General features: G+C 54.0%; 105 protein-coding genes, 1 tRNA gene and 1 pseudogene (1 of these 107 running past the window's edge). 61 read left to right on the top strand and 46 right to left on the bottom strand.

Going from position 1 to position 115,343, the window contains the following annotated elements:
• From FE845_RS16480 to FE845_RS16470, 3 genes are all read left to right on the top strand, one after another.
• Positions 1-1,332: the 3' portion of an AAA family ATPase gene (locus FE845_RS16480; protein WP_200367094.1), read on the top strand. 246 nt of this gene lie to the left of the window's left edge; the window shows 1,332 of its 1,578 coding nt (coding positions 247-1,578); its start codon lies off the left edge, out of view; it ends in the stop codon at positions 1,330-1,332.
• Between the two features lie 68 nt (positions 1,333-1,400).
• Entirely contained in the window at positions 1,401-1,757 is a 357-nt protein-coding gene (locus FE845_RS16475) for a pentapeptide repeat-containing protein (RefSeq protein WP_200367091.1), read from the top strand.
• Positions 1,754-2,140 carry a Rieske (2Fe-2S) protein gene (locus FE845_RS16470; protein ID WP_200367088.1) on the top strand — a complete coding sequence of 129 codons (387 nt, stop codon included), beginning with the start codon at positions 1,754-1,756 and terminating at the stop codon, positions 2,138-2,140. The genes FE845_RS16475 and FE845_RS16470 overlap by 4 nt, the downstream gene beginning before the upstream one ends.
• Here the strand turns inward: FE845_RS16470 and sfsA are convergent.
• The gene (gene sfsA / locus FE845_RS16465; RefSeq protein WP_200367079.1) at positions 2,124-2,855 is read right to left on the bottom strand and encodes a DNA/RNA nuclease SfsA; all 732 of its coding nucleotides are present in this window, start codon (positions 2,853-2,855) and stop codon (positions 2,124-2,126) included. The genes FE845_RS16470 and sfsA overlap by 17 nt on opposite strands.
• A 181-nt stretch (positions 2,856-3,036) precedes the next feature.
• On the opposite strand from sfsA, the gene dksA reads away from it, so the two are divergent.
• The 10 genes from dksA (at position 3,037) to pgi (ending at position 14,975) form a co-directional block, all read left to right on the top strand.
• A complete protein-coding gene (dksA, locus tag FE845_RS16460; protein WP_200367077.1) occupies positions 3,037-3,477 on the top strand; it encodes an RNA polymerase-binding protein DksA in 441 nt (146 codons plus the stop codon).
• Positions 3,478-3,540: 63 nt separating this feature from the next.
• Positions 3,541-4,416: a tRNA glutamyl-Q(34) synthetase GluQRS gene (gluQRS, locus tag FE845_RS16455; RefSeq protein ID WP_200367067.1), complete on the top strand. Its 876-nt coding sequence runs from the start codon at positions 3,541-3,543 to the stop codon at positions 4,414-4,416.
• Between the two features lie 50 nt (positions 4,417-4,466).
• The gene (locus FE845_RS16450) at positions 4,467-4,643 is read left to right on the top strand and encodes a hypothetical protein (protein ID WP_200367065.1); all 177 of its coding nucleotides are present in this window, start codon (positions 4,467-4,469) and stop codon (positions 4,641-4,643) included.
• Positions 4,633-7,596: a sensor histidine kinase gene (locus tag FE845_RS16445; protein ID WP_227714443.1), complete on the top strand. Its 2,964-nt coding sequence runs from the start codon at positions 4,633-4,635 to the stop codon at positions 7,594-7,596. The genes FE845_RS16450 and FE845_RS16445 overlap by 11 nt, the downstream gene beginning before the upstream one ends.
• A 7-nt stretch (positions 7,597-7,603) precedes the next feature.
• Entirely contained in the window at positions 7,604-9,001 is a 1,398-nt protein-coding gene (locus FE845_RS16440) for a sigma-54-dependent transcriptional regulator (protein ID WP_200367063.1), read from the top strand.
• Positions 9,002-9,757: 756 nt separating this feature from the next.
• Entirely contained in the window at positions 9,758-11,083 is a 1,326-nt protein-coding gene (pcnB, locus tag FE845_RS16435) for a polynucleotide adenylyltransferase PcnB (RefSeq protein WP_200367136.1), read from the top strand.
• On the top strand, positions 11,083-11,580 hold the full coding sequence (folK, locus tag FE845_RS16430; RefSeq protein WP_200367061.1) for a 2-amino-4-hydroxy-6-hydroxymethyldihydropteridine diphosphokinase: 498 nt from the start codon (positions 11,083-11,085) through the stop codon (positions 11,578-11,580). Before pcnB ends, folK (FE845_RS16430) begins: the two co-directional genes overlap by 1 nt.
• A 61-nt stretch (positions 11,581-11,641) precedes the next feature.
• A complete protein-coding gene (gene panB, locus FE845_RS16425) occupies positions 11,642-12,436 on the top strand; it encodes a 3-methyl-2-oxobutanoate hydroxymethyltransferase (RefSeq protein ID WP_200367059.1) in 795 nt (264 codons plus the stop codon).
• The gene (gene panC / locus FE845_RS16420) at positions 12,433-13,281 is read left to right on the top strand and encodes a pantoate--beta-alanine ligase (protein WP_200367057.1); all 849 of its coding nucleotides are present in this window, start codon (positions 12,433-12,435) and stop codon (positions 13,279-13,281) included. Before panB ends, panC begins: the two co-directional genes overlap by 4 nt.
• A 32-nt stretch (positions 13,282-13,313) precedes the next feature.
• Entirely contained in the window at positions 13,314-14,975 is a 1,662-nt protein-coding gene (gene pgi / locus FE845_RS16415) for a glucose-6-phosphate isomerase (RefSeq protein WP_200367055.1), read from the top strand.
• Here pgi and folK (FE845_RS16410) read toward each other — a convergent pair.
• Positions 14,958-15,482 (bottom strand): 2-amino-4-hydroxy-6-hydroxymethyldihydropteridine diphosphokinase, encoded by a 525-nt coding sequence (folK, locus tag FE845_RS16410; RefSeq protein ID WP_200367053.1) that lies wholly within the window; start codon positions 15,480-15,482, stop codon positions 14,958-14,960. The two genes, pgi and folK (FE845_RS16410), sit on opposite strands and share 18 nt — an antisense overlap.
• Positions 15,475-15,897: a dihydroneopterin aldolase gene (locus tag FE845_RS16405; protein WP_227714441.1), complete on the bottom strand. Its 423-nt coding sequence runs from the start codon at positions 15,895-15,897 to the stop codon at positions 15,475-15,477. Before FE845_RS16405 ends, folK (FE845_RS16410) begins: the two co-directional genes overlap by 8 nt.
• A 96-nt stretch (positions 15,898-15,993) precedes the next feature.
• Here FE845_RS16405 and plsY point away from each other — a divergent pair, with 96 nt between their 5' ends.
• Complete coding sequence (plsY, locus tag FE845_RS16400; protein ID WP_200367051.1) at positions 15,994-16,584, top strand: glycerol-3-phosphate 1-O-acyltransferase PlsY; 591 nt, start codon at positions 15,994-15,996, stop codon at positions 16,582-16,584.
• A 17-nt stretch (positions 16,585-16,601) separates the two neighbouring features.
• On the opposite strand, the gene tsaD is transcribed toward plsY, so the two are convergent.
• On the bottom strand, positions 16,602-17,660 hold the full coding sequence (tsaD, locus tag FE845_RS16395) for a tRNA (adenosine(37)-N6)-threonylcarbamoyltransferase complex transferase subunit TsaD (protein ID WP_200367132.1): 1,059 nt from the start codon (positions 17,658-17,660) through the stop codon (positions 16,602-16,604).
• 249 nt (positions 17,661-17,909) lie between these two features.
• On the opposite strand from tsaD, the gene rpsU reads away from it, so the two are divergent.
• From rpsU to FE845_RS16370, 5 genes are all read left to right on the top strand, one after another.
• Positions 17,910-18,125: a 30S ribosomal protein S21 gene (rpsU, locus tag FE845_RS16390; protein ID WP_072794797.1), complete on the top strand. Its 216-nt coding sequence runs from the start codon at positions 17,910-17,912 to the stop codon at positions 18,123-18,125.
• 150 nt (positions 18,126-18,275) lie between these two features.
• Positions 18,276-20,012, top strand: a complete 1,737-nt coding sequence (gene dnaG / locus FE845_RS16385) for a DNA primase (RefSeq protein WP_200367049.1) — start codon at positions 18,276-18,278, stop codon at positions 20,010-20,012.
• 104 nt (positions 20,013-20,116) lie between these two features.
• Positions 20,117-21,964: an RNA polymerase sigma factor RpoD gene (gene rpoD, locus FE845_RS16380; RefSeq protein WP_200367047.1), complete on the top strand. Its 1,848-nt coding sequence runs from the start codon at positions 20,117-20,119 to the stop codon at positions 21,962-21,964.
• Between the two features lie 94 nt (positions 21,965-22,058).
• Positions 22,059-22,135, top strand: a tRNA-Ile gene (locus tag FE845_RS16375).
• A 296-nt stretch (positions 22,136-22,431) separates the two neighbouring features.
• Entirely contained in the window at positions 22,432-23,034 is a 603-nt protein-coding gene (locus FE845_RS16370; RefSeq protein ID WP_200367045.1) for a GntR family transcriptional regulator, read from the top strand.
• On the opposite strand, the gene FE845_RS16365 is transcribed toward FE845_RS16370, so the two are convergent.
• Positions 22,986-23,426, bottom strand: a complete 441-nt coding sequence (locus tag FE845_RS16365; protein ID WP_200367043.1) for a hotdog fold domain-containing protein — start codon at positions 23,424-23,426, stop codon at positions 22,986-22,988. The genes FE845_RS16370 and FE845_RS16365 overlap by 49 nt on opposite strands.
• 147 nt (positions 23,427-23,573) lie before the next feature.
• Here FE845_RS16365 and FE845_RS16360 point away from each other — a divergent pair, with 147 nt between their 5' ends.
• The 11 genes and pseudogenes from FE845_RS16360 to FE845_RS16315 all read left to right on the top strand — a co-directional run bounded on the left by FE845_RS16360 (position 23,574) and on the right by FE845_RS16315 (position 35,963).
• Positions 23,574-24,188: a TetR/AcrR family transcriptional regulator gene (locus FE845_RS16360; protein ID WP_200367041.1), complete on the top strand. Its 615-nt coding sequence runs from the start codon at positions 23,574-23,576 to the stop codon at positions 24,186-24,188.
• Positions 24,189-24,252: 64 nt separating this feature from the next.
• Complete coding sequence (locus FE845_RS16355) at positions 24,253-24,462, top strand: hypothetical protein (protein ID WP_200367039.1); 210 nt, start codon at positions 24,253-24,255, stop codon at positions 24,460-24,462.
• Between the two features lie 341 nt (positions 24,463-24,803).
• On the top strand, positions 24,804-25,802 hold the full coding sequence (locus FE845_RS16350; protein WP_200367037.1) for a helix-turn-helix domain-containing protein: 999 nt from the start codon (positions 24,804-24,806) through the stop codon (positions 25,800-25,802).
• A gap of 86 nt (positions 25,803-25,888) precedes the next feature.
• Positions 25,889-25,963: pseudogene (locus tag FE845_RS19045) on the top strand (ESPR domain-containing protein); the annotation flags it as partial.
• A gap of 216 nt (positions 25,964-26,179) precedes the next feature.
• Positions 26,180-30,844, top strand: coding sequence for an autotransporter domain-containing protein (locus tag FE845_RS16345; protein WP_320159701.1), 4,665 nt, complete (start codon positions 26,180-26,182; stop codon positions 30,842-30,844).
• 17 nt (positions 30,845-30,861) lie between these two features.
• Entirely contained in the window at positions 30,862-31,032 is a 171-nt protein-coding gene (locus FE845_RS16340) for a hypothetical protein (protein ID WP_200367025.1), read from the top strand.
• A gap of 406 nt (positions 31,033-31,438) precedes the next feature.
• Complete coding sequence (locus tag FE845_RS16335) at positions 31,439-31,813, top strand: DUF4398 domain-containing protein (protein ID WP_200367023.1); 375 nt, start codon at positions 31,439-31,441, stop codon at positions 31,811-31,813.
• 27 nt (positions 31,814-31,840) lie between these two features.
• Complete coding sequence (locus tag FE845_RS16330) at positions 31,841-32,677, top strand: OmpA family protein (RefSeq protein WP_200367021.1); 837 nt, start codon at positions 31,841-31,843, stop codon at positions 32,675-32,677.
• Between the two features lie 84 nt (positions 32,678-32,761).
• Positions 32,762-33,019, top strand: coding sequence for a YdcH family protein (locus tag FE845_RS16325; RefSeq protein ID WP_200367019.1), 258 nt, complete (start codon positions 32,762-32,764; stop codon positions 33,017-33,019).
• 171 nt (positions 33,020-33,190) lie between these two features.
• A complete protein-coding gene (locus tag FE845_RS16320) occupies positions 33,191-35,539 on the top strand; it encodes a molybdopterin-dependent oxidoreductase (protein ID WP_200367017.1) in 2,349 nt (782 codons plus the stop codon).
• The gene (locus FE845_RS16315; protein ID WP_200367015.1) at positions 35,508-35,963 is read left to right on the top strand and encodes a DUF2489 domain-containing protein; all 456 of its coding nucleotides are present in this window, start codon (positions 35,508-35,510) and stop codon (positions 35,961-35,963) included. The genes FE845_RS16320 and FE845_RS16315 overlap by 32 nt, the downstream gene beginning before the upstream one ends.
• Positions 35,964-36,242: 279 nt before the next feature.
• On the opposite strand, the gene FE845_RS16310 is transcribed toward FE845_RS16315, so the two are convergent.
• The 3 genes from FE845_RS16310 to FE845_RS16300 form a co-directional block, all read right to left on the bottom strand.
• A complete protein-coding gene (locus FE845_RS16310) occupies positions 36,243-37,607 on the bottom strand; it encodes an aminoacyl-tRNA deacylase and HDOD domain-containing protein (protein ID WP_200367130.1) in 1,365 nt (454 codons plus the stop codon).
• 145 nt (positions 37,608-37,752) lie between these two features.
• Positions 37,753-39,828 carry an ATP-dependent DNA helicase RecG gene (gene recG / locus FE845_RS16305; RefSeq protein WP_200367013.1) on the bottom strand — a complete coding sequence of 692 codons (2,076 nt, stop codon included), beginning with the start codon at positions 39,826-39,828 and terminating at the stop codon, positions 37,753-37,755.
• An 8-nt stretch (positions 39,829-39,836) separates the two neighbouring features.
• Complete coding sequence (locus FE845_RS16300) at positions 39,837-40,796, bottom strand: hydrogen peroxide-inducible genes activator (protein ID WP_200367011.1); 960 nt, start codon at positions 40,794-40,796, stop codon at positions 39,837-39,839.
• A gap of 76 nt (positions 40,797-40,872) precedes the next feature.
• Here FE845_RS16300 and FE845_RS16295 point away from each other — a divergent pair, with 76 nt between their 5' ends.
• Entirely contained in the window at positions 40,873-41,739 is an 867-nt protein-coding gene (locus FE845_RS16295; protein WP_200367009.1) for an NAD-dependent epimerase/dehydratase family protein, read from the top strand.
• A 65-nt stretch (positions 41,740-41,804) separates the two neighbouring features.
• Here FE845_RS16295 and FE845_RS16290 read toward each other — a convergent pair whose 3' ends face one another.
• The 4 genes from FE845_RS16290 to gmk all read right to left on the bottom strand — a co-directional run bounded on the left by FE845_RS16290 (position 41,805) and on the right by gmk (position 45,389).
• Complete coding sequence (locus tag FE845_RS16290) at positions 41,805-42,191, bottom strand: RidA family protein (RefSeq protein ID WP_200367007.1); 387 nt, start codon at positions 42,189-42,191, stop codon at positions 41,805-41,807.
• An 89-nt stretch (positions 42,192-42,280) separates the two neighbouring features.
• Positions 42,281-44,422 carry a RelA/SpoT family protein gene (locus FE845_RS16285; RefSeq protein WP_200367005.1) on the bottom strand — a complete coding sequence of 714 codons (2,142 nt, stop codon included), beginning with the start codon at positions 44,420-44,422 and terminating at the stop codon, positions 42,281-42,283.
• Positions 44,423-44,443: 21 nt separating this feature from the next.
• A complete protein-coding gene (rpoZ, locus tag FE845_RS16280; protein WP_200366995.1) occupies positions 44,444-44,656 on the bottom strand; it encodes a DNA-directed RNA polymerase subunit omega in 213 nt (70 codons plus the stop codon).
• Positions 44,657-44,756: 100 nt separating this feature from the next.
• On the bottom strand, positions 44,757-45,389 hold the full coding sequence (gene gmk / locus FE845_RS16275) for a guanylate kinase (RefSeq protein WP_200366993.1): 633 nt from the start codon (positions 45,387-45,389) through the stop codon (positions 44,757-44,759).
• Between the two features lie 179 nt (positions 45,390-45,568).
• On the opposite strand from gmk, the gene FE845_RS16270 reads away from it, so the two are divergent.
• Positions 45,569-46,456 (top strand): universal stress protein, encoded by an 888-nt coding sequence (locus FE845_RS16270; protein ID WP_200366991.1) that lies wholly within the window; start codon positions 45,569-45,571, stop codon positions 46,454-46,456.
• Positions 46,456-47,271 carry an RluA family pseudouridine synthase gene (locus FE845_RS16265; protein ID WP_200366988.1) on the top strand — a complete coding sequence of 272 codons (816 nt, stop codon included), beginning with the start codon at positions 46,456-46,458 and terminating at the stop codon, positions 47,269-47,271. The genes FE845_RS16270 and FE845_RS16265 overlap by 1 nt, the downstream gene beginning before the upstream one ends.
• 395 nt (positions 47,272-47,666) lie before the next feature.
• On the opposite strand, the gene FE845_RS16260 is transcribed toward FE845_RS16265, so the two are convergent.
• Together FE845_RS16260 and FE845_RS16255 are read right to left on the bottom strand one after the other, a co-directional pair.
• Positions 47,667-48,533, bottom strand: coding sequence for a YicC/YloC family endoribonuclease (locus FE845_RS16260; RefSeq protein ID WP_200366986.1), 867 nt, complete (start codon positions 48,531-48,533; stop codon positions 47,667-47,669).
• A gap of 36 nt (positions 48,534-48,569) precedes the next feature.
• The gene (locus tag FE845_RS16255) at positions 48,570-48,731 is read right to left on the bottom strand and encodes a hypothetical protein (protein WP_200366984.1); all 162 of its coding nucleotides are present in this window, start codon (positions 48,729-48,731) and stop codon (positions 48,570-48,572) included.
• A gap of 20 nt (positions 48,732-48,751) precedes the next feature.
• Here FE845_RS16255 and rph point away from each other — a divergent pair, with 20 nt between their 5' ends.
• Positions 48,752-49,468 carry a ribonuclease PH gene (gene rph / locus FE845_RS16250; protein ID WP_200366982.1) on the top strand — a complete coding sequence of 239 codons (717 nt, stop codon included), beginning with the start codon at positions 48,752-48,754 and terminating at the stop codon, positions 49,466-49,468.
• 144 nt (positions 49,469-49,612) lie between these two features.
• Here rph and FE845_RS16245 read toward each other — a convergent pair whose 3' ends face one another.
• Entirely contained in the window at positions 49,613-50,419 is an 807-nt protein-coding gene (locus FE845_RS16245) for an exodeoxyribonuclease III (RefSeq protein ID WP_200366980.1), read from the bottom strand.
• 81 nt (positions 50,420-50,500) lie between these two features.
• On the opposite strand from FE845_RS16245, the gene pyrE reads away from it, so the two are divergent.
• Positions 50,501-51,139 carry an orotate phosphoribosyltransferase gene (gene pyrE / locus FE845_RS16240; RefSeq protein WP_200366978.1) on the top strand — a complete coding sequence of 213 codons (639 nt, stop codon included), beginning with the start codon at positions 50,501-50,503 and terminating at the stop codon, positions 51,137-51,139.
• A gap of 3 nt (positions 51,140-51,142) precedes the next feature.
• A complete protein-coding gene (locus FE845_RS16235; RefSeq protein WP_200366976.1) occupies positions 51,143-51,796 on the top strand; it encodes a DUF4124 domain-containing protein in 654 nt (217 codons plus the stop codon).
• 126 nt (positions 51,797-51,922) lie between these two features.
• On the opposite strand, the gene FE845_RS16230 is transcribed toward FE845_RS16235, so the two are convergent.
• Both FE845_RS16230 and FE845_RS16225 read right to left on the bottom strand, forming a co-directional pair.
• A complete protein-coding gene (locus FE845_RS16230; RefSeq protein ID WP_200366974.1) occupies positions 51,923-52,327 on the bottom strand; it encodes a hypothetical protein in 405 nt (134 codons plus the stop codon).
• Positions 52,328-52,543: 216 nt separating this feature from the next.
• Entirely contained in the window at positions 52,544-52,882 is a 339-nt protein-coding gene (locus FE845_RS16225; RefSeq protein ID WP_200366971.1) for a DUF2782 domain-containing protein, read from the bottom strand.
• An 87-nt stretch (positions 52,883-52,969) separates the two neighbouring features.
• Here FE845_RS16225 and polA point away from each other — a divergent pair, with 87 nt between their 5' ends.
• Positions 52,970-55,723 carry a DNA polymerase I gene (polA, locus tag FE845_RS16220; protein WP_200366969.1) on the top strand — a complete coding sequence of 918 codons (2,754 nt, stop codon included), beginning with the start codon at positions 52,970-52,972 and terminating at the stop codon, positions 55,721-55,723.
• Between the two features lie 72 nt (positions 55,724-55,795).
• Here the strand turns inward: polA and FE845_RS16215 are convergent, their stop codons facing one another.
• From FE845_RS16215 to FE845_RS16205, 3 genes are all read right to left on the bottom strand, one after another.
• Positions 55,796-57,217 (bottom strand): OmpP1/FadL family transporter, encoded by a 1,422-nt coding sequence (locus FE845_RS16215; protein ID WP_200366967.1) that lies wholly within the window; start codon positions 57,215-57,217, stop codon positions 55,796-55,798.
• 122 nt (positions 57,218-57,339) lie between these two features.
• Positions 57,340-58,461: a PilT/PilU family type 4a pilus ATPase gene (locus FE845_RS16210; protein ID WP_200366965.1), complete on the bottom strand. Its 1,122-nt coding sequence runs from the start codon at positions 58,459-58,461 to the stop codon at positions 57,340-57,342.
• Positions 58,462-58,634: 173 nt separating this feature from the next.
• Positions 58,635-59,669: a type IV pilus twitching motility protein PilT gene (locus FE845_RS16205; RefSeq protein ID WP_200366963.1), complete on the bottom strand. Its 1,035-nt coding sequence runs from the start codon at positions 59,667-59,669 to the stop codon at positions 58,635-58,637.
• 140 nt (positions 59,670-59,809) lie between these two features.
• Between FE845_RS16205 and FE845_RS16200 the strand changes: the two genes are divergently transcribed.
• From FE845_RS16200 to FE845_RS16155, 10 genes are all read left to right on the top strand, one after another.
• The gene (locus FE845_RS16200) at positions 59,810-60,514 is read left to right on the top strand and encodes a YggS family pyridoxal phosphate-dependent enzyme (RefSeq protein ID WP_200366961.1); all 705 of its coding nucleotides are present in this window, start codon (positions 59,810-59,812) and stop codon (positions 60,512-60,514) included.
• A gap of 62 nt (positions 60,515-60,576) precedes the next feature.
• Positions 60,577-61,410: a pyrroline-5-carboxylate reductase gene (proC, locus tag FE845_RS16195; RefSeq protein WP_200366958.1), complete on the top strand. Its 834-nt coding sequence runs from the start codon at positions 60,577-60,579 to the stop codon at positions 61,408-61,410.
• A gap of 30 nt (positions 61,411-61,440) precedes the next feature.
• On the top strand, positions 61,441-62,025 hold the full coding sequence (locus tag FE845_RS16190) for a YggT family protein (RefSeq protein ID WP_200366956.1): 585 nt from the start codon (positions 61,441-61,443) through the stop codon (positions 62,023-62,025).
• Between the two features lie 168 nt (positions 62,026-62,193).
• Positions 62,194-64,158, top strand: a complete 1,965-nt coding sequence (locus FE845_RS16185) for a dynamin family protein (protein ID WP_200366954.1) — start codon at positions 62,194-62,196, stop codon at positions 64,156-64,158.
• Positions 64,159-64,294: 136 nt separating this feature from the next.
• Positions 64,295-65,443 (top strand): homoserine O-succinyltransferase MetX, encoded by a 1,149-nt coding sequence (gene metX, locus FE845_RS16180; protein ID WP_200366952.1) that lies wholly within the window; start codon positions 64,295-64,297, stop codon positions 65,441-65,443.
• Positions 65,440-66,042 (top strand): methionine biosynthesis protein MetW, encoded by a 603-nt coding sequence (gene metW, locus FE845_RS16175; RefSeq protein ID WP_200366950.1) that lies wholly within the window; start codon positions 65,440-65,442, stop codon positions 66,040-66,042. Before metX ends, metW begins: the two co-directional genes overlap by 4 nt.
• A 2-nt stretch (positions 66,043-66,044) precedes the next feature.
• Complete coding sequence (locus FE845_RS16170) at positions 66,045-66,500, top strand: DUF4426 domain-containing protein (protein WP_200367128.1); 456 nt, start codon at positions 66,045-66,047, stop codon at positions 66,498-66,500.
• Positions 66,501-66,507: 7 nt separating this feature from the next.
• A complete protein-coding gene (rdgB, locus tag FE845_RS16165) occupies positions 66,508-67,107 on the top strand; it encodes an RdgB/HAM1 family non-canonical purine NTP pyrophosphatase (protein ID WP_200366947.1) in 600 nt (199 codons plus the stop codon).
• A gap of 5 nt (positions 67,108-67,112) precedes the next feature.
• Positions 67,113-68,261, top strand: a complete 1,149-nt coding sequence (gene hemW / locus FE845_RS16160) for a radical SAM family heme chaperone HemW (protein WP_320159700.1) — start codon at positions 67,113-67,115, stop codon at positions 68,259-68,261.
• The gene (locus FE845_RS16155) at positions 68,261-68,794 is read left to right on the top strand and encodes a hypothetical protein (protein ID WP_200366945.1); all 534 of its coding nucleotides are present in this window, start codon (positions 68,261-68,263) and stop codon (positions 68,792-68,794) included. Before hemW ends, FE845_RS16155 begins: the two co-directional genes overlap by 1 nt.
• Positions 68,795-68,817: 23 nt before the next feature.
• On the opposite strand, the gene trmB is transcribed toward FE845_RS16155, so the two are convergent.
• The 3 genes from trmB to FE845_RS16140 all read right to left on the bottom strand — a co-directional run bounded on the left by trmB (position 68,818) and on the right by FE845_RS16140 (position 71,513).
• Positions 68,818-69,570, bottom strand: coding sequence for a tRNA (guanosine(46)-N7)-methyltransferase TrmB (trmB, locus tag FE845_RS16150; RefSeq protein ID WP_200366943.1), 753 nt, complete (start codon positions 69,568-69,570; stop codon positions 68,818-68,820).
• A 71-nt stretch (positions 69,571-69,641) separates the two neighbouring features.
• Positions 69,642-71,168, bottom strand: coding sequence for a YifB family Mg chelatase-like AAA ATPase (locus FE845_RS16145; protein ID WP_200366941.1), 1,527 nt, complete (start codon positions 71,166-71,168; stop codon positions 69,642-69,644).
• Between the two features lie 90 nt (positions 71,169-71,258).
• A complete protein-coding gene (locus FE845_RS16140; RefSeq protein WP_200366939.1) occupies positions 71,259-71,513 on the bottom strand; it encodes an accessory factor UbiK family protein in 255 nt (84 codons plus the stop codon).
• A 390-nt stretch (positions 71,514-71,903) separates the two neighbouring features.
• On the opposite strand from FE845_RS16140, the gene glnK reads away from it, so the two are divergent.
• Together glnK and FE845_RS16130 are read left to right on the top strand one after the other, a co-directional pair.
• The gene (glnK, locus tag FE845_RS16135) at positions 71,904-72,242 is read left to right on the top strand and encodes a P-II family nitrogen regulator (RefSeq protein WP_071264623.1); all 339 of its coding nucleotides are present in this window, start codon (positions 71,904-71,906) and stop codon (positions 72,240-72,242) included.
• A 69-nt stretch (positions 72,243-72,311) separates the two neighbouring features.
• Complete coding sequence (locus FE845_RS16130; protein ID WP_200366937.1) at positions 72,312-73,580, top strand: ammonium transporter; 1,269 nt, start codon at positions 72,312-72,314, stop codon at positions 73,578-73,580.
• Between the two features lie 50 nt (positions 73,581-73,630).
• Here FE845_RS16130 and speE read toward each other — a convergent pair whose 3' ends face one another.
• The gene (gene speE, locus FE845_RS16125; RefSeq protein WP_200366935.1) at positions 73,631-74,512 is read right to left on the bottom strand and encodes a polyamine aminopropyltransferase; all 882 of its coding nucleotides are present in this window, start codon (positions 74,510-74,512) and stop codon (positions 73,631-73,633) included.
• Positions 74,513-74,716: 204 nt separating this feature from the next.
• Here speE and speA point away from each other — a divergent pair, with 204 nt between their 5' ends.
• The 3 genes from speA (at position 74,717) to FE845_RS16110 (ending at position 77,998) form a co-directional block, all read left to right on the top strand.
• Positions 74,717-76,627, top strand: a complete 1,911-nt coding sequence (gene speA / locus FE845_RS16120; RefSeq protein WP_200366932.1) for a biosynthetic arginine decarboxylase — start codon at positions 74,717-74,719, stop codon at positions 76,625-76,627.
• 136 nt (positions 76,628-76,763) lie between these two features.
• The gene (locus FE845_RS16115; protein WP_200366930.1) at positions 76,764-77,363 is read left to right on the top strand and encodes a sigma-70 family RNA polymerase sigma factor; all 600 of its coding nucleotides are present in this window, start codon (positions 76,764-76,766) and stop codon (positions 77,361-77,363) included.
• Positions 77,360-77,998 (top strand): ChrR family anti-sigma-E factor, encoded by a 639-nt coding sequence (locus tag FE845_RS16110; RefSeq protein ID WP_200366928.1) that lies wholly within the window; start codon positions 77,360-77,362, stop codon positions 77,996-77,998. The genes FE845_RS16115 and FE845_RS16110 overlap by 4 nt, the downstream gene beginning before the upstream one ends.
• 23 nt (positions 77,999-78,021) lie before the next feature.
• Here FE845_RS16110 and FE845_RS16105 read toward each other — a convergent pair whose 3' ends face one another.
• Positions 78,022-78,777, bottom strand: a complete 756-nt coding sequence (locus FE845_RS16105) for an SDR family NAD(P)-dependent oxidoreductase (RefSeq protein WP_200366926.1) — start codon at positions 78,775-78,777, stop codon at positions 78,022-78,024.
• Between the two features lie 228 nt (positions 78,778-79,005).
• Here FE845_RS16105 and FE845_RS16100 point away from each other — a divergent pair, with 228 nt between their 5' ends.
• From FE845_RS16100 to FE845_RS16090, 3 genes are all read left to right on the top strand, one after another.
• Positions 79,006-80,781 carry an acyl-CoA dehydrogenase C-terminal domain-containing protein gene (locus FE845_RS16100; protein WP_200366924.1) on the top strand — a complete coding sequence of 592 codons (1,776 nt, stop codon included), beginning with the start codon at positions 79,006-79,008 and terminating at the stop codon, positions 80,779-80,781.
• Positions 80,782-80,967: 186 nt separating this feature from the next.
• Entirely contained in the window at positions 80,968-81,759 is a 792-nt protein-coding gene (tcdA, locus tag FE845_RS16095) for a tRNA cyclic N6-threonylcarbamoyladenosine(37) synthase TcdA (RefSeq protein ID WP_200366922.1), read from the top strand.
• A gap of 21 nt (positions 81,760-81,780) precedes the next feature.
• Entirely contained in the window at positions 81,781-83,712 is a 1,932-nt protein-coding gene (locus FE845_RS16090) for a cation:proton antiporter (RefSeq protein WP_200366919.1), read from the top strand.
• 10 nt (positions 83,713-83,722) lie between these two features.
• Here the strand turns inward: FE845_RS16090 and FE845_RS16085 are convergent, their stop codons facing one another.
• The 4 genes from FE845_RS16085 to FE845_RS16070 all read right to left on the bottom strand — a co-directional run bounded on the left by FE845_RS16085 (position 83,723) and on the right by FE845_RS16070 (position 87,185).
• The gene (locus FE845_RS16085) at positions 83,723-84,706 is read right to left on the bottom strand and encodes an NADP-dependent oxidoreductase (protein WP_200366917.1); all 984 of its coding nucleotides are present in this window, start codon (positions 84,704-84,706) and stop codon (positions 83,723-83,725) included.
• A gap of 95 nt (positions 84,707-84,801) precedes the next feature.
• The gene (locus tag FE845_RS16080) at positions 84,802-85,266 is read right to left on the bottom strand and encodes an acyl-CoA thioesterase (RefSeq protein WP_200366915.1); all 465 of its coding nucleotides are present in this window, start codon (positions 85,264-85,266) and stop codon (positions 84,802-84,804) included.
• Positions 85,263-86,348 (bottom strand): SMP-30/gluconolactonase/LRE family protein, encoded by a 1,086-nt coding sequence (locus FE845_RS16075; RefSeq protein WP_200366913.1) that lies wholly within the window; start codon positions 86,346-86,348, stop codon positions 85,263-85,265. The genes FE845_RS16080 and FE845_RS16075 overlap by 4 nt, the downstream gene beginning before the upstream one ends.
• A 33-nt stretch (positions 86,349-86,381) precedes the next feature.
• Positions 86,382-87,185 carry an alpha/beta fold hydrolase gene (locus tag FE845_RS16070; protein WP_200366911.1) on the bottom strand — a complete coding sequence of 268 codons (804 nt, stop codon included), beginning with the start codon at positions 87,183-87,185 and terminating at the stop codon, positions 86,382-86,384.
• A gap of 400 nt (positions 87,186-87,585) precedes the next feature.
• Between FE845_RS16070 and FE845_RS16065 the strand changes: the two genes are divergently transcribed.
• The 3 genes from FE845_RS16065 to FE845_RS16055 all read left to right on the top strand — a co-directional run bounded on the left by FE845_RS16065 (position 87,586) and on the right by FE845_RS16055 (position 90,849).
• Complete coding sequence (locus tag FE845_RS16065; RefSeq protein WP_200366909.1) at positions 87,586-88,635, top strand: AraC family transcriptional regulator; 1,050 nt, start codon at positions 87,586-87,588, stop codon at positions 88,633-88,635.
• On the top strand, positions 88,635-90,065 hold the full coding sequence (cls, locus tag FE845_RS16060; protein ID WP_200366907.1) for a cardiolipin synthase: 1,431 nt from the start codon (positions 88,635-88,637) through the stop codon (positions 90,063-90,065). Before FE845_RS16065 ends, cls begins: the two co-directional genes overlap by 1 nt.
• Positions 90,066-90,165: 100 nt before the next feature.
• The gene (locus tag FE845_RS16055; RefSeq protein ID WP_200366905.1) at positions 90,166-90,849 is read left to right on the top strand and encodes a GntR family transcriptional regulator; all 684 of its coding nucleotides are present in this window, start codon (positions 90,166-90,168) and stop codon (positions 90,847-90,849) included.
• Here the strand turns inward: FE845_RS16055 and FE845_RS16050 are convergent.
• Together FE845_RS16050 and FE845_RS16045 are read right to left on the bottom strand one after the other, a co-directional pair.
• Positions 90,846-92,930, bottom strand: a complete 2,085-nt coding sequence (locus FE845_RS16050) for a patatin-like phospholipase family protein (protein ID WP_413785091.1) — start codon at positions 92,928-92,930, stop codon at positions 90,846-90,848. The two genes, FE845_RS16055 and FE845_RS16050, sit on opposite strands and share 4 nt — an antisense overlap.
• Before the next feature lie 169 nt (positions 92,931-93,099).
• Positions 93,100-93,693, bottom strand: a complete 594-nt coding sequence (locus tag FE845_RS16045) for a hypothetical protein (RefSeq protein WP_200366901.1) — start codon at positions 93,691-93,693, stop codon at positions 93,100-93,102.
• A 225-nt stretch (positions 93,694-93,918) separates the two neighbouring features.
• On the opposite strand from FE845_RS16045, the gene FE845_RS16040 reads away from it, so the two are divergent.
• Positions 93,919-94,284: a hypothetical protein gene (locus FE845_RS16040; protein ID WP_227714438.1), complete on the top strand. Its 366-nt coding sequence runs from the start codon at positions 93,919-93,921 to the stop codon at positions 94,282-94,284.
• Between the two features lie 41 nt (positions 94,285-94,325).
• On the opposite strand, the gene FE845_RS16035 is transcribed toward FE845_RS16040, so the two are convergent.
• The 8 genes from FE845_RS16035 to FE845_RS16000 all read right to left on the bottom strand — a co-directional run bounded on the left by FE845_RS16035 (position 94,326) and on the right by FE845_RS16000 (position 105,663).
• Positions 94,326-97,109, bottom strand: a complete 2,784-nt coding sequence (locus tag FE845_RS16035) for a transporter substrate-binding domain-containing protein (RefSeq protein ID WP_200366899.1) — start codon at positions 97,107-97,109, stop codon at positions 94,326-94,328.
• Positions 97,110-97,124: 15 nt separating this feature from the next.
• Positions 97,125-98,552 carry a GGDEF domain-containing protein gene (locus tag FE845_RS16030; protein ID WP_200366897.1) on the bottom strand — a complete coding sequence of 476 codons (1,428 nt, stop codon included), beginning with the start codon at positions 98,550-98,552 and terminating at the stop codon, positions 97,125-97,127.
• Positions 98,552-99,475, bottom strand: coding sequence for a tyrosine recombinase XerC (xerC, locus tag FE845_RS16025; protein ID WP_200366885.1), 924 nt, complete (start codon positions 99,473-99,475; stop codon positions 98,552-98,554). The genes FE845_RS16030 and xerC overlap by 1 nt, the downstream gene beginning before the upstream one ends.
• Before the next feature lie 52 nt (positions 99,476-99,527).
• Positions 99,528-100,274, bottom strand: a complete 747-nt coding sequence (locus FE845_RS16020; protein ID WP_200366882.1) for a DUF484 family protein — start codon at positions 100,272-100,274, stop codon at positions 99,528-99,530.
• A gap of 19 nt (positions 100,275-100,293) precedes the next feature.
• Complete coding sequence (dapF, locus tag FE845_RS16015; protein WP_265092064.1) at positions 100,294-101,229, bottom strand: diaminopimelate epimerase; 936 nt, start codon at positions 101,227-101,229, stop codon at positions 100,294-100,296.
• Complete coding sequence (lysA, locus tag FE845_RS16010; protein WP_200366880.1) at positions 101,226-102,476, bottom strand: diaminopimelate decarboxylase; 1,251 nt, start codon at positions 102,474-102,476, stop codon at positions 101,226-101,228. Before lysA ends, dapF begins: the two co-directional genes overlap by 4 nt.
• 40 nt (positions 102,477-102,516) lie before the next feature.
• Entirely contained in the window at positions 102,517-102,696 is a 180-nt protein-coding gene (lptM, locus tag FE845_RS16005) for an LPS translocon maturation chaperone LptM (RefSeq protein WP_200366878.1), read from the bottom strand.
• 96 nt (positions 102,697-102,792) lie between these two features.
• Entirely contained in the window at positions 102,793-105,663 is a 2,871-nt protein-coding gene (locus tag FE845_RS16000) for a class I adenylate cyclase (RefSeq protein ID WP_200366876.1), read from the bottom strand.
• Positions 105,664-105,781: 118 nt separating this feature from the next.
• On the opposite strand from FE845_RS16000, the gene FE845_RS18940 reads away from it, so the two are divergent.
• On the top strand, positions 105,782-108,259 hold the full coding sequence (locus tag FE845_RS18940) for an EAL domain-containing protein (RefSeq protein WP_200366874.1): 2,478 nt from the start codon (positions 105,782-105,784) through the stop codon (positions 108,257-108,259).
• 51 nt (positions 108,260-108,310) lie between these two features.
• Here FE845_RS18940 and argH read toward each other — a convergent pair whose 3' ends face one another.
• From argH to bla, 3 genes are all read right to left on the bottom strand, one after another.
• Positions 108,311-109,714, bottom strand: coding sequence for an argininosuccinate lyase (argH, locus tag FE845_RS15990; RefSeq protein ID WP_200366872.1), 1,404 nt, complete (start codon positions 109,712-109,714; stop codon positions 108,311-108,313).
• Between the two features lie 336 nt (positions 109,715-110,050).
• Positions 110,051-110,533, bottom strand: a complete 483-nt coding sequence (locus tag FE845_RS15985; RefSeq protein ID WP_200366870.1) for a hypothetical protein — start codon at positions 110,531-110,533, stop codon at positions 110,051-110,053.
• A gap of 78 nt (positions 110,534-110,611) precedes the next feature.
• Positions 110,612-111,496, bottom strand: a complete 885-nt coding sequence (gene bla / locus FE845_RS15980) for a class A beta-lactamase (protein WP_373296682.1) — start codon at positions 111,494-111,496, stop codon at positions 110,612-110,614.
• A 127-nt stretch (positions 111,497-111,623) separates the two neighbouring features.
• Here bla and FE845_RS15975 point away from each other — a divergent pair, with 127 nt between their 5' ends.
• Positions 111,624-112,925: an IS1380-like element ISMaq4 family transposase gene (locus FE845_RS15975; RefSeq protein ID WP_091812234.1), complete on the top strand. Its 1,302-nt coding sequence runs from the start codon at positions 111,624-111,626 to the stop codon at positions 112,923-112,925.
• 258 nt (positions 112,926-113,183) lie between these two features.
• Here FE845_RS15975 and dfrA1 read toward each other — a convergent pair whose 3' ends face one another.
• The 4 genes from dfrA1 to FE845_RS19040 all read right to left on the bottom strand — a co-directional run bounded on the left by dfrA1 (position 113,184) and on the right by FE845_RS19040 (position 115,335).
• Positions 113,184-113,657, bottom strand: coding sequence for a trimethoprim-resistant dihydrofolate reductase DfrA1 (dfrA1, locus tag FE845_RS15970; protein WP_045340211.1), 474 nt, complete (start codon positions 113,655-113,657; stop codon positions 113,184-113,186).
• Between the two features lie 159 nt (positions 113,658-113,816).
• Positions 113,817-114,473: a quinolone resistance pentapeptide repeat protein QnrVC1 gene (locus FE845_RS15965; RefSeq protein ID WP_000415714.1), complete on the bottom strand. Its 657-nt coding sequence runs from the start codon at positions 114,471-114,473 to the stop codon at positions 113,817-113,819.
• 264 nt (positions 114,474-114,737) lie between these two features.
• Entirely contained in the window at positions 114,738-115,154 is a 417-nt protein-coding gene (locus tag FE845_RS15960) for a hypothetical protein (RefSeq protein ID WP_200366868.1), read from the bottom strand.
• A gap of 100 nt (positions 115,155-115,254) precedes the next feature.
• Positions 115,255-115,335: a hypothetical protein gene (locus FE845_RS19040; RefSeq protein ID WP_413785088.1), complete on the bottom strand. Its 81-nt coding sequence runs from the start codon at positions 115,333-115,335 to the stop codon at positions 115,255-115,257.
• Positions 115,336-115,343 lie beyond the last annotated feature (8 nt).

Raw genomic sequence — 115,343 nt, 5'->3', positions numbered from 1 at the left:
CTTGAGGTACTCCCAATTACCGGAACGCCGGAAAAACCGGCCATCGGCGGTGATGGCGAGCCTTTTGAATACATGCTGAAAATGCGCCAGTTCCGCCAGAACCAGTTGTTTGACCAGCAGCAGGAATCCGGTGAGTTAAAACCAGAGCTGCTTTCCAGCCTCGCACAACAAGTAGCCCACTTCCACGACAGCTTAGAGCCGATAGCAAAGGACAAGCCGCTGGGCACACCAGAAGCCGTATTTGCGGCCATGCAGGAAAATTTTGACCAGATTCGGCCGCTGATCGACGACCCTGCCCTGATCAGCCAGCTCGACAACCTCGAGGTCTGGACCCAGACTACTTTCGAACGCCATAGAGATTTAATTGCACAACGCAGAAATGACGGTTTTGTCCGGGAGTGCCATGGCGACCTGCACTTAGCCAACATTACCGTGTATGACGGCAAGGTTACGGTTTTCGACTGCATCGAGTTCAATGAGCCTTTCCGCTGGATTGATGTGATAAACGATCTGGCGTTTTTGCTGATGGATCTGGAATCTCGAGGCGAATCAGCGCTAGCGAACCTCGTTCTGAATACGTATCTGGAATACAGGGACGACTTCAACGCCCTCCCTTTACTGCCTCTATACAAGACATACCGGGCACTTGTGCGGGCAAAGATTGCCTTGTTTACCATGGGCAACCCATCGCTGAATGCGCAGGAAAAAGAAGGCTTGATGCAGCATTACCGTGACTATGCCCAGCTAGCTGAAGACTACAGCAGCATACCCAATCGCTACCTGCTTGCCACCGTTGGCCTCTCGGCCAGCGGGAAAACTTGCGTCAGCGCAGCCATGTCTGCAGAACTGGGTCTTATTCGCCTGAGGTCCGACGTCGAACGCAAGCGGCTGCATGGGCTGGCGCCGTTGGCAAACAGCCGCTCCACCACCGGAGATGGCCTATACTCCGCGGAAGCTAACGAGAAAACCTATTTACGGTTAGCCACCTTGGCCAGTGACCTGCTCGCGGCGGGCTTGCCCGTTATCGTCGATGCCGCATGCCTGAAAGAGAAAGAGCGCGCTCTGTTTGCTGCCGTTGCAGAAAGCCAAGGCGTTCCTTTTGCCTTGATTCATTGCGAGGCACCCGAAGAGCTGCGTAAAGAATGGGTACGCAACCGCAAGGGCGATGCCTCTGAAGCGACAGAAGAACTTCTGGACGCCCAAAAAGGCTGGTTTGAACCTCTAACGGTCGAAGAAAAAACCCACACAGTTCATCTGCGTAGCGATCAGGAGCACGTAGCTGAAGCAGTGGCAGATCGCATAAGACAGCACTTTGGCTTAGCCTCGAAGTAGCCGTTGCAAACGGGTTTAGCAGGCTATACTTGCTCAAGAACCGGTTACAATTGCCATAAGGAAGAATCATGGAAACCGACGCCGTACGCCATATTAAAGACCCGCTCTACGAAACGCTTCGCAAGGAAGATGTAGCAGCGTTCAATAAGGAAAAGCTTGCACGCACCGACTTGCCGAGCTTTGCCCATGGGGACTTCCGAGGGCTGGATTTGCGAGGGCTAGACGCCAAAGGACTAGACCTCCGCCATGCTTACTTCCGGGGAGCGGACCTTCGGGGAATAGATTTCAGCCATACCCACATGGAAGGCGCCAGCATTGCCGGCGCCAAAATCTCAGGATGTTTTTTCCCCCACAGGCTGGAAGCGGACGAAATTGTAATGTCTTTGAACCACGGTACGCGGATGCGTTATAGCGCCGGTAAATGACAAGCAAGCAAATAAACCCGTGGCAGTCAGTATGCGATAAAGCGGAGTTACAACCGGGCCAGTTTGTGGAGTTCGCACTGGCCCATGCCGAAACCGGCACCGCAAAGAGCACTGACACATTGCCACTCACCGGCTTCGTATTTCTCGACGGCGCCACCCCCAGAGCTTACTTGAACCAGTGCCCCCATATGGGGGTTGAACTGAACTGGAAGCCCGGCTGCTTTATGGATGTCGACAACCTGTTTCTGCAGTGCTCCACCCACGGCGCTTTATTCAAACCTCGAGACGGAGAGTGCATTGCCGGGCCTTGTCAGGGGGACGCTCTCACGGAGCTGGACCTGAGGGAGACTGAAGGGGTTCTGGAAATTAGACTTCCAGAATAACCGGCACGGCCTCAGTCAGAGTTAAGTTGCCGGATGGATTGCCGTCTTCGTTAACCAAAGACGCGCGATAGGCAATCACCTCCACACCGGCATCACACGCCTGACGTAACAGCTGGCCGTAATGATGATCGATATGATCGGCAGGCCGCACCGTTTCAATACCGGTATGATTCACCACAAAGAACAGCACAGCCCTCTCCCCCAGAGCTACCTGAGCCATGAGTTCACGCAGGTGTTTTTGCCCGCGGGTCGTTACCGCGTCGGGAAAAAAGCCCTGCCCGTTTTCCTCAAGGGTTACGTTTTTCACCTCTACCCATGCGTCTGGCTCCGACTCATGGCCCGACAGCAGCAAATCAATCCGGCTTTTTTCCTCGCCGTACCTAACTTCTGACCGGCAATGGCTATAACCACTGAGCTCGCTAATGCGGCCCGCTTCAATGGCTTCCCGCGCTTGCGCATTTGGCCTTGCGGTATTTACACACGCCAACACCGCCGGTGCCGTTTCAACAAGCTCCCAGGTATACGCCAATTTTCGTGCGGGGTTATCACTGCGGCTTAACCACACACGGGCATCCGGTGGCTGGCAACCCAGCATGGAGCCGGTATTCGGGCAATGGGCCGTTACCTCCGTGCCGTCTGGCAAGCGCACGTCGGCCAAGAAGCGTTTATAACGACGAATTAAGCGCCCTTTAATCAAGGGCTCGGGGAATTTCATAAGCTCTCCAAGTGAGAAGTAGGCTTCACAGGGCTGGCACCTCTGTGACTAATCTGCTATTTTCCGCAAAATCCCGTTTTAGGACGACTGCTTCATCCAAGTGATAACCGCGCCGCGGCGGGGGCTGGCGCGCAGGGAAGCACTGCGTTCTTGTGAGGTATATAAAAAGAGGCCGGGTCATATGGCAACCACAGCAGACCAATCACGCGAGCGTTTCACCAACTTCACCCCTTACGAAATGAAGAAGGGTGAAGAGTACATGAGTGCCGACATGGGAGAGCACTTCAAGAAGCTCCTGCTCCAATGGAAGCAAGAGCTCATGGAAGAAGTGGATCGCACCATGCACCACATGCAGGAAGATGCAGCAAATTACGCGGATCCCAGCGACCGCGCAACTCAGGAAGAAGAGTTCAGTCTGGAACTGCGTACCCGCGATCGCGAGCGCAAGCTGATCAAGAAAATTGATCAGACCATTGATCGCATCGACAAAGACGACTACGGTTTTTGCGACCAATGCGGTGTAGAAATCGGGATTCGTCGCCTTGAGGCACGCCCGACAGCAACACTATGCATTGACTGCAAAACTCTTGCCGAAATCCGTGAGCGCCAAACTGGCATTTAAAACGGCATCCCCGAACTGGCCGGCGCAGTCTACTATGGCACTGCTGGCCAGTCTGTTTTCCCGATGACCAAGCTGCATCAATACCGGGGTCGATTTGCGCCCTCACCCACAGGCCCTCTGCATTTCGGGTCGCTGGTGACAGCTCTGGCAAGTTATTTGGAAGCCAAGTCCGTTAATGGGCAATGGTTAGTTCGAATCGAGGATCTTGATCCACTTCGAGAACCTCCCGAAGCAACCGGGGAAATCCTGAGCAGCCTTGATGCTCACGGCCTGATTCCGGACGAACCTGTACGCTTTCAATCCCGCCGCCACACCGCCTACCAAGCAGCAATTGAGCAATTGCTTAAAACGGGCATAGCCTATCCTTGCAGCTGCTCACGCAAGCAACTTCAGGCCCACCAAGGCAGGCATCCGCAACACTGCAGAGACGGCGGTCGTGCAACCAAAAACCAACCGTTCGCCGTACGCTTTGCACTGAGTGACGAACTCTGCCAATGGCAGGATCTGTTACTTGGGCGACAGCAGCAGCTGGTACAAGCCGAAATAGACGATCCTGTGATTTTGCGCAAAGAGGGCTTCTTTGCCTATCAACTTGCAGTGGTGGTGGACGACATTGATCAGGGCATTACCGATGTGGTGAGGGGTTCAGACTTGCTGGATATGACGGCACAACAACTACAGATTTACCGCGCTCTGAGCGCACCTCCACCGCGTTGGCTTCATATTCCCGTGATTGTGAATAAACAAGGGCAAAAGCTATCTAAGCAAAACCATGCCCCGGCTCTGGACAACCGCAGCCCGGTGGAAAACCTGTTTGCCGCCTTGAGCGCTCTCAACCAGCAGCCACCGCAATCATTGCTTCGCAAATCTGTAGACAACCTCTTAGATTGGGGCTGCACTCATTGGAACCGCCGGGCCGTTCACCTGACATCCCAATGACTGTCGTGGTATAAAGCCTTTCACAATCTTCAGAGCGGATCGCATGCCGGATGTATATTTATCGCCTGGTTTTTTTGCTGGTTCTGGCCATCTATATTTTCTCCCCCAATATTCTTGACTGGTGGACGTCTCCAGATAATGCCTGGTACAGCCCCTTCGTGATTTGGGCGGGCCTTATTGCCATCGGCTTCTGGCTTGAGTGGCGGCGGGATCCGAATGAGTTTTAGTGCATCTGGCCTGCTGTTCGCCAGCCTTCTTTATCTTATCCTCCTATTTGGAATTGCCTGGGTTACCGAGCGTGGAGTGATACCCCGCCACTGGGTGCGCCACCCTCTGGTTTATACACTGAGCTTGGGCGTATACGCGGGTATCTGGGCCGTGTATGCAGCCGTTGGGTTGGCAGCGGAATCCGGGTATGGCTTTCTAGCCTATTACTTGGGAATCAGCGGTGCTTTTTTGCTGGCTCCGGTTCTACTCAATCCCATAATGCGTATAGGTCGCGCCTACCAACTCACCTCCCTTGCCGACCTTTTCGCTTACCGTTATCGCAGCCAATGGGCGGGGACTCTTGTAACCCTGTGCTCCGGTGGCGCAATCCTGTCGCTGCTGAGCATGCAAATACAAGCGGTGTCCACCTCCGCCAGCATTCTTGCGCCGGACACCTCACCCCATCTGATCAGCGTAATGTTCAGCCTGATTGTTGTTCTCTTTGCCATGCTGTTTGGTGCGAGGCGCAACCGCGAAGTAGAGAATCATCCCGGGCTTGTCTTGGCTATTGCTTTTGACTCAGTAATAAAGCTAGTCGCCTTGCTGGTCATTGGCGGCGTGGTGCTTTTTAGCGTTTTCGATGGCATGAACGGTCTCGAAACCTGGCTGGCTGGCAACACCACACCAGCAACCACCATGTCCCTGAGCATCGACGATGGCAGTTGGCGTGCGTTGATGCTCATGTCTTTTGCCGGAGCGCTCGTTCTGCCCCACATGTATCACATGACATTCGCCGAAAACCCTTCGCCAAAAGCCTTGGCTAAAGCTAGCTGGGGTCTTCCACTGTACCTTTTGCTGCTTGGTATTCCTGTCCCACTTATTCTGTGGGGCGGGCAGGAACTGGCGGTTGCAACTGGTCCAAATTTTTACACACTGGGCATAGCACAAGCTCTCGAAAGCCCGGCTCTCACGCTGTTCATGTACATCGCGGGGCTATCAGCCGCCAGCGGCCTCATGATCGTAAGCACTCTGGCTTTGGCTGGCATGGTACTCAACCATGTGGTTCTTCCTCTGAGAACCCCGAAGGATCAAGGCGATATCTACCGTTGGCTGCAGTGGGTCAAGCGCTTGCTGATCGCGGCAATCATCTTTTTGGCCCTGCTGTTCCATGAAACACTTGGCAAGAATCTGGACCTGTCAATTCTCGGAGCCATATCCCTCGCCGGAACACTGCAACTGCTGCCTGGCGCACTGGGTGTTATATATTGGCCCGAAGGTAACAGGCGTGGGCTGATTGCCGGGCTAATTACCGGGCTGGTCATCTGGCTAATCACTCTGGTTTTGCCTTTCTCCCACACGGCCAACTTGCTAGGCTGGCTCAACGCACCGATTGTTCCGGATTACAGCAACTGGCACATATTCACGTTTGTCAGCCTGAGCGCAAACGTAACCGTGTTTGCCGTTATCTCCATTCTGAGCACCAGCACTAACGAAGAAACCAGCGCGGCTCAGGCTTGCTCTATGGGCGCCCTATCCCGCCCACAGCGCCGCGAACTGTTGGCTGGCTCCTCAGTGGACTTTGCACGCCAGCTAGCCGAACCGCTTGGCCAAGATGTTGCCAAGCGTGAAGTTGAGCGCGCACTAGAACAACTTAAACTCCCCAACGTTGAATACCGCCCTTATCAACTGCGGCGTCTGCGCGATCAGGTTGAGGTCAACCTGTCCGGATTACTTGGCCCTTCGGTTGCGCGAGATATGGTAAAGCGCCATCTAGGGTTCAAACCCATGGCGCGGGGCGGCACCGCTCAAGATATACGTTATGTGGAACGCGCATTAGGTGATTACCAAAACCGGCTCACAGGGCTGGCTGGAGAGCTGGACAACCTGCGAAGGCACTACCGGCAAACTCTTCAAAACCTGCCCATCCCTGCTTGTTCCGTAGGCGAAGACGGCGAGATCTTGATGTGGAACCAAGCCATTGAGGAATTGACCGGTATCACTGCAGACGACGTTGTGGGCGCCCGACTCATGGCCTTACCTGATCACTGGCACCATTTGCTGGACGACTTCAACAGCGGCGAAGACCTGCACCGCTATAAGCACCGGCTGGATCTCCGGGGCCGCCCCCATTGGCTGAACTTGCACAAAGCGGCGTTAAGCGGCCCCGACCACCCTGAAGGTGGCAGTGTCATTCTGGTCGAAGACCAAACCGAAACACGGCTACTGGAAGACGAATTGATGCACAGTGAACGGCTGGCGTCGGTAGGGCGTCTGGCTGCAGGCGTTGCCCATGAAATCGGCAACCCGGTTACGGGCATTTCCTCGTTGGCACAGAACCTTAAACTAGAGACAGATAACCCAGATATCTTGGAAACCGCCAGTCAGATCCAACAACAAACACGCCGCATATCAACCATCCTCCAATCACTGATGAACTTTGCACGCACAGGCAACCACGCGCAAGCAAACCGCTACGAGCCCGTGAGCCTCCGCCGCTGCGTAGAGGAATCCAGCAACCTTCTTTCTCTAAGTAACGAAGGAATGGGCATCCATTACATCAACGATTGCCCTGACACGCTTCAGATTTTGGGTGACGAGCAACGGCTTGTGCAGGTTTTCGTAAACCTGTTGGCCAACGCCCGGGATGCCTCACCGGAAGGCGGGTCTATACGGGTGGCTGGTAAGAAAGATGGCTACTCGGCTATCATCGAGGTCATTGACGAGGGCTCTGGCATACCCGCAGATCAGCTTGATCACGTATTCGAGCCCTTCTACACCACCAAGGCATCCAATAAAGGAACGGGCCTTGGATTGTCATTGGTTTATAGCATTATCGAAGAGCACTACGGAAACATTCAGGTTGAAAGCCCTGCCGACCCTCAAACCGGTTTAGGCACCTGCGTACGATTGAAATTACCAGCTTACGAGCCGGAGACAGACACCTCCGCAATCCGCCCGAACGAAAGGTTCTAAGACTGCTATGCCCCGTATTTTGATCGTGGAAGATGAAGATATTATTCGCTCCGCTGTTCGCAAACTGCTGTTACATGCAGGCTACGACGTTGAAGACGTCGGCTCGGTGGAGGAGGCCGAGCAAAACCACGATCCCGACCAGTTTGACCTGATTATTTCAGACCTTCGCCTACCCGGCGCCGCTGGCACGGAACTGATCAACCGGGCACCGAACACGCCGGTTTTAATCATGACCAGCTACGCCAGCCTGCGCTCAGCGGTAGACTCCATGAAAATGGGGGCGGTGGAGTATATTGCCAAGCCTTTTGACCATGATGAGATGCTAGCTGCCGTGGAGGGTATTCTCGCGCGCACTGCGTCCCCGGCGCAGGAGCGTCAGGCAGACAACCCGGCAGCATCGGAAAACGGTGACCCAGCCAGTATTATGTACGGCCAGTGCGAGCCCATGCAGCGGGTATTCACACTCATTCGAAAGGTCGCACCAACAGAAACAACGGTACTGGTGCAAGGAGAGTCTGGCACAGGTAAAGAGCTGGTTGCCCGCGCGCTGCACCTGCTGAGCCCGCGTGCTGCCAAACCACTGATCTCGGTAAACTGCGCAGCTATTCCGGAAAGCCTCATTGAATCCGAACTGTTTGGTCATGAAAAAGGCGCTTTCACTGGTGCAGTCTCCGCGAGAACCGGGTTGATCGAAGCCGCCGACGGCGGAAGCCTGTTTTTGGACGAAATTGGCGAACTCCCCGCGGAGGCCCAAGCTCGTTTACTGCGTGTTCTTCAGGAAAGCGAAATTCGCAAAGTGGGCTCAACCCAGAGCCGAAAAGTGAATGTGCGCATGATCGCAGCCACCCACCGCAACCTAAAAGCCATGACCCGCACCGGCGAGTTCCGGGAAGACCTTTACTACCGGCTTAACGTAATGCAAATACGGATTCCCCCCCTGCGTGAACGCCAGAGCGATATTCTCGGGCTAGCCCGGCGCTTTCTTACTGTTCAAGGCAATAAGGTAGGCAGACCCAACCTGAACCTTAGCCCCGAAGCCATGCGGGCGCTTGAACGGCACCGCTGGCCGGGTAACGTGAGAGAGTTGGAAAATGCCATCGAGCGCGCCAGCATCCTATGCGATGGCGACATCATAACGCCGTCGTTGCTGGACCTCGATAGTGAAGGGGGCGAGGAATATATCCCTGAAACCTTGGTGGAGGGAAACAACGAACAGGTCCACACGCGAGATGCAGACGGCACTAATGATCTTTCTCTGGAGGACTACTTTCAGCACTTTGTGCTGGAGAACCAGGATCGCATGAGCGAAACCGAGCTGGCCCAAAAGCTAGGCATTAGCCGAAAATCCCTTTGGGAGCGCCGGCAGCGTCTGGGCATTCCTCGCAAAAAAACATCGGGAAACTGACTGGTTGCAAGAATTCACCCATTCAATCACTCGCGCAAAATATGAACGCGCAGTCAGATGTTACCGCCTGTTCCCGCCGGTAACACTTTGCGAGAAAAACAGGTGTTTCGGGTAACACTTATAGGGAGTACGGAGTAACACTTATACGCCAAAAAAACCTAACCCACTGTTAATAAAGCACATTCAAAAGCTGGCACGCCAACTGCAACCTCTTTAGCGCACAACAACAAAAACAATAGTGACAAAGCAGCGTCAAAACAAAAATAAAAAGCTGCAGGAAGACGTTCAGTAACAAAAACAAAAATAGAGCGCGAGCGAACTGAGTGTTTTGGGTACTTTGCTTTTTTGGTAGTCCCTTGGCGTGTACGAGTTGTAGAGATGCAAAGAAGAATCACCCTTGAGGTGGCGCAGCACCTACGAATGACTTGTTCGATGTCTTTGACTGCTCATTGTGTTCAAAGCTTTCCGTTTGTACTGCTGAGAAGCCCCCATTTTGGGGTTAAACGGTGGGGTAAAAAAATTAAGAAGAATCCCGGCAAAAAATAAGAATAATGCAGATCGTCAATATTTTGAGGGCGGATTCGCGTAGGCGGATCCGCCTTTTGATTATGTGGGGCATGCAGATTCCAAGGCAAACGTGTGCAAATCCTGCTCAAACCGTTAAACTCTCGGTTTTGCTCAACGCAACCACGGATTTCAATGCCAAAAACACTTTCCTCCATTTTCGAGCAATCCGTCGACAAGCTCCGCTCCTTCATGCCCGGTAACGGGAAGAAAAAGGCTCGGGTCTACCAGCGACGGGAAGTTCCCAGAGACCAGCACAACGTCTCGCGCTCTGTCATAAGCGAGCCAGCCAAAAAGGTGCTCAGCCGACTCAACAACGCCGGTTACGAGGCATACCTTGTAGGCGGCGGCGTACGCGATATTCTGCTGGGGAAACGGCCCAAAGATTTCGACATAGCCACCAACGCCACTCCGGAAGAAGTGCACGACCTGTTCCGTAACTCACGCTTAATCGGTCGGCGCTTTCGAATCGTTCACGTTGTGTTCGGGCGCGAAGTCATTGAAGTAACCACCTTCCGTGGGAACGCGGTGGAAGCCGACAACGACAACACCGACGATGATCGCAAAACCAGCGAGCACGGCCTGTTATTGCGCGACAATGTTTACGGCAACCAAGAAGAAGATGCCCTGCGCCGAGACTTCACGGTTAATGCGTTGTATTACTGCATCCGGGACTTCACTGTTGTCGACTTTGCGAACGGTATTGAAGATCTCCGCAACCAGCAACTTCGCCTAATCGGCGACCCGGAAACCCGCTACCGGGAAGATCCGGTGCGCATGCTTCGCGCCATCCGCTTTGCAGCCAAGCTTGGCTTTGACATAGAGCCCGAGACCGAAGCCCCTATTCGGGAGCTGTCGCAGTTACTAACTCATATTCCACCGGCGCGATTGTTTGAAGAGGTACTCAAGCTGTTTTCTGCTGGGTACGGCGAAGCGACCTACAATCTGCTAACCCGTTACAATTTGCTGGCCCCATTATTCCCTGAAACCGTCAGGGCTATCGAGGCTGGCGAGTCGGATGAGTTAATCCGCCAAGCCTTGCGCAATACCGACGCCCGCATCGCTCAAGGTAAATCCGTTACACCCTATTTCTTATTTGCAGCCATGCTTTGGCCCGCTCTGCAGAAAGAGTGGCGCCAGCGCCAAGATAACGGCGATCCGGTACAGCCAGCCCTGCACGGTGCTATTGGTAAGGTTATTGGCAGACAAGTACAGGCTACGTCTATACCTAAACGCTTCTCTGGCCCCATGAAGGAAATTTGGGAGCTCCAGATGCGCTTGCCTCGCCGCCAAGGCAAGCGAGCCTTTGTAACCATGAGCCACCCAAGATTTCGTGCCGCCTACGACTTCTTGCTGGTTCGGGAAGGCTGCGGTGAAATCGAACCCGGCCTTGGTGATTGGTGGACAGAATTCCAGCGCTTAGACGAGCGCGGACAAGAGCGCATGCTTTCAGAGCTCAGTAGCGACGCGCCAAAAAAGCGGCGACGCCGCAAACCGGTTAAACGGCCAGCACCCTGATGAAAACGGATGCCTTTATAGGTCTGGGCAGCAATCTGAAAGAGCCCGCTGCCCAACTGGCACGCGCTGTGGCTGAATTGGCTGCGCTACCAAAAACGACGCTGGTCGCACAGTCGCCTTTTTACACCAGCAGCCCTGTGGGCCCGCAGGACCAGCCAGACTTTGTGAATGGCGCGGCATGGATTTCTACAGAGCTTGGGCCCCACGCCTTGCTAGACCAGCTTCAGGCCATCGAACAAGCGCATGGGCGGGAGCGACTTCAGCACTGGGGGCCGCGCACTCTTGATCTTGATCTGCTGATATTCGGCAATCATAAGCTAGACGACGAGCGGCTTACTGTTCCCCATCGAGAGCTCCATAATAGAGACTTTGCCCTTCAGCCATTATTAGATCTAAAACCTGATCTAACACTACCGGGTGGTGCGGAAATCGCCATCCTAAGGGCACAATGCCCTGACAACCGGTTGCGCAAGCTTCCACCTCCGGATTACCCTTAGCAACTGAACGCCGGACATCCCGGCACGGTCTTGGCCCACCTACCCAAAAGGCAAGGATTTTATGGCTGTTACCATCAATACCCTGCGGGAATACAAGGAGAAGGGCGAAGCCTTCTCCGCCCTAACCTCTTATGATGCCACCTTTGCTCAGGTAGTCAGCGAAGCCGGGGTGGACGTTATTCTGATTGGCGACTCGCTAGGCATGGTGCTTCAGGGCCACGACAGCACCTTACCTGTCACCATGGATCAGATCGTGTATCACGTTAGCTGCGTTGCCAAAGGCAATCGTGGCTCACTCATTATGGCCGACATGCCCTTCATGAGTTATGGCACCGTAGATGCCGCATTGGAGAATGCCGCAGAACTGATGCGTGCAGGCGCGCACATGGTGAAATTGGAAGGCACAGACTGGATGAAAGACACCATCAGCGCTCTAACAGAGCGCGCTGTGCCCGTATGTGCACATCTGGGCCTGACCCCTCAGTTCGTCAATAAGTTTGGGGGCTACAAGGTTCAGGGCCGGGATGAAAAATCGGCAGAACTGATGATCAATCATGCCTGCGAGTTGGTTGCGGCGGGCGCAGACATTATCTTGCTAGAATGCGTACCAGCGCCGCTGGCTGCCAGAATCACCCAAGCGGTGAAGGTTCCGGTTATCGGAATTGGCGCAGGCGCGGATACCGATGGTCAGATTTTGGTACTACACGATATGTTAGGCATTACCACCGGCCGTAAGCCACGGTTTGTGAAAAACTTTTTGGCAGAGACAAACTCCATTCCGGAGGCCATCGCCGCCTACGCAAAAGCCGTAAGTGAGCGCACTTTCCCCGCCGAGGAGCATACGTTCAAGGCATGAGAACCGTCCATTCGCTAAAAGAATTGCGCGCCATACTCCGCGGTTACCGCCAGCAGGAGAAAACCATTGGTTTGGTGCCCACTATGGGCAACCTGCACGAGGGGCACATTTCATTGGTTCGCAAAGCGGCTGAGGCGGCCGACATTGTGGTCACCAGTATTTTCGTGAACCCAATGCAATTTGGCGCCAACGAGGACCTTGATACCTACCCGCGGACACTGCTTGACGACCAAAACAAACTTGGCGAAGCGGGAAACACTCTGGTCTTTGCCCCTACGGCAGACGAAGTTTATCCGGACGGCCTTGCGCGCCACACCCGCGTCGTCGTGCCGGAAGTCAGTGCCGGGCATTGCGGCGACAGCCGCCCGGGGCATTTTGAAGGTGTTGCAACGGTTGTTTCTGTTCTTTTCAACATGATTCAGCCGGACTTTGCGGTGTTCGGCGAAAAAGACTTCCAGCAACTGGCCGTGATTCGCAAAATGGTGCGCGATCTAATGATTCCGGTTGAAGTTATTGGTGCTGCAACCGTTCGCGAGGACGATGGCTTAGCGAAAAGCTCGCGCAACGGCTACCTATCCGAAGAAGAGCGCGCAATCGCTCCGGTGATTTACCAGACGCTTCAAGCCACCGCTGCGAAAATTACCGATGGTCACAGTGACTTTCAAGTTCTGGCCAAAGAAGCTGGCGACAGCCTGAGTGCTGCGGGGCTACGCCTGGATTACTTCAATATAGCCAACAGCCTCACCTTGAAGCCCGCCACACCCGAGGACAGCGACATTACCCTGCTGGCTGCGGCATTCCTTGGTAGCACTCGGCTCATTGACAATATCTCAATCACCCGCTGAAGCATTACGACCCATCAGGAAAGGACTCTCGGATGCCCTCGTCGCACTCAGGATTGACCGCTTCACCCGAATGGCAGGCTTTACTGGCTCACCGGGATAGTCTGCAAAACCGCCCCATGAAGGCACTCTTTGCAGACGACCCGGACAGGGCCAACCGGTATTTTATCAATGGCGCGGGCCTATCTCTGGATTTCTCCAGAAACCGGCTTACCGATGACGTGCTCGCGGCGTTGATGGATCTAGCTCGCAGCCGCAAGCTGGAAGAACGCAGAGCAGCCCTATTGCGCGGTGACAAGGTGAACATTACCGAAGGTCGCCCCGCCCTGCACACTGCCCTTCGCAACCCCGGAACAGACACCCTAGTGGTTGACGGCCAAAACGTGACAGCGGAAGTCAGTGCAACGCTGGCGAGTATGGAAGCCTTTGTTCGGGACGTGCTGGGCCAGACACGCACGGGATTTACCGGAAAAGCCTTTTCGGACGTTGTCAGCATTGGCATCGGCGGCTCGTTTCTCGGCCCAAAGCTGGTAACCGAAGCTCTCCAGCCTTATCGGGCGTCCGGGCTCCGCTGCCATTACGTGGCGAATATTGACGGCACGGAAATCTGCGAAACTCTGGCAAAAATAGATCCTGAAACCACGCTCTTTTTGGTTCAATCCAAATCCTTCAGCACGCGCGAAACACTGGAAAACAGCAAGGTCGCCCGACAGTGGTTTATAGAGCATGGTGGGAATGATCAGGCTGTCGCCAGCCATTTTATGGCCGTGACCGCAAACAAGGCTGCGGCACAGAAATTTGGCATCGACCCCAACAACGTATTTCCAATGTGGGATTGGGTAGGTGGGCGCTATTCTCTTTGGTCTGCTATCGGGCTACCTGTAGCACTGACCATTGGTATGGATAACTTTCGGCGACTGCTCGCCGGTGCCCGCGCTATGGACACTCACTTCTGTGAGACACCGCTGGAAAAGAACCTGCCCGTTGTCATGGCTATGCTAGGCATTTGGTACAGCAATTTTTGGGGCGCCGAAACGCACGCCATACTGCCTTACGACCACTACCTACGTAACCTGCCAGACCACTTGCAACAACTCGACATGGAAAGCAGCGGTAAGCGCGTGGATCAGCAGGGTAAGCCATTGGCATATCACTCAGGGCCGGTAATTTGGGGCGGAGTAGGCGCTAACGGTCAGCACGCCTACCATCAACTTATCCATCAGGGAACACGACTGGTCCCAGCCGACTTCATCATACCACTGCAAACCCACAACCCTGTTGCCACACATCACGCTGATTTATTTGCCAACTGCTTGGGCCAGTCCCGCGCAATGATGATTGGTAAAACACTTGAGGAAGCCAAAGCGGAGCTGGCAAGCAGCGGCATGGCGGATGCAGATATAGACCGGTTGGCGCCACACAAGGTGATACCCGGAAACCAGCCCAGCAATACACTAATGATGAGGAAGGTAACTCCGGAAACCGTAGGTGCTCTGATTGCATTGTACGAACACCGCACCTATGTTCAGGGCGTAATTTGGGATCTGGATTCGTTCGACCAATGGGGAGTTGAACTGGGTAAAAAACTGGGCGAAAACATTCTGCCAAGATTGTTGAACCCTAAAGACTCTGGCGAAACAAGTGACAGCGCTACCGACAACCTGATTGCACTGTTCCGCTCAGCAAACGGCCTTTGAAATCACCCGACCCTGCCAGCTGAAGTTTACCGGCCAGAGCTTCTGATCAGTGTTGTACATCTGCCAAAGTTCAAGGTAAGTCTTCCGGCAAACCGGGTGCTTAACTGCCGGAGCGACATCCGACAAAGGCCTCAACACAAACGCGTTTTTTAAAATTTCAGCTCTGGGCAATTCGACTCCGTCCAACCGGCCCACCGCTTCTCCATAGGTGAGAATGTCGAGATCCAGCGTTCTGGCGCTGAATTTAGGCGCCTCTTTTCTGCGGCCATTCTCGGCTTCTAACAGTTTAAAGTGCTGTGAAAGCTCGCCTACAGACAGGTTAGTCTTTACCCCCACAACCAGATTCAGAAACGGTGAGCCGTCAAACCCTACGGCTTCACTCTCGTACACTGGCGAAATATCCAATTCACCAAACCAACCTACCAGTGCGTCCAAAGCCGCAACCACATAACGCTCTCTATCAATATTGCTGCCAATGCTGATATAAACCGGAACTTGATCAGGCATTACCGGGCTCTCCTTTCAAAGCAGTCCTTTCGATGCAAACACCCACCGACCGGGCAGCGGGCACGGCCCCGGGCTTACGCAGCACCAGTCGAAGCCAGCCAACGCCAAATTCACGCTGCAGAACACCCGCCAGAACCTCTGCACCATGTTCTAGCAGCTTCGGCTTGAGATCTTTCAGGCAGCGATCAACGCGTTCGCTGACCGATGCGTAATCGAGCGCATCTTTTACATCATCAGAGGCGCCCGGAATACGGTTGTCCCACGCCATCTCCAAGTCCACAACGAGCGACTGGGTTACTTCACGCTCCCAGTCATATACACCCACCACGGTCTCTACAACCAAGCCTTCGATCAATACGCTGTCTGCCAAGAAGGGCTCCCGGGGCATTTTCACGCTCTGCTGATTGAATAACATACAAACTGCGGCTACTGTAAACGCGCCAGCTCGCAAATTGAGGGCGGGCATTTTCGCACACATCACCCTGACACGTCTTCGTCTCTGAGACCGCAAATGCACCTGAGTGATCCGGTAACAACTGTTTTGCTGTGCGCGGCGGCCTATCTTGGCGGCTCAGTGTTGTTTGCACTGCCAGTCTGCAAACTTTGGGGGCTACCGGACCCCCGGGCGCAAGGTTCTGGAAACCCTGGTGCCACCAATGTTTACCGCACCGGCGGCTGGCGCCCTGCTGCCATGACTCTGGCTTTGGATGCTGCAAAAGGCTGGCTACCAGTTTGGCTCGCATACAGCGCTGGGCTATCCGTTTTAGCCCAAGCTATGGTGGCGCTCTTTGCTGTTACCGGGCATATGGTCCCAGCCTTCTACCGATTCAAAGGCGGCAAAGGGGTCGCAACCGCTCTGGGAGCCGGTCTCGCTTTAGCCCCCATCACCACAACGGTCATGGCCACCATCTGGCTGTTGATATTATGGCGCTGGCGCATTTCTGCGCTGGCCTCCGTCATAGCGATTGTGAGTGGGCCATTGATCAGCGCATTCATTGAACCAGAAAACCTTCCGTTGTTCGGCTTACTCGCGCTTTTGGTGGTTGTGCGTCACCGCAACAACCTCATACGGCTGGCCCAAGGACGGGAAATCGGCCTCTAGTGTCGCGGTTGGCCAACTCAATCAACAAGCCCGGTCGAGCGAGCTTCATCCAGTGCTGGCAACGTATTCATCGGCCATCTGGGCACCGCTACAATTCGCTCTCCATCACGCTGCCCTGCCTTTAAGCGCTGGGCACCCGCATAGGCGATCATTGCCCCGTTATCGGTGCAGAATTCAGGACGCGCGTAGAATACATGGGCGCGTAACTTTGCAGCCATCTTTTCCAAGCCTGCCCGCAACCGCTTGTTGGCACTCACTCCGCCAGCAATCACAAGCCTGTCACAGCTTGTTTGCTCTAGGGCCCGCCGGCATTTAATCACCAGAGTCTCGACGGCAGCAGTCTCAAACGCCAGAGCAATATCGGCGCGAACCTGATCGCTCAGACCCTCCACAGATTTTTTTTCCGCATTGACTGTATTAAGAGTGAAGGTTTTAAGGCCACTGAAACTGAAGTCCAAACCCGGCCGATCCGTCATTGGCCGAGGAAAACGGTAACGGCCGACGGTACCTTTTTCAGCCAACGCAGCCACCCGTGGGCCGCCGGGGTAGTCTAAACCCAGCATTTTGGCAGTTTTATCGAAAGCTTCGCCTGCTGCGTCATCTACAGACTCACCAAGCATTTGATATTGTCCAATGCCATCCACCCGCACCAACTGGGTGTGCCCGCCCGAAACGAGCAGAGCAACAAACGGAAAAGCTGGCGGATTGTCTTCCAACATGGGTGCCAGCAAGTGACCTTCCATATGGTGCACTCCTAGTACCGGTATGCCTAAGGCAAACCCCAGCGCGTGGGCAACCGAACCTCCCACCATAAGCGCCCCAATCAAGCCCGGCCCGGCGGTGTAGGCAATGCCATCAATATCTTCCCGGGTAAGTTTGGCCTCAGTTAACACCTGATCACATAAAGGTAAAAGTTTACGAACGTGATCGCGGGATGCCAGCTCGGGCACCACTCCGCCGTAGTCGGCATGCATGTCGATCTGGCTGAACAGCGCATGACTAAGCAAGCCCTTTTCGGTGTCGTAAAGCGCGACGCCGGTCTCATCACAGGAAGTCTCAATACCCAGAATCAGCATATAATCTGGCCACATCGGTTGTTGTTAATGGATAAACGGGGCGCATTTTAGCAGAAACCCGAAACTCACAGGCAGTTTCATCGAACAAACATTGACCTTGCCACGATCCAAGCGCTATCATTGCCGCCCTAAATTACGAACTGGTCGAGTTTTAGCCAATCTGACCAGTGATCGAGAGAATCGAGCCAGTCTGGCAACGCCAGATGCGCATCTAAATGAAACCGAATCTATCAGGTAGGTGATTGTCGAATGCCAGCTGTTAAAGTGAAAGAGAATGAACCGTTTGACGTAGCACTGCGTCGCTTCAAGCGTTCTTGCGAGAAAGCCGGTGTACTTTCAGAAGTACGTCGTCGTGAGCACTACGAAAAGCCGACTTCCGTTCGCAAGCGTAAAGCAGCCGCTGCCGTTAAGCGTCATCTCAAGAAGCTTCAGCGGGAACAGCGCAAGTTCGAGCGTCTGTACTGAGTTACCGCAGACGCCGCTTGACTGCAAAGCACTGATTGCCTGTACAGCCACAGGCTGCACAGAGCGACCAAAAAATGCCGCCGGGGCCTGGCTTCGGCGGCATTTTTGGCTATTGGCCCTTGCGTGTAACGGGCCGGATGTGGAGCCATTATGAGCGGACTGATCCCCCAACGCTTTGTGGAAGACCTGCTCGACCGGGTAGATCTGGCAGAGCTGATCGGCTCGCGCATCACACTCAAGAAAGCCGGTGCCAACTTTAAGGCATGCTGTCCGTTTCATGATGAAAAAACGCCGTCATTCAATGTAAGGCCAGATAAAGGCTTCTACCATTGTTTTGGATGTGGCGCCCACGGCGACGCCATCAGTTTTGTACGCGAATTTGAAGGTCTGGGCTTTACCGATGCCGTTGAAGAATTGGCACGCAGAGCCGGGCTTGAAGTGCCCTATGATCAGGCCGCCAAGCAAGAAATCCAGCAGGCGCGAACGCTAACCGACGCGCTGGACTTTGCCAGCCGCTTTTACCATTCAGCGCTTCACGGCCCGCAAGGCAGCTTCGCACGCGATTATTTAAAGCAGCGCGGGTTAGACAGCAGCATTATTCAGCAGTATCAGGTGGGTTATGCGCCTGCTGCGGGAACTGCACTGTTTGATGCCGCAAGCAAAGATCTGCAGGGACCGCTGATCGAAACCGGCACAGTGTCTGACAAGTACGGCAGACCGAGGGACCTTTTTCGTAACCGGGTCATGTTTCCTATCCGCAACAGCCGGGGCAAAACCATCGCCTTTGGCGGACGGACGCTCGGCGACGACAAAGCAAAATACATCAACTCACCCGAGTCGGATGTATTTCACAAAAGCCGGGAAATATACGGCCTGTACGAAGCAAAACAGGCGCTTAAGCAGCTCGATAAGCTGCTTGTGGTAGAAGGCTACATGGACGTGATTGCGCTGGCCCAGCATGGCATCCATTACGCCGTCGCGACGTTGGGCACAGCAACAAACCAAGATAGCCTCACTGCTTTATTGAGGCAGGTTCGGCATATCGTTTTTTGCTTTGATGGTGATCAGGCCGGGTTCAGAGCCGCAGACCGAGCCATGGATAACGCTCTGGAACTTATGGCTGATGGGCTGCACTTGCAGTTTTTGATGCTACCGGAAGGTGAAGACCCGGACACATTGATACGTAAAGAAGGGGCAGAAGCGTTTCAGAAACGCATCGAGGGCGCGACCCCCTTCTCCAGATACTTGTTTGACCGTCAGAGCGAAGGTCTGGACCTGCAACTGCCGGAGAACCGGGGCGAACTGAGAGCCAGAGCTGAACCGCTTCTGAACAAAATGCCCAGAAGCACCCTCCGGGATGCCATGTGGCATGAAATGCTCCGCCTTTGCGGGGGCCGAAACCAATGGCAAGGCCGCAAGCCACAGCAGTGGGGAAACTGGAAAGGCGAGCGCAGGGATCGCGTTGCAGAAGAACGCATTGACGTAAAACTGAGCAAAGACAGCATCCTGTGCCTCGCACTACTGGAAGCACCGGATCTGGCCAGTGAAGTCACCGAACTTGCCAGCGGCTCCCGGCAGTACAATCAGGCCAAGGCCTTTGCCAAGTTTATTCTGGAGCGGGAAATTCGTTACAGGAAATCACTTATAACTGCCTTGGCGCTGGACAGCCAAGCACGTGAAGGGTTCTACCATCTATTCGACGGTATAGAGCACATACCGTCACGGGAAAGCACTCTGGCCGCAGCTCGAGAGTTGCTAAACCCGAACGAGGAAGCAGCAAGACAGCAAAAACTGGCTACACTTTTACGCAACTTCGCAAACCTTACCGCCGAGGAACGGCAAGAGCTGCGAGAGCTGAGCGGGGGAACTCCCGAGAACAGCACTTGAAACTTGGCGCATTGATCACCATCTAACCATTCGGTGGCAGTGCATTAGAGCGACAGCTATAATGGCTGTTTCATTTTTTATTTAAGCGAGTTCACAGGGTGTCTATGTCAGGCAATTCGCAGAAATCACGATTGAAAGACCTCATCGCACGAGGCAAGGAACAAGGCTACCTGACTTACGCCGAGGTAAACGACCACCTCCCGGAAGACATTGCCGACCCGGATCAGGTCGAAGACATCATTCGCATGATCAACGACATGGGCATTCAGGTATCCGAGGTAGCACCGGATGCCGATACTCTGCTGATGACCGATGGCGATTCCACTGCTGACGAAGCCGCTGCCGCTGAAGCCGCCGCCGCTCTTGCCGCTGTGGAATCTGATGCTGGGCGCACCACAGACCCGGTCCGCATGTACATGCGCGAGATGGGTACCGTTGAGCTGTTAACCCGTGAAGGCGAGATTGTTATCGCCAAGCGCATCGAAGAAGGCATTCGCGATGTTATGGCAGCGGTTGCCCACTTCCCGGGTACTGTAGGCACCGTTATTCAAGCCTACGATCGCATCATTGAAAACGAAGGTCGTATCACCGACATCATCACCGGTTTTCTCGACCCAGACGGCGCGGAGCCGTTTATGCCGGAACCGCCTCCGAAGCCTGAGACCTCAGACGAAGACCAGTCTGACGAGGATGCGGACGACGATGCAGAGGAAGAAGAACCAGAGAGCGGTCCAGACCCGGAAGAAACCCGCTTGCGTTTCGAGCTGCTCCGGGAAAAGCTTGACGAAGCCGAAAAGCTACTGGCTAAGCATGGCCGTGCGGATAAGAAAACTCAGGTTGCATTGAACGATTTGGGACAGATTTTCGCACCCTTCAAACTTGGCAACAAAGCGTTTGACGAACTGGTCAACGTCGTTCGCTCTACCAATGATCTGATTCGCGAGAACGAGCGCGCCATCCTCAAAATCTGTGTGCGCGAGTGCAAAATGCCGCGTAAAGATTTCATCAAATCATTCCCGGGCAATGAAGCCAACCCGGAATGGGGCGAGAAAATCGGTAAAAGCAAAAAGCCTTACGCTGCCGCCATTACCGAGCGACTGGATGAAATTGTCCGTCTTCAGAAGCGCATCATGAATGTGCAGACTGAAGTGGACCTTGACGTTGTAGACATCAAAGAAATCAACCGCCGCGTCTCGATTGGCGAAGCACGAGCCCGCCGCGCCAAGAAAGAAATGGTTGAGGCCAACCTACGACTGGTTATTTCTATCGCGAAGAAGTACACCAACCGTGGCCTTCAGTTCCTCGACCTGATTCAGGAAGGCAACATCGGCCTGATGAAAGCCGTTGATAAATTTGAGTACCGCCGTGGGTACAAGTTCTCTACCTACGCCACTTGGTGGATTCGTCAGGCCATTACCCGCTCAATTGCGGATCAGGCGCGCACCATTCGTATTCCAGTGCACATGATTGAAACCATCAACAAGCTCAACCGGATTTCCCGCCAGATGCTGCAGGAAATGGGCCGTGAGCCCACCCCGGAAGAACTGGGTGAGCGCATGGAGATGCCGGAAGACAAAATTCGTAAAGTGCTGAAGATTGCGAAAGAGCCAATCTCCATGGAGACGCCGATTGGTGACGATGAAGACAGCCATCTGGGCGACTTCATTGAAGATATTCAAGCGCTCTCGCCTGTGGACTCGGCAACGGCAGAAGGCCTACGCGAAGCCACCCGTTCGGTTTTGGCTGGCCTTACCGCCCGCGAATCCAAGGTGCTTCGCATGCGCTTTGGCATCGAGATGAACACGGACCACACTCTGGAAGAAGTCGGCAAACAGTTCGACGTAACCCGTGAGCGTATCCGTCAAATCGAAGCAAAAGCACTGCGTAAACTGCGTCATCCTTCCCGCTCCGACCATTTGCGCGGATTTATTGACGATCAAGGCAACGGATAAGCATCACAACAGTAGCGGGCGCCCCACCTCCTCGGTATAATGGCGCCCGCTTTGTTCCCTCAGGGGAACACCCTCCAGACAGCGTTCGCTGAATGGGCCTATAGCTCAGTTGGTTAGAGCAGAGGACTCATAATCCTTTGGTCCCTGGTTCGAGTCCAGGTGGGCCCACCAATACTCGAAAAAACCTTTAGTTCCTGTTCTTGGCACCATATTTAGGCCATCTCGGCCAGGTTATGGCGACATAATCCTTAGTCGTGGCCGCCGCTCTTAAACAAAGCGAACATTCGCGTTAGGCTTTCCCGCAAACCCTGAAAATTCCAAGCTAGTCATGGACTTTCACTTAGCATGGTTGGCGGAACCCATTTCAAATGTCAATTAATTCCGCGCGAAAGCTTCCGGTATTTGTCACAACTGTGTCACGTTTTTGGTCTATTTTGGCCGGTTTGGTTAGGCTAAGGAGCCACAATATGCAGGAGCGGGTCGACGAGAAAAGCGTTTCGCCTCTTTATCTGAGAGTTCGAGATCACTTGGCTGCCCAGATCGCAAAAGGGCTTTTAACGCCGAGTACTCGGTTGCCCTCGGAACGTATTCTCGCGGAGGAGCACGATACTACTCGGGTGACGACCCGCTTGGCGTTGGCTCAGTTAGAAGCGGAAGGCCGTATCTACCGCTCGAACCGGCGAGGCTGGTTTGTGTCTCCGCCAAGACTGATTTACAAACCCACACATGACTACAGCTTCTCAGAGAATGTGACAGCGCAAGGCCGTGTCCCTGCAACAGAGACGCTTGATGTAACGTCCACGCATACTAACAGCTGGTTGGCCACCCGGACTGGTATGGCGATTGGTGACCCGATTGTCTGGCTTCGGCGCCGCCGGCAGATTGATGGTCGGCCGGTATTGGTCGAGAACATTTACCTAAACCCCAAGCGTCTGCCAGAGGGGGGAAATTGCGCCAAACAGGCTGTATTGGCCAAGATGCCGGGCATGTGGATTAACCCTCAGCCAGGAATCCTTAGGTATCAGTTCAGTTTCACGTTCATGGTGATTTCAGCGGTGAAGACCCGTTGACCATCCTCATCAAACACTTCTACGGGGACCGTTTTCTCACCAGAGGTGTCCCAGTCAACTTTCTCCCCGCTTGCAACGGCACGTAAGGCGGTTTTTGCCTTGGCCAGATACTTGACCGACATGGCTTGTGGAATCCACTTACCATCGCTTGGTATCGACGCATCCGTCATCAGCCCTGCTACCAGCTCTGCGGCGTTGCACATGGCGATTGCGTGTACGGTACCCAGGTGGTTGGTGATTTCTTTTCGGAATGGCACCCGTGCTTCGGCATACTCCGGTTTCAGGTCAACCAGTTCCGGCTGGATGGTGCTGAAATAGGGGGCCTGTTGGCAGACCATGTTCCCAAAGGCTTCGGCGCCGAATGCGTTGACTGCTGCCAGTGCTTGACTCATCTCTAAGTTCTCCATGTGTCTGAAAGGGGGCACGAAACAAACAAAACAGAATAATATTCTTCAACAGAAGAGTATTCTGTTTATGCCGAAGCTGTCAAACGGTAGAATGTAGGCTGTGGCGAGTTCAAACAGGCGAATATCCATTTAATGAACCAATCCAATATTTTAGAGAACCGGTTTCCGGGCCGCAGAGCTGCGCTGAAAAGAGAGATTCTGGAACAGGCACTGTATTGCTTTAATGAGCTGGGGGTGGAAGCCACCACCATCGATGCCATCAAAGCCCGCTGCGACACCAGTGTGGGCGCGATTTATCATCATTTCGGGAACAAAGAGGGTATATTGAGTGCGCTCTTTTTTGCAGCTCAGGATGACCAGCGACATCGCCTGGAGCAGGAACTGGCCGGGGCAAACAGTCTTCGCGAGGCCGTGTATTCCATCATATGGAGTTATCTAGACTGGGTTGTCGACAACCCAGAATGGGCCAGATTCCTTTATCAGGCGCGCTCTCCAGTGGCCAAGGGTCCCTTTCAGGAGGAACTGACGAATCGAAATATCCAGAATTACCGGAAACTGAAAGAGCGGTTGATAAGTTTCGGCAATGACGATATCAAAATTGTTCAACCATTCGAGATGCTCTTCTCTCTCATTATAGGTCCGTCGGAAAACTATTGCAGAGCCTGGCTGTCTGGCCGTGTAAAGACATCACCTCAGGAGTACCGAAAAGAATTTGCGGAGTCCGTATGGCGCTCGTTGCAGAGCTGACCCATCTAGCCATATCGAACCAAGCGGTAATACTAGACAATTCTTCCGCTTCGCGGCTATAAAATTGCAGAAAATCTTTGCATTCTGCCCCAACCTGAATGTTGCGCTTTGCGACCGGGCCCGCGAGCTGGCGGTGTTCGACATGGCGATTGATTGCAAACTCCGATCCTGCGATATGGTCAAGCTCTTGGCTCGATATATTTCCAGTACAGTGCGATACCTTGGTGTCGAGGTGAACGATGCTCTGGATATAGCTGAGAGTATTGAGATCTGATTGGTGTACCGTGGTTCTTAATCCCGGATGGCTGGGAATCGATGTGGCTCTCGGAGTCAGGCGATGATCATATTTCGGGCTTTATCACCCCTTCAATTATTAAACGAAAGCGAACATTAGTATCCCTTTTTTAAAGATCCATGCTTCCATTGCCCTGTCCATTTTAGTTTTCGAAGCCCGTGTTTCATGGGCTTTTTTCGTTGCACCAAGTCCATAAAAGTGAGCGGAAATCATAAAAAAGCCTGCTTGAGGCCCGCAGGACCTGCCGTTAATCTACATGAACTCAATTACAACAACACGCTCTGACTGATGCGCGAACTACTCGGTGAAGATATTTAATCATGGCACCTGACAGGCAACCGAGTTCTCACCTTGTAGCCGACGCCTCCGCACAGGCCGACGCCCAGCCCTGGCTGGACCTGGAGATGCATCAGCTCAGCGTGGGCGACTATCGGGGCCAGTGCACCTCCCTGACCCTGGACGGCATGCACCTGGTGCATGAACAGCAGAACCAGCTGGTCCATAAAAGCGGGGTCACCCGGGGCAACCTGTGCGCCATCTCCATCGCCAGAACCATGAACCCGGGGATGCGTTTTTCCCATTTTTTAAGCCCGCAGGACTTCTGGCTCTATTTCCTTCCCAGCGATGCCGAACTCGACCTCAATGTGGCCGGCGGCAGTGACACCTTCTACCTGTGCCTGGACCAGGATCGACTGCTTGCCGACATGCACACCCTCAGCGAACGGGACTGGTCCGGGGTGACCGGTGCTCCCCAGGCCTTCAGCAGCGCAGACACCGACAGGGTGGCGCGGGCCTTCAGTCGCGTACTTCACGGCCCGGCTGTGGACGGTCCGGCCCTGTCGGCCAACGGTATTGAAATGTTGCGGGACAGTGTATTGCTGGCACTCAATGGGGCGACAGAGCTTGATACCGGCGGCAGTCGGCCTTTTCGCTCTGGCTGGCGAACCCAGCGGCTGGTGTCCACCGCGAGGGAATTCATGGATGCCTGCCTTCAGGTCGGCAGGGTGCCAAGTGTTGCCGACCTCTGTGTGGTAACGGGCGTGTCGGAGCGAACGCTCCAGTACGCCTTTCGCAGCGCCATGCAGCTCACCCCGGTGGCCTACTTGCGTACCTTGCGTCTCAACCGGGTGCGTGTAGACCTGCTTAGGGCAATACCGTCGCAGACCACGGTCACCAGGAGCGCCATGCAATGGGGGTTTGTACACCTGGGTGAGTTCGCCAGGGACTACCAGCGCCTGTTCGGCGAACTGCCCTCGCACACCCTGGCCCGGCGCGGTACCGGGGCGGCAAGCCGGGCGTTGTTTGCGGAAATCCGATAGCCCCCCCGTCACAGCCCCTTCATACTCGTTGCCAAAAAGGCTGACGCCGGATTGTCGGCCAACACACCTTGCAGAGAGCAGTAACCATGAATCATGTCTATCGCGTCGTCTGGAACGAAGCACTCAACGTCTGGATGGCGGTTGCCGAGATCAGCCGCCGCAAGGGAAAAACCAAAGCCTCTGTGCTGCTCAGCGGCCTGTTGCTGGGGGCATCGCCTGCCGGGGCGGTGGACGAAACCTTTACGGCGTCTTCCGGGAACTGGTCGGTTAATGGTAACTGGATGGATGATACGGCGCCGGTTTCCGACGATGAGTTGCAGTTGAGTTTCGATCGTAGCGACGGATACCGCTCGACTCATGATCTCGGCGATTTCACCGTGAACAGGCTGGACTTTTCCACCCCTTATACGGGCAACTCGTCCATTATTATCTATCCCAATAGTAGTACAGACACGCTCGCTTTCGATGGGACGGACCCGAGGGTTTATTTGTCCTCGCCTTCGAATGTTGGTTCTTTTGATGTATTTATAAGAACTCAAATAAAACTCATTGAAACCCTTACGATTGACGCCAGTGATCCGGCATCGGCCAATTACGTCTATTTTCAGGGTGGCATATCAGGAACCGGAGGACTCACGGTTACAGAGGGGGTGGCGGTTTATCTGGAGGATAGTGGCGGCGGGCTCTATACCGGCGACACCACAATAGAGACTGGCGCGGTTTTGGTGAATAGTATGCAAATGCCAAACAGTCTCAGCGCCGCATCCCGCCACATTGTCCATGGCGAACTTCGAATGCGCGCCTCCGGCGCCATCGGCAGCCTTGAGGGCAGTGGCCGAGTGGTGATAAGCAACGGTAAAAGCCTGGAAGTCGGTGCCCTGGATACCAGCACGCTTTTTTCTGGGGTAATAAGCAACACGTACCCACACTTACCCGGTAGTCTTATTAAAACCGGCACCGGCACCCTGACCCTGACCGGGGCCAACACCTACACCGGCGGCACCACCATCAGTGGCGGCGCGCTGCAGATCGGCGACGGCGGCACGTCCGGGTCGATTGCCGGCAATGTGATCAACAACAGCTCACTGGTGTTCAACCGTTCCGATGATTCCACCTTTGCCGGCGATATCAGCGGCAGTGGCACGGTTGCCAAGCAGGGCACCGGCACCCTGACCCTGACCGGTGCCAACACCTACACGGGCGAGACCCGCATCTCCGACGGCACCCTGTCAGTCCGGGATGGGGGCAGTATCAGTCAGGGTGCGGCGCGGCTGTATGTAGGTGATACCGCCAGCCAGACCGGCACCCTGGAGATCGGGGCGGAAAGTTCGGTGACCAGTGAGCGGTCCTATGTCGGCTCAGGCGGTACCGGGGTGGTTCGCGTTGATGGCAGTGGCGCGCAATGGCAGCTGACAGAGTTCCTCTATGTGGGAGGGACAAGCGAGGGAACTCTGGAACTCCACGATGGTGGTGTAGTGGATGTTGCCGGAGCGCTGGAGATGGGCTATAGCTCAGGTGTAACTGGCCGAATAACCGTGGATGGTTCCGGGTCGGAGCTCAGGGCGTTACAACTGATCCTAGGGGTGGACGGAAACGGCACCCTAACCCTGTCGAACGGAGGTGCGGTTTCGGTCGATGGGGGCGGTGGTGAGGTTCTTCTGGGGCAAGATTCCGGTAGCCATGGCACCCTGAACTTTGGCACCTACGACCTTGCGAATGCGACCACTGCGGGCGTGCTCGAGGCTGACCGTCTCCAAATCGACCTTTTATATTCGGGAAGTACGGGCACCATCAATTTTAACCAGACCGACACCCTGACTCTGGCGGCTGATATCGTACAGGGCGTAGGAACGTCCAGCGTGAACCAGCGTGGCACCGGCACCACCATCCTCACGGGGGCCAATTCCTATTCCGGTGACACCACCATCTCCGATGGCACCCTGCTGGTCAATGGTTCGATAGCGAACTCCCATATCCTGGTCAATGGCGGCTCTCTGGGAGGCAGCGGGTCGGTGGGTAATGTGACGGTCAATAGCGGTACCGTCACCCCGGGCAACTCCATCGGCTCGCTCAGCACCGACGATGTGACAGCCAACACAGGTTCCACCTTGCAGTTTGAAGTGGATAGCACCGGTGCTTCCGATACTTTGATAGCGACGGGGGGCGTTACCCTGAACGATGGTGTAGTTATAGACGTCATCGCTCTGGATGCGCTAGACAGCCTGCCAATCCATAGTCGGTACACCCTGATTGACAATGATGGGGCAGATCCCATCGCTGGCACCTTTACTCCGGGTGCTGGTAGCCTTGGCAGTGACGGTGAACTGTTTTCTGTTATTTCCAAGACAGGCGGGGATGGCAACGACCTGACGGCTGACAGCTACCGTACTGGCCTGACGCTCGCCGATGGCGCAACCTTCAGTGATCACCTGACCTTCCCGGATCACTTCCCCGGTTTTACTTTTACTGTTGAGGGCACAGACAGTGCCACCTTTAGCGGCATTCTGGGAGAAGGCTCCACGCCAGTATCTCTGAGCAAAGAGGGTTCCGGTACCCTGACCCTCACCGGCACCCACACCTACACCGGCGAAACCCGTATCGCCAACGGCACCCTGGCCGTGCGCGATGGCGGCCGCATCAGCCATGGTGCAGCGCGGCTGTATGTAGGTGATACCGCCAGCCAGACAGGCACCCTGGAGATCGGGGCAGGCAGTTCGGTGATCAGTGAACGGTCCCATGTCGGCGACGGCGGTACCGGGGTGGTTCGCGTTGATGGCAGCGGCGCGCAATGGCAAGTGACAGAGCAGCTCTACGTTGGAGATAGTAGCCAGGGCACCCTTGAGGTCCTTGATGGCGGTGAAGTGGATGTCGCCGGTGGTCTGCACGTGGGCAATAGCTCTGGTGTGGCTGGTCGGGTAACGGTGGATGGTTCCGAGGCGGCGCTCAGGGCGTTAGCCCTGAACCTGGGAGGGGCCGGAAATGGCACCTTGACCCTGGCAAACGGAGGCACGGTTTCAGTTGGTGGGGGCGCTGGAACCGTTGTGTTCGGAGAGAGACGCGATGGCCAGGGCGTCCTGAACTTTGGCGCCTACGACCTTGCTGACCCGACCACTGCGGGAGTGCTTGAAGCCGACAAACTCCTAATCGGCCCGTTCGGGACGGGAAGTACGGGCACCATCAACTTCAACCAAACCGACACTCTGACTCTGGCGGTCGATATCCAGCAAGACGATGGAGCGGGCAGCGTCAACCAGCGCGGCACCGGCACCACCATCCTCACGGGGGCCAATTCCTATTCCGGTGACACCACCATCTCCGATGGCACCCTGCTGGTCAATGGTTCGATAGCGAACTCCCATATCCTGGTCAATGGCGGCTCTCTGGGAGGCAGCGGGTCGGTGGGTAATGTGACGGTCAATAGCGGTACCGTCACCCCGGGCAACTCCATCGGCACGCTCACGGTGGGCGGCGACTGGACTCTGGGGGCTGGGACCACCTACGAGGTGGAGCTGACGGGCGGCGGCACCACCGCCGGCACCCACAACGACCTGGTGGATGTGGCCGGTAGTGCCACCATCGAGGACGGCGCGCTGGTCCATGTGACACCGGAGAACGGCACCGACAATGGCTCGACCAACTATGCCGACGGCGCCCGCTACACCGTGGTACAGGCTGCTGGTGGCCTGACCGTTAACGGCAACCAGACCGTGACCGATGACTACGCCTATCTGGATTTCCGTACCGACGATGACGGCAATGCCTATTACCTGATCAGTGACCTCACCGTGGTGACGCCGCCACCGGTGCCTGATCCGGAACCGGAGCCCGAACCGGAGCCCGAACCGGAACCCGAACCGGAACCCGAACCGGAACCCGAACCGGAACCAGAGCCCGAGCCCGAGCCTGAACCAGAGCCTGAACCAGAGCCTGAACCAGAGCCTGAACCAGAGCCTGAACCAGAGCCTGAACCGGAACCCGAAACGCCCATTGAGACCTTCGCCCTGGCGGGCATGAGCCACAACCAGACGGTAACGGCGGATGCGGCCTTCACCCTGGGCGCCGGCCACGGCGTGTACGACCGGGTGCTGAACATGAGCGAGGCCCAGGCCTTTGCTGCCATGAGCCGGCTGTCCGGAGAAATCCACACCGGCACCCGCAGCCACCAGATCAGCGGTGCCGAGCAGGTGCGCCATGCCGCCCTGCAGCGGATGAACGGGGCACAGGACCCGTCCCGGGGCCTGTGGTTCTCGGTTCTGGGGCAGAAACGTGAGCTGGACGGCGACGACCATGCCGATCTGGACAGCGAGGATTATGGCCTGCTGATCGGGGTGGATGGTCAGTTGGGCAACGGCTGGCGCCTGGGCCTGTTCGGCGGTGGCAGTACCGGCGAAGTGAGCCTGGACGGCCAGGACGCCACCAGCGACAGCGAAACCCTCTACCTGGGGGCTTACGCCAGCCAGCAGTGGAGCGCACTGCGGCTGAACCTGGGGCTGAGCTACGGCTGGGGCGAGGCCGAGACCGAGCGCCGTCAGGTGCTGGGGCAGACCCTGCGTGCTGACTACGACGTCAGCAGCCTGCTGGCATTCTCGGAACTGGGTTACCGGTTGGCATTCGGGGGCCACTGGCTGGAGCCCTATGGCGGCGTGTCCTGGGTCACAGTAAGCAACGATAGCGCCCGGGAGCAGGGCGGCAGTGCGGCGTTACGAATCGACAGCCAGGACAGCGATACCGGCTTCAGCACCCTGGGCCTGCGTGGTGGTACCGAGGTGGCTGTGGGCGAGAGCCAGGTGAACCTCCACGGTGGCGTGGGCTGGAAGTACGCCTTTGGCGATCGCCAGCCGGAAAGTCGCCAGACTTTTGTGGACGGCGGTAGCCGCTTTACCATCCAGGGCGCACCGCTGGCTCGCCATACGGCTGAGGTAGAGGTGGGTGTGTCGGTGCAGGTGGCATCGGATTCGACCCTGGGGCTCAGCTATCAGGGCGAGATGTCCCGTGATGCTGACAGTCAGGGTGTAAGCCTGGACTGGGCGCTTCGTTTCTGAGGCTCGTCTGTCTCCACATGGCAGTAGCCGACGGCATTGGAGGCCACTTTCACGGGTATGGCCTTTTGTTTACCCTCACGAACAAGCTGAACATTAATGGCTCGGGTCACTTTGCGACGCGCTCTTCCACTGCTGGTATTTTCCAAATTCTGAATGCTCGCTTTGCAAGCTTTGCGGGCATTTCATGATATCAATCTCTGACCATGACATGGTGGTAGGACCAACTCCATTTAGCCCTTCGTGCCCAGTACATCCCACGCCGCTACTTACATGTACCTCCTTTTGTCATGCCTACTTTGTGACAGGTACTTCACCCCTAACCTACCCCCAAAAAATCGATACTTTCCGAATGGTTACGCCCGCTTTGCGCAGACAAACCACATCCGTATCCTGTCCATCACGCTATGTTTATTGCGAACAAGTCATGGTTGATTACCAACCGGCTGCTAAACTAGCAAGCAAGGTGCTTTTGGCGCCCTGCATTTTACGGTTCATCTCGCCGTTCACAAGAGTCCGTCAAATCTGATGGTAGGAACGTTTCGTACAACCAACACTGTCCTGCCTTGCAGTTATATCGCCGAAAGGAGATCGTGCATGATTAAGCATAAGTCGAAGTTATACACCGCCGGTATTGCCGGTATAGCGCTTACCTTGAGCGGCTGCGCCAGCCCCGGCAAGCCACCAACAGCAGAGCTTCAGTCGGCAGAGAACTCACTCCAGCAGGCCGTTGCTGCAGACGCTCGGGAATTTGAGCCAATTCTGCTCAACGATGCCCAGAATAAAGTCGCCGATGCGAAGAACCTAATTGATCAAGAAAAGTACACACAGGCGGAAAGGCTGCTGGAGCAAGCCGAAGTTGATGCCCAACTGGCGGCTGCGCGCGCGGACACAGCAAAAGCGAAACAGGCTGTAGAAGAGATCAATCGAAATATTGAGTCCATGCGCAAGCAAATCAACCAAAGCCAGTAATTGCCATATCTTAGGAAGGAGACTGTTATGAAAAAACGCAACATAACACTGGGCGTGGCTGTGGGCTTGTCAGTAATGATTTCAGGCTGTGCCACAACGCCGCCTGAAAATGCGATGGTAACTGAAGCCCGCGCATCCTACGCCAAGATTCAGAACGATCCCGATGTTGCCCGCAGTGGCAATCGCCAGCTCCGCAGCGCCAGAGATGAATTGCAACGGGCTGAGTATTTGCTGGAGGAAGGTAAAGACACTGTTCGTATTGAGCACGCAGCCTATCTGGCCAACCGCCACGCTCAAATCGCTAACGAGCAAGGACAACGCGCAAGGCTTCAAAAGCAAATTGACTCAGCCGAAGAGCGCCGCCGTGCGTTGATGCTAGAGCAGCGCTCAAGCGAAGCCCAAAGAGCTCAGATGGAGGCCGAGCAGGCCCGCCGGGAAGCCGAAATGCTGCGCAAGCAAATGGAAGCGCTGCAAGCCGAGCGTACCGATCGCGGCATGGTTCTAACACTCGGCGATGTGCTTTTTGATCTGAACAAAGCAGATCTGAAATCTTCGGGAGAGCAAACGATTGCGCGTCTTGCCCAGTTCATGAAAGAGTATGAAGAGCGCAGAGTCCGCGTAGAAGGTTATACCGACAGCACCGGCGACGAGTCGTACAACCAGCAGTTGTCTGAGCGCCGCGCACAAGCGGTTCGTGATGAGCTGGTCTCCCAAGGTATTGACCGCCGCCGGGTTGAAGTCCGTGGCTATGGAGAACAGTACCCTGTTGCCAGTAACGACTCCGATGCGGGTAGGCAGCAAAACCGGCGCGTAGAAATCGTTATCTCGGACGAAAACGGCAACATCGAAACTCGTGGAAACTGAGCTAGGTCAGATACGCCTGAAGCAAACGCGCTAAGCTGGAAGCTGGTTTGATACAACACGCTGAACAACTTGGAGTACGAACGAATGCCACTTGAAAAACACGATCTTGCACACGACTTTCCGGAGTCTAAAGACGCCATTCATACCCTGAAGACAACCGATAGCCACTTTGCGAAGCTTTTCGAAGCCTATCAAGACATTGATCACGAAGTGTATCGCATCGAACAAGGGGTTGAGACCACCTCCGATGAGTATCTGGAAGAGCAGAAAAAGAAGCGAATAAGCTTGAAAGACCAGCTCTATGGCATGATTCGTGATTATGAGGCGTCAATGGCAAGCTAAATCCGCCAAGCCCTCGCAAACCCTGCAATAGCTGTAGGGTTTGCGCCTTCATTTACCTCCGCTAAAAATTCTTGATCTCCCCACCCTGTTTCCCTCCACCGGTACTTTCCTGCTAATCTGGTTGCACGACGAAACTCAACCTGAATAACAAAAATATCGGGAGAACCCCTCATGCAAAACGGCACCCATTACCGCACCTGTCACCTATGCGAAGCTATGTGCGGCGTTGCCATTGAGGTAAAAGCAGGCAAAATCGCGTCTATTCGCGGGGATAATAAAGACCCTCTAAGCCGGGGCCACATTTGCCCTAAAGCAGTGGCTCTGCAAGACCTGCACGAAGACCCTGAACGCTTACGCAAGCCGGTTCGCAAAACGCCTACAGGTTGGCAGGAGATCGAGTGGGATGAGGCGTTTGCGACTGTTGCCGAAAAGCTTCACAGTACCCGCTCAGCCCATGGCCGAAACAGTATTGGCGTATATCTTGGTAACCCGAACGTGCACAACCACGGCTCGTTAATCGCTACCATGCCGTTCCTTCGGGCCATCGGCTCCCAGAACCGCTTTTCGGCAACATCTAACGACCAGCTTCCGCATATGCTGGCGAGCTTGGAGATGTTTGGCCATCAGGTTCTGTTTCCTATCCCGGATATCGATAACACGGATTTGTTTATCTGCATTGGCGGCAACCCCATGGCCTCCAATGGCAGTTTGATGACGGTACCGGATTTTCGCGGCAGGCTAAAAGCGCTCAAACAGCGCGGCGGCAAGATGATTGTGGTGGATCCACGGCGCACAGAAACCGCACAACTGGCCGAAGAGTTTCATTTTATTCGCCCGGGTACGGATGCATTCCTGTTAATGGCCATGGTGAACACCTTGTTTTCGGACGGTTTGGTTCATCCAGGGCCAGCAGAGCAGTTCATAAAAGATCTAGACCTACTTCGCTTGGCCGCCCTGCCCTTCACCCCAGAAGCTGCCGCTGAAAAAACCGGAATCGCCGCAACCAGCATACGTAATCTGGCGCACCAGCTTGCCAACACACCCAAAGCGGCGCTTTATACCCGCATGGGGACCAGTACCCAAACCTTCGGGAGTATTGCGACTTGGCTCGCTTATTGTTTAAACATCCTTACCGGAAAGCTGGATAGCGTTGGCGGCGTTATGTTCACTCAGCCCGCTATTGATCTTATTGCTCTGGGGGCCATGTCCGGACAGCGAGGGCACTTTGGCAAGCGGCACAGCCGGGTGAAAGGGTTGCCGGAGTTTGCTGGCGAATACCCTGCAAGCACTATGGCTGACGAAATCCTCACCCCGGGCGAGGGACAAATTCGGGCATTCGTAACCGTAGCAGGTAACCCGGTGCTTTCAAGCCCCAATGGGCAGCGGCTGGACGAAGCACTGAGCGGGCTGGACTTTATGGTGTCGGTGGATTACTACATCAACGAAACCACACGCCACGCGGATATTATTCTGCCCCCTACTGCTGCGCTTGAGCGCAGCCATTACGACATCGTGTTCAACATGCTGGCGGTTCGTAACGTGTCCAAATACAGCGAAGCACTTTTTGATGCAGGCCCGGACAGCCGCCATGATTGGCAAATTCTGTTGGAACTTGCTCACCGACTGGAGAAACTGCGCAAAGGCAACAAACTGCCTCTACGTTCAGAGCTAGGCTGGCAGGCATTCAAACGAGTCGGCCCGGATCCGCTCGTTGACTTGCTTCTGCGTACTGGCCCCTATGGCGCAGATACCAGCCGGGTGCGCGGAATTCTGGAGCCTGCCACACGTTTGATTCTAGATTTACTGCCCAAACAACACCCATTGAAAAGTTTGGCTAAGCTAAGCTCTCTCAATCCACAGTGGAAGGAGTTACCCAAAGGCCTTTCCCTCAAGCGCTTGAAAGAAAACCCCAGCGGGATTGATCTAGGCGCTTTGCGACCGGCATTAGCGAACCGTCTATTCACCCGGGATGGAAAAATCAATCTAGCCCCGCGGCGCTATTTAAAAGATGTAGAGCGCCTGCACCAGCATCTCTCTGCGCCCGCTTCACCCGGCGAACTCCTGCTGATTGGCAGGCGCCATGTGCGCAGTAACAACTCATGGATGCATAACAGCCACCGGCTGGTTAAAGGCAAAGATCGCTGCACGCTGTTGGTAAACCTGGATGATGCAAGCAAGTTGGGACTCCAAGCCGGATGCACCGCAGAGATCCGTGCCGAAAATCGCTGTATTCTCTTGCCTGTAGAAATTACGAGCGACATGATGCCCGGCGTTGTTTCTATTCCCCACGGCTGGGGTCATAACCGCGACGGAACACACCAAACCACGGCATCGGCCCATGCTGGCGCAAGTATTAACGATGTGTTGAGTGATCAACATACCGATCCGGTAGCGGGTACGTCCGTATTGAACGGACAGCCGGTAACTGTCAAAGTCTTGCACTCAAAAAAGCCGTCTACATCCGCCAGAACCAAACAGGGAGAACAGCATGCCTCAGTGGCTACAGTGGAGCCTGATTAGTGCCGGAGCTATCGCCATCATTGTCTTGCTGGGGTTTATACGGCGGCAAATGACAATGCTGGCTGAAAACCGCAGGCGCTTGCAGAAGGCTGAGGCATTCAAGGCGAAGCGGCGTCAAGATATGGTCGACAGCATTAAGGTTATCGCCATGGCGATAGAGGAAGATCAGGTTGAGTACTCCGAAGCCTGTTTGCGCATAAAGGGCTTGCTCGACCATGTTGAGCCTGAGTTGATGGAGAAATCACCCTTCCGTGTATTTATGGAGGTGCATGAAAAACTCCGCCATATGCCGACCCACCAAGCTCGTCAGGATACCGAGGTCCGTTTTGTAGAAAAAATGGACAAAGAACGATTTGAAGTAGAAAAGCGCTACGCAGATGAAATCCGCCGCGCCGCAACAGCGATACGAAACCACAACTTTTAACTTTGTTTACATTTGTGTCATTTTGTAACGCGAAAAAGCGACAGTGCTTTTTTATTGCTTGGATATCATAAGCTTGCTTAGCTTAAAAAAATGACGGGGCGATCAGCTTCTTGCTTAGTAAGGCAAGGGCTTTTCTTTTTTCAGATTTTGTCTAACTTTAACAGTGACAGAGCGTTAAATTGTTGCACGGGTGGTTGCTCTGCGTTGTTTCTCCTGTTTTCGTTCGGACGACTCTGCCATGAGCAGAAGCCTTGCCGGCCCTCTAGGCCGGCTTTTTTGTTACTGATTCATCATGCCTGCCATAGCCATAACATTGTCTTTACTGGCCACCAACTCATCAAACTGCGCCTCTACCAGCTTAGAATCCAACCCCAGTTCGTCATAAATCTCTTGCCCAATAGGCTCACAAGCACCCAACTGAACACCCCGTGCCGTTAGCAGTTGGCGCCCCAACCACAAAAGCCGGGCGTACACGCTGTGTGTGCCCCGGTAACTAGGATTTTTCTGATACCTTAGGGCCAAGGTTACCTCATCTGGCATGCCCCAGTTTTCCATAAGCTGTGCCGCTATTTGCTCGCGGGTAATACCCAAAAGATAATGCTCGGTTACCGAGGAATCGATATTGGAGTTTACCTCTAACGAGCGGCAAACCAGCTTAAAGTGGGGAGGAAAAACCTGAGCCAGCAGAAGATAGCCAAAGTTGTGCAGTAGGCCAGCGAGATAAGCCAAGCCAAACACCGGGCGCTCACCGCGAGGCATCATGCTCGCCAGAACGCCCGCCGACTGGGCTTGCCAGATGGCTTGCTGCCAATAATCTACATACCCGTCCGGATGATCCTGCGGCTGTTTCAGCGCTCGGCCCAAAGACAAGCCCATGGCCAAGTTCATCACCATATCAAAGCCAAGCACTCTTGATACTGCATCGTGTACAGAGCGCACTTGCCCAGCGGCGGCATAAAAAGAGGACGACGCCCAACTTACAACCTGAGCGGCCAAGCTGGGGTCACTTTCTACAATATCTACTAAGTCTCCCATGACCGCATTCGGGTTTACTCGCAGATGAATAATACGCTGAGCCGTTTCTGGCAGTGGCGGAAGCTCCAACGTATCTTCTAGGCGCTGCTGAATGCGCAGGCTGGTAAATTTTTTGAGCGCAAAGGTCAGTTGGTTTAGATCGTTAGCCGGGTCATCAAGATTTACGGCTATGTTTTCAGAGGCCACGGTAAACGAGCGAAGATCTGCGTTTTTCGTCAGTGCACGAAATTCGTCAGCGGGCATAACCATGGCCAAGTTTTGCTCCCCTAGCTCCAAAGCAACACAAGGCAAATCATTAACACGCCGATCCACAACGGTGGGCCAGCCTGTTAAAGAAGGCAGTGCCGGTAGTTCCCGAAGCCCTGCGCGCTCTTTAACACGCACTTGCTCACGGGGCTTCATAAGACGGAAATCCCGCCCCAGCTGTTTGTTCAGCTGTTCAAGGTCAATTAAGTCGTCTTTGCAGCAGATGGCTTGAAGGTTTTCCTTGCCGTCGTGAAGCAGCACCATTCGCAATAACTCGTGGCGGTTAGCCTGACGCGTATCTCTAAGCGAAACACCTTTTACGGATTCACCAAGAGCCTGTTGTACCGTGACAGGTAATTCCATCATATTCTCCCGAGTATCGCTGCTTGCAGTCTGGCCATAACGTCTGCCGTTGGATCTTTAGTATAGGGCATGACTTAGCAATAAATGTTGATATAGAACCAGTTCATACGGATGCACTCCTAGTTGGCGCGAACACAAAACCGGTTTAAACATCTCCATAACGTGTTTTTTCTCCCAGCCAGCGTCGGATTAGAGCCTGTACTAGCTGAGGATGCTTCATAAGCCCCGGTGCCACCTCCCGCACTGGTTCAATCCAGCCTTTGTCACGCTCAAAGTCTGCCAGCCGAAACTGCATCATGCCAGTCTGGCGAGTGCCTAACACCTCTCCCGGCCCACGAATTTCCAAATCTTTCTCGGCGATAACAAAGCCATCCTGACTCTCACGCAAGGCTTGTAGCCTTGCTTTGCCGTTGGCTGACAAAGGAGGATGGTACATGAGAACGCAGAAGCTGGCCTGTTCACCTCTGCCCACCCTTCCCCGAAGCTGGTGTAGCTGGGCTAGCCCCAAACGCTCCGGGTTTTCAATGATGATGAGAGAGGCATTGGGCACATCCACTCCCACCTCAATCACCGTGGTGGCAACCAGTAGGTCAAGCTCTCCCTGTTTGAAGCGGTTCATCACTTCGGCCTTTTCTGCCGACTTCAGGCGGCCGTGGACCAGCCCAACCTTTAATCCCGACAGCCGCTCAGCCAGCTCCTGCGCGGTTACCTCAGCAGCTTGGCACTGAAGAGCTTCCGATTCTTCAATCAGGGTACAGACCCAGTAAGCCTGACGACCCTCTGTGCAGGCACCGCGTACACGCTCAATGACATCTTCCCGGCGGCCATCAGGAATAACGATGGTTTCAACTGGCTTGCGGCCCGGGGGTAATTCATCAATCACTGAGGTATCCAAATCGGCGTAGGCACTCATGGCCAAGGTACGGGGAATTGGGGTAGCGGTCATGATTAACTGGTGCGGCGCCAGCGTTCCACCAACGCCTTTTTCCCGCAAAGCCAAGCGCTGGTGCACACCAAACCGATGCTGCTCATCCACAATCACCAGTGCCAAGCGGTGAAACAGCACATCTTCCTGAAACAGTGCATGGGTGCCTATAACAACACTGGCGTCCCCTGAGTGAACTGCCTCCAGCGTCTCTTTTCGGGCTTTGCCTTTGATCTTGCCGGTCAGCCACGCCAGTTGAATGCCGAGAGGCTCCAACCAATCACAAAAATTCTGATAATGCTGCTCAGCCAATATTTCGGTAGGCGCCATAAGCGCAACCTGAGCGCCCGCACCAATGGTCTGTATCGCAGCCAGCGCAGCCACCACGGTTTTACCCGAACCAACATCTCCCTGCACCAAACGCAGCATGGGCAGTGGCTGGCTGAGATCTTGCCGAATCTCACTCAAAACCTGACGCTGGGCGCCCGTAAGCGCAAAAGGCAACGCATCCAGAAATCGTTCGGGCAAGTTGCCGGTTGGAAGTAAGGGCAATGCTTGCCGGGCCTGAATCTGTTCCCGAACCTGCAACATGCTTAATTGATGGGCCAGCAACTCTTCCATAACCAGACGCTGCTGTGCCGGGTGGCGCCCCTCCATGAGTAGGTGAACCGGCGCATTTGCGGGGGGGGAATGCACCAATTGGACGGCTTCGGTAATTCCCGGTAACTGATAGCTTGCCAACAGCTCAGCGGGCAGCCAGTCGTGTATGGGATGCCGCTGAAGGTATCCCAAAGCCTGCTGACACAAGCCTCTCACTCTGGGCTGCTGTATGCCTTCGGTCAGTGGATAAACCGGCGTAAGCGTTGCTTGCTCCCCCGTGGGCATCGCGGGGGGATTGGTTTGATACTCCGGGTGGTAAAACTCATATCCGGCGCGCCCCGGCCGTACTTCGCCGAAGCAACGAACCCGGGCGCCTTCTGACAGTTGGTTTTTCTGGGCGGCGTTGAAGTGGAAAAACCGCAGCACCAGAAAGCCACTGCTATCTTTCAGGGTAACCTGCAGGCTGCGGCGACGCCCCATCACCAAATCCGACTTCATCACCTCGCCCTCTACAACCGCCACATCGCCTACTCTCAAGCTGCCCATGGGTATGATTCTTGTGCGGTCTTCGTAGCGATGGGGGAGGTGGAATAGCAAGTCTTGCAGCGAAGCGATACCCAGCCGCCCAAGTTTTTCAGCAAGGGCGCTTCCTACGCCCTTGAGCTCGGTGACGGGGATATCATCCAGTGATGCCATGGTTCAAATCAGTCCGTTGCGGCTGCAACCGGTGTGTCTTCCTTCGCCTTTTCAATCACCCGGCACTGGCCTGCCGCAAGCGAGAGCACATCAATAGCTTTCGGCCGCGGAAAGGTGACTCGCCAAGCCAGCGCGACAGTGCGGGATGGCACAGGCGGAGCAAAAGGCCGGGTTACGAGTACATCTTTTTGGTATTGCATGCCGGTGGCTGCAGACAGCGGAAGCACGGTAATTCCCAAGCCGGAGGCAACCATGTGGCGTATGGTTTCCAATGAGCTGCCCTCGGTCACCAAGGATGGCGCGCCATCGTCAGCTCGACGTGTAACTGCCTCCACCAGAGGCGGGCAGGACTCAAGTATCTGGTCCCGAAAGCAGTGCCCCGGCCCGAGTAGCAACAGTTGTTCGCGGGCAAGTTCTGCTCCGGTGATCTGCTTTTTGTCTGCCAGCGGGTGATCTGCCGGTAGCAGTACAACAAAGGGCTCATCGTATAGAGGCAAGGTCAGTACTTCTGCCTCTTCAAACGGCAACGCAATGATAATGGCGTCAAGCTCGGATTGGCGCAGCTTCTGTCGCAGGTTGGCGGTGTAGTTCTCTTCTATATAAAGCGGCATTTCCGGCGCTGCCCGGCGCAACTCGGGTAACAAGTGCGGAAATAAATAAGGCCCAATCGTGTAAATAGCACCAACCTTGAGCGGCGAGCTCAACTGGTTTTTACCATCCTGAGCCATATCGCGGATTACACCTACCTGATCCAAAACCCGCTGAGCTTGCGCAACAATGCGCTGGCCGGTTTCGGTCACACGAATGCTGCTTTTGCTGCGTTCGAACAAGGGCACGCCCAATTCGTCTTCCAGCTTTTTGACCGCAACGCTGAGTGTCGGCTGGCTGACGTGGCAACGCTCGGCAGCGCGGCCAAAATGCCTTTCACGGGCAAGCGTAACGACGTATCGTAACTCGGTAAGCGTCATGGTGATCTCCGGTCAAAAGGATACGGGGCGAAGTTTCACTTATTTATGGGTTAGAGGATAAGGATTGATATTGTCTATGGCAATCGCTGATCGCAATAGTAAGTCAGGAATTCTTATTGCCGGCTGTGGCAAACTCGGGGGCGCCATCGCCAGCATGCTAAAAGAGTCGGCACAGGTTTATGGATTACGCCGCAACCCTACCAAAGTGCCTGAAGGTGTTGAGGGTATAGGCGCAGACTTAACTCGCCCGGAAACTCTAGCTGGCAAGCTACCAGACAATCTGGATACGATTATCTACTGCCTAACGCCCTCCAGTTACGACGAGAAAGGTTATCGCGATGCCTATGTTAACGGGCTGTCCAATCTGCTGGAGGCGCTGGGCAACAAACCCTTAAAACGGCTATTTTTTATTAGCAGCACCAGTGTTTATGCTCAGGATGATGACAGTTTGGTCGATGAAACCAGTACCGCCTCTCCTACCCGTGTAACAGGCCAGCAAATTCTTGCCGGTGAACGAACAGCACTGGATAGCGGCCACCCCGCCACCATTGTTCGCTTCAGCGGCATTTACGGGCCATCACGACGGCGCTTTCTGGAGGAGGTCATTGAAGGCCGCATGAACCCGGTGAGGCCTGCTCCGTTCAGCAACCGCATTCATGAAGAAGATGCCGCAGCGGCCGTCGTTCATCTCAATGAGTTGGCACTTGCAGGCAAACCTCTGGATAGCTGCTATGTGGCCAGTGATTGTGAGCCCGTTCGTCTTGATGAAGTGGTCGATTGGGTGCGCAAGCAGGTGCCCTGCGCCGAGCCTGTAGCTGAAGCCAGAAAGGGCGGTCGCGCTGGTAGCAAGCGTTGCAACAACAGGCGGCTGCTACAGACCGGATTTACATTCCGTTACCCGGACTTTCGCGCGGGGTACCGCGAAATGATTGATAAAGGTTAGTCTTGGAACGAACAAAGGCGGCCGAGGCCGCCTTTGCTCTAATCATCTTACCAATAGGCGCTGAATTAACTCAGCACCATCACAGCCTCTACCTCTACCGGAACGCCTTTCGGTAACGCAGAAACCTGTACCGCTGCCCGGGCGGGGTATGGCTCCGGAAAATACGTCGCCATGATTTCGTTAACCGTGGCGAAGTTTGCCAGATCGGTTACGTAGATGTTCACTTTAACGATATCTTTCAATGCACCGCCAGCGGCTTCACAAACCGCTTTGAGGTTATCAAACACTTGCCGGGTTTTTGCCGAAAAATCCCCTGCCACAACTTCCATGGTTTCGGGGTCCAGCGGAATTTGACCAGAAATATACACCGTGTCGCCTGCCTTTACAGCCTGAGAGTAAGGCCCAATTGCCTGCGGTGCGTTTTCAGTCTGGATGATCGATTTGTTGGTCATACTGTTTGCTTTCCTTTCGTCTAAAACACCAATCGTCGCTGTTCCACACGCGAGCTGTCAACCAGAGAGACGGGCAAGCTCCTTCAGGATCAGTATTTCACTCGGTTGATCGACGTAACCGCTTTGATGTTGCGTACCCGGCGCATTACCCGGGCCAAATGCTTACGGCCATGCACTTTAACAACAAGGCTAACAACGCTGAAGCGCGCGTTCTGCTCGTCGACATTTATCCGTTCGATATTACCGTCTGCCATTGCAACCGCATTGGCCACCTCCGCAATTACCCCACGCTGGCGCTCCAACTCAACTCGCAGCTCAACAGAAAACTCGTCGGTGATGTCTTTGGCCCAGGTGAGGTGGGTCAGGCGTGACCGGCCTTCATCATCTTCCGGTAAACGGGAACAGGTGTCGGAGTGGATAACCATGCCACTGCCGGAATCCATTACCCCAACCACGGGGTCTCCAGGTATCGGCTTGCAGCAGGCAGCAAAGTGAACCAGCATGCCCTCGGTTCCCTGTATGGTGACCGGCGTATCACTGCCACCCTTAATATCCTTAATCGCCTCGTCTGGCTCTTCGCTTTCAGCACCACTCACCAACTGACGCGCTACCAAATACGCCATGCGGTTCCCCAAGCCAATATCACTGATCAGCTCATCGAAGCTGTTTACCTGATTGTGGTTCACAACGACCTGCTTCTGAGCATCATCAATATCAGCTAGGCGCGCACCAAAACCATTGAGGGACTTTTTCAGTAGCGCACGGCCCAATTCCATCGACTCCGCCAGCTTCTGGCTGTTCAGGGTATGGCGAATACTGCTGCGCGCCTTGCCCGTTACCACGAAACTGAGCCAAGCAGGGTTCGGGCGGGCACCCGGGGCAGTAATGATCTCAACTGTTTGGCCACTCTGAAGTGGCTTACTCAGAGACCCGAGATTGCGATTGATGCGACAGGCAACCGTGGCGTTACCTATGTCTGTGTGGATAGCATAAGCAAAGTCTACCGGTGTTGCGCCCCGGGGCAACTCCATAATTTTACCCCTCGGGGTGAACACATAGATCTCATCCGGGAAGAGATCCACTTTTACGTGTTCAATAAACTCGAGCGAGTCGTCCGCGCGCTCGCGCATTTCCATCAAGCCCTTAACCCAGCGGTCCACTCGCGTCTGGTTGACACTTGTAGCGCTGGTCGGCTCGTTTTTATACATCCAATGGGCCGCAATGCCATCGTTGGCAATGTGTTCCATTTCCTCGGTGCGAATCTGAATCTCGATATTGACGTGCATACCGAAAAGCGTGGTGTGCAACGACTGGTAACCATTGGCTTTGGGCATGGCAATATAGTCTTTGAACCTGCCCGGCATTGGCTTATAAAGGCTGTGAACAGCGCCCAGAATCCTGTAACAGTCGTCTTCAGTATCGGTAATGATGCGGAAGGCGTACACGTCCATGATTTCGTAGAACGACTTCTGCTTGAGCTTCATCTTGTTGTAGATGCTGTTCAGGTGCTTTTCGCGACCAAGTATCCTGCCCGGCAAACCACGCTCTTCCAATTTTTCCTGCAACCGGCCGCGTATTTCTTCAATGATTTCACGGTGGCTGCCTCGTGCCTTGTCCACGGCCTTGGAGATATAGCGGGAACGCATCGGGTGCAGCGCTGCGAAGCCAAGATCTTCAAGCTCTGTGGAAACGGCATGCATGCCAAGGCGATTGGCAATGGGGGCGTATATATCGAGGGTTTCTGTGGCAATGCGCTGTCGCTTTTCGTAGGGCATGGGCCCCAGAGTGCGCATGTTGTGCAAACGGTCAGCAAGCTTAACCAGAATAACCCGGATGTCCCGGGCCATGGCCAAGGTCATTTTCTGGAAGTTTTCTGCCTGAGCTTCGGCACGGGAGCGGAATTCTATTTGGGTCAGCTTGCTGACACCATCCACCAGTTCCGCCACATCCTCGCCGAACTGTTCAGCAAGGGCGTCTTTGGGGATACCCGTATCTTCTATAACATCGTGAAGCATTGCAGCCATCAAGCTCTGATGATCGAGCTTGAGGCCTGCAAGAATGTGAGCAACTGCGAGAGGGTGGGTTATGTAGCGGTCGCCGCTTTTTCGCATCTGGCCCTCATGGGCCTGCTCGGCGTAATAGTACGCCCGTCGCACCTGATTAATGCGACTGGTATCAAGATAGGTACTGAGCTCGACCGCTAGCCCTTCTACCGTAGCCTCATGCGACACCGCAATCTATCCGCAACCGCCTTAGTCTTCTTCGATTTCGGTCAGCAGATCGCGGCTAACCAAGCCAGCGGCGATTTCGCGCAGGGCGATTACCGTGGGTTTGTCGTTTTCTTCCGCAACCATCGGCTCGGCGCCTTTGGTGGCAATCTGGCGGGAACGCTTGGTCGCCAGCATGACCAACTGGAAGCGGTTATCCACATGTTCGAGACAATCTTCAACGGTAACTCGTGCCATAACATCCCCGACAAAATTAAAATGACTGATTTAGCAGACCGCGTAGTTTACTGCTCGCGGCACAAATTGTATACAGCAAAACCCCCTATCTGGCCTTGCTCTAACTTGCCCCAATGAGCCCAGAGAGCAAAGCGCTGTGTCGGGCCTGCTGATTTGCAATACGTAAACGCTGGCTACGTGCAATAGCCAAGAGGTCGGTTAGCGCGTCCTGAAAGCCATCATTCACTACTAAGTAGTCAAATTCCCCGACATGCTCACATTCTTTTCTGGCTTCGGATAAACGCCGCTCCATTACTTCCGTTGCGTCCGTACCTCGGCCTACCAGACGATCCCGCAAGATTTCATAAGAGGGAGGTACAATAAATATGCTAACGCACTCTGGAATAAGCCGACGCACTTGGGCAGCGCCCTGCCAGTCAATTTCAAGAATCACGTCTCGGCCACTGGCCACCATTTCCCGAACCCATACCTGCGACGTGCCGTAGTAGTTACCGAAAACGTCTGCATGCTCCAGAAAGTCGCCACGGCCTATCATAGCCTCAAATTCATCACGGCTTACAAAATGGTAGTTAATGCCGTCTTTCTCGCCTTCGCGCATGGGGCGCGTGGTATGGGATACAGATACTCCCAGCTTTTGATCCGCATGCAACATTTCTGCTACAAGACTGGTCTTGCCAGCACCCGATGGCGCAGAAATAACAAACAGCGTACCCGTTTCACCGGACTGGCTCATGATTCGACAACTCCTGAACTGGACTTGGCCACCATTACTGGCGACCTGCAAAGCGATTAATTATACGACCTTTGACCAAACACCGCATCCCGGATACCGCGACAACTGGTAACATCAGAGTATGTAGCAGCTAAACACGAAGCACCAAACTCAAGCTCAGCAAACGACGGAAAGGCAACATGGATAAACTTCTGATTGTCATGGACCCGGCCCACAAGCACCAGAAAGCTCTGGCCCGGGGAATCGAACTGGCAAGCGCAACGGGCGCCCATCTGGAAATCGTGGCCTTCACCCATGAACACCTTGGCGCTCTACCCTCGGATCCTGCCGTGCAGCAACGCGCCCGAGATGCCCTAATTGAACTTCGCCAACGCTGGCTGGATCAAATGCTGGCTCTTTCAGAGTGCGGCGATCTGCAGGTCTCCACACATACGGTGTGGGAAAAAAACATACACCAGTGGATAATCGAACACTGCCACCCAAATCGTTTCAAGGCTGTCATCAAAACCGGTAGCCGCTCCGAGACTTGGCGGTATACGCCAACCGATTGGCACCTGATCCGTGAGTGCCCGGTACCTGTCATGCTGGTTGCAGAGCAGAAGTGGAACCACGCTCACCCGATTCTGGCAGCGGTGGACTTAAGCTCTACCAAGCCCGTTAAAAAGGCCCTCAATACAAAGATCATTGAGCAAGCCAGCGCTCTGGCAAAAGCCTTTGGCAGCGAGGTGCATTTGGTTCATGCACTGCATATTTCCGAAGTGTTGGCAGACCTCGAGATCATCAATGTAGCCGAGCATGAACAAAAACGCAGAGCCGCATTGGAGCCCGCCATTACGCACCTGTGTAACACCTGGCACTTGAGCCGGGAGCAAGTCCACATGGCTGTTGGCCCCGCACACAAGGTTATCCCCAGTGTGGCCAGCAAATTGAAAGCCGACATGGTGGTCATTGGCACAAGCGGAAAAACCGGCCTGAGAGCCCGAGTTATTGGCAACACCGCCGAGAAGGTGCTCACTCACCTGAGAACCGACTTGCTTGCAATCAAGCCCGGAGATGCCGCCCAGTAATGCGCAGAAAATTCGACGTTACAACTGAGCAGCCAGAAACCGCCAGTGACGCCCTGAGCCAGGCATCGGGGCTACCCCGCCAGCGCATCAAAGACGCCATGAACAAGGGGGCCTGCTGGTGGACGCTCAAAGGCAAAACGGTGCGGCTCCGGCGGGCGACTAAGGAGCTCAAAGCCGGCACCCGGCTGCAACTCTATTATGATGAGAAGGTTCTGAGCCGCAAACCAGAAGCCGCAACTCTAATAGAAGACAAAAGCCGCTACAGTGTTTGGTTCAAACCCCATGGATTGCTGGCTCAGGGCTCGCAGTGGGGGGACCACTGCAGCCTGCTACGCCACGCAGAGCTTGAATTAAAGCGCCCCTGCTTCCTTATCCACCGGTTGGATGGGGATGCTGCCGGGCTCATGCTGATTGCCCACGACTCGAAAGCCGCTGGCGCGCTCTCCCAATGCTTTGCCGGGCGCACCATGGCCAAACGCTATCTGGCCAGAGTCACCGGTATTATTAATACTCAAAACCAGCTAATCGACACACCGGTTGACGGCAAAGCCGCCATCAGTCGCGCAACCACGCTACGCACCGATGAAGCCGCTGAAACCAGCCTTCTGCAAGTGATTATCGAGACAGGCCGAAAACACCAAATCCGCAAACACTTGCAGGGCATTGGTCATCCCATTATTGGCGACCGGCTGTACGGCAAGCCTGCCCGAGTTCCACTGCAATTACTCGCTGCCGGCCTTGAGTTTGACTGCCCTCTTAGCCGCCAGCGGTTAAGGCTGGAATTGCCGGAGGAGTTCAGCCGTCTAGGCACGTAAGCTCCTTTTGTCGCTATTAGCTAACTGAGACCTGCACCCCTGTGGTGATATCTGGCCGGGCGACTCCAAACAAAGTTTGTAACTGACACCTTTGTGCTTCGCGGCCACGCTGCACCAATCGATGCCTATCCCCTGACACAAGTCGATGGCCAGCACACCAAATAGTATTAAGCGGCGAAAACAGAGGCGGGACGTCTAGACTGGGCATAAAATTATGAAGACTGAGGTCGGTTACCGTGTCCGCCTCCTTGATAGGCTCGCACAAGCACTTGAGAACAAGCGCTACCGGCAGCTTGTTAATGGAACTGGCCCCCACCGCAGAGCAATTAATTCACCGGGTTACGGCAGGCCAGCAGTGAAAGAGCTATTGCTCAACACCATCCTTCCAAATTTGGTCACTCGATATTCTGCACCTGCTCACGAACCTGCTCTATCAGCACCTTCAGATCAACCGCCGCACGGGTTACACCAGCATCAATGCTTTTGCTGCTTAGGGTGTTGGCTTCCCGGTTCAGCTCCTGCATCAGAAAATCCAGCCGGCGGCCAATGGCCTCATCGCGCTTGAGGGTGTCTGCCACCTCATTGATATGTGCGTCAAGCCGGTCTAACTCTTCTGCCACATCGCATTTTTGTGCCAGCATGATCATTTCCTGGGCCACCCGCTCTGGGTCCAACTCCACTCTGGCCTTTTGAAAGCGCTCACGAATGTGTTCTTCCTGTGCTTTTAATAACCCGGGCATCCCCTCGCGAACGGTCGCTACCAAGGCTTTCATCTGTGCTAGCCGCTCGTCAAATAATGGGCGCAAACGCTCGCCTTCCCGCTCACGAACAACGGTCAACTCCGCAACCGTTTGCTTGAACAGGCTCAGGCCAGCTTCCCGCGCCGAGCTGTAGTCTTGTTCTGGCACCGACAGGACGCCGGGCCAACGCAGAATATCTAAGGCATTGATATGCGCCGGGTTGTCCAACATCCGATTAACATGGTTTGCAGCCTCGTTGACTGCATGGGCTACATCCTCGTTAATCTCAAAGCCTGAAACACCCGACTCAGCAGACTGCAAACGAATCGACACATCCACCTTGCCTCGCTTCAACTGCTTTCGGAGCTCTTCCCGAAACGGGTTTTCAAGCTCTCGCAAGGCGTCTGGCAACCGAAAGGAGGGTTCCAGATACCGGTGATTGACGGTACGAATCTCGCAGGTCAAGGTTACCTGATTATCTTGAACATCCTTGCGGGCAAAGGCCGTCATACTTTTAATCATAGGGAGCTCCAGCTTTTGTTAGTGGGCGCGATCATTCTATGCATAGCCCGAGTCTAACAGGCCGCGATCACTTGCCGCGACCACCACCGCAAACAACACACCCGCCGTTACCGGCTCACCGGTACCTGCGCCCAACGTGTTACACTTCGCGGCTTCCAAACGCCAATCCGACCGGGAGCCACGCACCCGGACACTCATATAATCGATCAGGAATCACTATGCGTCCAAGCGGCAGAACGCCAGAACAGCCTAGAGACATTCGCATTACCCGAAACTACACGCGCCACGCCGAAGGCTCCGTGCTGGTGGAATTCGGGGACACCAAAGTCATCTGCACTGCTTCTGTGGAAAACAAAGTACCTCCTTTCCTACGCGGTGAAGGTCAGGGCTGGATTACCGCAGAATACGGAATGCTGCCCCGTTCAACCGGCAGCCGCATGGGCCGCGAAGCCGCACGTGGTAAACAAGGCGGCCGCACCGTCGAAATCCAACGCTTGATCGGCCGCTCCCTGCGAGCTGCTGTCGACATGAAAGCTCTGGGTGAACACACGATCACCATAGATTGTGACGTGATTCAGGCCGACGGCGGCACCCGCACCGCAGCCATCACTGGCGGTTGCGTGGCTTTGGTAGACGCCCTAAACCACTTGGTTGAAACAAAACGCCTCAAGAAGTCACCCCTGAAGCAAATGATTGCAGCCGTATCTGTCGGCATTTACAAAGGAACGCCAGTGGTTGATCTTGACTACCCGGAAGACTCCGAAGCTGAAACCGACATGAACGTGATCATGACCGATCAGGGTGGCTTCATCGAAATCCAAGGAACGGCTGAAGCTGCGCCGTTTGTTCAGGAAGAACTGGATAGCATGCTGGCTCTGGCCAAACAGGGCATTGAGAAGCTGTTTGTACTGCAGAAAGAAGCACTGGAGGGCTAGGAAAGGCAACTCCCAAGTCTGGGCGCCTGAGCAACGGCACCTCCCCAGACTGTTGGAGGCCAAGGATGGCCGGAAACAAGCGTACAAGGATGTACTCGCAGCGTGTCTGGGGAGGTGCCGTTGCTCAGGCGCTTCCCCAGATAATTACAAACCAATCTCTATATCGTAATCCATAATCACCGGAGCGTGATCCGAAAAACGGGTAGTGCTATCAATCCAGCCATCTTTGATGGTCTTGCGAATACCCGGTGTCATCAACTGATAATCCACCCGAATCCCCGCCTTCTTTCGCGAACCCTCAGTCTGCTCCGGCCACCAAGTGAATTGATTGCTCTGCTTATTGATATCACGAAACGCATCCACGCAGCCCATTTCATCAAATAAGCGATCCAACCAGGCACGCTCGTGAGGCAAAAACCCTGAAAAATCAAACTTGTGATAAAGCGGGCTCGCATCCGTCACATGATGGGCCGACTGCAGGTTCGCCCCAAAAATAAACTGGCGACGCTTACGAAGGGTTTTCTGCATATGCAGACCAAAAGCATCCATAAAGTCATCTTTATGGTCGAGCACCGTCAAGTCATCCTCGCTGATCAACTCCTCCTCACGCCCAAGAGCGCAGGGAGCCAATACCGAGGCAACCGAAACCTTGTCAAAATCGGCCTGAATGAAACGCCCTTCACGATCCGCCGACTCATTCGCAAACCCGTACATAATGGCTTTAGGGAAATGCCGTGTGTAAATTCCTACACCGCCGTCCTCATTTTTTTCGCCATCAATGAAATAGGCTTCATACCCTTCTGGGATGAGATTGTTATCTTCAATCTCATAGGCACGCATACGGTGATCCTGAACACAGACAACGTCTGCATCCTGCTCGGCCAGCCAGTCGAAGAAACCTTTCTCAACAGCCTGAGCAAGACCGTTGACGCTGATTGATACTACCCGCATACGTGTTCCCTGATTCGGTTTGTGTGTATGATACCGTTTTTACGCGTTATTAAAAGATCCACACCCGCCAGAAGCCTTGCCATGCACGACTATCAGCAAAAATTTATCGAATTCGCCATCCGTCGCAATGTACTTCGTTTTGGTGACTTTACACTCAAATCCGGTCGCACTAGCCCATACTTCTTCAATGCCGGGCTTTTTAACGCCGGAGACGACCTATTGCAGCTCAGCCAAGCCTACGCGGCCGCCATCGACCGCAGCGGTCTCGATTATGACATTATATTCGGACCTGCCTATAAGGGCATTCCGCTGGCAACCGTGACAGCTATGGCGCTAGCCAAAGAGGGCAACAGCAAGCCATTTGCCTTTAACCGCAAAGAAAAGAAAGATCACGGTGAAGGCGGTAATATTGTTGGTGCCCCGTTGCAAGGTAAAGTGCTAATCGTTGATGATGTCATTACAGCAGGCACAGCCATTCGCGAATCCATCGACCTTATTCGCGCCTCGGGTGCCGAGCCTGCCGGTGTATTGATCGCTCTGGACAGACAGGAGCGAGGCAATGGCGAGCTTTCCGCAATACAGGAAGTAGAAAGCGAATTTGGCATTCCGGTGGTCAGTATTATCCGCCTGGAACAGGTTTTAGACTATCTTAAAACCAACCCGGAGTTTTCTGGCCATGCCGCCAAGGTTGCCAGCTACCGGGAACGCTACGGAGTCTGACTGATGCACAAGCGCCTTACCGTATTTTCAGCTGCTGCCACTGCACTCTCGCTTTCGCTGGGCATAACAACCCAAGCAGAGGCTGGCATGTACCGCTACACGGACGAAGAAGGCCGAGTCGTAATCAGCAATACCATCCCTCAACCAGCGACGAAACGCGGCTACGACATCCTCAATTCAAACGGGCGCGTGGTTGAAGTCATTCCCCCAGCACCAACAGACGAAGAAATTGCCGCGCGCGAGGCCGAAAAGCAACGTCAGGAAGAGCTTGCTATTCAGCGCGAAAAAGACACGCGGCTTTTGAAACGCTTCAGTCATCCGGATCAAGCCATCAAGGCCATGCACCGCAAACTGGGCGAACTGCAAGGGCTGATTCAACTCAAGCGGGGCAATATCTCTGTTATATCCAGCCAACTGGATAGCGAGCAAAGCCGTGCAGCGAATATGGAACGCACGGGCCAGAAAATACCGGATGCAACCCTAGAAAAAATACGCCGTCTTGAATCCCAAATTCGCGATATTGAGCGGGAGATTTCGTGGCAAGCTCAAGAAATTGAGTCTCTGAAACAGACGTACGAGAAAGACATCAAACGTCTGGAAGAGGTCACCGGAGAGACCCGCACACTATCACTGGAACCCGCCAACCCTTCTGAGTAATACGCTGCAATCAGAACCGTCAGAGGTACAGCTCTCAAACAAAAAAGGGCACCAAATCCAAACTTGGCACCCCCTTGCTTCAGCGCCGGCACAAGCTCTGTGCCGGGCTCACCACTTCAGCTTAAATTAGGCTGATGCAGTTGTTTTCTTCTTTGCAGCGGACTTGCTAGCTGCTGGCTTCTTAGCTGTTACAGACTTCTTTGCATCTTGAGCTGCTTCAGACACGTCGTCTGCTGCTTCGGAAACGGCATCTGCACCTTCAGCCGCTTCTTTCTCAAGCTTGGCTACAAGATCGCCAGCAAAGTTGCCGAAACGGCTGTTCAGAGTGCGCAACTGACCAAAAAGGCTGTCGCTGTAACCGTTGTAACGCTTGCGCAGAGTCTTGACGCTGTACTCACGAGCTTCAGACTCGATTTTTTCTGCGTAGTCGAACGGCTTGGCCGCAAGCTTCTTCTGCTGCTCTTCAGCTGCGTTGATGCCCTTTTCTACGATTTCCTGAAGCTGCTGCTGATAAGTTTTAAGTTTACCCATGTCAATTCTCCTTGGTTTACGGAAGTTGTTTCAGACCTTCCCCTCACTGCTACTGATCGCGGTTTGGCCTGCTTAATCAGCGCGAAGGTAAACGCCTCTCTCTGATTCTGTATCCAAGGTTACGGAGAAAAATTAGAATGTTCATACTAAAAGCGAAAAGCACCCGCACTCTACATATAGACAATTCTGCGGCTCAGCCCAAGCACTGACTTACACTCACCAACGAAACAAAATCCAGCTCGGAACCAGCATGTCGGAATCGGTCTCACGTATCCAGCCGCCGCCATCTGCAGGTACCAGATAGTATTCAAGCCCCACTTCCGGCACCACTTTAATCTCCACAAGTTGCCCGTTCACCCGATACTCGTAGAACACTTCATCGTCGCCCGGCCGAATAACAATCTGTGGGCCAGCACTGGAAGGCTGGTAGTCAGACACCACAACCGGCTCTTTAGGCGTTTCAACAACAGCCTCATCTAGAGCGCCGCTACCCTGTGCCATTGCAGGGCCAATGCCGTAGACAAGCAGAAATGCGGAGCAGGCGATTCGTTTCATTTTCGTGATACCCTTTTGATCATCAAATTAAGTACAGAGTTGCATAAGCCAACCCTAGCTTCAATCACAATCCGGACTCCTGCTGACATGACTGAACAAAAGACCCCACCCGTGGTGCTTGTGGACGGATCGTCCTATTTATTCCGTGCTTATCATGCACTTCCGCCGTTAACCACCAGCAAAAACCATCCCACTGGCGCCATCAAGGGCGTTATCGCAATGATCCGGCGCTTGGAACAGGATTTTCCCGGTTCCAAACTGGTAGTGGTGTTCGATGCCAAGGGCAAAACCTTCCGCCACGATTTGTACGAAGACTATAAAGCTAACCGGCCGCCTATGCCGGAAGATCTCGCCATACAGATTGAGCCAATCCATCAGATGGTAAAAGCTATGGGCTTGCCCCTGCTGATTGTGGAAGGCGTGGAGGCAGACGATGTTATTGGCACGCTGGCCAACGAAGCCACCAGCAAGGGCATTGATGTAGTGGTTTCAACTGGCGATAAGGATATGGCTCAGTTGGTTAGCGACCATGTAACCTTGATCAACACCATGACTGAAACCCACATGGACTGGGATGGCGTGGTCGAAAAGTTTGGTGTTCGCCCCGACCAGATCATTGATTATTTGGCATTGGTTGGGGACAAGGTGGACAACATTCCGGGCGTCAATAAATGCGGTCCCAAAACCGCAGTAAAGTGGCTGGAAGCCTACGACAGTCTAGACGGGGTAATGGAACACGCTGGCGAGATCAAAGGCAAGATTGGCGAGTACCTACGAGAAGCCATAGAGAGCCTGCCGCTGAGCCGCGAATTGGCCACCATCAAAATGGATGTTGAACTGGATTTCGGCCTGGAAGACCTGCAAGAGAGACAACAGAATGACGAGGATCTATTGGCGCTTTTCCGGGAATATGAACTGCGTGGCTGGACGGCTGAGCTAGAAGCCAAAGCTTCGGAAGCCGCCACAGAAAACAAGCATGAAAACTCAGACAACCAAAGCGACACAGCGGCACCGGCACCAGCCCCCAAAGAGAAGCGCTACAGCGTAATCACCGACCAGAAAGAGCTGGATGAGTGGGTCGCAAGACTTGAACAATCCGATTTATTCGCCTTTGACACGGAAACAACAAGCCTGCGCTATATGAGTGCCGAAGTGGTTGGCGTCTCTTTTGCCATTGAAGCGGGCGAAGCCGCTTATGTGCCTTTTGGTCATGACTATATGGGCGCACCGGAGCAACTTGATCGCGACGACGTTCTGGCCCAGCTCAAGCCCCTGCTGGAAGACGCGAATCTAAAGAAAGTTGGCCAAAACCTTAAGTACGACAAAAACGTGCTGGCAAACCACGATATCTGCCTGGAAGGCATCGCTGAAGACACCATGGTGGAGTCTTATGTACTGAACTCGGTATCGTCCCGCCATGACATGGACACTCTCGCCCGAAACTATCTGGGAGTGGAAACCATCACGTTTGAATCCATTGCCGGTAAAGGTGCCAAACAACTTACCTTCAACCAGTTGGATCTTGAGAAAGCCGGCCCTTACGCGGCCGAAGATGCCGACATTACCTTACGCCTGCATCAGGTTCTGCGCCCGCAACTGGCAGAGGTTGGCAAACTGCAATCAGTTTATGAAGACATAGACCTGCCTTTGGTGCCGGTATTGTCCCGCATGGAGCAGCGCGGTACGTTAATCAATGCAAGCACTCTACGCCAGCACAGTCAGGAACTGGCAGAGCGCATGGCCGAGCTGGAAAAAGAGGCTCATCAAGTAGCTGGCGAGAACTTCAACCTTGGTTCGCCCAAGCAACTACAGGTCATTTTTTACGAAAAGATGGGGCTGCCGGTCATCAAGAAAACGCCCAAGGGGGCACCGTCTACTGCGGAGCCAGTGTTGCAGGAACTGGCTCATGAACACGAGCTACCCAGACTGATTCTGGAACACCGGAGCCTGAGCAAGCTCAAGTCCACTTACACCGACACCCTGCCAGAGCTTATCCACCATCGCACTGGCCGCGTGCATACCTCTTACCACCAAGCCGTAACCGCCACCGGCCGGTTAAGCTCCTCTGAGCCCAATCTACAAAATATACCTATCCGCACCGAGCAGGGCCGCCGCATTCGTCAGGCATTCATTGCCGAGAAAGGTTACAAGCTCTTGGCGGCAGACTATTCCCAGATTGAACTCCGAATCATGGCGCACTTATCTGGGGATAAGGGTCTACTAACGGCTTTTGAAAAAGGTGAAGACATCCATAAAGCAACAGCAGCGGAAGTATTCGGTGTCACCTTAAGCGAGGTGAGCAGTGATCAGCGTCGCAGTGCCAAGGCAATTAACTTCGGTTTGATTTACGGCATGTCAGCCTTCGGGCTTGCCCGCCAACTGGATGTTGAGCGCAAGGTCGCGCAACAGTACATAGACCGATATTTCGAGCGCTATCCCGGCGTATTACGCTATATGGACAACATCCGAAAACAGGCCCATGACGATGGTTTTGTTGAAACCCTTTTTGGCCGCCGCCTTTACCTGCCCGAAATCAACGCGCGCAACAAGCAACTGCAGCAGGCCGCCGAGCGCACAGCCATCAACGCACCCATGCAAGGCACGGCCGCCGACATTATCAAGTTGGCGATGATTGAGGTGGAGAACTGGCTGCTTGCAGACCATGCAAATACAGCCCGCATGACTATGCAAGTACACGATGAATTGATTCTTGAAGTCAAAGAAGACGCCGTAGACGAAATTCGCGAGGGGCTAATTAAACGCATGTCCGGCGCAGCGCAGCTTGCTGTGCCGCTTCTGGTAGAAGCGGGCGTCGGCGACAACTGGGATCAAGCCCACTAAATAGAAAGCGCCCGGTGAGGGACCTCAGCCGGGCGCTTTATTAATAGCTAAACCAACGTCAACACCGAAGGTTTAGAAGGCTTTGCTGACTTGCAGCGAAGCGCTCCAGGCACTTAACTCGTACTCGCCTTTATAGTTGGACGCACCAGCCGATGGATCCTTCTGGCTTGGTGCAGCATGAAGGTAAGAGTATTCATCAACCTTAGGGTCATCTGTAAACAGCAATGTGCCAACAGCGGCATCAACCGCCCAGCCGTTATTGGCGCTCTTCCACTGGCCACCCAAAGTCAGCCAGTGACGATCACTCGATGGAATACGTGCAGTCACGTAATTATCCACAGGCGACTCGTCCCATGCATAACCGGCCTTCAACGCCCATTCCGGGGTTACCTGCCAGATCGAGCCAACATTAAACTGCCAAGTGTTTTTCCACTTTTCCGTGATGTGCGTAATGATTTCGCTGCCAGTTACGCTGGAAACCTGGCCTGCTCCGCCTTCACGGCTAATAATATCCAGCTCCTCAAAGCGACTCCATCTGGAATAGCTGGCACCGGCAAGAAGCGTGAATGAATCATTCAACTGGTGCCGCGCACCCAGCGTTATGCTCTCGGGGATTGCCAGAGGCACACGCACATCTTCCGTCAGGGTTGTCGGAGCTATGCCAATTGGTGATTGGGCACTAGGAGCAGGGAAATTGCTGATTTCGACATCCCCTTTCAGCTCAAACTCAGTACCTGTCTGGGCTGTCAGACCAAACTGAGTTCTTGGGGACAACTCATATAGGAAGCCTGCGCGGAAAGTTACGGCAATATCGTCCCCTTCTATATCCGCGTATGGGGCTCCGAATTGCGCTTCATACGCATCCGCCAACGGGCCTGCCTGTGCTGGGCCAACTTGTTGCACCAACGCACCGCGAATATCCTGATATTTGGTCAAACGTCCTTCAGCGTACATCACGTTCAAGCCAATACCCATGGAGAGACCCTGTCCGTTATTCACAGAAACTGCCGGTGAAAACGAAATAACTGTCAACTCGGTTTTATCCGCGAAATAGCGACCTACGAAATCATTCTCATAGTCTGCAGCCAAACCATAAGGCGCATGAATGCCAAGGCCGACGTCTATAGAATCGTTAACTTGATGGGTCAGATACAGATTGGGAAGAAAAGCTGGATCTGCAATATCACCGCCAGTTCCCCCACTTACGGGACCACCTAGTGTATTCGTAGCACTGGCGCTTTTAGCCTCAGCCTTAATGTCCAGAACAGCCGCACCAAACGAGATATTTGTACCCTTGAGCTGACTCATTCCAGCCGGGTTGAACATTACGGTGGTCGCGTTTTCCGGGTTTGCAACAGCTCCGGCGTTCGCAACGCCCATAGCACTTGCACTTTGCTCATTCAGAGAAAAACCGCCAGCAAAAACGCTGGCTGGTGCAGCTACTGCAGCCAAGGTGGCCAGCCGGATAGCACGGGTAAGCAGTGAGGATCTCATAAAAGCAGTGTCTCCTATTAGGTTGATGGCGGGAGTATACGCAGCAGCGGTCAACAGCCTCAAATGCTAAACCTATTATTTTCAAATACTAATCGTTCATAACCTGAGGCGACTCTGGGCTGTCAGTCATCTTGAATGGTCAGCTTGTCCACCGAAGACGACAGCCTATCTGCCCCCTGAGCATCCGTTCCCAATTTGATCATCAAGCGCAGGTCATTAGCCGAGTCGGCGTGTGCCAGTGCATCTTCGTATGTGATGGAGCCTTCGGCATATAGTTCGTAGAGTGCTTGGTCGAACGTCCGCATACCGGATTCGGTAGACTTGGTCATCAGCTCTTTGAGCTTGTGCACTTCGCCCTTGCGAATCAGGTCCGCAACCAACGGGGTGTTAATCAGAACCTCAATAACAGCCTTCCGACCTTTGCCATCGGGCGTAGGAATCAACTGCTGCGCTACGATAGCCTTCAGGTTGAGAGAGAGGTCCATCCAGATTTGGTTGTGCTGTTCTGGCGGGAAAAACTGGATAATCCGGTCCAGTGCTTGGTTAGCATTATTGGCGTGCAGCGTTGCAAGGCACAGGTGGCCAGTTTCGGCAAACTGAACTGAATACTCCATGGTTTGCCGTGTACGAACCTCACCAATCAAAATAACGTCGGGGGCTTGGCGTAAGGTGTTTTTCAACGCTACTTCAAAGCTCTCTGTATCGATCCCCACTTCTCGCTGCGTAACAATACAGCCTTGGTGTTGATGTACAAACTCAATGGGGTCTTCAATGGAAATAATATGACCGCGACTGTTGCGGTTGCGGTGCCCCAGCATGGCAGCCAACGACGTTGATTTACCGGTGCCCGTGGCCCCGACAAATATGATGAGACCGCGTTTGGTCATCGCCAGTTCTTTGGTAATCTCAGGAAGCGCCAAATCGTCAATTTGGGGGATTTTCACTTCAATCCGCCGCAGCACCATGCCACACAGGTTACGTTGAAAGAAGGCACTCACCCGAAAGCGCCCAATGCCTCGAGCACTGATCGCAAAGTTACACTCATGGGTTTCTTCAAACTCGGCCCGCTGTTTTTCAGACATCGCGCCGTATACAAACTCCCTCGTCTGCTCCGGTGTTAGGGCATTTTTGGTGACCGGCAATACTTTACCGTTCACTTTCATGCTGGGCGGAACACCGGCCGTAATAAAGAGATCTGAACCTCCTTTTTCAACCATCAGACGAAGCAGTTTTTCGAATTCCATTTTATTTACCTATGATCTTTCTATGTGAAGCATCGGCTCAAGCTGAAGGGAGAGGGGTGGTAAGGTGTGCAGGGACTGTCGGCAGCATGGATGCTGCCGTCAAGCCTACAAGGACGCACTTACGGCGTGTCCCTGCACACCTTGCCAGCCCTCTCCTTTCCCAAAGCTCGATATCAAAAATTGTCCGGCATTTTCGCCTTGAGTCGTGCAGCGTCCCGAGAAATCAGGCCCTTCTGCAGCAAACGCTCAAGACACTGATCCAGAGTCTGCATGCCCAGCGAACCACCCGTTTGAATGGACGAGTACATCTGGGCAATTTTGTCCTCACGGATCAGGTTACGGATCGCAGACGTCCCAATCATGATCTCGTGTGCGGCAATTCGCCCGCCACCCATTTTCTTCATCAGAGTCTGGGAAATGACCGCCTGCAACGACTCGGAAAGCATGGACCGCACCATGGACTTCTCCTGCGCCGGGAATACGTCCACAACCCTGTCGATGGTTTTTGCTGCCGAGGTAGTGTGCAGGGTCCCGAAGACCAAGTGCCCCGTTTCTGCCGCAGTGAGCGCCAGGCGAATGGTTTCCAGATCTCGCAACTCACCTACCAGAATAATGTCGGGGTCTTCCCGTAGCGCGGAGCGCAGCGCCTCATTAAAGCCCAGCGTATCGCGATGCACTTCCCGCTGGTTCACGAGGCACTTCTTGGAGTCGTGCACAAATTCGATCGGGTCTTCTACCGTCAGAATATGCTCATAGCGAGTATCGTTGATGTAATCCACCATCGCAGCCAGCGTGGTGGACTTACCGGAACCGGTTGGCCCGGTTACAAGAACAAGACCACGTGGCACCGACGCAATATCCTTGAACACCTGGCCCATGCCAAGGTCGTCCATTGTCAGCACTTTCGAGGGGATCGTCCGAAAAACAGCACCAGCGCCCCGGTTCTGGTTAAACGCGTTCACACGGAAGCGGGCGACACCAGGCACTTCGAAAGAAAAGTCGGTTTCCAGAAATTCCTCGTAGTCCTTGCGCTGCTTGTCGTTCATGATGTCGTAGATCAGCCCATGAACTTCTTTATGCTCCAGGGGCGGAAGATTGATTCGGCGAACATCGCCATCAACACGGATCATCGGGGGCAGGCCGGCGGAGAGGTGCAAGTCAGACGCACCCTGTTTCGCCGAGAAGGCAAGCAGTTCAGTAATATCCATAGAAGTCCTCGGAAGGCTTTATTCTTTTATACAGGTAGCGCCTATCTGGCATAACCATACTCTGATCACTTGGCATTTCAGTGACCTGCGAGTAACGTGTCGCCATAGAATGGGCAGACCAAACGCGACTATTTCATACTATGAGCAGCATAGCAGACAACCTCGGGAGCGTAACCCGACGCATACAAAAAGCAACATTGCAGGCAGGCCGTGAACCCGGCTCTGTGAGCCTTCTAGCTGTCAGTAAAACCCGCTCGGCTGAAGAGCTAAGGGAGGCAGTGGCTGCAGGCCAGCGAGCATTTGGGGAAAACTACCTGCAAGAGGCTCTGGGAAAAATTGAGACACTTAGCGATCTTACGGAAATCGACTGGCACTTTATTGGCCCGATTCAATCCAATAAAACCCGGCAAATCGCCTCGGCTTTCTCTTGGGTTCACAGCGTTGATCGTCTAAAAGTAGCTCGACGCTTGAGTGAGCAAAGAGAAACCGGCTTGCCCCCATTGAATATTTGCCTTCAGGTCAATATTAACAATGAACAGAGCAAATCCGGGTGCCAGCCAGATGAACTGCCAACGCTGATCGAGGAAATAAGCCAGCTACCCGGGCTCACGCTCAGAGGGCTTATGGCAATACCCGATCCGGAGCAAGCAGAGTCGGCCCTGAGGGAAAGCTTTCGCAAGCTTGCCAATGCACTGAAAAAGCTCAGGCAGGATTATCCGCAGGCCGGTCCTTTAGACACCTTATCGATGGGCATGTCCGGCGACCTCGAAATGGCCATTGCAGAGGGCGCCACCTGGGTCCGCATTGGCACGGCCGTTTTTGGTGAGCGCTCGCCTAAGAGCTGAACAGACCGGTACCTGCTATTATCTGTGCCGGACGTATAACCGAACAACCGTTGGAGCAAACCTTGAGCAAATCACCAACCATTTCGTTTATCGGTGCCGGTAACATGGCCAGCGCCATCATCGGCGGCATGCTGGACAGCGGTTTTAAAGCCAGCAGCATTTGGGCCAGCGCGCCAGACGACAGCCACCTGCAATCTATCCGCAAACGTTTTGGGATCAGCGTAACAACAGACAACCGCTATTGCGCTCAACAAGCCGACATGGTTGTTCTGGCAGTAAAGCCTCAGGCAATGGCGGACGTATGTCGCGACATAGCTCCTATCGCCCAAAATACCCGCCCGTTGATGGTGTCCATTGCCGCAGGGCTTGGCGCTGACACGCTTGATGACTGGCTTGGTGGTGGCTTACCAATTGTACGGGTAATGCCCAACACACCGTCTTTAGTTGGCAAGGGCGCCGCCGGATTATTTGCCAGCGAGAGCGTGACCAGCGCCCAGAAAAAAATGGTGCAATCCGTTTTCGAAGGTATCGGGATGGCTGTTTGGGTGGAAGATGAAGCTCTGCTGCATGGTGTTACTGCGCTTTCCGGCAGCGGCCCGGCCTATTTCTTTTTGATGCTTGAAGCACTTGAAGCCGCAGCCACGGATGCAGGCGTAAACCCCGCAACCGCCCGACAACTAGCCATTCAAACCATGGCGGGCGCCGCCGAGATGGCTGCCAAAAGTGAACATAACCCAGCGCATCTGAAAAAGAATGTTATGTCTCCGGGTGGCACAACAGAACAGGCAGTGAATACCTTTGAAGAAGGCGGAATGCGCGAACTGGTGAAAAAAGCCTATAACGCAGCCTACAAACGCTCGGAAGAAATGGCCAAAGAACTGGCAGGTAAAGAGTAAAACAGTCACTGACAACGGAGAATTGGCTACATGCTGGCAGACATACTGATTACGATCCTGCTGATCGTGTCCACGTTTTACATGACCATAATACTGTTGCGTTTTTTGCTGCAATTGGCCCGGGCAGACTTTTACAACCCGATTTCCCAGTTCGCGGTCAAAGCAACAAACCCTCTATTAAGGCCTTTACGACGGGTTATTCCCGGCTGGGGTGGAATTGACGGTGCCGCTCTGGTGCTTGCAGTTATTATTCAAGCCATCACCTTCTTTTTGATTCTCGTAGCCTTAAACGGCGGCATTCCTTCGTTCAATCCGCTCACCCTGCTGGTATGGGCTGTACTGAACGTTCTGGACTTGATCGTAAAGATCTACTTCTGGTCTGTTATCGCAGTGGTCGTGGTTAGCTGGATTGCTCCCGGTAGCGGACACCCGGCGATTCAGCTGGTCGCGCAGATTACGGAGCCGGTGATGCGCCCGGTGCGCAAATTGATGCCGTCCATGGGAGGGTTAGACCTGTCACCCATTATCGTTTTCCTTATTTTGAATGTTATTTCCGTTGTGATTGAGCACATGAAAGTGGCTGTTGGCCTTGGCGCTATTGGGCTAGGAATGTAAATCAGGTCTCAATTAGACAATTTGTAACAGTTTTCCACAAAAAGCCGGAACAAGAGGCCGCAAAAAAATCGGGAACGGGTTAGTATTAACAGTAATTAATTCGTCCGTCGTGCGAATCCCGGGCTAATTGCCCGGGAAATGCCGGAAGTCGTGCAAAAGGAAAACCCGATGAGTCTTCAGGGAAACTTGACCCAGCAGGTAGAGGCCTACCACAACTGGAAAAAAGAGCTGATTCGCCAAATCGGTCGTTACCGGCTGTGGCTTCAGGATAACAATCTATTCTCTGACGACATAAGTGCGCGCATCCGCCACGGGCTTGAGCTTCTTATCGAAGATGAGCTCACCATTGCGTTTGTCGGTGAATATTCCCGTGGCAAAACGGAACTCATCAACGCTTTATTCTTCTCTGATTTCGGCCAGCGCATGCTGCCTTCTCAGGCTGGGCGCACAACCATGTGCCCCACGGAACTGTTTTTTGACCGCAGTGCCAACGAAAACTACCTCCTATTGCTCCCCATCGAAACCCGTACCGGAGATTTGTCGCTGCAGGAGCTACGCAAACAACCGCAACGCTGGGTAAAGCACGAGCTGGACGAGCGCGACCCTGAAGTCATGCGCGAGGTTTTGGGTGAAGTCGCACGGGTGAAAAGTGTTTCCCCGGCAGAAGCCCGTGCTCTGGGCTTTGATCAAAACATGCTGGAGCATGACCGTAATAACCCCAGTCAGGTTCTAATCCCGGCTTGGCGTAATGCCCAGATTAGCATTCGCCATCCACTTTTTGAGCGCGGCCTGAGAATTCTCGATACGCCGGGGTTGAATGCTCTCGGTTCCGAGCCTGAGCTGACCATCAGCATGTTGCCACAGGCCCATGCCATTATTTTTGTGCTTAGTGCGGACACTGGCGTTACAGCCAGCGATATGACTATTTGGAAAGACTATATCGATATTGAGCACGCCGACCACCGCGCAGGCCGATTTGCGGTACTGAACAAAATTGACGTGCTTTGGGGTGACCTACAAGGCGAAAAGCATACGAACGAAGCCATTGAGCGAGTGCGAGGCTATACCGCTGACCACCTTGGCATTCGCCAACAAGATGTTATCCCGCTGTCTGCCAAACAAGGGCTGGTAGCAAGAGTTCGAAAAGATCAGGACCTGTTCGCCCGATCCAACATCGGCAATCTTGAACAGCTGATTATTCAGCGCATTCTGATGCACAAAGAGCAGTTGATCACCCAAAGCCTGATCAACGATCTACTCGGCATGCTGCAGAACAGTCAGGCGGCCATGCAAACCCGGCTGGAATCTCTTGAAGAAGAGTTTAGCGCCTGCTCCGGCAGCACCATGGACAAAGCAGCGCTTACCCGATTGGCAGACCGCTCCCAAAAAGACTACGACTTCTACTACAAAAAGCTGATTACACTGCGCTCAAGTCGCAGACTGATGGATTCGCAGGGCGAAATACTGAAAAAGCTGGTGGATGAAGCGAGATTTGAGGCTCATGCCGAAGAAATTCGCAAAAACATGACGAAAAGCTGGACGACATCGGGCATGAACAGTGCCATGGAACAGTTTTTCGAGTTGCTTGAGAGTGATTTCACCAACCTGCTCAGTGAGGGGCGTCTTGCCGAAAAAATGGTGGGAGCCATTTATCGACGTTACAACGAAGATACCCGCGCCCGGCACCTTGAGCCTATTCCGCTGCGTGCCGGCCGTCATGTAATCGCCGTAAGGGAGTTGCGCAAAAAAGCCCGACGTTTCCGCGCCAACCCTAAAAACCTGCTTACCGAGCAGTCTGTGCTGGTTCAACGCTTTTTCAATGTGATGGTTAGCGAAGCCAGAACCCTGCACACCCGCGTGCGTCAGGATGTAGAGCGCTGGCCCTCTGAAGCGCTTCTACCCATCATGCAGTATTCCATGGAACAGAAGCAGCTGCTGGAGCACCAGATTCGGCGCCTCCGAGATATGGTAAGAAATGATCGCGACAGCCGTGTCGAGCGTGAGCGACTGGCCAACAGCATCTCTGACCTGCGCCGACAACTGGAACTGGCGGATGCTATGCAAAGACAAATCCGCAAGCCGGCTCCGACCATGATTCAGCAAAAAGTGGTCAATATCTCCGGTGTAATCTAGCCGCCCGTTAAGCCATCATACAGCCTGTCGGTTGCAGCTATGATAGCCCGCCTTTAAACTGCTTTGCTGGTATAGGCTTTTTGCCCTGACCAGCCAAGCTGTTACCAACGGATCGAACCAGGAACCTGTCGCGCCGATGCCCGATTCCCTGCCTGTGGATTCTGTCGGGGTAGTCACCCCGCAGACGTATCATTTTGAAACACCCATCGAACTCGCGTGTGGACAAGCACTTGAGCGCTATGATTTGGTGGTTGAAACCTATGGCGAACTCAACACTGATCGCAGCAACGCCGTACTCATCTGTCACGCGCTGAGTGGTCATCATCACGCAGCCGGTTACCATTCCATGGACGACCGAAAGCCAGGCTGGTGGGACACATGCATCGGCCCTGGCAAGCCTGTTGATACAAATCGTTTTTTCGTGGTTTGTCTTAACAATCTGGGAGGTTGTCACGGCAGCACTGGCCCCAGCTCAACCAACCCTGCCACCGGCACACCATACGGCCCGGACTTTCCTGTAGTGACGGTTAGCGACTGGGTAAAAAGTCAGGCGCTGCTGGCAGATCGCCTCGGCATCGAATGCTGGGCTGCCGTTGTGGGTGGATCTCTAGGCGGGATGCAGGCCTTACAGTGGAGCCTGGACTACCCGGAACGCCTGAGGCACTCGGTCGCCATAGCCTCCAGCCCCCGGCTAACGGCTCAGAACATCGCCTTCAATGAAGTGGCACGACAGGCCATCACCTCCGACCGGGAGTTCCACGATGGCCGATACTATGATTTTGATACCCTACCCCGTCGCGGCCTCATGCTGGCGCGAATGGTCGGCCATATCACCTATCTTTCAGACGCATCCATGGGTGAGAAGTTTGGCCGGGAACTAAGGGATCAAGCCTACAAGTTTGGTTACGATGCTGAGTTCCAAGTTGAAAGCTACCTGCGCTACCAAGGCGAGCGTTTCTCTGAAGTTTTCGATGCCAATACTTACCTGCTGATGACACGTGCACTGGACTATTTCGACCCGGCTTATGAATTTGGCGGCGATCTCTCCAAGGCCCTTGCCAAAGCCAGTTGCGAGTTTTTGGTACTGTCGTTCAGCACGGACTGGCGCTTTACACCAGCCCGCTCTGAGGAGATGGTGAACGCCATGATCGCAGCGCGCAGAAAAGTGAGCTATGCGGAAATTGATGCGCCTTGGGGGCACGATGCGTTTCTGATTCCCACCCCGCGGTATACTGATATCTTTACCGCATACATGGACCGTGTTGCCAGAGAGGTGGGCGCATGAGGGCGGATCTTGAAATCATCCAGCAGTGGGTAAAACCGGGGCATCATGTGCTCGACCTTGGCTGCGGCGACGGCACTCTCCTCGATTTTCTCAAGCGTGAGCGCAATGCCAGCGGGTTTGGTTTGGAAATTAATCCCGACCACATAACCACCTGCATGAATCGCGGGGTCTCGGTGATCGAGCAGAATCTCGATACTCAAGGACTGGACAACTTTGAAGACAACAGCTTCGACATTGTGCTGATGACACAAGCGCTGCAGGCGGTACGTCGGCCAGACAAAGTGCTCGACGAAATGCTGAGGCTCGGGGCAGAAGGCATAGTTACCTTCCCCAACTTCGCACACTGGCGCTTGCGTTGGGGCCTCGCGCTTAGCGGCCGCATGCCCGAATCTGACTCCTTGCCGTATAAATGGTACAACACGCCCAATATAAGGCTGTGTACCTTTAAGGATTTCGAAGCTTTGTGCCGACAAAAAGGTATTCGCATCAAAAGCCGTCGTGTCGTAGACGGTCAGCACCAAAATAATTGGCTGGCCCGCCTCTGGCCAAACCTATTGGGCGAGATCGCAATCTATCGCATCACTCGGGAGAACACGTAATGATGAACAAAGCCCTAAACAACCTGTTTGTAATGGCTGCAGCTGCCTTGTTTGCTGTCCTAGCAAGCCTTCCTGCCCATGCTGGCTCCGAGGACTTCGGTGACTATCAGGTACAATGGAGCGTATTCCCCAGCACATTCTTGACCGCCGACATTGCAAAAGCCAATAACCTCCAGCGCAGCAAAGGCATTGGCATCGTCAATATTTCCGTGATGCAAGAAGATGAAAACGGCGTGATAAAGCCTGTAGCGGGTCAAGTGGAAGGTCAGGTTTCCAACGACATACAGCAGGTGAAATTTCTAGCCTTTCGCAGAATACAGGAAGGCGATTCCGTCTACTTTATTGCGCAATACCAATACGCGTCTGGTGAACTGATGACCTTCAATGTTACGGCTCGCCCTACCGGGCACCGGGAAGAACTGCCGGTTCGGTTCGTCCACACTCTTTTCAGTGACTGAGCGGACTATGCCCGAACAACTTGTTATTGCCAGCAACAACAAAGGCAAAATTAGCGAATTTACCCAACTTCTTGCGCCACTGAACCTTGTTCCTGTGCCGCAAGGCGATCTGGGTGTTGGCGAAGCCGAAGAGCCAGCGGTCACCTTTGTAGAGAATGCCATCCTAAAAGCGCGCCACGCGGCTCGGGAAACCGGCTTGCCAGCATTGGCTGACGACAGCGGTCTGGCCGTCGACGCGCTAAACGGTGCTCCCGGGGTTCGCTCGGCAAGATACGCTGGGGCTGGCGCGTCCGACCTTGATAACCTGAACGCGCTTTTGGAAGCCATGGCAGATGTGCCTGACGGACAACGCAGCGCTCAATTTCACTGTGTGTTGGTGTATCTACGCCACGCCGAGGATCCAACTCCCATTATTTGCCACGGGCGCTGGCCGGGCACAATTCTCCGGGCACCACAAGGCGATGGCGGGTTTGGCTATGATCCAATCTTTCTCTGCCCCGAAAAGAACTGCAGCGCCTCTGAGCTGACCCGAAACGAAAAAAACCAGATCAGCCACCGGGGCCGAGCCTTGGCACTGCTTATGGATCAGCTCAAGGCAGAGGCCTAAACCCTGTGATTAACCGCACACCAGAGCCGGTTAAGCCGCCTCTGAGCTTGTATATCCATGTACCTTGGTGCGTGCGCAAATGTCCGTACTGCGATTTTAATTCCCACGCCCTCGAGAACGACATCCCCGAACCCGCTTATCTGAGCGCTCTGCTCGAAGATATGGATCAGGATCTGGCGCTTGCATCCGGGCGCACCGTTGAAACAGTGTTTATTGGTGGTGGAACCCCGTCACTGATGAGCGGCGACTTTTACCACAAGCTCTTTCGAGGCCTTAGGGAACGGCTAGCGTTTGCAGACGATGCGGAAATCACTCTGGAGGCCAATCCCGGCACTTTGGAAGAAGGCCGATTTGAAGCCTTCCGAAACGCTGGCATCAACCGCTTGTCTATTGGTGTGCAGAGTTTTAATCCAGCCCACTTGAAAGCACTCGGCCGCATTCACGACAGCGCAGCCGCACACAGGGCTATTGAGAGCGCCAAAAAAGCGGGCTTTGATAATTTCAATCTGGATTTAATGCACGGCCTTCCCGGCCAGACCCCCGACCAGGCCCTTGAGGATCTAACGACGGCAATGAGCCACAAACCGCCGCACTTGTCGTGGTACCAGTTGACTCTGGAGCCCAACACTGAGTTTTACAGCAGGCCACCAGACTTGCCAGAAGACGAGTTGCTTTGGGATATTGCCCAGCAAGGTAGCGACTATCTGCACCAACACGGCTTCACTGACTATGAGGTATCTGCGTGGTGCCAAGAGGGCAAGGCCTCAAGACACAACCTTAATTACTGGACGTTTGGAGATTATTTGGCGCTAGGAGCGGGTGGTCATGGAAAAGTCAGCCTTCCTGCTGGCGAAATCAAACGCTACTGGAAAACACGGCAGCCAGAGGCCTACCTCAACCGCATTGGTAGCCGGACCGCCGGTAGCGCTAGTATTGATGCAAAAGAACTCCCTCTGGAGTTCCTAATGAACGTATTACGGCTAAGAAAAGGGGTGGCTGAAAGCCTTTTTTACGAACGCACGGGTTTACCCCTGTCATCCGTTGCGGTACAACTTGAGAGTCTGCGTGACGATAAACTCTTGGTCAGTGACCGCCTCCAGGCAACCGCACTGGGGCAAAGGTTCCTGAACAGCCTGTTGGAGCGTTTTCTGTAATGGACACGGAAAAAGGACTACCGGCTTTTCCCAAAAGCCTGAAAGCCTGCCTCATTGCAACGGTGGTGTTACTGGCAGCGTTGGTGTTGATTAACCAGCCGCTAAAAACGGCAGCAGCGAATCAAGGAATCGTTAGTTTCCAACTGGCGGGAAGCGCAGAGCAATCACTTGCTATCGTACAAAGTTGGAGTAGCGAAGGCTTGTACTGGGCTAAGCTCTCCCTGTGGCTGGATTTCCTGTTTATTCCGGTTTACTGCCTCACCCTGATACTGCTCACCCGGCACTGTACCGTTGACCGGCCCGGCGTTCGTGAGCGCACGGCAGCACGCTGGGTTCGCACGCTGTTTATCGCCGCCGCTGCGGCCGATATAACGGAAAACCTATTGTTGCTGAACAATCTGGAAACGCCCACTGATACCCTAAGCCTTGCGGCCGCCATCAGCGCGCTGGCCAAGTTTACCGCCCTGACACTCGGCATTGCAGGTTTGGTGATTATACGGGCAGCCCGGCGCCATCCACTGGCACCGGGGTGATCATCACAATGGCGTGAAGACGCTTAGTTAGTGCGGTGAAACAATAAATCCCACACTCCGTGGCCAAGATTTTCGCCACGTTTTTCAAACTTGGTAATCGGACGATAATCAGGCCGTGGTGAGTATTCGCCCGGTTGTTGAGTGTTGGCAAACCCTTCAGCCTCGCCCATTACCTCCATCATGTGCTCTGCGTAGTTTTCCCAGTCTGTGGCCAGGTGCAGAATACCCCCTACCCTCAGTTTATGGCGAATACGCTGAACAAACTCTGGCTGCACCAGCCGGCGCTTGTGATGCTTCTTTTTGTGCCAAGGGTCCGGAAAGAAAACCATCACCTGATCCAAGCAGGCATCTGGCAGGCACAAATCAATCACATCGTTCGCATCTATGTTGTACACGCGAACGTTCTCCAGTCCACGCTCCTCAATGTCTTTCAGTAAGGCCCCTACGCCAGGTAGGTGCACTTCCACACCGATAAAATCCTGCTCCGGCGCAGCTTCTGCCATCTCCGCCAGCGAGCGACCCATGCCGAAACCGATCTCAAGGTTAAGCATGGCATCCCGGCCAAACACCTGCCGCGGATCAATCATGCCGTCTTCACGGCTAAGACCAAACTTCGGCCAACTACGCTCAAAGGCTTTTTTCTGGCCCTCGGTCATGCGCCCTTGGCGAAGCACAAAGCTACGAACGCCACGGCGCGTGGTAATGGGCGAATCGCTGTCGCTTTGCTTCGATTGGTTTTCATCACCAAGATCGTGCGGTTCTTTCTGGTCAGTCATCTGCAATCCTTAACCCCGGCCTGCGGGTCTTGTTAACGGAGTTTGCAGACAGTTTACCAGAGTAAAATGAATCAGGCGGATACCACCGAACTCTTACCTGTTTGGCGATCAAACTGTCGGTACCCGAGCGCCTCCATCAAATGCGGCTGTGTAACCACTTCAGACCCATCAAGATCTGCCAGAGTGCGAGCAACGCGCAGTATTCGATGTAGCGCACGGGCTGAAAGCCCTAACTTTTCCATCGCACCAGAAAGCAGCTTTTCGCTGGAGCGCTCAAGGCTGCAGGCTTCCTGTAACTCGCGGCCTGATAAAATGGCATTAACACATCCGCGCCGGGCCTGACGTTCTCTGGCACGCGCTACGCGTTCCCTCACCACTGCGCTGGGTTCACCATCATCACCAGAGCGCATCAACACATCGCCGCTTTGGACCGGCACTTCCACATGCAAATCGAACCTATCCAGCAGCGGGCCAGAAATTTTCGAGCGGTAGCGCATCACCTGCTGGGGCGTGCACTGGCATTCAATGGTTGGGTGCCCGCTGTAACCGCAGGGGCAGGGATTCATAGCCCCGATAACCTGAAATCGTGCTGGAAAAGTGACCTGTCGGGCAGCCCGGCTGATCGAAATTTCGCCAGTTTCCATAGGCTCACGCAGTACTTCTAGAACTCGGCGCTCAAACTCGGGTAGCTCATCAAGAAAAAGTACACCGCGGTGGGCCAGCGAGATCTCGCCTGGCCTTGGGCTACTACCCCCACCTACCAGTGCCACAGCAGAAGCCGTGTGATGGGGAGATCTAAAGGGAGGTTGGCGCCAACCACCTTCTCCTACCCGCAACCCGGCGACCGAATGCACACTGGCCACTTCCATGGCATGGTCGTCACTCAAATCCGGTAAGATCCCCGGTAACCGGCTGGCCAGCATGCTTTTCCCGGTACCTGGAGGGCCGAAAAATAGCAAATTATGAACTCCGGCCGCTGCTACCTCCAATGCGCGCCGAGGCACGCTCTGCCCACGCACGTCTGCAAGATCTGGCACGCCTTTGGTCGCTGCTGGCTTAGGCTTTGTACGAGCCACGGGCACCAGCCGCGCCCGCCTGCAAAGATGCTCACAAACGGCCAATATATGGCCTGCCGCGAGCACATCATCCTGACTCGCCAGCGCTGCCTCTTCCGCATTTTCAGTGGGTACCAGCAGGTGACGCCCCGCGTTGCGTGCAGCCAGCACGGCGGGCAACACGCCTTTTAACGGGCGCAACGCGCCATCGAGGGAGAGTTCGCCAAGGAATTCACAGGAGACAAGGCTTTCCGCAGGGATTTGCCCGGAGGCTGCAAGAATACCCAGGGCAATGGGCAAATCGAATCGACCGCCCTCTTTGGGCAAGTCCGCAGGCGCAAGATTTATGGTTATCCGGCGGGCAGGAAACTCAAAGCCCGCATTCAACAACGCGCTTCGTACCCGTTCACGGCTCTCGCGCACTCCGGTTTCTGCCAAGCCAACAATCGTTAGAGCAGGTAGTCCTCCGGAGAGGTGAACCTCAACGGTAACTTCGGGGGCGGAAACGCCAATACTGGCGCGGGAATGGACAACGGCAAGCATAATAACCTTCCATGGTTTTTGAATGGCTGCGGCAAGCCGAAACACATCGGCAAGCCGGACTCCGGCATCCTGCCGGTGAATGTCTCTGCTTTACTGGGCTTTCGTAGCTTTCTCCAGCTCAGCAACTCTTTTCTCCAATGCTTCTACCTTTTCGCGGGTTTTCATAAGCACCGCTTGTTGGGCATCAAACTCATCGCGGGTTACTAATTCCAGGCGGGACAAAACCGACATAACGGTCGCGCGGGCCTGAGTTTCAAAATCATCCCGGGCCGCTCTGGCCATATCCGGAACAAATTGCCCAAACTGACCTTGTAGCTGTGCGAAAATATCCTGTGGACCTTTCACTCATCACCTCATTGATTAAAATAATGTGCGGTTTCGGCCAAAAGACACGTGCCGTGACCGGTTTGCAGGAGTGTATCACACCGCTAGCCCTGCCATACTAGGCGCGGTGAGCATCATTGTGACCCTCATAGCCTTTCGGTCTGCTCCGATGTGGCTCAAGGGGCTGCATGGCGCCCTATCTTGGTGCACGAACCGGCTCTCCGCTTTATGCAAAGCCAAAGCCGAACCCAACCAAGATATTGATTTTTAGATATTTTTTTGCGTTGGCATACTCGGTGCTATAGCTCTCGTACGCAATCCGCACAATTGACGTGCGAAGCGGCAGCACCCCGAACTCAACAATTGGCCGGTGGGCTCTCATGTTGGGACGGTTTTACCAAGGAGAAAGCAATGAAACTTGTGACAGCGATCATTAAGCCTTTCAAGTTGGATGATGTCCGCGAGGCACTATCCGAGATTGGCGTACAAGGCGTAACCGTCACTGAGGTCAAAGGCTTCGGTCGGCAGAAAGGCCATACAGAACTCTATCGTGGCGCGGAATATGTGGTGGATTTTCTGCCAAAGGTAAAAGTAGAAGTGGCCATTGGCGACAACCTACTGGATCAGGTTATCGAGTCCATTACCAAAGCTGCCAACACCGGCAAGATTGGCGACGGCAAAATTTTTGTAACAGAGCTACAACAAGCCATCCGAATCCGGACGGGCGAGACCGGCGAAGAAGCGGTCTGATTCAGCTCTGATCCATTAACAACCAACGCAAAAAAATCACTCTGAAGTGCCTTGTGCGGAGGGCTTCCTATGGAAAGCAATGTTTTTCACTTGCAATATGCAATAGATACCTTTTATTTTTTGATGTGCGGCGCATTAGTTATGTGGATGGCCGCGGGATTTGCCATGCTCGAATCCGGGCTGGTAAGAGCTAAAAACACCACCGAAATCCTCACCAAAAACGTCGCACTTTATGCCATAGCCTGCACCATGTATTTGGTATGCGGCTACGCCATCATGTACGACGGAACCCTTCTACTAAGTGGCATTGAGCAGACGGATGCTACGGCCGTTCTTGGGGAGTTTGCGGCCCGAGAAGATGGCTTTGAAGGGGGCTCGATCTATTCCGCCGCGTCAGACTTCTTCTTTCAAGTAGTGTTTGTAGCGACAGCCATGTCGATCGTATCCGGCGCTGTTGCTGAACGCATGAAGCTCTGGGCATTCCTCGCCTTCGCCGTCGTAATGACCGGTGTCATCTACCCGCTCGAAGGTTCGTGGACCTGGGGCGGAAAGGATGTCTTTGGGCTGTACAACCTTGGTGATCTTGGTTTCAGCGACTTTGCCGGTTCCGGTATTGTTCACATGGCCGGTGCGGCCGCGGCACTTGCGGGCGTCATTTTGCTCGGAGCCCGGAAAGGCAAATATGGCCCCAACGGCGAAATTCGCGCCATCCCCGGTGCTAACTTGCCTCTAGCGGCACTGGGTACCTTTATCCTTTGGATGGGATGGTTCGGCTTTAACGGCGGATCTGTCCTGAAACTGGGTGATATCGCCAGCGCCAACTCTGTTGCCATGGTGTTCCTCAATACCAACGCGGCAGCCGCCGGCGGTGCTATAGCCGCGCTGATAACTGGCCGTATGCTCTTCGGTAAAGCAGACCTGACCATGCTCCTCAACGGCGCTATCGCGGGCCTTGTGGTTATCACCGCCGAGCCATCTACACCCAGCGCTTTGATTGCAACCGTCTGGGGTGGTTTGGGCGGCATAGCCGTTGTTTTCAGCATTATCTTTCTGGACAAGCTGCGCATCGATGACCCTGTGGGCGCTATCTCGGCTCACGGCGTGTGCGGCTTCCTGGGGTTGATGCTGGTACCGGTCACCAATGACGGCGCAACCTTCAGCGGGCAGTTGATTGGCGCTGCAACCATCTTTGTTTGGGTATTCCTTGCGAGCTTGCTGGTCTGGGGCATTATCAAAGCCGTAATGGGCGTGAGGGTCAGCCAAGAAGAGGAGTACGAGGGCGTGGACCTTTCCGAGTGTGGAATGGAGGCCTATCCGGAGTTTGTAACCGGGAAGTGATACAGGCTTTACCAGCAATCAGAGGGGCGCCAAATGGCGCCCCTTTTTGCTTAACCCTCGCTCGGCCGAACCTCGTCTTCCAATGCATCAATCATAAACTGCGGCATAGCCAAGGCACCGTGATGGGTGCCAACGTTATAGTACCGGGTTACGAAGGGTCGGTTGTTTGCATCGTCTTCACGGAAGTACTTTATTGGGTTGTCTTTGCTGGCCATGGTACAACTCCACCAGCCGGTAGGATAAACAGGCTGAGGGAATGGCAAGGTTTGCACGTGATCGAAGCCAGCTTTGCGCATGTCGCCGTGAATGTCTTTTATGATGGTGTCGGTGTGCAACAGTGGCGATTCGCTCTGCTGCACGATAATTCCGCCCTCACCCAGCGCCAGCATGGCGTCGCGGTAAAAATCCAGCGCGAACAAGCCTTCGGCCGGGCCAACCGGGTCGGTGCTATCAATGATAAGAATGTCGATGCTGCCGGGGTCCACTTCCCGCATCCACTGAATCCCATCTCCAAAGAAGAAGTTGGCCCTTGGGTCGTCGTTGGATTCACACAACTCGGGGAAGTACTCCTCAGACATGCGGGTAACCCGCTCGTCGATTTCAACCTGCCAAGCTTCTTCCACACCGGGATGCTTTAACACTTCTTTCAATGTACCGCAGTCGCCACCGCCAACAATCACAACCTTCTTTGGATTTTTATGGGTGAAGAGCGCAGGGTGCGTCATCATCTCATGGTAGAGGAAGTTGTCTCGGGTGGTCAGCATCACGCAGCCGTCTAACACCATCAAATTGCCGAAGGTTTCGGTTTCGTAGATTTCCAGCTTCTGAAACGGCGTTTGCTCTTCATGCAGTTTCTTTTTCACCTGCAGGGAGAATGCCGTCCCCTGATCCTGAAAAATCTCGGTAAACCAATGGTTGTTCAGCGTTGTCATGGTGCTCTCCTGAGAAGTCTGGGTGCTATGCTCAAAAGGCGTATTGTAGAGGTGCCAAGCAAACAGCCAAAGTCTTTGTTGGCAATTGTTGCGGTTTGCTGCAATCAACACTCTTCAAGCCTTTCAGGTGCCAAGGTCAAGCCCTACAATACCAGCCATTGAGTCGGCCTGCCCGGCCCCAGCTTTTCCAGAAGGACAGCAGCCATGAGCAACCCCAACGCCTCCCCGGCCCACAAGATTTACAACATTACCCAATGGAGCGATGGCTACATTGGCGTTAACCCGGAGGGTGAAGTTGTTATCCGGCCAAACCGTGGCAAGAGCGAGGCAGAGATCAATCTGCCGGAACTTACTCGGTCTCTGGTGGACTCCGGGCTTCAACTGCCTGTGCTAATCCGCTTTACGGACATCCTTCATGACCGGGTAAATAAACTGTGCAACGCGTTTAACAAAGTGGCCGCAGAGCATAGCTATAAAGGGCAATACACGGCTGTCTATCCCATCAAGGTAAACCAACAGCGCCGGGTAGTTGAAGAGTTGATCGCGGCAGAGCCTGCAGCCAGTAATAAGCAAATTGGTTTGGAAGCTGGCAGCAAGCCCGAGCTGATGGCGGTACTCGCTCTGGCCAAGCAATCGGGTTCGGTCATCGTTTGCAACGGTTACAAGGATAGGGAATACATCCGGCTGGCGCTGATTGGCCAAAAGTTAGGCCACAGAGTGTTTATTGTGGTGGAAAAACAGTCTGAGTTGCCGCTTATCCTTGAGGAAGCTAAAAAGCTGGAGGTTTCTCCGCTGATTGGTGTACGAGTTCGTCTTGCCACCATCGGCAAAGGTAACTGGCAGAATACCGGCGGTGAAAAATCCAAGTTTGGGTTGTCGGCCAGTCAGGTTTTGGATGTTGTTAATACCCTACGCAAAGCCAATGCACTGGATACACTTCAGCTTCTGCACTTTCATCTCGGTTCGCAGATCGCCAACATTCGCGATATCCAGACCGGATTGCGGGAATGCGCGCGCTTTTACAGCGAACTGCGCCACATGGGTGCCCCGGTGAATACGGTTGATATCGGTGGCGGCCTTGGCGTTGATTATGAAGGCACGCGCTCCCGTAGCGCCTGCTCGATGAACTACAGCATGCATGAATATGCCTACAACGTCGTGCACGTATTACAAGCTGAGTGTGATCGCTACAAGCTTCCGCACCCAGACCTGATCAGTGAATCCGGCCGAGCACTGACGGCGCACCACTCAGTGTTGGTAACGAATGTGATTGACCACGAAGAGCCGGAAGAGCGCCCCACCAAGCAGCCTATGCAGGATGCTCCAGCCCCGCTACAAGATCTATGGCGCGACTTGGAAAGTCTGGAAGACCCTGAGTCCCCGCGCTCGTTGGCTGAAATCTACCACGATGTGTTGCACGCCATGGCAGATGTACACGGCCAATTTGCCCATGGAACGCTCTCTTTGCAGGAGCGCGCGGATTCAGAGTTACTCTATATTCGCTGCTGCCGTTTACTGCAGAGCCAGCTCGACAAAAACAGCCGGGCTCACCGTGAAATCATTGATGAGCTGAATGAAAAATTGGCCGCCAAGTTGTTCGTCAATTTCTCGCTGTTTCAATCATTGCCTGACGTTTGGGGCATCGACCAAATATTCCCGGTCATGCCCGTAAACGGCCTGAACCGCCCACTGACCCGGCGCGCGGTGATTCAAGATATCACCTGCGATTCAGACGGTCGCATCGACCGTTACGTGGATGGTCAGGGCACGGAAACTACGTTACCACTGCCAGAAGAAGTACCCGGCGAGCCCTTACTGATGGGCTTTTTCATGACCGGGGCCTATCAAGAAATTTTGGGCGACATGCACAACCTGTTTGGTGACACCCATTCGGTGGATGTGCGCCTGAACAACGCCGGAGGCTACGATACCAGCGCTCCTATTATCGGTGACACGGTCGCCCATGTACTCAGGTATGTTAATTTCGAGCCCAAAACTCTACTGCAAGCCTACCGCAACAAATTTACAGCAAGCAGTTTGCCGCAAGACATACAAACAAGCCTTCTGGAAGAGCTGGCCGCTGGGCTTGAGGGTTACACCTACCTCGAAGAATAACCTAGAACTTTCTTTGTTGACCGGCTGATCCGCACTGACAAAGCGCCCGTAAGTAACAGAACTGACAAACCCGGGGCGAGTGCATAGAATGAATAAGGTAACGAATATAAACCATGCGACTGTCAAGGAGCGTCCGGTGACCACACTGGATCAAAAGCCAGCACGAGCCGAGGGCCGAAAGGACCCTTGGAGCCAGTTGTTGGTGAAGGTGGGGAAAGAACAGGATCGCCAAGCCTATCATTCTTTGTTTGAGCACTTCGCGCCGCAACTCAAGTACTACGCCATGGCGAACGGTATGGCCAGCCATGCGGAAGAGTTGGTTCAGGAAGTATTCGTCTCTATCTGGCGCCGGGCCTGCCTGTACGACTGGCAAAAAGCCGCAGCTTCTACTTGGATTTTCACCATTGCACGTAATCAGCGCATCGATATGCTGCGAAAAATGCGTCGCACCAGCGCCGAAATGCCGGTAGAAACCGAAGATTTGTGGCAAATTCCCGGTGAAGACGACAACCAGCCCGTAACCTCACTGCACCGCCTTATGTCTGAGCGCCGAGTGCGGGAATCTCTGAGCCAGTTGCCAGAAGATCAAATTACGGTTATTGCCAAGGTATATATGGAGCAAAAGTCGCACCAGATGGTGGCTGACGAATTAAACATTCCTCTCGGTACAGTGAAGAGCCGGGTACGCCTTGCGCTGAGCAAATTGAAAGTGATTTTGCAGGATCAGAATGTATGACACGGCATCACCCCGATAGCCTGAGCCTGATGGAGTACAGTGCGGGCAACTTGAGCGAGCCTCACGCCCTGTGCATTCGTCTCCATCTCGACAAATGCACCCATTGCCGCAGCCGAGTCGACACGCTCGACAGTCTGGGCGCCGTGATGATGGAGCAGCAGCCAAAAGTCAGCGTTTCCGAGACTATGTTTGACGATATTCTCGCAAAAATAGACAGCACTCCTGCGCCAGAACAACCCGCAAAAGTAGTCCCGAAGATTAGCCTACTGCAAAAACTGCTGGGTGAAGATATCAATAACTTACCCTGGAAACGGCAGCTAGGCGATGTCAGCGTGTTGGATATTACTGAAAAGTTTCCGGGCCAGAAGGAGCAGGTTGTTCTGCAGAAGCTGGGAGCAGGAGGCAAGGCACCGGCCCACACCCATCGCGGAACGGAAACAACCATAGTGTTGCAGGGTGCTTTTGCCGATCAGAAAGGTGTTTTTAACCAGTGGGACTTTGTCGTTCTGACCGACCAAGACGAGCACAAGCCTGTCGCTGTGGGCTGTGAAGACTGCATCACGCTTTCTGTATTAAGCGCCCCGGTCAAGCTGACCGGAACGTTTACCCGCATGCTGAATCCTTTTATACGCTGAGTTTATTTGCCAATTGCTGCCTGTTACCAAGGCAGCGATGACCCATCCCAGCTCACGAAACGGCCATTATCCTCCGGCGTTAGCTTTTCTATAACTGACAGTAGGTTTTCGGCTGTTTCGATAGCACTGTGCACCTGAAGTTGAGCTAGGGACTGCCTGAAAGGTTCGCTCAGCGCTGAATCGGTTGTTCCCGGGTGCAACGCCACGCAAGCAATGGGCTTGCAGCGCCGGGGCAGCTCCACCGACAGGGTGCGCACCAGCATATTTAAAGCCGCTTTCGAACTTCGGTACGCATACCAGCCACCCAAATGATTATCCTCTATGGAACCAACCTTCGCTGATATAGCGACCATACGTTTAAAGTCGCGATGCCTAAACCAAGGCAGAAGTGCCTGAGCCAGCAAAGCAAAACCCGTCGCATTCACCGCAAAAGCTCTGGCCAAACTGCTCGCCTGAAGCTCTTCCAAACGCTTTTCGGGAAATAAGGCTCCATCATGAAGCAGGCCAGCAGCGTATATGAACGCATCTAAGCCGTTTTCAGCCGGAACGAGTTTTTCAAGCGCCTTCACGACGGCTTCTGGCGACCGTTCATCTTCTGCATTCCAGACCAACAGCGTTAACCGACTGTGACTGCGCAGAGGCTCAGATACTACCAATGGGTCGCGACAAAGCCCGATTACTATCGATTTCTCGCCCGATTCCTCATCGCGGGCCAAAAGTGCTGCCGCCAGAGCACCGCCGATGGCACCCGATACCCCAGCCACAAGTATTCGCTTCATATTGCCTCTCCATGTCCGTTTCAACGATATACGAATATTTGCCAAACCAGACCCCATCAACCAGTGAACCACAAAATTAAAACAGTCGTATGAAAAGGCACTGACATCAATTACAGGCTACGGCTCCCAAGCCGCAGCCTGCTGTTACGTCCAGAGACGGCCCCGATAAGGGCCAATTAGATCCATCAGCTATCAAGGCCACTTTGAGGCCGTTTAAGGAGAGTGTTCATGCAATACCAAGCTCCAGCAAATGATCTTCGCTTTCTGTTGTTTGATGTATTGGGTGTCGATCGGCTTCACGAACTGGAAACGTACGCCGATGCCACACCGGATCTAATTTCTGCAGTCATAGATGAAGCGGGAAAACTGGCGGCGGAAGTCATTCAGCCAACCAACCAAAATGGCGATCGTGAAGGCTGCCACTACAACCCGGACACTCACGAAGTGAAAACGCCGGAGGGCTTCAAAGAGGCTTACAAGAAGTTTGTTGAAGGCGGCTGGACAGCGTTGGACGCGCCCTTGGAATTCAGCGGGCAAGGCCTACCCCATACGTTGAAGTTTGTCGTGGACGAAATGGTGTGCTCCACCAACCTGTCGCTTGGCATGTACCCGGGGCTTACCCACGGTGCAATCAGCGCGCTGTATGCCCACGGTTCTGATGAGCTTAAACAAGCGTATTTGGAAAAACTCGTTTCCGGTGAGTGGACCGGCACCATGTGCCTCACTGAACCCCAGTGTGGTACAGATTTGGGCATGATCCGCACCCGCGCCACACCAAATGACGACGGCAGCTACGCCATTGAAGGCACAAAGATCTGGATTACCGGCGGTGAGCACGACCTGACCGACAACATTGTGCATCTGGTACTGGCTAAACTACCCGGCGCGCCAGACACCACTAAAGGTATTTCCCTGTTTATCGTACCCAAGTTCCTGCCGGAATCCGGTGAGCGCAACCCCGCGTTCTGCGGCGGCTTAGAGCACAAAATGGGCATCAAGGGTTCTGCCACCTGCGTTATGAACTTCGAAGGTGCTAAAGGCTGGCTGGTCGGTGAGGCCAACGACGGTATGCGTTCCATGTTCACCATGATGAACGAAGCCCGCTTGATGGTTGGCATGCAAGGCCTAGGACTTGCCGAGATGGCTTATCAGGAGAGTCTTGCGTTTGCCAAGGAGCGCCTGCAAAGCCGCTCCTTGAGCGGCCCGAAGAACCCGAATGGCCCCGCCGATCCCATCATTGTGCACCCGGATGTACGCCGCATGCTGATGCGCCAGAAGGTTCTGAACGAAGGCATGCGCGCCCTCGCATTATTCACCGGGCATCAACTGGACCTTTCAGTCGCCCATCCGGACGCGTCCGCGCGTGAATCGGCCGATGACTTGGTACAGCTACTCACACCCGTGGTTAAAGCATTCCTGACCGATGAAGGTGCCAACAATGCCAACACCGGCCTGCAGGTACTTGGCGGCTCTGGCTTCACCACTGACTGGCCCCTGGAACAGCTGGTTCGGGATGGCCGTATCGCCCGCATCTACGAAGGCACAAACGGCATTCAAGCAATGGACTTGGTAGGCAGAAAACTGAGCCTGAAAGGTGGACAGCTTGTGCGCACTCTCTTTGGCGTGCTTTCCGGCTACCTGAAAGACAACCCGGAAGCGCCCCATCGAGAAGAGCTCAAAGGCGCCATGGGTGCGCTGGAGAAAGCCACCATGTGGTTGGCAACCAACGCCCCGAAAGACCCGGAACAGGCAGGCGCTGCCGCTACACCCTACCTGCGCCTGATGGCACTGACGGTTGTCGGTTATATGTGGTCGCGCATGGCCAACGTCGCCAGCCGGCAGCTGGCTAGCGGAGAAGGCAACACGCCTCTGCTCGAAAGCAAACTTGTGTCTGCCCGCTTCTATTTTGAAAAGCTGCTACCGGAAATCCATTGGCTGCTGAGCGACATCGAAAGCGGAAAGGACAGTATGATGGATATGGGAGATGACCACTGGGCTGCCTGAGCCTTAACAGAAACGGCCTTAAAACCGGGTACGGCTCCGCAACACCTTAGCCCGTACCCGGGCAATGCCTTGAAAGCCGCGCATTGCGTGGCTTTTTTGCAGGTATTTTCTGTCTGATCCGGCACTAGGGTATAATCGCGCCTTTGATTTTCTCCGGTCCTGTGTCCGGAGCCAAACGGAGATTCCATGAACGCCGACGATTATGCCTTCCGCTTTGGCGGCATAGAACGGCTGTATGGGCGCCGCGCCCTGCATGCTTTTCGCGATGCTCATATTGCTGTCATCGGTCTTGGTGGCGTTGGTTCATGGGCTGCGGAAGCGCTGGCTCGTAGCGGCATTGGCACCATTACACTGATTGATATGGACGATATTTGCGTGTCCAACACCAACCGCCAGCTGCATGCTCTGGAAGGCCAGTACGGGCGCACAAAAACCGATGCCATGGCAGATCGACTCAAAGCCATAAATCCCCATGCAGATATCCGGATTCATTTCGGTTTTCTCACGCTGAAAAATCTCACAGAGCTGATCACACCGGATATAACAGCTGTGGTTGATGCCATCGATAGCGTAAAACCAAAAGCGGCCCTAATTGCTCACTGCCAACGGGCAAAGATCCCCATCGTATGCGCTGGAGGTGCCGGCGGCCAAATGGACCCCACCAAAATTCTGGTAGCGGATCTTAGCAAAACCACCCAAGATCCCTTATTAGCCAAGGTGCGCAACCTTCTGCGCAGGGAATACGGGTTCTCGCGTAATCCCAAGCGACGCTTCGGCATTGAGGCCATATACTCAACAGAGCAGCTCACGTACCCTGCCGAAGATGGCGAAGTTTGCCTGCAAAAGCCCGCAACCGCTGGCCCCTCGCGGCTTGATTGCGCATCAGGCTTTGGCGCCGCCTGCCCGGTGACGGCCAGCTTTGGACTGTTCGCAGCTTCTCGGCTGTTAAATCGCATTGCAAAACGCACCAACCAATAACCACACGAGTACGAAACGTTTATGCCAGCCAGCACAGTCCTGATTCTTGCCAGCATTGGTGTCCTCTCATTGTCATTTCAGTGGCTTGCCTGGCGCATGCGTGTGCCCGCGATTCTATTTCTACTGGCAGGCGGCATATTGGTGGGCCCGGTACTGGGCTTTCTAAAACCGGACGAGGTCTTCGGCGACTTGCTGTTTCCGCTGGTGTCCCTGGCCGTTGCGGTCATTCTGTTTGAAGGTAGCCTGACGCTGCGCTTTGACGAGATTCGCGGGCACAGCAAAATGGCCCGCAACCTGATACCCATCGGCTCCATTGTGACCGGCATTATCGGCACTTTGGCGGCTCGCTGGGTTTTGGATATCTCTTGGGCGGTGGCCCTGCTCTTCGGCGCTATCTCCATAGTCACAGGCCCCACGGTTATCGCCCCCCTACTGCGTTCTGTGCGCCCAAGCGCAAAACTGGCCAACATTCTGCGCTGGGAAGGCATCATTATAGACCCGGTAGGCGCCTTGTTGGCCGTATTGGTGTTTGAGGGCATTGTGTCTTGGGGGCAAGGCAATGTGTTCGGCCACTCTCTATACATTTTTGGCAAAACCCTGCTGATCGGCTTTGTTACCGGCGCCGTGGCCGGTTATTTGAACGGTTTGGTGCTACGCAAGCACCTTATGCCGCAGTACTTGCACAACGCCGCGACACTCACCTTCATGCTGGGTGTTTATGCCCTATCCAATGAAATGGCCCACGAATCCGGTCTGCTTACCGTAACGGTTATGGGCATTTGGATGGCCAACATGAAGCAGGTATCTGTCGACAGCATTCTTGAATTCAAGGAGTCCCTAAGCGTACTGCTGATTTCAGCGCTGTTTATAATTCTGGCTGCGCGAGTGGAATTCGCTGCTATTGCAGATTTGGGCTGGGGCTTAGCCGTAGTGCTGGTGGTTTTGATGTTGGTCGCCCGGCCGCTAAGCGTATTTCTATCAGCCATAGGCACAGACCTAAACTGGCGGGAGAAAGTGTTTTTAAGCTGGATAGCCCCCAGAGGCATTGTTGCAGCGGCGGTTTCCGCACTCTTTGCTTTTCAACTCCAGAATCTGGGTTACGAAAGTGCTACTGCCCTTGTGCCCATGGTGTTTGTTCTCATTATTGCGACGGTGACCCTGCAAAGCCTAACCGCACGGCCTATTGCCCGATTACTAAAAGTCACCGAACCGGCGGAGTATGGCTTCCTGATTCTGGGTGCGAATCCCGTTGCCCGCATGATTGCACAGGCGCTCAAGAAGCATGAAGTACCCGTTGCCTTAACGGACACCAACTGGGAAAACGTGCGCCAAGCGCGAATGGACAACTTGAAAGTGTATTTCGGCAACCCGGTTTCCGAGCACGCATCAACCCACCTTGACCTGACAGGGATCGGTAACCTGCTGGTTATCTCCCCATACAAACACATGAACTCGCTGGCGACTTACCACTTTTTGGATTGGTTCGGCGACACCAGTGTATTTAGTCTTTCAGAAGGCGATCAAGATCAAAAAGCACGGCACCAAACGGCCGGAAAAATACAGATGACCCGAGGCCTTTTTGACGGCGTAAGCTATGCCAAACTCGCCAGCCTGGCCAGTCAGGGGTACTCGATAAAAACCACCCAGCTCAGCGAAGAGTATGGATACAGCGACTTTCTGGAGAAATACCAAGGTCAAGCTCTGGTGCTGTTTGTGTTTGACAGCAAGAGCCGAATCAACCCGGTACGCAGCATGGACGACCTGAAACCGGATGACGACTGGATACTGATCAGTCTGGTGCCACCCCAGAACCGTAAAGAGCGAAAAAACAAGGAAAGTAATGGGGAGGGGGCAGAGCCATCAGCCATGGGTAAAGAGCCTTCAGCTATGGGTAAGGAACCCTCAGCCACAGGCGAAGGCCCACCCCCCGAAAGCTCGTCCCCAAGAAGTTAAAAACCGAGGGCTAGCTGCAATCCAGAACCAGCTTGCCCCGCACATGCCCACCTTCGAGCAGTTCGTGGGCTTGTGCAACCTGATCCAGCGTAAACGCTTTCTCAATGTGTACCCTCACATCGCCATCTTCAATCAGCTCGGCAATTTCTTCAAGATGGAAGACATCCGGGCGAACAGTCATACCGTGAGCCCTTAAACCCTGTGCTTCGGCAGCACTGACCACCTCATCGGCAGTCACCGTAGGAATGGTTACCAGCATGCCGCTGTCTCCCAAAGTGCGCAGGGACCGTTTACCCGTATCGCCGCCTACCAAGTCCAGCACCACGTCCAGCCCAAAGCACTCTTCCGCAAAATCTGTGGTGTTGTAGTCAATGACCTCGTGCACCCCCAGCTCTGCAAGAAAGTCGCGATTTCCGGCAGAGGCCGTTGCAATAACATGGGCACCTCGCGCCAGAGCAAACTGCACAGCAAGGTGGCCAACACCGCCTGCACCAGCATGCACAAGAATTTTCTGGCCAGCTTCAAGCTCAGCCACTTCAAACAGGGCCTGCCACGCTGTGAGTGCCGCCAGCGGTAAGGCGCCCGCGGTTACCAAATCAAGCTCTTCGGGTACTACGGCCAGCTCGTCTGCCGTTGTCAGCGCATACTCTGCATAGCCCCCGCCATTCAGCGGAAAACCTACCAGCCCCATCACCCGATCCCCTGGCACCAGAGTGGTTACGCCATCACCAATGGCAACCACCTCTCCAGCCACATCGTAGCCGGGCGTCCATGGCAAAGCGTTTTCAATCTGCTGTGCCACAAATCCAAAGCCTTTGCGGGTTTTCCAGTCAATCGGGTTGAGCCCGGCCCCGTGAACACGAATCAGTACCTCGCCTTCTTGCGGTGAAGGAATGTTCGAGCTCACAACCTCCAAAACATCGCGCTCACCAAACTGGTTATAGACCACTTTTTTCATAGACGATTCTGAATTATGGTCAATGGGTGTATCCATAGGTCTCTCCGAGAAAGGGCGCTGATTAGCAACTGATTGGTATTGGAGTTTCTATTCTTTTTTTCAGGTTACCAGAAAGCGCCTGCAATAGTGACTTACAGACCTTTCCCTCCGGGCACACAAGCCGCCTTCATGATATCGGCAAATTCTTTTGGTGCGCGCGAGGGCCGCTGGGTTTTCAAGTCCACACAGGCGTGGGTTGATACCGCTCTAACCAGAGTTTTTCCATCTTTAGGGCGCACCAGCTGAAATTGTCTCGCTGAACGGAAGCGACCATCAAAGCCGGTAAGCCAGGTACCCATAATCAGCCGATCCCCGGGGTTTGCAGCCGCGAGATAATCAATCTCTGTACGGGTAATCGCGAAAGCTTTGCCAGTGGCTTCATTCAGTTCCCAAGTCATGCCCAAGCTCTTAACGTGGGCCCAACTGATCTCTTCCAGCCAGCGCACATACACAACGTTGTTGGCGTGCCCCAGCTCATCGGTATCCTCTTCAACCACCAGAATCTCAAGGGTAAAGGGGTCAGGTAGATCCCACTGTATTGGCTGTTGTTCGGTCATTTCTGCTCCTCAAGGCCAGGTATAGCCTGCAAGGCTATCCGCCCGATACGGTCATTGTGCAAAGAGCCAAAATACAAGTGCCCACCGTGCGGGTTAACCGAGGTAATTTCCTGCAAGTGCTCGCCCTGCGTGTCGTGCAGACTGGTTATTACCGCTCCGTCGCTATCAAACGCTATGGCTAAACCGTACTCTTGTGGCGCAGGCTGAAAGCTCTTGGGTAATTTGGCGACCAACTCTTTGAGCCAGGGTTTTGGGTGCAAGGTATCAATACTGGCATTGCGAAGCGTGGGGAAAGCCACCCAATACCGACCTTTTTCATCCACTGCCAGGTTGTCGGGAAAGCCCGGCAGGTTATCCACGAAAATTTCCGCTTGCCCTGCTTTCGGTCCGTTTATCCAATAGCGCTGAATGCGGTATTTCCAGGTTTCATTAACCAGCACATAATCGCCGCTAGGTGCCACTGCAACGCCGTTGGCAAAATGCAGGCCGCTGAGCAACACCTCGGTTTCACCTGTTTTTGGGGAGTAGCGCAAGAGGCGGCCGTGGGGCCGCATTTCCAGCAAATCGAGCTGGTAATCCGGTTGGTAGAAACGTGAGCTGGCATCACTGAAATAGATCCGGCCATCAGCGGCAATATCAAGATCGTCGGTAAACCGGAAAGGAACGCCCTCTGCCTCACTGGTCAGTACAGTCGTTTCGCCTTCCGGGGTAATTGATATCAGCCCTTTCCAGGCGTCGGCAACAATAAGGTTGCCACTCTGGTCAAACATCATGCCTAGAGGGCGCCCTCCGGTGGACAGCCAGTTTTCAACCCGGCCGTCCGGATATACCTGCACAATGTACCCATCTTGGGTACCTGCAAAAACCACACCTTCGGAGTTAACCGTTGTGTCTTCCGGCCCATACACCTGCCCTTTTGCAAGCAGTTCCGCTTGACGCAACTGCTCGTTCGGAGCCAACAACCCCGTCATGGCATTCGGGCTCGGTGGCTGCCAGGCACTGGCATCAATAGGAGATGGCGCCATAAAAAAACCGCCCAACACAATAAACAAAACTAGAAATCCGCCCGTCAACCACTTCATACGCTCAACCCGCTTGCTTGTTATTTTGACTACTTATTCGGCATTTTGACCCGTGAGAAACTGCTGACACAGAGCAACGAAGGTGTCCGTTTTTTCAGCATGCAGCCAATGTCCAGTACCCTCAATAACTTGAATCTGGGCTTCCGGGAACAACCGGCTGATGTCTTCCTTGTGCTTTTCCTGAATGTAAGCCGAGTCAGCCCCTTTCAAGAACAGCACCGGGCCCTTGTATGGCGCATCCGCAACCGGTGCGGCGGCCAGATTGGCATAGCAGTCATCAATGGCTTTCAAGTTCAAACGCCAACGGTACACCGGGCCGTCCTTTGATTGGGCTTCGTTTGGAATCCGTTCGAGATTCATGAGCAAGAACTGCCGAACACCAGGCGTCTCCACAAACTCTGCCAGCTGCTTATCGGCATCACGACGGGAACGAACACTAGCGAGATCAACTTGCATCATACCCTCTAGAATAGCGTCGTGGTGCGCTTTGTAGGTCACCGGGGAGATATCGGCAACAATGAGCTTTTCAACCCGCTCCGGAGCCTGCAAGGCGACCTGCATCGCAACCTTACCGCCCATTGAGTGTCCCAACAGGCAGGCCTTGTCGAGTTCCTGTTTGTCCATATACTCAAGCACGTCTCCCGCCATGCTTGGGTAATCCATAGTATCCGCGTGGAAAGAGCTACCATGGTTGCGCAAATCCAAGGCGTGCACCTGCCATTGAGTATGAAACTGCCGGGCAATAGCACCCAAATTTTCCTGGGCACCAAACAAACCGTGCAGCAGGATCAGTGGGGCACCTTCTCCGGTAACTCTGTGATTCAGTATTTCACTCATGGGCGGGCCGTCTCCGTCGGGGTTCATGTTATTAACGATGCCGATACATTAACACTGCCAGTCAGACGAGCAAGGGGAGGACAGAAGATGGCCGCTTTTTTACGGCCAAAAAAAACCGGGCATTGCCCGGCTAAATTGGTCATAGTCTTCTTTACAGTGGCTTTAGCAGTAGTAGATATCGCCTAGATATTCTGCCAATGCCATTACGTTTTTACGCTCAAGCTCGGTTTGGGGTACAAAAATTTCGTTTCTCATCGAATACCTCCTGGTGCGCTTTCCATTACTTCAACCTGTGCGTTAAATGCTATCGTTGTACAAAACAGAAACCGTTGACAGACTGTCCCACTCGTTTGACATTTTGTATCAGCATCCATGACAACTCGTTAATGGGCCGGCTAAAGTGACATCTGCACCTACGGATAACACAACAACACCTCTCGTTGCAGCATCGAGCACGCTTGCACTGGTGCACTACCTGAAACGTCAGGGTGTTCTGGACAGGCAGCGGGTTGAACAGCTTACTGGCGTAGGCATTTCGGCACTTGAGGACCCCGACCTGCGCGTACCCGCCCATGCTCACTACGAGCTTTGGGATCACGCCGAAAAAGTGACCGGCGACCCGGCGATAGGCCTAAACGCAGGTCAGGTTATTGATCCTGACCGTATGGGGCTGGTTGGGCACGTATTTTTCAATTGCGACACGCTTGGCGAAGCCGTAACCCAGTACGTGCGCTTGCACCGGCTGATCAACGAATCCGTCACCCTGAGCTTCGAGCAAACAGGCGATCAGGCTATTCTGACCTGGCAGGCAGACTCTCCGGAGCACTACTGCCGTCAGGATATGGACCGCACTTTGGCTGCTGCTTTGTGTAGAACCCGGCACTTTATCTATCCGGGGATACACGCTGAGTGGGTAGAAGTTGCCCATGCGCGCCCGGACTATGCCGATAAGTATGAAAAGCTGCTAGGAGGGTCTGTGGCCTTCGGCGCCGCCGCAACACGTCTTGCATTCGACAGCCGCCACATGAGCCATCCGATTCCGCATCGCAACCCTTATGTGTATTCAGCGGTTTTGAAGCAGGTCAACGGCCTGCTGGCTCGCCTGCAAACCCGGCGCTCTTTCGGTCGCAAGATCCGCCGACTGATATCACGCCAAATGTCGACCGACAAGATCGATGCGGACACTCTGGCCCGGCAGTGCCATATGAGCCGTCAAACTTTGTACCGAAGGCTCAAGAAGGAGGGTTTGAGCTTTCATGAGCTTGTGGAACACGTGCGTAAAGACAAAGCCTTGCGCTATGTTGCGTCTGATCGCTACGCTCTGGGAGAAATCGCCTTTCTTTTGGGATTCTCCGAATTGAGCGCGTTCAGCCGGGCTTTCAAACGCTGGACCGGCACGGCTCCTGCCCAGTATCGAGCACAGCATCTTAATCGGGAAGCAGATGAATAATGCCTGACACCTCACTAGTAGCCATAGCAATCAGCCTGCTTTATTTGGGCTCGGCTGCCTGTATCTATCGCATTCTTCTGACCTATCGCACAACCCAAGGCGCTATCGCTTGGATTATTGGCCTTCTGGGCCTGCCTTATATCGCCGTACCCATGTTCCTTGTGTTCGGCCGTTCGCGCTTTGGCGGCTATGTCAAAGCGCGGCGAATGGGGGACAAAGCCCTAACCGCCTTGCTCAACCGGTTTGAGCGGCAAACCACTTCTCTCTCTATGCCACAACAACAGCACCTCGATCGGCCGCTGCAAGTGCTTTGTAAGCTCGGCCGCCAGCCCTTCACAGAGGGTAATCGGTGCGATCTGCTGAAGGATGGCGAGGCCACGTTCGACGCCCTGATCAAAGCGATGGAGAACGCAACCTCTTATATTCTTCTTGAGTTTTATATCGTCCGTTCGGACAAAATTGGTCAACGCATCAAAACCACCCTTGAGAAAAAGCTCTCGGAAGGTGTGCAGGTGTGGTTTCTGTACGATGACGTAGGCAGCTTCGGGCTGCCACGCGCCTATTTGAAAGAGCTTGAAAAAGCTGGTGCCAAGGTCGCTTCATTTGGCGACGGTAACATCCGGCGGCGCCGCTTTCAGATCAACTTCCGCAATCACCGGAAACTGTTGGTCTGTGATGGCAAGATCGGTTTTGTCGGGGGTATTAATCTGGGCGACGAGTATCTGGGCACCGTTATGGACCAAGAGCCTTGGCGAGACACCCATTGCCGCATAGAAGGCCCGGCTGTTATCGGGTTGCAACTGGCTTGGCTGGAGGACTGGAACTGGGCCAGCGACGAGTTCCCCAAACTGGACTGGTCGCCGAGGGAGAAAATGCCGGGCGATGAGCAGGTTTTGGTGCTACCCACAGGCCCCGCGGACACCTGGGAAACCTGCACTTTGTTTTTTCTGAGCTGCATAAACAACGCTCAGTCCCGCATTTGGATTGCATCGCCGTATTTTGTTCCAGACGTGCAGATTGTGAATGCACTGCAACTGGCCGCGCTTCGGGGAGTGGATGTGCGCATCATGATTCCGGAAAAGTCAGACAACCTGTTCGTTGGGCTTGCGGCCTACTCCTATCTAATCCAGGCGAGTCAGGCAGGCATTGGTATTTATCGGTATCAACCTGGCTTCATGCATCAGAAAGTCATCTTGGTTGATGACCACTATGCCGCGGTCGGCACCGCGAATTTGGACAACCGATCCATGCGGCTGAATTTCGAAATCATCGCCATCAATACCTCACAGCCCTTTGTTGGCGAAGTGGACGCCATGCTTACAGAAGACCTTTCCCACTGCCGCAGGATGACGGAAGAGGACTACCAAGGCCGCTCCCTAATGTTCCGCCTAACCTGCCGCGCCGTTCGCCTGCTGGCCCCGTTACTGTAATCGAACTTTTGGCGGCTTGGACACTGGCTCCAGAATGGTTGAATATGCGACTATTCTCTCTACATTACATTCATCCAACTATGCCTGGTGAAACTCACCCATGAAGGCCTTCGAACCCAGAACAACACTGACTGAACAAGTCGCCCGCCACATTGAAAACCAGATCGTTTTCGGCCAATTCAGCTCCGGTGAACGTATTTACGAAGGCACAATGGCCAAGCAATTGGAAGTTAGCAATGGCTCCATTCGCGAAGGTCTTTTGTTACTCGAAAAGCGCCACTTGGTGAAAAACGTGCCTCGTAAAGGCGCTTTTGTTACAGACCTGGACGATTACTTTGTACGCAGCCTTTACGAAACGCTGGAGCTGTATTTGACCCACACGGGGCGCAAACTTGCGCGGCAGTGGCAACCGGAAGATTTGAACCGGCTAGAGCAGCTGTACCAGCAGATGGAAGACCACTTCCATAAAAATAATCTGATGGCTTTCCTCAACCTAGGTATTGAGTACACCAAGGCCTCCCTCGCCTACGCCGATAACTACTTTATTGTTGCAACAATTGACGACCTATGGCCCTCGGCCAGACGCTGCGCATTCGTCGCTTTTAAGCGCGGCGGCAAGCGGGTGTTGGAAGACAACCTTGCGCACATGCGGGAATCCATCAGCGCACTTCGAGACAGAGACGAAGAAAGACTGGCTTCAATACTGCACCACTACGCCATTCAGCAGTGTCAGCAGGTTTGTGACGCTGCAACAGCGTCCAGCCCGCTTGCAGAAGCGCCCTAATAAAACAGCTGGGTAAACGAGAAACCGATATTCAGGTAGGCCGTCCAGTCGTCCTCATTGTTGTAGGCGGTTGCTAGCTGCACCGGGCCTAGGAAGGTGTCCACTCCGGCAAAAACACTCCAGGACTTTACTGAACTGTGCCACCCGGCATCACTCAGCGATTCCCAGGCGTTACCGGCTTCTAACCCCATGCCTGCGAACCAAGGCGTAATAGGCCCTCCAAACACTTGGCGGGCGTAAACAGATGCTATCCCCGCACTGTCGCCCGTAATCTGTCCGGGCGCATACGCGGATAGCCGCCGAAAGCCCCCAAGCCGCACTCTGTTTTCAATGCCCGGGTCGCCCCGGGTCACCGTATGGGCGTAGAGCAGCCCCGTCAGGGTAAACTTTCTCCAACTACCTGTGCCCAAAGCCATACCTGTTACAGCATCAAAGTGCCGTTCAGATCCTAAATCTTCGCGCTCCACACGGCCGCGAATTCCGGCAAAGGCACCGCTACGGGGGAAGAACGCATCATCCAGCGAGTCATGCACCAACTGCAGGCTAACGCCACCCTGATGCACCGCCTCGCTGGGCGCTACCGCTGTACCAACCTGTTTATCCACCGTGGCGTATCCGCGAGTGTAGGTTAAGCGTGTCTCAGCGTTACCGCCCAGTTCCATCCCCAAACCAAGATCAAAATGCTGGAAGGTAACATCAAGCTCAGCAACACGCGCGCCTTCAGGGTCATAAACGCTGATGGTGTCCCGGGCGTATTCGGCTCCCGCCACCATAAAACGCTCATAGCCATAATCAAGCGGTTGATACCACTGGGTGCGGATACGCGGCTCGGTACCAAGCTGCAAGCCCGTCTGCCACTCCCCCCCCAGAGCATTCAATTCAGTCACACGCAGGGAAGAGGTAAGGTTGAAGCGGGTATCGCCATCGAAGTTATCCTCGTAGTTGAGGCCAAAAGACAAATAGTTAGGCCCCCAGCTTTTTTCCTGTGCTTTGATAACCAACTGTGTTCCGTCGGCTGACGGGGACTGGGTGTAGGACACGGTTTCATAATAGCCAAGCCCGTAGATCCGTTTGAGATCCGCTTCCAGAGCCTCCACGTTTAAAGGCTCGCCGGTTTTTTGGCGTATACGCTCCCTAAGAAAGGCTCCGCTCAGACGACGGCCATATTCAACATCAATACTTGCAACCACCCCTTCTTCACCAAGGTTTGCAGACGCCAATCGCGACCTGTAGGCCTGCCACACCTCACTTGGAGCAGTCAGCGGGAGGAGTTCCACTGCATGCTCCCGGGCTCCGGCGGCTCCTAGCTCAAATAACGCTGGCGCATCATAGAAGTCTGCTGAGCCATAGTCTTTTAAATCCGGACGGATGAGAACATCGTTCTCGCCCAGCAAATCGAGCTGCTGGTCGGTATTGCGCCGGGTCATGATGGTGGTGAGTTGGCGAAACACCGAAAAAGCTTCTTGCAGCTCATCCGAGCTTACCAAGGCATCGGTGATATCAATGGCAATGATAATGTCTGCGCCCATTTCACGGGCGACACTAACGGGCAAATTGTTCGCGATGCCGCCGTCTACCAGCAAGCGGCCCTCAAGTTTGACCGGGGCGTAGACGCCGGGAATGCTCATACTTGCCCGCACCGCGGTAGCAAGATTACCCTTGCTAAGCACCACCAAATCACCGGTTTCCAAATCGGTTGCGACTGCCCGAAAAGGTATAGGCAAACGGTCAAAGTCCTCGACCAGAGCAACATTATGGGTGAGCCCGTTGAGGATAAAGCCAAGGTTTTGTCCGGCGATGATACCTGCGCCTAGATGCAAGCCGTCCAGACTAACGCCAAGGCCCGGCGTAACGGGAAAGCGCCACTCCACTTGTTTCCGGCGGACGGGCTTGTATGCCCGACCGGGGTCATCCCGAAAGCTCGATAACCAGTCCAAATCGATGAAGCGCTGTTCTATTTCCGCGACCGACATGCCCGAGGCATAGAGCGCACCCACCGCTGAGCCAGCACTGGTACCTACCACCATATCCACCGGGATGTTCATTTCTTCCAGCACGCGAAGCACGCCGACATGGGCCATGCCTTTTGCACCACCGCCGCTAAGAACGAGACCAACCCGAGGGCGATCATCACCCGGTGTGTCGCTAGCGGCCGTCGCGAGTGCTTTGGGGGCCGTTAAAATCAGACAGGTAAGTGATACTACCGAGAGCCACTTCAAAACCTAACAAACCCTATGCACTCCACGCCCATTACTTTTTTGACTCGTCATCTGCCAATGAAAGATGCGATACGTCCGGCACCATGGGTGGCGGCAAGTCCCGCTCGACGCCGATATCGCTGCCGGCCGGGGCCAGTGTCCAGTCATCAAGGTGTTGAAACATGGGCGGCTCTGCTTCCTCCGGTTCCACCAGAGTCACACCGACCGGGTCGAGCCCAAGCGCCGACCCGGCAAGAATCTCATCGACTTTGTCTCCCGCTACCGGCAAGCGATCACCCGGTTCAACACTCGGGGTGTTGGTGCGGGGCTGCGAACTTGCAGGTTGGGAAGCCGTGTTTATGGTACTGGGTGCAGTGCCAGTGGGCTCGGGTGCAGGCGCGGGCTTTTCCGGAGGTTGGCTGCCCGGCATAGGCTGAACATAGGCAACCATGCCGTGCTTGTTCAGCACCTGTCGATATTTTTCGGCCTGTTCTTCATCGAGCTTGTTGCGGATCACCACCGGACTGCCGCTGAACATGCGCTCAATTTGTTCAACACTGGCCTTGAACAAAGCGCGGGCATTGTTCCGCGCGGTGGTCATATCTGTGCCAGGGACGCACTCTCCCTTGAATACGAGCTGAAACATGGGCAAGTCTCCTGCCGTCAGTTTTGGTTTCATAATAGTTGATAGGCCACGTTCATGGGAGCCCTTTGTAATCGAGCAAAAACCCTAATGCATGCAAACTGCAAACAATTGAAAAAAGCGGACCTAATACCACGCAATAAGCGACAGTTTTTGCAATAATCCCCGTAACGAAACATTACAATCCGTTACACGCATCCGAACGCTACATTCGGGGAGCAAGCCTACATGAACATCAAGAGCCTGATCCACATCGCAACATTTGCTGCTGCACTTGCTACGCCAACGGCCCAAGCGGAGAATTTGGATATCGTAATGAGCCAAGTGTTCCCGAAGGATCAGGCAACCTACATTGGCTACGAAAGTGTTGAGCGTGAAGATATTCCCGTGACCTCTGCCGTCGACCGCAAGTATCTCATCGTCGATTTCCGCCTTACGGCCAATCAGCTGGCATCGGAACAGCTTCAAGCCAGCGTTCACAAAGTCTGCATGGCTTTGTTAAAAGACCGCGAACTGATCCGCAACCTGTCTGACTCCGGCTACGATATGGTTTCTGTAGCCTTTGACCGCCGCTCCCAATTTGATTGCCTCTAAACGATTGGGCCAGCGTTGAATTATGGAAGCGCCCATTCAACTCATTCTTCACGGCCCAATAATTGAGGAAACAGATCCAGCGCACTGTTAACCGAATCGAGATTGAACGCCTCAACGTCCGCCAGCAGCTTCTCACCAAAACGCGTTACTGACCGGGAGCGGTAACGCTCCCCCCACGCCAACACGCGGCGGGCGAAATCTCTCATTTCTTCCGGATCACCACTTTCCCGCACGGCCTCCCACTCGTCACCAAAATCTGCCGTCAGTTGCTCTCGCAACCAGCCGCGCTCTTGAATACTCAGTGTCTGTGCCAACAAGCGTTCGGATTCCTTGGTTTCACCTTCATCTTCCGCCTGCTCACCGGTCGATTGAACGTTGGGCAGCGTAAGCGTAAAAACAGATCCGCTATCCGGCTCACTTTCTACTTCCAATTCGCCCCCCATCATCCGGGCCAGCTTACGACTGATGGCGAGGCCTAGCCCTGTGCCACCATAACGACGAGTGTTCTGCCCTTCCTGTTGCTCGAAAGCATCAAAAATGCGATCGCGTTGGTCGGGGGAGATCCCGATACCTGAGTCTTTTACCTTCACCGTGAGCCGGTAACTTTGGTGCTCTGGTGCTTCCCCGGATTCATCTTCAACCGGTTTGACGGTTGCCCGCACAGCTACGCCGCCTTCGTGAGTGAACTTAATAGCGTTACCCACTAGATTAAACAACACCTGCCGAAAACGGGTTTCATCCAGCATCATTGCCACCGGCATATTGGAGCCAACGCTTACTTCCAGAGTGATGCCTTGTTCCCGTGCGCGCAGATCAAAAATATGCCGAACATCATCCAGCAGTCTACGCACGGATACCGGCGAATAATCCAGCCGCATTTTGCCAGCTTCAATTCGGGAGAGATCAAGAATATCGTTGATCAACATCAGTAGGCTGCGGCTTCCGGCCCGGATGGCATCCAAGTAGTTACGCTGCTGGGGATCGGTCACACTGTTGCTGAGCAAATCACTGTAGCCGATCACCGCATTCATGGGTGTTCGGATCTCATGGGACATGTTGGCGAGAAACTCACTCTTGGTGCGGCTTGCCGCCTCTGCCTCCCGGGCTAAGCGCTCCGCCTCCAGTTTGGCGGCCCTCAATTCATCTTCGCTTCGGCGCAAAGCGTTTTCAGAGCGAATGCGCTCGTCCACTTCCCGCGACAGTTTGCGATTCCAATAAAGGAAGATCAGCACCACTACAATGGCGATCAGAACAACCCGCCGCACCACTGTATAGTCCGCTTCCTGTTCGATATCGAGGTGAATCCAGCGGTTGTAAATGGCCTCTGTGTCAGTAGGCTTCAGGCTGCCCAGAGCTTTGTTAAGAATTCGGTGCAGTTCCGGGCTGTCTTTACGGACGGCTAGCCGGAGGTCGTATTGGTAAGGTGTAATGCTGGTAATTCGAAGATTGGAAAGTCCAAGTCTGGCGACGGTATAGCTGACTGCCGGAATATGGGTCACCATGACATCAAGGTCGCCATTGGAGAGCGCTAGCAGCCCATCCTCGACCGTTGTCATAGGGTAAAGATCTAGGTTTGGATGGTTAATCAGCAGATAGTCGTGTGCCGCATGGCGGTTTACCACGCCCACGCGCTCACTCCGCAGTTCCCGCAAATCTCCGATAAAGCGCCCGTCATCGCGGATAGCCAAAGCAATTGGCACGTTCACATAGGCCCGGGTAAAGAGAAAGGACTCTTGGGTTCGCGGTGTGCGGGACAAACCAGGCAGAATATCCACGCCTCCGGAAACCAGCGCCTGCTCAGCGGTTACCCGGTCTTCCAGTATTTTCCTTTCAAACCGGACACCCAGTTGGTTTTCAAGGCGCGCAACCAGATCCGGTACAAGGCCGGTGGGGCGGCCGTCCTGTTCGTATTCGAACGGCGGCCAGTCGGAGCGATAAGCGACCGAGAGTTCAGGGTGGCGTTTAAGCCAATCAACATCCGAAGCTGACAGTTCCACCCCGCTCTGCTCCAACGCAGAAAGATCCACCTGTAGCCAAGACTGCCGAATAACCCGGTGTTCGTTATGGGTGATAGCCCCCACAGTCTGATTCAGCACACGGAACAAAGGTTCATTGCTGTCATCCACCTGAAACACCACATCGACAGATTTCTGATCAAGCAGCACGGATAGACCAATACCGTTTATCATGGCTGATTGCAGATAATCCGACACCACTGGCACCGGCCCGAGAAAGGCATCGGCTTGACCAGACAACACACGGCTAACGGCTTCGCCCAGGCTTTGTACCGGCACCGGTGTAAAACTCTCGACAGAATCAAGCATGTCATACTGGTTGGGGTCGCCTTCCACAACCGCTATGCGACCATTCTCAAGGTCGGCCAATGAACGGATGGCGGCATCGCCTGCACTGACAAACAGGCCATAGGTGAGCGTCATCAATGGGTTGGTAAACCGGGTGCCATTCGGTATAGGTGTTCCCGGGATTCTTGTGGTTAGCAAGGCATCGGCTCTGGGCTGCGCAAGCTGGGGCTCCGAATTGTCGCCGGTATTCACTACGACTGGCTCAATGGGCAGGCCGAGCTTACTGGAGAGGCGGGCAAGGTAGTCGATATAAGTGCCTGCAAGATCACCGTTGCCGGTGTCGAAAACAAGAGGTACTTGCTCTGCGCGCACACCAATGCGGAGTATTTCCTGTTCGGCCACCCAGCTCAGGTCTTCATTACCCAATACCGGCGCGGGTGATGTCTGGGGTGGGTCTGCCAGTGCCGCAGGTTGGCAGGTTAGAAGCAGCCAGAAAGCTAAAACGAACGGGGTGGCCTTCACGGGATATCCTCAGAACTAACCGATCTTAATACAGTTCCGGCCATTGTCCTTGGCAAGATAGAGTGCCCTGTCGGCTCTATCAAAGACCGACTCTTCTGTATCATCGGGGTTGAAGGCCGCCAAGCCGCTGGAGAAGGTAATGGTGACTGGCTCGCCGCCAAAGTGAAACGGTAGCGCGCTGACATGGGCACGCAGCTTGTCCAGCACTGCACGAGCATTTTCAGCGTGCGTTTCCGGGAACAGCAGCGCAAACTCTTCGCCACCAAAGCGGGCGACGAAATCTGTTTTGCGTAGCCGTTTTTTGATTTCCCTAGCCACCAGTTGAAGCACTCTATCCCCCGCTTTGTGCCCGTAAGAGTCGTTAATACGCTTGAACAAGTCGATATCCAAAACCCCAATGGTTAGTGGATACTGATAACGTTTCCAGCGATTGAATTCAAAAGACAGGCGCTCTTGCCAGGCTTCACGATTGGGCAACTGTGTGAGCAAATCGGTAATGGCGCGCGCACGTTCCTTTTTTACCTGCCCCTGCATTTGTTCAGAGTGTGCTTCCATGGCCGCCATTTTTTCCTGCATGGCGGCTAGTTGTTCAGACAGCACTTTTTCCCGCTCCGTTTCTTCAATCCGGAAACGCCCAACGGCCTGACCAATAGACTCCAAGTGGCTAGTGACAGACTGTTTTAGCTCATGAAGGTCGCCACTTGCCTCGATGTGCTGCTCAATCTCCTCACGAATATTGCGGTCCAACGTTTCGGCTGCCACCTGACGGCTAGACTGCGCCGATGATTGCTGGGAAAAATGCTCCTGCAAGGACTCAAGTCGTTCATCAAGGCGCTTGAGAAAGGCTTCAAACTCGCGCTGGCTGCGGGTAACAGCGGCCACAATCAGGTCTGCCACCTGATTCAGCCCGTCCCGCAACTCATCCCAGTTGCCACTCGAAAGCAGTGCTTTTTGAAGGTTTCGCGCCCGCGACTCGGCATCCGGTTCCAAAGAAACCTGACTAAGCAACTGCCCAAGGAGGTGACCAACACGTCGGGCGATTCGCAGCTGCTGGCTCTGATCTTCAACACTGGGGGCCGGCTCAAGTGAACCTGTCTCGCTCGCACTCTCACTTACGGTGTTTTCGCCTTCAACCATCGCGGCCGAGGGGTTATGGGAATGACTGGCTGTCGCAGCGGGCATATCGTCCAGCAGTGCGATCTGGCGATCTATTTGTTCCTGCAAATGCCGCCAGCTATCCACCTCAACTTTGCCTTTGCGCAGGTCAGATCTTATTTGATCAAGTAGGCGGTCCAGCTCGGGTGTTTGGCCTGCAGATGCAAGGCTGGTACGCACCAGCATACGCTCCAGAGTATTGCGCTCGGCTTTCCAATGCTCTTCCCTCTGCTCTGCAGATTCAAGTTCCTGGAAGTACTTGTCCTTCCAGGTCTGATCCGATGACATCAAGTAGTTCCTTCTTGTCCGGCGTTCTGTTCGTTGTAGTCACGCGATTTGCGTCGGCGCGCTCTGGGGTGGCTCTGGTCGTAAACCCGGGCCAAATGCTGGAAATCAAGATGAGTATAGACCTGAGTTGTAGCAATGTCCGCATGACCCAGCAATTCCTGAACCGCACGCAAATCACCACTGGATTCAAGCATGTGGCTGGCAAAGGAATGCCGGAGCATATGTGGGTGGAGTTTCTGGTCTGCACCTTTTACCACGCCCCAGCGACTGAGTCTGGCCTGAATACTGCGGTGACTGATGCGATCACCCCGGCGACTTACAAACAGAGCGGGCTCAGCTTCCGGGGCAAGCGCTGCGCGAATGGGCAACCACTGGGCTATGGCTTCCAGCGCTTTTCGTCCAACAGGGAGCAATCGTGTTTTGCCGCCTTTCCCGACAACCCTCGCTTCGCCACCGTGGCAATCAACGGCATCGATATCCAAGCTGGCCAATTCTGCCAAACGCAGGCCCGAAGAATACATCAGCTCGAACATGCATCGGTCGCGAACTTCCAAAGGGTCGCCCGGCACGGCATCCAGTAGAGAATTGAGCTGATCGACGTCGGCCACACCGGGCAAACGCCGGCTGCTTTTCGGCGCACGAATGTCTAGGGCTGGGTTGTCTGTGGCTAGGCGTTCTCGTAACAAATACTGATAAAAACGACGTATGGCGGACAGATGGCGCGCAATGCTACGACCACTCAACCCAGCACGGCTAAGGTTGGCTACGTAACGGCGCAGATCATAACCGCTAACGTTGCGCCATTCAGGGTTGCCCTGCTCCACAAGCCAGATGGCCAGCCGCTGCAGATCGCGCTGATAGCTGTCACAGGTTCGGGGCGAGTGGCGCTTCTCGGATGCAAGATGTTGTATGAAGGCGGTCATGCACCCGCTCAACTCATCAGGTACGAGAGTTGGGGCGGGCGAAGCGATCACTCTAGCGGGACTCCGTCGCGAGGTCGGCAACTGGAGCGGCCGTAGTATGGCGGCGCACCATGGGTGGCAGTAATCGGCTTAGGGTGTCACTGATGTAACTGAGAAACAGTGAACCCATGCTTTGATCAAAGTAACCAGGCTGACAACTTCCGACCGCAAACACTCCCACCAGTTCGTCATGGCGCAAAGGAACCAAAGCCACAGAAGCAATGGGCTCGTCCCGATCCGGGAACAGGAACTCACGCTCGCTCTCACGAAACTGGCCACAGACTGCGCGGCTGCCTTCCAAAAGATTACCAAGGCGCTCTTGTGCATCCGCAGGGCTCACAACATGCAGAGCACCCTGAGAGTTTCCGAGCACATCCCCATCGGCAAACAAAATAACCGACGCTGCGTCTAACCCGAAGTCGCCGCGAATGCTGTCATCAATAGCGGATGCCATATCCATTAGATTGCGGGCTTCGATCACTTGCATCAACAGCCGCTTGCTCTTTTCAAACAAACGGTCGTTGTGGCGGGCAATGGACACCAGCTCTACAAGTTCATGGCGGAGCGTATCCCGCTGTTCGCGAAACAGGTGCACCTGCCGCTCAACCAAAGAGATCGCCCGGCCACTGTCGTGGGGCAGTGTCAGGCTGCGCAAAAGCTCATCCTGATCGACAAAAAAATCAGGGTTGTGCTTTAGGTACTCAGCCACGGCTTCGCGGGTGAGCTCTCCGGCCTTCTGGTGGGCCGTTTGGTCTGTCATTGTGCTCTCCTGGCTGTCGTCAGATCCGTTGTTTGTTTGGGCGGCTGGGCTTTCGGCGCCGGCTACCGCTTGAATCACTAGGCAGTCTCAACTGCCCTTCAAATACACTCGTAGCAGGCCCTTCCATCATAACAGGCGACCCCTCACCCTGCCATTCAATGACCAGCCGCCCGCCACGCAGTTCAACCTCCACTCGGTCATCCAGCAGGCCCCGCAAACGACCTGCCACCACTGCCGCGCAAGCTCCGCTACCACAGGCAAGCGTTTCGCCCGAACCACGCTCATAGACCCTCAGGCGCACCTGATTGCGGCTAACTATCTGCAAAAAACCAATGTTGGCTCGCGATGGAAATCTTGGGTGCTTTTCCAGACGCGAGCCAAGCTCTGACACTGGCGCAGAGTCCACGTCTTCAACCACAATGACCGCATGGGGGTTACCCATAGACACAGCACTGAGCTCAACGGGCTCCGCACCCACGTCTACGGTGTAAACGTCTTTGCGGCGTTCGGCAGCAAACGGAATCGCCGCCGGATTCAGCTCCGGCACGCCCATATTGACCACCACCATGCTGTCTTTAACCGCACGTAGCTCAATCACGCCACTGGCCGTCTGCACACGGATGATCTTTTTATTCGTCAGGCGCTGGTCGCGCACGAACTTGGCGAAGCATCGGGCGCCATTGCCACACTGCTCAACTTCCGAGCCATCGGCGTTGAAGATGCGGTAACGAAAATCCACATCCGGCAGCCCGGGCGGCTCCACAACCAAAAGCTGGTCGAAACCAACACCAAAATTCCGGTCTGCCAGTTCCCTAATCATTTCCGGGCGCAACCTAAACGGTTGACTGATGGCATCGATTACCATGAAATCATTGCCCAGCCCGTGCATCTTGCTGAACCGTAACAGCGGGCCCTGGTTTCGGCGCTGCTGGCCCGTATCCTGTCCGCCGCTCATTCTGGCAGGCAGTTTTCGGGCGCGAGCTGGTCCTGAATGGTTTCACGACGGCGAACTACGTGCACCTGATCACCATCCACCATCAGCTCAGGCGGGCGGTTTCGGGTGTTGTAGTTGGAGCTCATCACAAAGCCATAGGCACCGGCAGAGCGCACAGCTAGAAGGTCCCCGGCATTCAGCCGGAGGGGGCGGTCTTTGCCAAGAAAATCCCCGGTTTCACACACGGGGCCAACCAAGTCCCAGACCTTTTCTTCCGCGTCCAGATGGGGTTTTACTGGAACAATGGCCTGCCAGGCGCTGTAGAGCGCCGGGCGAATCAGGTCATTCATAGCGGCATCAATAATCGCAAAATTACGGTGCTCCGTGCACTTCAGAAATTCCACGCGGGTAATCAGGATACCGGCATTCGCCGCAATGGAACGCCCCGGCTCAAGAACCAACTCCAACTTACGGTCACCAATGCGTTCATCCAAAGCGCGGACATAGTCAGAGGGTTTGGGCGGCTGCTCATCGTTATAGGTAACGCCCAGACCACCACCCATATCAAGATGCCGGATATGGATGCCACTTCTTGCCAGTTCGTCGACCAGAGCCAAGACCCTGTCGAGGGCGTCCATAAATGGAGACACAGAGGTAAGCTGCGAACCTATGTGGCAATCCACGCCTTGAATATCCAGATTCGGCAGGGTTGCTGCGCGCGCGTAGACTGCTGGCGCCTCTGTGATATCAATACCGAACTTGTTTTCTTTCAGGCCCGTAGAGATGTATGGGTGCGTTCCGGCATCGACATCCGGATTCACACGAAGCGACACCGGGGCTTTAACGCCCAACTCGCCAGCCACCGCATTGAGCCTGTCCAGTTCGGTATCAGACTCCACGTTAAAGCAGCGAACACCCGCCTCTAGTGCCCTGCGCATTTCCCATTCCTGCTTTCCAACACCGGAAAACACAACCTTGCTTGCATCGCCGCCTGCACGCAGAACCCGCTCCAGCTCACCGGCAGAGACAATGTCAAAACCTGCGCCCAAGCGCGCAAGTACATTCAGCACGGCCAGATTACTGTTGGCTTTAACGGCATAACACACAAGGAGCTTGCGCCCCTTCAGGGCGTCGTCATAGGCTTTGTAGTGCTGTTCAAGAGCCGCCCTGGAATATACATAAGCTGGCGTACCAAAGCGCTCGGCAATGGAGGAGACAGGTACATCTTCGGCGTAAAGTTCGCCGTCACGGTAGTTGAAATGATCCATTTGATTCCTGATTCGTGTCGCGGTGCTGGTATCGGCAGAACTATTGCTCGTCTGGGTTGCGGTCGCCCGAGCGCTCGGTTTGCGCTTCGGCGCTGACGGGTTTACCGGCGACAGATCCGGATACATCCGGATTCTCCCGGTATAGCGGCCCTTTTTGGCCGCAGCCTCCCAGCGCAGTTGCCACAACCAGTATCACGATCGGCATGTTCACTGCCCGCATACTTGGCACCTTTCAGTTTATAGTAAGAATTCATATCGAGAGTTGATAATAACGAAAGTATACCTGACCCTCGCCCTGCACCGCGAGAACGACAGGCTATTGAAACGTGTCCAATTCACGGTTTAAGGCTTCCTCCAGAAAAGTGCGGTAATAGAGGTATTGGCTGGTCTGTATGTCGCGTTGATATACCCTTGGATCCAAGTCGTGAGGCAAGTGCACGTCCGTAAGATAGATTGGATAGCGGTCGCTGCTTTGGCGCAGCGAATGGATGTAGTGGGCAACCGCCCGAATTAGCTGGTCGCCGTATTGCAGCTCCGTAAACTCCTGCTCTGCGCAGTACAGATCAAAGCGAACACGGCTATCACCCTCCTGAATGCCGACGGCTTGCACTTCAAAACCCGGCAGCCGACCCCCGGCATCCGGTTGCGGTCGATATTCTGGCCGCCAAAGCCCGTTACTTACAACCAATTCGTAGCAACGCACTCCAGCCAGAGCGACGGGCACTTCGCTGGTGCGCAGCGTGCGGCGCTCCAGCAGATTTTCCAGAAAGCGCAGCAAGGGTGTCATAAGATGGCGGCGATTGGTGACCAGCTGAGTCCAACTGAACAATGAGCCGCGCTCATCAATCACCCAAATCTGAGCCTGCCCACTGCGAATAACATAAAAAACCTGAATGCTGTCTGGTTCGCTGGCTTGGCAGACCGCCCGCAGAGCCGGTTGATCCAGCAGCGCATGGCGATCAAACACAATGGGTAGATAGGTATCCCGTGGCTGGGCGAGGCAGTCCATCAGTGTGGACAAGCTTTCAAGCACTATAAATCCGGGCTCTGAGCTATTGAACTCCAGCAAGAAGTACCGGCGATCCATTTCAATAACATAACGTAGGGGATGCGGCCCGCTACCACCCGCAAAAAACTGGCGCAACACATCGGCAAACAGCTCGCGCACTCTACGCGCAATGGCGCCGCCATGTCCTCGGTTATGGCTATGCACGCTCATATCGGGAATGTTGTGGGGTGCCAATGCCACTGAGGCGAGCACATTCTTCAAACACTGTATTAACGTGTCGCCGGAAGCGTAATGCTGAAGACTAACTTCGTGCCAGCTATTGAGTGTAATGTGATCGATAGTAACAACCAGATTCTCTCGCCCACCACTGAAGCCCAGAGAATCGTGCCGGGCACTCAATTTGTGCAGCCCCAACTCTGTAAGATGAGCTTGCGGATCAACGCCCACATTGATCAGAAGAAGGTTACGCAGCGGGCGAACGCCACGGGCCAGAGCGTCGCGCTCTGCTGGCGGCACAGGAAAAGGCACAAAGCTTGCGAGCGCATCCAGCATTTCACGCAACTCACTGACCGAGGCAACGCCCTGCTCAGCACGAACATTGAGGCGGGTTGAACGAGTCAGCAAACCGTTGAAATAGCACCAAGCCACCAGCTCAGCAAGATTACCGGAACGCCTTATTGCCGCCAGCCAGAAGGCATCTTGAGGGTCTTCCAAGTCACGGTACAGCAGCCACCCCGATCCCGCCTCGCCCTGATCCGATTGATAGTGAAAAGCAAGATTCTCCTCTGCCAGCGACGGTGCCAACCCAGGGTTAACCTGCTCAATCTTGCCTGCTTTGCGCTGAAAAGCGGCGTAGAGCTTTCGACCAAGAAGGTTGAGATCATTAGCGCTAATCGCTGACTGCTCGTCATCATCGCGAGCCATTTTCGAAAGCAGCCGATAGCTGTGGGTCAGCTCCGACACCATCGCCCGGCGCAGGGAGGCAACCTCTTCCGCCCGCCAGCGCTGCCGATTATCCAGCAGCTCAATCTGCTTTTTCTGCCAACCCCAACGGCTTATCAGGTTCTGTAGCAACCCGACTCTCCAAAGGTCTGTCCCCTGCTCACCCCCACCTTCTACGCGAGTGAGCGGCAGCCCCGCTTTGATGTACAAACTGCGACGGACCAAATCCAGCCGCGCATCCGCGCCGGTCTCAGTTAGCCAATGTTCCAGTCGCTGGTACAACATCACGTAGGGGTCCAACGCATCCACATCGGTAACACCGCTGAATACTGCCTGCTTGAAAGCACGAGACAACACCGGTAGCTCTTGCGTTTGGGCATAGCATTCAATCAACAACAGTTTCAGAATCGACTTCCAGGGCGCATCAATTCCCTTGTAGAGCTGCCACACTCCCGCACCGAGAAATTCGGTGGTGGGTATAAACGGCACGGCACCAAAATCGATGTATTCGTCGCCCCGAATAAAACGACAATCCACCAGCCGGTTTACACAGTGCCGATAGTGCTGCTCCTGTTCTGAGGGGATCAACCACCAAAGAGGGTAACATCCGGCTAAATGTATACTGGTGCGGTAGAACTCATCCAATAAGAGGTAGTGCTGGGCACTACCGCAGCTCTCGCCGCTTATCTCTGCACGCTGTCGCCCTTCGCGCCAATCGGCGGCAGAAAAGACAAACACATGCAGCTCGATACCAAAAGACGACGCCCACTCCGCCACTTTCTGTGCCTTGCGCTCGAGACGACGAATACCCGGTTCCGGGAGGTCATCGCGATGGCACAACCAAACATCCAGATCACTGGCGACAGAATGGCCCAGAGTGCCGGGGCTACCCATCAGGAACAGCGCCTGCAAATCGGGCCGACGTTTGCCTTCGTCCCGAAGGCTGAAAGTCCGTGCCAAACGCCGTGCTGCGCCAATAGTCGCGGCATCCGGCTGATAGTGGCTCAGGCCATAGGGGCAATCCACATCCAGATAGCCGGGCAGTGCCGGGTGGTTTGTATGAAACACCAGAGGCAGAATTTCGAGTACCACCTGCTGCCTGTATGTAAGCGATGAGTGGGCTCGCTGCCAACGCAGTCGGTTAACCATGAGGAATCTGTCCCGCAGACGGCGCAGGGTTTTGCGGTCAATACCCTCATCAAAATCTAGGGCTATTGGTGTGGCATGGGCAGTCAAGGCAGCTCCGGGAGAGAGGTTCTTTCCGGTTTATTTATTAGTATGATGAACTCATCGTTGCAAAACCATCAGAAAAACAAAAGCGAAGTACGCTTAAGAGAATCCGAGGCCCTGCCCAGTGAAAGAGTTTGTCATACAGCGTTATCGTGCCGACACATCCACCGGTTCCGATCGTCAGACCCTGTTACGTGTCGACGACGAAGGTAAGGTGCTATTCGCTGACAACAATGCTGAGGCAGTACTGGGATACAACGCCAGCGAGCTACAGGGCGTTGCAGCTCATAAGATATTAGCCTCCAGAGAGGATGACCCTTTCGCGCCCGTGAACCGGCACCGCTTAGAGAGCGGGCAAACCGTGATGGTCACCTTCCGCCACAAAGAGGGTTTTTTCTACACGGCTAGCCTCTCATTGCGTGTCAGTATGCGCGATTCAGACGAAGCGGCCAGCGCCCGCATTACCCAAGAAGCAAGCTCTGCCATAGATCCCCGTCTGCTTCGTTACGCAGAGAGCGCCGCAGGCTTCGGTATCTGGGAGCTGGATATCGCCAGCAACCAAATTAGTTGGACAGAGGGTTTATACCGGTTGCTTGAGCTAAAACCGGGCACAGGCATTACACCTGAACAGGCCCTGTTTTATTGTCCAAATGGTCAGGACCGCGTTCGAGCTCTGTTCCGGCGATGTGCCCATACCGGAGCGCCCTTCACCATTGATTTAAACCTGATTACCGCTAAAGAAAAAAAGATCCGTGCCACTTTGAACGGCCGGGCTCTCAAAGTTGGCGGTAAAGTAAGAAAAATGGGTGGAACCCTGATTGATCGCACAGGCGAAATGCAAAGGGACCAAGCCCGCACCAGAGCTGAAAAAATTCTAAGCGCCACCACTGCAGCAAGCCCCGGGCTGATCGCAGCCGTGGATAAAAATCTGAACCTGCTGCACTTCAACACACCCTATGCCCGGCTATTTGCCAGTATCTACGGCGTGACACCCAGAGTTGGCGACAACCTGAGCCAGTTATTGAAAAAGCACCCCAATGAGCGGCATTTGGCAGAACGGCTTTGGCGGAGGGCTTTCGAACAAGACAGTTTCGTTGTCGACATGCCCATCACCCAACAAAGCGGTGAGTGGCCGGTGTACGAGTTTCATTACCAGCGCTTGACCGATCATCCAGCGGGAACCCGTAATGCCCACAAGGATGCCGACAAAGGCGAAACCACGGGCGCAGTCGTTGTGGCCAGTAACATCAGCAACCGCGCCAGCAACTCCGGTGACAGCGAGTACCGTTACCGGCACGATCCGGTAACCGGGCTTACAAACCGGAGGGAGTTTATCGCCCGCCTCCAGCGGAGTCTGGAGCAGAAAGAGGGCAAAGCCAGCGATACAAGTCTGTTGTATTTGAATCTGGATGCATTCGGGCATTTCAACAGCATTGCTGGCAACGGTGCTTGCGACCGCTACCTTAGGGAACTGGCTGGCACCCTCGATGTTCGCAGCCGTCCACAAGATACCGTATCGCGGCTTTCTGGTGACACCTTCGCGTTACTCATTGAAAACTGTACAGAGTCTGGCGCCCGTAAACTCGCAGACGACATTCTAAACGTCATCCAAAGTTTTGTTTTCGAGTGGCAAGGCCATCAATTGCAAACCACCGCCAGTGGTGGCTTGCTCATTATGGGCAAAAACACCCCTGCCGACCCCGAACAACTGCTGGGGCAAGCGGCAGATCTGTGTCACGATGCCAAAACATCCGGACGCAACCGGATCCACACCGCCCACGCATCTCGCCTGTCAGACAGCAACGACAGCAATGAATACGTCGACCAGATACGCAATGCTCTAGACCAACAGTCGCTGGTTCTTGAATTTCAGTCACTCAGGCCGGTTGCCAGTGTTACTTGGGGCGACCATATAGAAATTCTCTGCCGCATCCCCGGCTACCACAAGCAGGATCAACGGCTGCAGCCGGACCAGTTTCTTCCGGCAGCAGAGCGATTTGATCTAGCAAAGCGGCTGGACAGGCAAGTGATTCTGCAAACACTCAGCTGGCTGGACGACCACCGTCTGCTGGAGCCCAGGCTCAAATACTGTGGGTTCAACCTGTCTCTTGCCAGCGTTTTGGATGACACGTTTGCGGATTTCGTAGAATCTGTGGTCAGGGTTACAAACTACCCAACCGAAAGTTTCTGCTTTGAAATTCGCGAAGCCCACGCCACCCAATACCCTGATGAGGTGGCCGTTCTCTGCGACGACCTACACAGGATTGGTTGCCGTATCGCTCTGGACGGTGCGGGCGCCTCGGTGGAAAGCTTCAGCCTTGCAGCGAGACTGCCGGTAGACGTTATCAAACTCGATCGCACCCTAATGCTCAGGCTTGGAAACGATCCCGTTCAACAAATAATGGTGGAAGCTCTGCAGCGGATCGCTCAAGAGGCGGGAAAAATAACGGTGGCTACTTACATAGAAAACGACGAGATTCTCCGGAAGGTCCGCACTCTGGGCATTCACTACGGGCAGGGCTTTAGAATTGGCGCTCCCAAACCTCTTGCAGAGCTGAAGCCCGTGGCTGTTGATCTTTCCACGGGACGGATTGGCGGCTAAGCCCTGTGCTTATTGGCCTATAAGCACAGGGCTAGGTTCGCGAAGTCTGCCTTACAGCTTACGCGCGCGTGCGACAGCTGCCCGTACCTGATTCGGCGCAGTACCGCCCAGATGGTCACGGGCCTGAACTGAGCCTTCCAGCGTCAGTACATCAAACACATCTTCTCCTATTGTGTCGGAGAAGCGCTTCAGCTCTTCCAGCGTCATATCAGAAAGGTCCCGCGCTTCGGCCACGCCGAACGCCACGGCCTTGCCGACAACTTCGTGGGCGTCGCGGAAGGGCATACCCTTCTTGACCAAATAATCCGCCAAATCCGTTGCCGTAGAGAAGCCGCGTTTGGCCGCCACGCGCATGTTATCAGCCTTGGCGCGAATGGCCGGAACCATGTCCGCGTAGGCCTTCAGGCAACCCTTAACGGTATCCACGGTATCGAACAAGGGCTCCTTGTCTTCCTGATTATCCTTGTTGTAGGCCAGCGGTTGGCTTTTCATCAGAGTAAGCAAGCTGATCAGATGGCCGTTCACCCGGCCTGTCTTACCACGAACAAGTTCCGGAACATCCGGATTCTTCTTCTGGGGCATAATGGAAGACCCGGTGCAAAAGCGATCCGGCAAGTCAATGAAATCAAACTGAGCAGATGCCCACAGCACCAGCTCTTCGCTAAAGCGCGAAAGATGGGTCATCAGCAGGGCCGCAAAGCTGCAAAACTCAATGGCAAAATCCCGATCGCTGACGGAGTCGAGAGAATTTTCCGTGGGCCGGTCAAAGCCAAGCAGGCGAGCGGTCATGGCCCGGTCAATGGGGTAAGTGGTGCCAGCCAAAGCCGCCGCGCCCAGAGGCATCACGTTCACCCGCTTGCGACAATCTTGCAAACGCTCAGCATCACGCACAAGCATTTCATACCAAGCCAACAGGTGGTGCCCGAAGGTTACCGGCTGAGCTGTTTGAAGGTGGGTAAAGCCGGGCATGATGGTATCGGCTTCACGCTCCGCCAGATCCAACAGCCCTGTTTGCAAACGACGAAGCTCCTCCGCAATCACATCGATTTCATCGCGCAGATAAAGGCGGATGTCCGTAGCTACCTGATCGTTCCGACTGCGCCCGGTGTGCAACTTTTTACCGGTGATGCCAATACGCTTGGTCAGCTGGGCTTCAATGTTCATGTGCACGTCTTCAAGACTTACTGACCACTCGAAGCGCCCTGCTTCAATGTCTTCTTTCACCCCCTTCAGACCGTCAATAATACTGTCGCGTTCCTCCACGGTGAGCACGCCAACTTCAGCGAGCATGGTCGCGTGAGCAATAGAGCCAGTGATATCGTGGTGGTACAGGCGCTGATCAAACCCTACAGATGCGGTAAAGCGCTCCACAAATGCGTCTGTAGGTTCGCTGAAACGCCCGCCCCAAGGTTTTTCGGAGCTTGTGGCTTGATCAGGTTTTTTCTGGTCCGTCATGGGTTTAGCCCTATAGTAACATGTAACTTTTGCTTAAGCGTCTGTTTTTACGTGGAATTGTAAAAGTGACACTTTTTGCTATTTTTCGGGTAATTTTGTCCTCATTGTAACGCTTCAAGATTCTGGAATCGCGCTAAATATCGTAGGACGACTGGGGGTTGCCAAACATATCTTGGGTGGTGGCTGTTCGAACTCGGCATGGGGAAAATTTTCCTAAAGCCTAAAATCGTTCGTAAAGGTCGCAAAGCGAACGTTCAGATTTCGGAATAACGCTTGCAGTTGCGGCAGTTACGGAGCGCAGCGTAGTAAGTGTCCGACAACCTGCACTTGTTAGGCTCAATATATTTCGCACTCATAACTTGGTTCTGTAGCAAATTTATCTGGCACCCAGGGTGCCTTGTGGTTTAATTCGGAATATTTGCAGACATTCACATGGTCTCGGTGAATAACAGCAGATTGAATTAAGAGACCACCACAACGAGGTGAAAAATCGAATTTAAATAACCTCCCATCTGCACTAGTGATCTGCAGCTCGATTGCCGGGTTTGCTCCACATTGACCTCGCGCTGAGACCACACCCTCGTGTAACGCTACCTTTGCTTTTGTGTCATTCAGGAATTTGCACGAACGACGATGCAAATCGTAGCCGGCTGGTATTTCGTTCATTTCCATATGGGCCCAATTAACAAAGATAGCTGTGATCTTCATTTCCTCTGACGATGAATCACACGAAATTGCTATGGTCTCATTAACCTCGTCAGCAAATGCTGCTTTCACAAGACACAGACTCAGGATTAAAAATAAAACCTTATATCTCATATTCAAAGCCTAACGCTCGGCTTTGCGGCGCGCCGGAGCGCAGCGTAGGCGTGTCCGACAACAGCCGTTGGTTATGCTTTACCGGCCGAAGTTCACCGTCAAAATTAGCGCTTTGCCTATCTCCGCGATAGCGTCATTTCTTTTTGAGAAAGACGCCTCAGTTTCCGTAAGGTATAAAGCCACTATGATAGGCTGGCGCTCCGGTGGCCAAATTATGGCTGTTATAGATCGCGACCCGAAACCTCCAGCCCCAGTTCGATCTGCAACAATCCAACCTTCAGGTACAACAGCCCTAAAAAGTCCATCTGCAACCTGGTTTCTCTCAAGCCAGTCCCGTAGTTGATCTCTAGACTTTACAGATAATGCGTCGCCTAACAGCAAACTCTGAAGATTCTTCACCATCGCATTTGGAGTTGTGGTATCTCTTTGGTCGCTTGGTGCAGCCTCATTGAGTTCTGTTTCCCACCGATCAAGGCGTGTTACACCATCCCCCAACCCCCTGGCGAACGATGTAACTTGTGCCGGGCCGCCCAGAACTCGCAAAATTAAGTTTGCAGCTGTATTGTCGCTCATTGTCAGAGCGGCCTCACAAAGATCCGAAAGGGTCAAGGCTTGACCGCCAGCGTATTTCTCCGTGACAGGGGAGTAGGTAACGAGATCTGACTCTGAAAAACTCACCTTTCTGTCGAGATTCTCCTGTCCCGCATCGACCCGTTGAAGCAGGGCGGCACAAGCAAGCGTTTTAAACGTGCTGGACATCGCAAATCGCTGGTCGGCGTGATATTCCCAGTGCTGATCAGACTCCACATCATAAGCACTAAAACCCACCCGAGCGCCTAGCTCGTCAGCAATTCGCTCTACCGTTTTGATAAGGGAGTTATCATCATCAGCAGGTGCAATTGATGGAAATATCGCAATAAAAAACACTACAAAAAAATTTAAAACTGTTTTCATCAAACCAATTCTCATAAATCATTCAGAACCCGTGCCTAGCTCGGATTTCTCATGAGGGGATAAAAGAAAGCGGCTGAAAGTGCTATAGTTTCAGGACCTTACACCGTTCACCAAGCACCAACAGCCGCTATCCAAAATGGTACCTGAAAAACTGACCTTCTCGCCACTGTCTCGCCGTCAAATTGAAGCCGATTTCTCCGGTGGTCATATCACCTCCGATGCCGGCCTGCTTTTGCTTCGCGAAGTCGACAACCAACACCAGCTCACTCAGCGCCTGGCTACGGTGCTGGACGATGCCCGTAATCCGGTACTGGTTCGCCACAAGCTTCAAACCATGATCCGGCAACGGGTCTTTGGCGTAGCCGCCGGATACGAAGATCTGAACGATCACGAAACGTTACGCGCTGACCAGGCACTTCAGACCGCGACTGGCGAAGCGGCCATTCTAGCGGGCAAATCAACACTGTGCCGAATGGAGCAGCGCGTGGACCGGCAGGCCGTGGTCAAGGCCCACGAACTGCTGTGGCATCACTTCATTGAGCAGCACGACGCCCCACCCAAGGAAATCGTGCTGGACTTCGATGGCACCGACGTTCCGGTGCATGGCGACCAGCCCGGCAAGTTCTTTAACGCCTACTACGATCACCATTGTTACTTCCCGCTGTACGTGTTCTGCGGTCGCCATCTGCTGGTGAGCTACCTGCGCACCAGCAATCGAAGCGACAGCCGCCATAGCTGGGCCATTCTGGCCCTGCTGGTGAAGTTCATCCGGCAGTACTGGCCGGATACCCGCATCGTGTTCCGGGGTGACAGCGGCTTTTACCGTCCCCGATTGCTGAGCTGGTGCGACCGGAACAACGTGGACTATCTGGTCGGCATCAGCAAGAACAGCCGGCTGCTCAAGGAGGTAGACGTACCCTCGATGCTGGTTCGCAAGGCTCACAACGAACTGGGTGAAAAAGTCTCCGCCACCTACCGGTTCCAGTACCAGGCCCGAACCTGGAAACACCCCCGCTGGGTGATCGCGCGTCTGGAGGAAGGCGAACTGGGTGCCAACCCCAGGTTCATTATCAGTTCCCGTTACGACGACGGCGTTAAACTCTACTACGAGCAATACTGTGCCCGGGGTGACATGGAAAACCGGATCAAGGATCAGCAGTTGTGTCTGTTCGCAGATCGCACCTCCAGCACGCGGTGGTGGACCAATCAGTGGCGGTTGCTCCTGTCGGGCTTTGCCTACACGCTGTTCGAGCGATTACGGGCCCACTTGAAGAAGACGCCCTTCGAGAGAATGAGCGCCAGTAACCTGCGGCTGAAGCTGATCAAGGTGGGCGCGGTCATCATTCGCAACACTCGGCGCATACGGGTGTTGATGAGCGATGCCTATCCTTACAAAGACGAACTCTCTGACCTGGTGCGTCAACTGGTTCCGGGATAGAAGCCCGGGCTCCCCCGGCCCGACTCAATGGGGGAAAGGGGGCCGTGTGTCCGGACAACAGGAATTGATCGATTATTGATCAGTCACGGCCGCCAATGAGCGGTAATGGCGGTAACCCGCACAGTCTGCGAGACTTGCTGGGGACCTATGAGAAATCCGGGCTAGAGCTGCATAACGCCTGGCACAGCGGATCGCAAACCTGGCGCGGCTTTTGGTACAAAAGGCGTGACAGGTTTGCGAATCCGTTGCTGCCACTTGTTAACCCTTTTGCCAGATTTGGTACCTATAATTTATGTTAGAGGCGAAGTCTTGGGTAAAAACTGGCCTAAAATTGCTGGGGATTTCAGGAAAGTAAACATCACCTTCCGGCTCGATGTCTATTGTAGATATATGTAGTGTATCTACTTGATCGATCAGGCTTTTGTATATCTCCCCACCACCTGAAACAATGACATGATCCGTTATTTTCTTTAGGTTGGTTAAAGCATCTTTAATTGATGGAAAGATCAATACGTTCTCATTGTCAGATGTAAAACTTGAACGTGTTACGACCGCATACTTTCGGTTGGGTAATGCTCCCATTGATTCAAAAGTCTTGCGTCCAACCAACAGCCATTGGTTATAGGTAATAGCTTTAAACAGGAGCTGTTCACCTTTGGCACTCCATGGAATATCAGGGCCACTCCCGATAACTCCATTCTTCGATATAGCTACCATTAGTGATAGTTTCACAATTCTTCCTCAGAGGTTAACGCCCGCTTAAGTGGTGAGCAACGCTACCACAACACTCAATTATTACACCGTAAATACAAAAGCCAATTCAAACTAAAACCGCCAAACGTTGCGAATCCGTCTTAAAGCGTTTGTTATGTGCGTAGCCGAATCTTGCGCTTAGTCAGGAACAATGATTACCCCTAATTGCTCCAGTAACTGTTCCTGTTGCCACGAGCATATTTTTACACCCGTAAGATCAATCTTTCGAGGATCTAAACCATAAAGCTCTGAATGGCTTAAATCACAGCCTTGTACTCTAAACTGTTCCCAGCAGTCTTCCGAAAAAACACCACGGCTTAAATCTGATTCTTTAAATGAAGCGCCTCGAAGATTTGCACCAATCCATCTATTTTCGAACAGGTCACATTTTTCAATAAGCTGCTGCTCAAAATTGGCATAGGATAAGTTACAACCTGTTATGTATGCAGAACAAAAGTACATTTTATTCGAAACCTGATTTACAAAACTAACTTGACTAAAATTTGCTCCTTTAAGATCACAATCTCTCAGTTCAATACCAAAGCAATTTGCCCCCTTAAAATGGGACATTGAAAGCTGACAGTTTTTAAATGAAGCATCTCGAAGATCAGCATAAGAAAAATCGCACCCTTCCAATGCCCCCTGCTCTATGAAAGTACAGTTAATGAACTGTGTATCTCGGAGGTTTGAGCGCTTAAAATTACAATGTATAAAAGTACAATTGCTAAAGATATGTTCTTGCAAGTCCTGATGTGAGAAGTTCACTTGATTATATAATTGCTTTGATTTTTCCATGCTGTGGCTCCAAAAAACATTTGATTTGAAGACTATCATTTACCTGAAAGTTCTCAACAAAAACAAAACCAATAAAAACAGAAACTTAAAACACCCCGTTTTAGCCAAAATAAGGCATCAAAACGGCATTTTAAAGGTGACTAATTCGAAACGACCGATGCGGCCAGCCAGAAGAAAGTTTCAGTGAATCTGGCTTGTTTTAGAGAAAGCACATAACGCTTTTGTAAAAGGCGCGACGCCAGGAGCGTCCTTTTGACAAACTTGTTAACTGCCGCCTGCGCCATATGTAACCTTAACCTTATTCAGAAGACCCCAACTAGATTCAGCTTTATATTCAGAACCGTTCAAACTTCTCTCTATTCTCAGTTCTGTGTTAGAAACCCATTTTAAAGGAGGGGAGACATCCTTCGGTTGACCATCGATAATGTATATATTGCCGCCCTCATTTTCGAGCCTATCGCCAGAATTAATTATTGAAATCTGCGTGCTGAAACCAGTTGTTGCTCCACAATCTCTTTGGAAAACTACTGCTTTGCGCTCTTTATTGGGCGACACAATCTCTGTGTAAATTTCGTTCCCGCACATGTCGCTCGCTGCATAAATGAACAGCCCCGCGATTGCTAGCGGAAAGCCAACAATCAAAACACCGAAAACGGTAGCAACTTTTTTCCAAACTTTCATAGGCAGTTAACGCGAAGCTAAGCGGCGCCCTGACAAGGGCGTCCGGTGGACGGCCGTCAGGCCGGGAATGGACTTCCCCCAATAAAATGGACACGCCCCATCAGTTAATTCCCTCGAACTCTATCGGAGTCCGGTAACCAAGGCCACTGTGCAGCCGTTGGCTGTTATAAAAGCACTCTATATAGTCTT

This window comes from Marinobacter sp. 1-4A, from assembly GCF_016597725.1.
Lineage (GTDB): Bacteria > Pseudomonadota > Gammaproteobacteria > Pseudomonadales > Oleiphilaceae > Marinobacter.
This window is presented reverse-complemented; position numbering and strand designations above follow the sequence as displayed.

What these genes read in the sequence shown, in the direction of transcription:
- FE845_RS16475 (WP_200367091.1), top strand. Translation starts at nt 1,401, where the DNA reads ATGGAAACCGACGCCGTACGCCATATTAAAGACCCGCTCTACGAAACG.
- FE845_RS16470 (WP_200367088.1), top strand. Translation starts at nt 1,754, where the DNA reads ATGACAAGCAAGCAAATAAACCCGTGGCAGTCAGTATGCGATAAAGCG.
- sfsA (WP_200367079.1), bottom strand. Translation starts at nt 2,855, where the DNA reads ATGAAATTCCCCGAGCCCTTGATTAAAGGGCGCTTAATTCGTCGTTAT.
- dksA (WP_200367077.1), top strand. Translation starts at nt 3,037, where the DNA reads ATGGCAACCACAGCAGACCAATCACGCGAGCGTTTCACCAACTTCACC.
- gluQRS (WP_200367067.1), top strand. Translation starts at nt 3,541, where the DNA reads ATGACCAAGCTGCATCAATACCGGGGTCGATTTGCGCCCTCACCCACA.
- FE845_RS16450 (WP_200367065.1), top strand. Translation starts at nt 4,467, where the DNA reads ATGTATATTTATCGCCTGGTTTTTTTGCTGGTTCTGGCCATCTATATT.
- FE845_RS16445 (WP_227714443.1), top strand. Translation starts at nt 4,633, where the DNA reads ATGAGTTTTAGTGCATCTGGCCTGCTGTTCGCCAGCCTTCTTTATCTT.
- FE845_RS16440 (WP_200367063.1), top strand. Translation starts at nt 7,604, where the DNA reads ATGCCCCGTATTTTGATCGTGGAAGATGAAGATATTATTCGCTCCGCT.
- pcnB (WP_200367136.1), top strand. Translation starts at nt 9,758, where the DNA reads ATGCCCGGTAACGGGAAGAAAAAGGCTCGGGTCTACCAGCGACGGGAA.
- folK (WP_200367061.1), top strand. Translation starts at nt 11,083, where the DNA reads ATGAAAACGGATGCCTTTATAGGTCTGGGCAGCAATCTGAAAGAGCCC.
- panB (WP_200367059.1), top strand. Translation starts at nt 11,642, where the DNA reads ATGGCTGTTACCATCAATACCCTGCGGGAATACAAGGAGAAGGGCGAA.
- panC (WP_200367057.1), top strand. Translation starts at nt 12,433, where the DNA reads ATGAGAACCGTCCATTCGCTAAAAGAATTGCGCGCCATACTCCGCGGT.
- pgi (WP_200367055.1), top strand. Translation starts at nt 13,314, where the DNA reads ATGCCCTCGTCGCACTCAGGATTGACCGCTTCACCCGAATGGCAGGCT.
- folK (WP_200367053.1), bottom strand. Translation starts at nt 15,482, where the DNA reads ATGCCTGATCAAGTTCCGGTTTATATCAGCATTGGCAGCAATATTGAT.
- FE845_RS16405 (WP_227714441.1), bottom strand. Translation starts at nt 15,897, where the DNA reads ATGTTATTCAATCAGCAGAGCGTGAAAATGCCCCGGGAGCCCTTCTTG.
- plsY (WP_200367051.1), top strand. Translation starts at nt 15,994, where the DNA reads ATGCACCTGAGTGATCCGGTAACAACTGTTTTGCTGTGCGCGGCGGCC.
- tsaD (WP_200367132.1), bottom strand. Translation starts at nt 17,660, where the DNA reads ATGCTGATTCTGGGTATTGAGACTTCCTGTGATGAGACCGGCGTCGCG.
- rpsU (WP_072794797.1), top strand. Translation starts at nt 17,910, where the DNA reads ATGCCAGCTGTTAAAGTGAAAGAGAATGAACCGTTTGACGTAGCACTG.
- dnaG (WP_200367049.1), top strand. Translation starts at nt 18,276, where the DNA reads ATGAGCGGACTGATCCCCCAACGCTTTGTGGAAGACCTGCTCGACCGG.
- rpoD (WP_200367047.1), top strand. Translation starts at nt 20,117, where the DNA reads ATGTCAGGCAATTCGCAGAAATCACGATTGAAAGACCTCATCGCACGA.
- FE845_RS16370 (WP_200367045.1), top strand. Translation starts at nt 22,432, where the DNA reads ATGCAGGAGCGGGTCGACGAGAAAAGCGTTTCGCCTCTTTATCTGAGA.
- FE845_RS16365 (WP_200367043.1), bottom strand. Translation starts at nt 23,426, where the DNA reads ATGAGTCAAGCACTGGCAGCAGTCAACGCATTCGGCGCCGAAGCCTTT.
- FE845_RS16360 (WP_200367041.1), top strand. Translation starts at nt 23,574, where the DNA reads ATGAACCAATCCAATATTTTAGAGAACCGGTTTCCGGGCCGCAGAGCT.
- FE845_RS16350 (WP_200367037.1), top strand. Translation starts at nt 24,804, where the DNA reads ATGGCACCTGACAGGCAACCGAGTTCTCACCTTGTAGCCGACGCCTCC.
- FE845_RS16340 (WP_200367025.1), top strand. Translation starts at nt 30,862, where the DNA reads ATGGCAGTAGCCGACGGCATTGGAGGCCACTTTCACGGGTATGGCCTT.
- FE845_RS16335 (WP_200367023.1), top strand. Translation starts at nt 31,439, where the DNA reads ATGATTAAGCATAAGTCGAAGTTATACACCGCCGGTATTGCCGGTATA.
- FE845_RS16330 (WP_200367021.1), top strand. Translation starts at nt 31,841, where the DNA reads ATGAAAAAACGCAACATAACACTGGGCGTGGCTGTGGGCTTGTCAGTA.
- FE845_RS16325 (WP_200367019.1), top strand. Translation starts at nt 32,762, where the DNA reads ATGCCACTTGAAAAACACGATCTTGCACACGACTTTCCGGAGTCTAAA.
- FE845_RS16320 (WP_200367017.1), top strand. Translation starts at nt 33,191, where the DNA reads ATGCAAAACGGCACCCATTACCGCACCTGTCACCTATGCGAAGCTATG.
- FE845_RS16315 (WP_200367015.1), top strand. Translation starts at nt 35,508, where the DNA reads ATGCCTCAGTGGCTACAGTGGAGCCTGATTAGTGCCGGAGCTATCGCC.
- FE845_RS16310 (WP_200367130.1), bottom strand. Translation starts at nt 37,607, where the DNA reads ATGGAATTACCTGTCACGGTACAACAGGCTCTTGGTGAATCCGTAAAA.
- recG (WP_200367013.1), bottom strand. Translation starts at nt 39,828, where the DNA reads ATGGCATCACTGGATGATATCCCCGTCACCGAGCTCAAGGGCGTAGGA.
- FE845_RS16300 (WP_200367011.1), bottom strand. Translation starts at nt 40,796, where the DNA reads ATGACGCTTACCGAGTTACGATACGTCGTTACGCTTGCCCGTGAAAGG.
- FE845_RS16295 (WP_200367009.1), top strand. Translation starts at nt 40,873, where the DNA reads ATGGCAATCGCTGATCGCAATAGTAAGTCAGGAATTCTTATTGCCGGC.
- FE845_RS16290 (WP_200367007.1), bottom strand. Translation starts at nt 42,191, where the DNA reads ATGACCAACAAATCGATCATCCAGACTGAAAACGCACCGCAGGCAATT.
- rpoZ (WP_200366995.1), bottom strand. Translation starts at nt 44,656, where the DNA reads ATGGCACGAGTTACCGTTGAAGATTGTCTCGAACATGTGGATAACCGC.
- gmk (WP_200366993.1), bottom strand. Translation starts at nt 45,389, where the DNA reads ATGAGCCAGTCCGGTGAAACGGGTACGCTGTTTGTTATTTCTGCGCCA.
- FE845_RS16270 (WP_200366991.1), top strand. Translation starts at nt 45,569, where the DNA reads ATGGATAAACTTCTGATTGTCATGGACCCGGCCCACAAGCACCAGAAA.
- FE845_RS16265 (WP_200366988.1), top strand. Translation starts at nt 46,456, where the DNA reads ATGCGCAGAAAATTCGACGTTACAACTGAGCAGCCAGAAACCGCCAGT.
- FE845_RS16260 (WP_200366986.1), bottom strand. Translation starts at nt 48,533, where the DNA reads ATGATTAAAAGTATGACGGCCTTTGCCCGCAAGGATGTTCAAGATAAT.
- FE845_RS16255 (WP_200366984.1), bottom strand. Translation starts at nt 48,731, where the DNA reads ATGAGTGTCCGGGTGCGTGGCTCCCGGTCGGATTGGCGTTTGGAAGCC.
- rph (WP_200366982.1), top strand. Translation starts at nt 48,752, where the DNA reads ATGCGTCCAAGCGGCAGAACGCCAGAACAGCCTAGAGACATTCGCATT.
- FE845_RS16245 (WP_200366980.1), bottom strand. Translation starts at nt 50,419, where the DNA reads ATGCGGGTAGTATCAATCAGCGTCAACGGTCTTGCTCAGGCTGTTGAG.
- pyrE (WP_200366978.1), top strand. Translation starts at nt 50,501, where the DNA reads ATGCACGACTATCAGCAAAAATTTATCGAATTCGCCATCCGTCGCAAT.
- FE845_RS16235 (WP_200366976.1), top strand. Translation starts at nt 51,143, where the DNA reads ATGCACAAGCGCCTTACCGTATTTTCAGCTGCTGCCACTGCACTCTCG.
- FE845_RS16230 (WP_200366974.1), bottom strand. Translation starts at nt 52,327, where the DNA reads ATGGGTAAACTTAAAACTTATCAGCAGCAGCTTCAGGAAATCGTAGAA.
- FE845_RS16225 (WP_200366971.1), bottom strand. Translation starts at nt 52,882, where the DNA reads ATGAAACGAATCGCCTGCTCCGCATTTCTGCTTGTCTACGGCATTGGC.
- polA (WP_200366969.1), top strand. Translation starts at nt 52,970, where the DNA reads ATGACTGAACAAAAGACCCCACCCGTGGTGCTTGTGGACGGATCGTCC.
- FE845_RS16215 (WP_200366967.1), bottom strand. Translation starts at nt 57,217, where the DNA reads ATGAGATCCTCACTGCTTACCCGTGCTATCCGGCTGGCCACCTTGGCT.
- FE845_RS16210 (WP_200366965.1), bottom strand. Translation starts at nt 58,461, where the DNA reads ATGGAATTCGAAAAACTGCTTCGTCTGATGGTTGAAAAAGGAGGTTCA.
- FE845_RS16205 (WP_200366963.1), bottom strand. Translation starts at nt 59,669, where the DNA reads ATGGATATTACTGAACTGCTTGCCTTCTCGGCGAAACAGGGTGCGTCT.
- FE845_RS16200 (WP_200366961.1), top strand. Translation starts at nt 59,810, where the DNA reads ATGAGCAGCATAGCAGACAACCTCGGGAGCGTAACCCGACGCATACAA.
- FE845_RS16190 (WP_200366956.1), top strand. Translation starts at nt 61,441, where the DNA reads ATGCTGGCAGACATACTGATTACGATCCTGCTGATCGTGTCCACGTTT.
- FE845_RS16185 (WP_200366954.1), top strand. Translation starts at nt 62,194, where the DNA reads ATGAGTCTTCAGGGAAACTTGACCCAGCAGGTAGAGGCCTACCACAAC.
- metX (WP_200366952.1), top strand. Translation starts at nt 64,295, where the DNA reads ATGCCCGATTCCCTGCCTGTGGATTCTGTCGGGGTAGTCACCCCGCAG.
- metW (WP_200366950.1), top strand. Translation starts at nt 65,440, where the DNA reads ATGAGGGCGGATCTTGAAATCATCCAGCAGTGGGTAAAACCGGGGCAT.
- FE845_RS16170 (WP_200367128.1), top strand. Translation starts at nt 66,045, where the DNA reads ATGAACAAAGCCCTAAACAACCTGTTTGTAATGGCTGCAGCTGCCTTG.
- rdgB (WP_200366947.1), top strand. Translation starts at nt 66,508, where the DNA reads ATGCCCGAACAACTTGTTATTGCCAGCAACAACAAAGGCAAAATTAGC.
- FE845_RS16155 (WP_200366945.1), top strand. Translation starts at nt 68,261, where the DNA reads ATGGACACGGAAAAAGGACTACCGGCTTTTCCCAAAAGCCTGAAAGCC.
- trmB (WP_200366943.1), bottom strand. Translation starts at nt 69,570, where the DNA reads ATGACTGACCAGAAAGAACCGCACGATCTTGGTGATGAAAACCAATCG.
- FE845_RS16145 (WP_200366941.1), bottom strand. Translation starts at nt 71,168, where the DNA reads ATGCTTGCCGTTGTCCATTCCCGCGCCAGTATTGGCGTTTCCGCCCCC.
- glnK (WP_071264623.1), top strand. Translation starts at nt 71,904, where the DNA reads ATGAAACTTGTGACAGCGATCATTAAGCCTTTCAAGTTGGATGATGTC.
- FE845_RS16130 (WP_200366937.1), top strand. Translation starts at nt 72,312, where the DNA reads ATGGAAAGCAATGTTTTTCACTTGCAATATGCAATAGATACCTTTTAT.
- speE (WP_200366935.1), bottom strand. Translation starts at nt 74,512, where the DNA reads ATGACAACGCTGAACAACCATTGGTTTACCGAGATTTTTCAGGATCAG.
- speA (WP_200366932.1), top strand. Translation starts at nt 74,717, where the DNA reads ATGAGCAACCCCAACGCCTCCCCGGCCCACAAGATTTACAACATTACC.
- FE845_RS16110 (WP_200366928.1), top strand. Translation starts at nt 77,360, where the DNA reads ATGACACGGCATCACCCCGATAGCCTGAGCCTGATGGAGTACAGTGCG.
- FE845_RS16105 (WP_200366926.1), bottom strand. Translation starts at nt 78,777, where the DNA reads ATGAAGCGAATACTTGTGGCTGGGGTATCGGGTGCCATCGGCGGTGCT.
- FE845_RS16100 (WP_200366924.1), top strand. Translation starts at nt 79,006, where the DNA reads ATGCAATACCAAGCTCCAGCAAATGATCTTCGCTTTCTGTTGTTTGAT.
- tcdA (WP_200366922.1), top strand. Translation starts at nt 80,968, where the DNA reads ATGAACGCCGACGATTATGCCTTCCGCTTTGGCGGCATAGAACGGCTG.
- FE845_RS16090 (WP_200366919.1), top strand. Translation starts at nt 81,781, where the DNA reads ATGCCAGCCAGCACAGTCCTGATTCTTGCCAGCATTGGTGTCCTCTCA.
- FE845_RS16085 (WP_200366917.1), bottom strand. Translation starts at nt 84,706, where the DNA reads ATGGATACACCCATTGACCATAATTCAGAATCGTCTATGAAAAAAGTG.
- FE845_RS16080 (WP_200366915.1), bottom strand. Translation starts at nt 85,266, where the DNA reads ATGACCGAACAACAGCCAATACAGTGGGATCTACCTGACCCCTTTACC.
- FE845_RS16075 (WP_200366913.1), bottom strand. Translation starts at nt 86,348, where the DNA reads ATGAAGTGGTTGACGGGCGGATTTCTAGTTTTGTTTATTGTGTTGGGC.
- FE845_RS16070 (WP_200366911.1), bottom strand. Translation starts at nt 87,185, where the DNA reads ATGAGTGAAATACTGAATCACAGAGTTACCGGAGAAGGTGCCCCACTG.
- cls (WP_200366907.1), top strand. Translation starts at nt 88,635, where the DNA reads ATGCCTGACACCTCACTAGTAGCCATAGCAATCAGCCTGCTTTATTTG.
- FE845_RS16055 (WP_200366905.1), top strand. Translation starts at nt 90,166, where the DNA reads ATGAAGGCCTTCGAACCCAGAACAACACTGACTGAACAAGTCGCCCGC.
- FE845_RS16050 (WP_413785091.1), bottom strand. Translation starts at nt 92,930, where the DNA reads ATGGCCCATGTCGGCGTGCTTCGCGTGCTGGAAGAAATGAACATCCCG.
- FE845_RS16045 (WP_200366901.1), bottom strand. Translation starts at nt 93,693, where the DNA reads ATGTTTCAGCTCGTATTCAAGGGAGAGTGCGTCCCTGGCACAGATATG.
- FE845_RS16040 (WP_227714438.1), top strand. Translation starts at nt 93,919, where the DNA reads ATGAACATCAAGAGCCTGATCCACATCGCAACATTTGCTGCTGCACTT.
- FE845_RS16030 (WP_200366897.1), bottom strand. Translation starts at nt 98,552, where the DNA reads ATGTCATCGGATCAGACCTGGAAGGACAAGTACTTCCAGGAACTTGAA.
- xerC (WP_200366885.1), bottom strand. Translation starts at nt 99,475, where the DNA reads ATGACCGCCTTCATACAACATCTTGCATCCGAGAAGCGCCACTCGCCC.
- FE845_RS16020 (WP_200366882.1), bottom strand. Translation starts at nt 100,274, where the DNA reads ATGACAGACCAAACGGCCCACCAGAAGGCCGGAGAGCTCACCCGCGAA.
- dapF (WP_265092064.1), bottom strand. Translation starts at nt 101,229, where the DNA reads ATGAGCGGCGGACAGGATACGGGCCAGCAGCGCCGAAACCAGGGCCCG.
- lysA (WP_200366880.1), bottom strand. Translation starts at nt 102,476, where the DNA reads ATGGATCATTTCAACTACCGTGACGGCGAACTTTACGCCGAAGATGTA.
- lptM (WP_200366878.1), bottom strand. Translation starts at nt 102,696, where the DNA reads ATGCGGGCAGTGAACATGCCGATCGTGATACTGGTTGTGGCAACTGCG.
- argH (WP_200366872.1), bottom strand. Translation starts at nt 109,714, where the DNA reads ATGACGGACCAGAAAAAACCTGATCAAGCCACAAGCTCCGAAAAACCT.
- FE845_RS15985 (WP_200366870.1), bottom strand. Translation starts at nt 110,533, where the DNA reads ATGAGATATAAGGTTTTATTTTTAATCCTGAGTCTGTGTCTTGTGAAA.
- FE845_RS15975 (WP_091812234.1), top strand. Translation starts at nt 111,624, where the DNA reads ATGGTACCTGAAAAACTGACCTTCTCGCCACTGTCTCGCCGTCAAATT.
- FE845_RS15965 (WP_000415714.1), bottom strand. Translation starts at nt 114,473, where the DNA reads ATGGAAAAATCAAAGCAATTATATAATCAAGTGAACTTCTCACATCAG.
- FE845_RS15960 (WP_200366868.1), bottom strand. Translation starts at nt 115,154, where the DNA reads ATGAAAGTTTGGAAAAAAGTTGCTACCGTTTTCGGTGTTTTGATTGTT.